Origin of the sequence: Kordia sp. (assembly GCF_022447245.1) — a bacterium.
In the GTDB taxonomy this organism is placed as follows: domain Bacteria; phylum Bacteroidota; class Bacteroidia; order Flavobacteriales; family Flavobacteriaceae; genus Kordia.
In genome coordinates this window covers 1-93433 of the sequence record NZ_JAKVBC010000018.1, presented here as the reverse complement: position 1 = coordinate 93433, position 93433 = coordinate 1, and the positions used below count along the sequence as shown (strand labels likewise).

Genomic DNA, 93433 nt, shown 5'->3' with positions numbered 1-93433 from the left:
AAAAGAACTAGAGATACTATTTAAAAATGAATCTGACAAGATATTTCACACCTCCATACAGGGTAAAGGCGACATCACCTTGGAGTTAACATTTTTGAAAGAAGAGGTTAATGTTGATCCGTGTTATTCCATACATCATGCAATGAGGCATGTGGAAGGGCGTTATTTTTACAAAGGCAACAAAAGTAAAAGTACAAAACTGCAAGGGGTTTTTTCGGCAGATACCTTATACCTTTATGCAGGAATCGATCGGAAGCTTGAAAATACTGGTGTTACCTGTGGTAAATTGGTTATGTATACAAACGATCAAGAACGTGAAGTAAATTTTTCTGAACGTTTTATGTTTACAGGTTCTGGAATAAACCAATGGTTTGACAATTCTAATACACGAGTAGTAGCTCCTATCTTTTCTTCACAAGATATTTTGGTAAAACATACATTTGAAGTTGCATTACAAGACGGTCGTAAATTGGATTTGATGCCAGCCATTCAAAAAGATCATTGGGATGTACTGTATCCCTATTCAGAATTACTATACAAGAAATGTGTAGTAACCGACACATCAATACGAGTTCTACTCATTAAACACAACGAATATTCATGTTGGAACGATTATACCTCCATGATACAATTGACATTTCACCCAACTAGTTTCACACAAATAGGTAGTAAACGCTATGAAATAAGCAGATGTGATAAGTTGGCAACAGACTTTGATTTTATGGCAGGTGAAACGATAGAAGAAGACAAGATTTATAAGGTTTATTCTTATGGTGTTGAAAATCAAGATAAAAGCACATTGCAACTAAAGGGTAGTTACCGAGTAAAAGACGCTGAGGTACATATCATCGAAAAATGGTTTTAATAAAAATATATAATCATGTGTAAACTAGAATTACTCTTATAATGATACATGTATTCATACAACAATAGCAAATTGTTTCATTTTTGATTCATAATATGCAGTATACGAACATCTACTGAAAAGTATTAAGAACCATTTTATACCCTATGCTACACACCTAATTATTTACCAAAAACAGTTTATTTGCGATTTTTTCCAAGAACGAAAAATAAAGTTAGCTTTTTGTTTATGTAACTTTTATAAATATAAAAAGGTATCTGTAATTGAAGAAATAACAGGAATTCCTGCTATATAACCGTTACCAGAAATGAAAATGAAGAAGCTAATCTTTAATATCAAATCTTTGATTTTGTAATCTGCAAACTCAGAAGTCAAAAAAACAAGATTGTTAGTTTGGAAGAAATATCGAACAATTAAAGACTTTAGAAACGCTCTTGAATCATGAACAATAAATTGCGCTGAAAAGAATATACTTGATAACGATACAGAAAAGCAATGCGTTAAGAGTTTTGAAAAGTCTTGTGGTAACAGCTCGACTATTATTTTGAAAAAGCTATTGCTAAAGGTAAATTTTGTAGTCAAGGAATTAGAAGATCAGCATAAAGTTAAGCTGATAAAATTAATTAATGATGCAACAAAGGAAATAGGAGTAACTACAAATTTCTTAAAAGGAATAAAATAATACTTGCGTACAAAAAAAGCTGTCTGTTTCTACTTTTCAGACAGCTTATTTGTTAAGGGGCTAAATAGCACGTTTCATTGAAATTAAAAAAGACACTCTCCACTCCATACTGCAAAATAAACTAACTGTTTAGCTACCCAAGCTTCTGGGTCAATTAAACCTTTGGCTGCAGCAATGCATTTAAGCGCATCTTCCATTTCTTCTTTAGTCGCTATCCCTGCACCAATACAATCTTTAAATTCACCTCCATAATGATTAATCATTTTATTCTTAACACAATCAGCAAAACTCATAATAATTAAATTTTAATTTCTCTTACTCTATTTAAAATAGGCTTTTCAGATTCCGCCTTTGATCAAATCAATAGAAGTTACTCTATTGAATTTTTTATTTTGATTACATTATAAATATCACATGATTATATGATGTTTATGAGAGTAGAATTCTCTGTTTTATATAAATAGGTTAAATTACTTATGAAGACTTCCCCTTTTTCGTATGATTAGAAATTTTAAAGCAGAGTAAATGCATGAGCTGAATTCTAAAAAAAAGCAATTAAAACTACATATTTGTCACTAAAATAATCATGTTAAAAAGCCAACATAAAAACATCGTTTATGTAAATAGCGTATGAAATGCTTATTCAAAAATGAATTTATAAATTTATGGTAGTTCCAAACTGGTAAATCCCTATGTAAAACCCACTACTTTTTATATACTAACCGTTGGTAACAATTTAACCAAAATGACACGAAACAAACTATTCCTCTTTTTGTTGACGACAATACCTGTACTACTTTCAGTGTGTCGAGGAGCTAATAACATCGCTTCAAGTAAAGTTGATAAAAACTTAATATCTTATTGTTAACCAATTGAAAGTCTTAAAAATTACTAAAGTATATCATTTCGTAGAAGACCATGAAAAAAGAGTAGATTTGTACTGGGTTTTAAGATCAGTAACTAAAGACCATAAAACTTATTTATTAACCGATTTATATGCTATAGAAAGTGAAAGATTCTTTATGTGGGATTTAGGAGCTGAAATTAATACCAAGAGGTTAACAAACGAAGGTAAAATTTACTTTGTGTGTCATATTGAAATTCATAGAAAAAGAAAATTTACGAGAGAAAACTTGGCTGTTAAATTTAAGGGTAAAGAAACTTCAGCTATTAAGTTTCAAGAAAATCTTTGAGATTTTCGAGTCAAACGATTAAGAAATCAAACAGTGATTATGTGAATGAAACTAGCATATTTTTTAAATCAACATCAACAACAAGTATTTTTATTTCATTCACATTAGGATAAGGCAAAAATCTTCTTTTAAAATTTAGGAATAAACAAATATGTTGAATGAATAAACAGTACAATGCCCAAAAAAACTAAACAAAAAAATACTAAAAATAAAGCTAAGCATACCAAGCTGATGCAACGGAAGCTCAACAAAGTACGCAAAGAGAAAGAAGCTACTAAAGCGCGACTCAAAGCGATTGTGAGGAAGGCAAATGAGTCTCAGAATCCCTCAGACTCCTAAGTTGTATATAAAGATATTGAGTAGAGTTGAAATGATTTCTCTCATCAAAAAAAGAAGAGTTTTGCAACACACAGATTACTTCGTCGCTAGCACTTCTCGTAATGACGTTCCTTAGAGACAGACTGCCAACTCATGCTTCCTCGCAGTGACGAATCATATAAGTTTACAAGTTAAGAGATAAAACAATCCTACAAACGACAACAGAGCGCAGCGACCAAAAGACAACAAACAAAAGAAATATAAAATGAAAAAGTATTTTCATAACCAAGAACCAACAACTGCCGCACTGAACTTGCGGAAGTACCCATCTACCTCTTCATAAACTTCACAGTTTCACTTGCCGTATCGGTTTTGATTTCCAAAAAGTAAAAGCCACTGGATAAATTTTTCACGTCCAATTCATAATTTGGTTTGTAGGTACTGAGCTCCTTTTTTACAAGCAATCTACCATTTAAATCAAACACCAAAACAGTGTTGATATTCTTTTTGGAGTTGATGGTTAACGTACTACTTGCAGGATTAGGATGAATGGTTACTTTATTGGCTTCAGACCCATCAACAGATAAGCGATCTACAATTTCGGTCATCGCAGTATTGGTGATGATCGGCGGATTAAAGTCAAAATAAATAGCAGCCGTTGCATTAATAATATCTCCTAAGACGACATCGCTTTTTGGTTTTATCTTAAAGGTAATATAACCATGCGAATTCGGTTCGTCTGTAGTACTATCAGGTAAATAAATACCATCAAAAATGAACTCAATATTGTTTCCATTTGTAATTTCTACACGTCCAGAATGACTTAGGCTTTGCAATTGCATGGTGTCCCAGTCCAATTTGTCATCTAGTACATGTTCTACGCGAATATTGATAGCACTTGCAGTTCCTGTATTTTGAAAACGGATAATATAATGCAAGTATTTGTCAATGTCTTCAATTAAAACTTCATCACCTTCAAGTACACGAATATCATTAGGTTCGTAGGAACCTATCACAGTTTGTCTCAAACTGAATACATTATCGCCTTGCGTTTCGTCTCCTGCTATTGGTGATATGGTAGCAGTAGATAACAGTATTTCCTCTATATTGGTCGTAGGAGGCGGAAATACATTAAATTCTAAATCAATGGTTCTCGTTTCAAACGGATTAAAGTTTGTAAAATTAAAAGTTAAAATATTAGCAGTTTGTGAGGCTACAGTCTCACTAGCACTTAAAAATTGCATTTTAGAATTGTCAAATTCAAAAGTAATATTTCCACTTAATTGGGTTGTACCTACATTGTTATACACAATTTGATAGCTGGTATCAAAACCAGGTCGAGGATCATCAAAAGATGGATAAATTGTAACATTCAAATCGTTATGCATTCCTGTAGGTTCAATGCAAAAATCTGTAGTATCTATGTTTCCTACTCCTGTAAAGTTTGATGTTGCCGAAGCAGGAGTTACCGTATAATAATTAGGTATTGGTGATACAATAGAAGTAGTATAACTACCAGCATCAGGGAATAGTTGATATATGCCATTGATATTCGTAAAAGTAGATAAACTCGTAGTGCCATCTGTGGTCTCCACTAAAATGTTCCCCATAGGAAGATCACTCGCATCACAACCATTGAAATTTACATCCATGGCAATAGCTCCGTTGATTTCATTGGCAAAAACACCTACATTTCTAAACCAAGCAATTTTATCATCATCTTGTGATGCAGAAAGTACATCCATATCTCCATCACCATCAATATCAGCAGCATATACCGCTCGTACATGATTTGTATTAGTATTAATATCTTGTTGTGTACCAAAAGTACCTTGTCCATCTATATTTTCAAACCAAATCACGGAATCATCGAATATAGTGCCCACCAAAACATCTACATCGCCATCATTATCTAAATCTGTTGCATAAACAGATCCTACGCTATTTATTGCTGTTGAGATTACCTGTTGACTTCCAAAAGTACCTTGTCCGTCGGTATTTTCATACCAAGCTACGTCAATACTATTATTTGCTGCTCCTGAAACTACATCCATATCACCATCGCCATCAATATCAGTAGCATAGATTGATTTTATGCCATTTGAATTCGTACTGATGATTTGTTGGGAACTAAAAGTACCTTGCCCATCGGTGTTTTTATACCAAGCTATTTTACCATCCGATCCAGAAGCGGAAAGTACATCCATATCACCGTCACCATCAAGATCACCCGCATAAACAACTATTGCGAAATTAGCATTGGTGCTAATTATTTGTTGGGGACCAAAAGTACCTTGTCCATCGGTATTTTCATACCAAGCTATTTTATCATCTGTTGAAGAAGCGGAAAGTACATCCATATCACCATCACCATCCAAATCTATAGCATACACTGATGTTGCAGCAGTAGCATTCGTAGTAATGATTTGTTGTGTACCAAAAGTACCTTGTCCATCGGTGTTTTCGTACCAAGCTATTTTATTATCATTATTGGATGCAGAAAGTATATCCAAATCACCATCGCCATCCAAATCACTTGTATACACCCATCGTACTCTATCCGCATTTGTAGTAATAATTTGTTGAGAACCAAAAGTACCTTGTCCATCGGTATTTTCATACCAAGCCACTTTGTCATCAAAATCAGAAGCCGTTACTATGTCCATATCGCCATCTCCGTCCAAATCATTCGCGATTACGCAACTTGGTAGATTTATTAAGGGAGCTATACTTTTTTGACTTCCAAAAGTCCCTTGTCCATCTATATTTTCGTACGAATTTATAACGTCTACCCCAGAAGTTGCTGATAGCATATCTAAATCGCCATCACCATCTATGTCCGCAGGAGAAAACGAATACGTCCCTGAGGAGAATCCTATTAATGATTGTCGAGTTCCAAACGTACCTTGTCCGTCCGTATTTTCATACCAAGAAAGGATACTAGAACCAGAAGTTGTGGCTGAAAGCACATCCATATCTCCATCACCATCTAAGTCGGTTGAAAACACCCAACCAGTACCAAACACAGTCCCAATAACTTGTATGCTTCCAAACGTACCTTGTCCATCAGTATTCTCATACCAAGCCAAATTATTAGTGTTATTAGAAGCAGAAATCACATCTAAATCACCATCTCCATCTATATCGCTGGCATAAGTAGATACGGGATTAATTGCTGTTGTTGAGATGGTTTGTTGTGGACCAAAAGTACCTTGACCATCAGTATTTTCATGCCAAGATACTCTATTATCACCAGTAGATGTTACGAGTATGTCTACATCTCCGTCACCATCTAAATCGGCAAGATGCGAACTAGCGATTCCCCAAGCAGCGGATGAGATAACTTGTACACTCCCAAAATTACCTTGTCCGTCGGTATTTTCGTACCAAGATATTTTGTTAGTATCAGAAACTGAAGTAGCGATATCTATATCACCGTCGCCATCTATATCACTTGTATATACATTACCACCACTAAATACCAACGTATCAATTATCTGTTCAGGTCCAAATGTGCCTTGCCCATCTGTATTTTCATACCAAACGATTCTGCCATTTAAAAACCCCGCTAGGACATCTGTGTCACCGTCTCCATCCAAATCATTTGCTTGTAGCTTTGCATATCCAAAAGCAGCACCAGAGATATTTATTGGAGTGCTATAGTTCCCTTGTCCATCAATATTTCTATGCCAAACTATTCTAGCACCCATATCAGCTGCAGATAAGATATCCATATCTCCGTCACCGTCAATATCAGCGGCATACACCTCTTCAATGGAATACGATATGGATTCAAAAATGATGTTTTCTTCAAATGCAATTTGAGTAAACCCATAATTGTACATGAATAGTAGTATAGGTAATAGGAATTTATTTTTCATAGCTCTTTTAAATATATAAAGTGTTGTTACATTATTATTATGAAGTAGCTACTATGAGTACTTTCACAAAAAAGTGTTGTGAGGGAGAGACTCTAAATATAAATAAAAAATCTTGATAAGTTTATGTTTTTAAGTTCTTTATTAATAGTTTTTTGTTTTTTTGCAAAAACCAAAAACCAAAATCTATCAAAGTAAAGCAGCCCACAGAAAACCCATACTATATATTAACTTGCTTTATAAGATCAGGTAATTTTATCCTAGCTCTAAAGAAGTTATACTATTAAATTTGGTGGATATCAATTTAAGACTATATAATTATGAATAATTCAACTTTAGAACTTTTAAATGTTAGTATTAGAAATATTTTACCAAAAGTCAATTACGAAAATCGAGGAGATATTAAAAGTAAAAACTTGGACCCATGGGGACAAGTAGCACATGGACAACAGAACTTCGGTGCTGTAAATCTTGGAATTTTTGATGCTAAAGTTAAGGCTAATTACAACGTTAAAAACATGACAGGGTTAAGTTTTTTTTATATCAATGATATGCAAGTTACACATGTGGAAAATAATTCAAATGTACTAACAGGAGGAATAACAATGTCAGCTTGCTCAAGAAATAATTTCCTAGCTCAGATAGGTGGTATTGTAGATGATTACTCAAAAAATGGGATCCCTAAAACACAAATTAATGGTTCAGTAAATGTAGATAGAATAACTGCTACTGCAACAGGATCTTTTAAAGCCAGTATTAATGGAAATGAAGTATCCTTAAAAACCATTACTATTAGCGGTTTATCAATTAATTATGATGGATTTGATGTTTCTACGGGTGAGTTAGGGATTTTTAACAAAGTTTCAGGAAAATTAAAAGAAGCGATTATTGTATTGTTTAGGCAACAAGTGGTCGATGCAATGTCTAGTGCCTTGACACCGATTATTAATGAGGGATTTGGAACAGTTTTGTCTCAATCATAGTTTATGGTATATCGTATTTCTTAAATATATATAATAAGTCCAATAAAAAAGTATCTAAATAATAGGTGCTTTTTTTGTTTTATGGAATGTCTCGGAAGTTATAAATAAGAAGTATTTTTGTTTGAAGTAACTAGTAAAAAGTTGAGAGTTGTGAGTTCTAACAAAGAACCACTTAGCATTCATAATTAGATATTTAAAATCAAATAGGAGTTAAGTAATTTATAAGTTTAAACATCTAAATAAAAGAAGCTAGATACAATCCACAATCAACGAAATTAGTATAAAATGTAAAATAAAAAAATAGTTTTACCCAAAACCCAAAACTATGGAACTAATCGATATCCTAGACGAACATGGAAAGCCCACAGGTGAAATTCTTCCCAAAAAAGAAGTACACCGTCATGGATATTTTCATGCAACAACACATTTATGGTTGTATACCAAGACAGGGAAAGTGGTTTTACAATTACGCGCAGCGATCAAACCCAATTTTCCAAATTGTTGGGATGTTTCCGTTGCAGGGCATATCAGTGCAGGAGAAACTGCATTAGATACCGCAGTTCGTGAAGCAGAAGAGGAACTAGGAGTTATAGTAAAAGCTTCAAACTTGCACCAAATTGGATGCTTCCGAATCGATTATCAGCACGCGGAAGACTATCGCGATCGAGAATTCATCACTATTTTTGCCTGTGAAATTCCAGATGTTCCACTAAATGTAACACTCCAAGAAGAAGAAGTTGCGGATGTTACATTACTTCCTTTAGCACAGGTAGAAGTAGAACTGGCTGATGCTGAACTTGCTAAAAAATATGTTCCATTTAACAAAGCCTATGCAAAAGAAGTTTTTGCAAAATTGCATGGATTGTTTGGTAGGTAAGCCTTGTGAGAAAACAAAGTTAGAGTGATTATCGGAATTAAATTTAGAAAATCATCCGAACAAATTTTAGTATGTAGTACATCATAGCGAGAGGAATTCCCGCCAATCAGTTACTTTAAAATAACATATACATCCTACGATAAACAAATTGCCAAGTCATTTTTGCTCTTCATTATGTAGTTTCTGAATAGCTTTTGATTTGTAAATTTTAAAATAGAGTGTGTTTTTAAAAAACAACTCAATATTCAAAATTAAATAAAGTTTATGAGTTTTGATTCAAAAAACATCATGACAAATCCACAAAAAGACAGACAAACTAGTCTAAAAGCGCGAAGTCCGGTTTAAAAGCGAAGCGGTCTTATATTTAACAGTTCCTCAGTGATATCTTATTGCGAAAGCGTATCTAAATCACATCATCCTCGAAAAGAAAATTGCATTCATCAATAACTTATTTGTCCCGTACCAAAACGCTCTAAAATTTGTATTATCTGTAAACGTAATCACGCGTCCACGTCCCCTACGCACGGTTTGGAAAGGAACACTATTTTTTAAATGTTCTAAATTCTCTTCAGAAACATAACCGCTTAGTAATGGCGCATCCGTATACTGAATCGGATTGTTATAGCTTTTCTCATTTGGATTCACAAAAACAGTTGTGTTTCTAAACATTGGCAATTCATCTTTGATATAGCCAAAATTAATTGGATGCGAACGATCGATCTTCGTATTAAAAATGGCTCCGCCAATTACTTGTGCACCATTATGATCTTGTCGTTGTTCAAACGAGACATTCTTTGCGTCAACCCCAGTTTTCTTAAAATCTAACTTGATAAAATTATTTTGACTCAAATAACGCACTGCATTGCGATAACCAATAATTGTTCCCCCGTTTTTAACCCAATTTTTCAATTTATTAGTAATATCTTTTGGAAGCGAGTAGGTGTTAGGTAAAATAATATGCGTGTATTTTGACAAGTTCATTCTTCCGAAATTGCGTGTATCTAACTTTGTCAACGGAATTTCATAGCGTTGATCAAACAAATGCCAAATTTCTCCAGCATCATACGAAGTAATGCCATCGCCAATTACCATCGCGACTTTTGGTTGAATAATAGCTTCAAAATTATTACTTCCTAAATCAATTCCTTCTGTCAATCCAGAAGAAACGGCAGTAATGTTGAGGTGACTTTCTTTAGCTACTGATCGTAAAAATGTACGCATTTCTTGTAAATTTAGTACCTGATTTTGCACTGGAACCATAATTGTTCCATAATCATACGCTACATCTTCTAAGGTAAATGGTTTCATGGCAACTTTGGCGCGCAGTCCTTTTGCTCTAATCTTTGCTAAAGCCTTTGGGGAATAATACTCATTCCACTCAAACAAAAAGGCATATTGACCATTTCCGTTAAGGTTTCCTGATGGTGCTTTCAAATCATCGATTTCACTTCCAGCATTGCTTAAAGACGATAATGAATCATACGATAAGTTAAACGCTAACGGAAATGTCCATGCAGAAATATCGTAAAATAGACTGTCTTGAAACTTGGTGCGCTTTTCAAAAATAGCATTTATCAATCGGTGTTGACGTTGATTTCTTGGCACCACATAACTTGCACCTTTCTTGTATTTTGTGCCGTTTACCGTAACATCATTTTGTATTTCGTGAATCGCAATGTTATGACGCTTTAAAATTTCGGCTAAGTGATAAGCTTTTGCAGCATCTTTCTCATCTCCAAAAATATAGGCTTTTGCGGTAGTTCGTGAAGCCTCTTTTCGTGCATTTTCATAAAACTGTCTTTGGTATCGTAAAATAGTCGTGCGCATGTTTTTAGCTGCTTCTAGCGTAGATAATGACGCTGTAAATTGATTTCGAATGGCAAAAGGAAACGTCACCAAACCATTTTCACTCTCCTGAATATGTCCGCGAGCACTTCCTTGTTCAAACAAAATCCCAATACTTCCGTTAATATCTGGAAATGTAGAACCTTTTCCATAATAAAAATCATCAAAACTCTCTTCAGTATAATACAAGGAACCAATCTTATCAAAGGCTTTGGCATGGTAAGTAGCAATCTCCTTCGTTAAATCTTGATTCATCTGTGGCGTTAACGGATGTGTACGAGATGGAATTCCTGGTTGAAAGAAAAAGGTTGAATTAGAACCCATTTCATGATGATCTGTCAAAATGTTTGGCATCCAATTATGAAAAGTTTTTATACGTGCTCTCGATTCTGGCAATTGTACAGGTAACCAATCTCTGTTCATATCAAACCAATAGTGATTTGTGCGTCCACGTGGCCAAGCCTCATCAAATTCTCTATCTTGCGGGTCGCTAATCAAATGTTTGCTTTTATGCACATTCACCCAACTTGCAAAGCGTTGTAATCCATCAGGATTGAAACATGGATCTAGTAGAATTACAGTATTTTTTAACAAAGCATCAATCTGAGTTCCTTCGGCAGCAGCCAAATAATAGGCAAGGAGCAAGGCAGCATTACTTCCGCTAGCTTCATTTCCATGAATAGAAAATCCTTGATACACTACAATTGGCATATTGCTAATTTGAGCATTAGCGCCGCTGGTTTCGGTCAAACTCACATGCTCTTGGCGAATACGTTCAATATTCTGATGATTTTCAGGTGAAGTCACCGTTAATAATAATAATGGACGATCTTCAAAAGTCTTTCCGCGATCTTCTATTGTAATTCGATCTGAACTCGCTGCCAATGTCTTCATATACATCACCAACTTATCATGAGTTACATGCCATTTACCAACTTCATGTCCCAAAACACTTTCTGGAGTGGGAATCGTTTTGTTATATGTAACATCTTTTGGTAAGTAATAGGAAAGAGAAGGTTTCTCTTGTGCATTCATCGTTAAAAAACTCAGACAATATACAGCAAGGATGAAATTAGAAAATCGAAACATTATGGTTTTTGGATTGGTTAAAACACAAAAATCAACTATTTACTGCCCATTTCAAAACGGTAAAACCGTATTTAACAATTTTATCTTTGAGGTTATAAATGTTTATCCTTTAGAATTATGAAAGATAAAAAGATAGGCTAGACGTATTTTAAATGTATCTAACCTATCTTTTTAAGGATTATATCTGTGCTTCAACAATTATTCATTAGTAGCGTTCCAATAGGAAGGATTTAAGAATAATGCTGTTTGCGATCCTACACTTCCTTGTATTGCTGGATTATAGGATTTAGCCGCATAATATTCGTTAGTACTAGAAGTTGTTGCAGTTCCACTTTTAGAATTATTAGTGTTTTTGGTATCTGCTGCTTCTGAAGATGAGAAAGCCATTGCGTTAACTGCTTGTTTTGTCAATGCAGCTACACCGCTTCCTAAGGTAGGAAGTGCAAATTTACCGAGTACAAATGATTGTAATCCACCAATTATTGGTACGCTTACATTTGGAACTTTACTCACAAATGAAGGAAGTGGAATAACTCCCATAGAACCAAAAGAACTATAAGCATCGCTTACTTGTGTTAAGGATTTATAGCTATAGGTTAAGTTTGTATTTCCTAATTGTTCAAAACGTAGAGACTGAATGGTTGCTAATGCACCGCCTCCACCAGCAATTCCACCAGCGATTGCGCCTCCGACTGCTCCAGTGACAGACCCTTTTAACAAGACATTTTGCCAACTCCCACTGTTTTGTACACCAAAAGCATCATTGACAAAGTATTGACTTACTCCTTGTGCTCCTCCAACAGCAGCACCTACGGCAGCGCCAACACCTGCACCTGCTGCTACACCAGCAATGATTCCTCCAGTTGTAGTTGTGGCGGCTGCGGCTGCGGCAGATCCTGCGGCAAAAGCGCCAACACCTCCAGCAGCAGATAATGCGCCAGCAACGGCTCCAATTCCAGCTCCAGCAAAGATGTAGCCTGCTAATGCTCCTCCAGATATACCTGCTTTTGTTCCAGTATAAGCAGCAACACCACCTCCAACAGCAGCACCGATGACAGCACCAACAATTAGGATGACCAAGAATGTTGCAATTTCTCCTGATGGATCAGATAAATTGATAGGATTGTTATTGCAATATGCAAATGGACTCCCGTATTGAAATTTTGGGTCTACAGAATAGAAACGACACAATTGCGGATCATACATTCTTGCCCGATAGTTATACAGATTTATTTCAGCTTCAAATTCTTGTCCTGTAAATAAATATGTAAAGCGGGTTATGTCTCCATAACTATTTGCCATGGTTTGTCCAAAAGGTAGATAATCTAACATAGCTTCAACTGTGCCTGTTTTATTCACTACAGCACGAATAGAACCTTGTTGATCTTTTAGCATGAAGAATGTGCCATCGTTTGTAAGCATTCCAATAAGACCTCCAACACCATACATATATTGAACAATATCTTTGGTAATCTCTACTAATGGTAAATCATTAAGTCCATGCACATATATTTTTTGTTGACCATCTATGGTGTTTTTTAGAACACGCTGTTGCAGACCATTGTATGCATAGGATTGCTCTTTTCCTTCCTGCAATTTAATATGTAGCGGAAGATTTGTTAGCGTATCATATTCAATCTTTTCAATAGCATTAGCTGAAGATTTGATGATATTTCCATACGAGTCATATCCATAGATTCTGTTAATTTCCTTGTTGGCAGAGTTGACTTGCGTTACTTTATTCGTACCAGAATTATAGGTATATTTCAAGGTTTCATTTTTTGAAGTAATGGTTTCAACATTTCCATTAGGATCATATGTAGTTGGTGTAATGACGCCAAGATTATAATTAGCATTGCTGCTATGTTCTGCTGCTACAAGTTGTCCAACATTATTATATTTAAAGCGATAATCAAATGAATTTTCAGCTTTCATATAATTTGTAGTAGCAGCATGGGCGATACTTCCGTTGAAATATTTTGAATCTTCAAAACCTCCACTAGTATACAAGTATCCTAGTTTTAGAATAGGATTTTTATCTGAAAATTGATTCATAATTTCTTTAATCCATCCCGGTGAATTGTATTCAATTTTTCGTTCTACAGCTGTTGTACTAGTTGGATTAAATACTTCAGAAGCAATACTTCCATCAGCATTGTACGTATATTTTGCAAATTTATCTACAATATCGGGTGTTCCTATGTCTGTGTTTTGTCCCAAAATATTGTATTGATATGTAACTTTTGGTACAGGTGAATTTTCAGGATATTGAATAGATAAAACATTTCCTAGATTGTCATATTTATAACTTGTTTTTTGTTCTTTCGCTCCTTCAATGAGTAGGGAAGATACCGTAGTATTTCCGTATGTATCATATTCATATCCATTGGTTACTTTTTGCTTATTAGATTGACTATACGTTTTCCATAAACGTCCTATTAGTGTTGGATTGTTTCCATCTCCGTCATACTCATTACGTTTACTCCAAGTAGTAACATTTGGATAGTTAGGATCTGTGTTGGCTAACTTTTGCCATTCAGAACCGTCTGCCCAAGTTCCAGGAAATGTTCCTTCTTCGGTAATACGTCCTAAAATGTCATATTTTTTGTAGGCAATGGTTCCAGCAACTTGATTTAATGCATTTATACTAAATCGTACTTGACCAGAAGTGTCATATATAAATTTTGCTATTCCAGAATCTGGCGTATCTACCTGAGTAATCTGATTCAAGAAATTATACGACTTATGAATGCTATAATCTTCTTGATTTGATGACATCCCAAAATAATTAGGAGGAAGAATTTGTATTATATTCCCTTTAGCATCATATACTTGTTGCGTAGCACTTATAATTGGTGATGCTTCGTTTTTGGCATCTGTTTGTTTGGCTAAGACTTTTCCTGATCGATCTTTAAGTTCGTAGACTTGTGCTCCGTCAGAATCCATGACTAAATTCACTACATAGTATCCTTTTACAAAATTGATTCCTGCAATTCGTTTTTGGTCTTCTATACCATAACGATATACACCGACATGTGTATTGGTTTCAGTGATCGCAAAGTCTTTTCCAGGTAAGCCAGATTTTATAGGGCGTTTTAAAGGAGATGCTTCAAATAGTGTTCTACTGTATGGATATCCTTGATCATCAGGATAAAAATCGTTCACTTCACCTGTCATTATACCAGTAGTCCAGTTTATTCCTGTTACAAAATTTGGTCTGTAGCCAAATGCAGTATCTGTAAACCCTGCTATTTTAGTTTCAATAGTTTGTGAGGATAAGGCATTGTATATTTTTTCTCTAACCAAACAGTTTTCTGCTCCCATAACTTGTAGTTGGATGTCTTTAGCATCTCCGTTTTTATAAGCTATGGACGCTTGTGGTGTTTGATAGGTTGCCATATTGGAAAAAGAAATTTCTCCAAGAGCCGTCAAACTCATCGTACCTGAAAGTGTTGATTGACTTTTTTCAGCAAAGATTTGTTTTCCATCTGCAAAGACATAAAATGTTTTTCCTATGGGCAATAAACATACGTTGATCGGAGCATTTTTTGCCTGTGTATTTTGAGAAGTATTTCCATCAATTATTAATGACCAACCAGCTGTAGCTGACCATGAAGTTTGTATATTTTCCCCAAAACTAACTTCAAACATTGAGCTTTGTGTATCCTTTACAAGAAGCGAGAAAAGCAGCGCAAAGTTTTTTTGATCTTTTGTTTCAGTCCAAGCAATGGTATCTTTTTCAGATCCTTTATAGAGTAAATTCCCTCGCTTAGTGGACCAAAGCTTTGCATTTTCAGGAACCCATTGTTCCCAAATTTGAGAACCATTGGTAAAAGTTTCATAAATTCCGCCTTGACTAGCAGCTATTATACATAAGCTGTTTGGGTCATCTTGAGGGAATGTGAAATCTGTAGCAGTATCCCATTGACGCACTCTGTAAGCAAGACTTCCGTTTTTAGTATTTTCTGAAGGGCCAATTTCTGCAATCTTATCGTGTACTGCGTCATAAGCATAACGTATTACATCTGCATTTGCTCCAACTTTGGCAATTTCGATTTTATACTCATTATAAACACTGATAGAAACTTGTCCGACAATAGGAGTAAACGTAATGTTATTAAGAGCTATAGACTTTTGTGTTTTGGCATTTACAAGTGCTAAAGACATTTTTTCATTATCAGAAGCAACAACCGTTTGCCAATAAATCCACTTTTCTTCTTCCTCAACATCGATTTCTATGTGCTGAATACCTTTAGAAGTGGTTATTTGCCAATATGCCTTTCCGCCATCCGTTAAAAACTCTTTTTCTAATTTTACCCAAGATGATAAAATACAGTTCTCTTCAGGTCGTATTTCTGTGTTTTTTGTAAGTGTGGTTCCAGCCTGTAATTGTAGACTTGTGTAGCCAGTAAAAGCATCTCCATTTAATAAAGCTTCTTTAAAATTTTGACTATTTCCGCTTAGTTTCCAATCTTGTTCATAACACTCATAGGCTTCAAAACCAGTATAGAAACTTTGATTAGTACCAGCATTTACAAAAGAAGCTGTTTTATGAATCTCTTCTCGATCAAAAAAGGTGGTTTCTACTTTTCCAGAGACATCTTTTTCTTGAGAAATAACTCCATAAGGAGTGCGTTTTAATACTGTGTTTACCAATTGCCAATCTGATTCAGTACTTTCTATAGATTCGGGTAAATTGTTGATAAAGGATGAAATATCTAACTCCTTTGTCAATACATACGCTTTTGAAGTACACCAAACGGGTTTTTCGGTATTGTCAGGAAAAACTACTGTAGCAGGTGCATATGTTTGCAAGCTACCCGCAGTACATACCTCTGAAGTAGTTCCTGATGGAATGACGCTACTGAATTGCGATAATGAGATGTCTATTGCATTGCGTTGCAAAAACCAAGAATATGCTTGGTAAGCATATGTGTAATAGGTGCGAAGTGTTTCTATTTTGCCATCTCCGTTTACATTTTCGTATTCTTCGAGAATTAGTTTTCCATATGTAGGATCATACGTGTATTGGGTAGTTTTTTCTAAACCATCATCAATGTTTGTTTCACTTTTTGACCTCACAAAACCACCAAAAAGATCAATTTGTTCTCCGTCTACCGTAATCTGTGTAAATGTTTGTAGTTCTGAAATTTCTTCTGATAAAACTTTTCCTGCTTTGTCATAAGTTCTACGATTGATAAGTTGCCCATCTAACAAACTACTAGATTTGGTATCGATAGTACTCGTTTTTAAGTTGAGACTTTTTTGGGTTAAACTATTTAATACTAAATCATTATAGTAGATGTTTTCTACATGACCAAATTCAGGGTTATCGATAGCGTCTGTTCCCGGATAATAGAAGCTTTTGTAATATTTAACGACTGTTCCTGATGGATCACATGTAGCAGAATTTAAGTCAAAAACATATTTTGTAGTATTTGTTTCATAACCATTATTTCGAGACATAGTATCTACACAATAATCCACTACTTTTCCTTGTATGGTGCCTTCTAGATAACGATGTATGGTAATGCTATCTGCATCTTTGAATTCTTTGTTTAAAGGTAAAGATGTTACAAAAGTAGATGCGCCCGCAGGATATTGTCCATTGGTATTTCTATTGATCATACCTTGGCTGTCAATTGGTGTAAAGAATCGTTGTTCTATAACTTCTTCATGACCTAAGAATTGATTTTGAAGCGTCCATACAGATGCGCTTTTAGGATATCCGTTTACATCTGTATTGAGATATGCTAAAAATTGCGGGCCTTGATTGATCATCGTGGCACTATTAATATCTTTAGGTAGTTCTTGATATGGAGTAATTGCATTTTCCCAATTCGTTTGCGATCCACGATTATATACTTTATTTCCCATTGTTGCAATATCAGTTCCAGCTGTTGGGAAATAGTGAATCTTTCGATTAGAAGTAGTACCTTCCTTTTTAAGTAAGACAGCGGACTCATTATCCCATTCAAATGAGTTTATAGTAGGATCAAAACTCAATAGCTTGGAATCGCTAGCAAATTCTCTATTGCTCGTGTACAATGCGTAATCATTTCCATAAGCAAACCAATTGATATCTTGATCACTAAAAGTACTTCTGTAAGATAGATTGTCATTTTGTAACCACTTTTCCCCATTAAAACGCAGTAAATTAGGACCAGAGGCTACCATTGTATTTGCAACTATTTTAGCCATAAACGGAACTGTAATTGCTTGTGAAGGATTAGTTTTTCCAAGTCGATAATCAAAATCAGTAATCTCTAAATTCTGAAAAGTTTCATCCCATTGCATAAGTTTCACTGTATAATCAAATGATAATGAAACTTCTTTGGTGATAAACGTCAAAGCTATAAAAGAAGAACTGGCTGTAAATCCAAATGTTTCTTTTGGATTTATCCCTCCAATAGTAAAGATTAAAGTTGTGGTAGCACCGGCTTTCCATTCGTATAAATCCCCTTGATAAAATAGACTGAAATCGTTATGATGTTCACCTCCTGTTTGTGGATTGTAATCTAATATTGCATAATATTTATTACTAGCTACAAGGTAAGGAATTGCATTGGGGTTTCCGCTTTGCAAAACACTACTAATATCTTCTATAATCCATTGTTTTGTAAATGCATTCCATGTATAGCGCATTAGTGTACGATTGTCTTGGTCACATACCAAGAAGAAATTATCTCCTGCGACTACTTCTATATTTGCTGATTTTATGGAAATGGGATCCAAAGCAAACCAATCTCCCCATTTACGATTATTTTTATGGTATACATATACTTCTTAAGTTGAGTTTTGAGCCGAAGAATAATGAAAACACACAAAATTATCCGTGGTTACAGCATTGAGGCTGTCAATATCTGCTTTAGCAGAAAAAATACTTTCTGCAGGTTCCCATGATTGCCATCGTCCTACCCATGTATATAAGGCAACTTTTAATTTTTCTGTAGTACCATTTCGCCATGCATTGAATACAAAATCACCTCCATACCACACTTTAGGAGTTCCTACTTTTGGCCACGGATTTTCTATCGTAATTTGTCTATCGCATCTTGATAGTTCTTGTTGTGTGTATTGATAACTAATTTCAGCTCCTTCAGGGGTTATGGCACTTTTGATAGCTCCTGCATTTATGCTTCCTGCAGGCCAATATGCTAATAATAAACCAGGTTTTGCACTTCCGTTTCCATATATTTTTTGGATTCCAGTTAAGGTTCTTTTTATGGTATTTCCATACAGATTTGAACTTTTGTCATAATCGCTAAAGTTTGAAGTTTCGTCATAGGTAAATTGTTGGGTATATAATACTTGTGCTTCACTATTTTGTACTACAACGGCATCTAAATATTTGGTTTCGAATTGATCTTGATATGGACTTGGATCTTTAGTAGGAACTGCTCCATACGGATCATTCCAATGTGGTGCCATATATTCACGAGCACCAGCAGGATCATTGATGACATATGCTTTTTCCTTGTACTGAAAAAGAACTTCCCTGCTGAACATGTCTGTGATTTTAGAGATGTAACTGGCTTTGGTAAATTCTAATCCAGTTTCTCCAACTTTTTGCATTACAATATCATAATAGAATTGTATTTGATCTCCAAATATATTTTCTACGGTTGCTAAATTCCATCCGCTAACAAATTGCGATTGTAATTTTTGCCCATTATCGGAATCTACAACATTTGAAGAACCTTTCCAGTTACTCCAACGAACATTGTATTTCAAAACATTTCTGTGTTCATCAGCATCAAACTGTCCTCCGTACATGTAAATAGTACCATCATCTTTAATGACTTCCCAAGATTCAAATTCTGGGTAGTATATCATTTGACTAAAATCATATTGAAAACATTCAAATGCTAATCCTGCCGCAGTAATTACAAGTGTATTGTTTTCTTTTCGCGCTTGATATGTTCGTTGTTTCTTTGCATCTGAAATACGCCATTTCTCAGCAGCTAGTTTTGATACTTTTGCGGTTGTACTTAAGGGCAATCCTGTTTTATGAAATGCTTGCTGAAATTTTTTAGTAATACTATTTGTCTCTAATTCTTTAATTAATGAGGTGTCAAGAGAAGCTCTTTCCCAGATTTTATTGCTGCGGATTAATTCTGTTGGAATAGTATCATTGTAGATAAAATAGGTGTTGTCATTTGGTGTAGCATTCCCCGATGTTTCAACTTCGATGCGTTGGAAGGGTAAGGTCCATCCTAATCCTAGTATTCCTGTAGGTTTCTCTTCATTCGAGATTTGAATGTTGTTTTTTACATTACTTCCGTAGGAGGCAGTTACTTTAAAATCGAGTCCGTTTCTTCCCTTTAAGCTTACTAAATCTAACGAAAGATTGACATCTCCACGAAAAAGATTGACACTGTCTTTAAAAATATCATTTCCGTCATCTTCAAATTGTGTAGTACGGATCGATGGTATTTGTTTATTATTGGCTTCTGTACTCATATTTGTGTAGGTTTTGGTTGATTAATAATTAAATACTTCCGATGCAATAGAGGAGCATTGTTTTGAGGGAAAACTATACGATTGTGAAAGTAATGTGTTAAAAAAAGTGATGAGCAATATGAAACATATTGCTCATCACTTATAAAAAAACATTATGTTTTATGCCTCACAGTCTGCAATAATCAATACAGTGACTGTACCATAGCCCACATTGTTAGAATCGTCTCTCATTTCGCAGGTTGCACCTACAGAAACTTTACTTCCAGAGATTCCTTTCATTGAACTAGCCACAGAGATTGAACGAACATGGTGATCATGATTATAAGAAACATCAAATCCTTGTACTGATGTAGAAGCATTAATAATTGTAGATCCTAAATCTACTGTTTCTGTTTCACCTGATTTTACTTGTACTGTGCTAAATTTTGTAATAGCCATAATTTTGGTTTTAAATAGGTTAAAAATTATTTTTTGTAAGAAAATGAGTTTGTTTTAATTGTTTTTACTTACAAGTACAAAGTAAATACGTGTTGTTATTTCTTACATCCGTAGTAATACCCATTTTTGTGATTGCGTGTTTTCACTTTTTTAATGAAATAACGTATATAGTTCTAATAATCAGTAGGTTGTAATTTGTTAAGAAAACTTAATATGAATAGTTATTGTTGTTTTTTAGACACATTTTTATATTCAAATCCATTCATTTTTAAGTGATTACATTATGTATTGTTATTTTGAAATCAGAGATAAAAAGCTTCAGTAAATCCTCGTAAAATAAAATTATTATATCAATGCATAAATAGTATATTTGCACCACTAAAATTTTATCATCACAATGAAAGCTGGAATTGTAGGATTACCGAACGTTGGAAAATCAACTTTATTTAACTGTTTATCGAATGCGAAAGCACAAAGTGCAAACTTTCCATTCTGTACGATTGAACCAAATTTAGGAGTAGTAAATGTACCAGATCCGCGTTTGGAAAAATTGGAAGAATTGGTAAATCCACAACGTGTATTGCCAGCTACAGTAGAAATTGTAGATATTGCAGGTTTGGTTCGTGGAGCGAGTAAAGGAGAAGGATTAGGAAATCAGTTTTTAGGAAACATTCGTGAATGTAATGCGATTATGCATGTATTGCGTTGTTTTGACAATGACAATATTGTACACGTAGACGGAAGTGTAGATCCAATTCGCGATAAAGAAACGATTGATATCGAGCTACAACTAAAGGACTTAGAAACAGTTGAAAAACGTCTGGAAAAAGTAAAAAGAGCAGCCAAAACTGGAAACAAAGAAGCACAAAAAGAACAGACGACTTTAGAAAAGTTCAAAAATGCTTTAGAGCAAGGAATTTCCGCTAGAGCTGTAGAGGTTACAGAAGACGAAGAAGAGTTGATGAAAGGTTTTCAATTGTTAACAGCGAAGCCTATCCTATATGTATGTAATGTAGATGAAGCTTCTGCAAAGTCAGGAAACGATTATGTTGAAAAAGTACGTGAAGCGGTAAAAGATGAAGATGCTGAAATCATTGTGTTAGCTGTTGGAACAGAAGCAGATATCGCAGAATTAGAAGATTACGAAGAACGCCAAATGTTTTTAGAAGACATCGGATTGGAAGAGCCAGGTGTTTCTCGTTTAATTCGTGCTGCTTATAAACTATTAGACTTACAAACTTATTTTACAGCAGGAGAGAAAGAAGTACGTGCTTGGACTATCAAAATTGGTTCAACGGCGCCACAAGCTGCTGGAGTAATTCATACAGATTTTGAAAAAGGGTTCATTCGTGCAGAGGTGATCAAATATGATGACTATGTGGAATACGGAACGGAAAACAAAGTAAAAGAAGCTGGAAAATTATCGATAGAAGGAAAAACATACGTTGTGAATGATGGAGATGTAATGCATTTTTTATTCAACGTATAAATGAATGAAAAAGCTCTTTTTACCCTTCGAAAAGCTACGCTAAATGATGTAGAAACTCTTGAGAAATTAATCAAGGCATCTGCAACTGCCATCAATGCCGACTATTACTCAACAACAGAAATTAATGCTGCCTTGGGAAATGCTTGGACAGTTGATGTACAATTGATCAATGATGAAACCTATTGGATAGTAGAAAACCCGGAATGTACTATTGTAGGATGTGGTGGTTGGAGCAAGCGAAAACTATTATTTGGAAAAAGTGAACCTTCAGGCCATGTTGGAAGTGATGATTTATTAGTTCCAGGTGTAGACGCAGCAAGAATACGCGCTTTTTTTGTTCATCCAAATCATATAAGAAAAGGCTTGGGAACCATGCTACTTGTAAAGTGTGAAGAAGAAGCGATGACACAAGGCTTTACGACCTTAGAATTGGTAGCAACACTGAGTGGTAAAAAACTCTATGCAGCAAAAGGATATGTTCTTGTAAAAGCATATGATATCGAGCTAGGAGATGGAGTTACAAATGCTGTGATTTCTATGCGTAAAGAAATGTTGTAAAATATAAAAGCAGTGTTAATATGTTAAAAATAATGACATTACGACTTTCTTTATTTATGCTATTATTTTTGCTGTTTTTTGGGTGTAAAAAGGTAGAAAAAGAGCCAAACCTCACTAAAATTATTAACTCTGAAATAAGTAACAACCCAGCTATACTGAAGATGTTAACCAACGGCTATGAATTCAAGTATAGTGAAGGTGGAATTGGAAGAGACTTTGCCAAACCTATCTACAATGATTCAATTGTCATTCTAAAAAACAGCTTGACACAGCATCTAGACATTTCCAAAATCAATTATGGTAAAACAATTTTAATAGATAGCGTAGCGCTCTGCAATCTATCTCATGCATACGATTTAAAGAACCAAATCATAAGAAGTTTTTTACAGGTTATCAGTCTTAACACAAGTAAACAATACAAATTAGAATTAAAAAACTGGGTGCCTCAATACATTGATGATACGTACAAATGTGTTGAATTTGACTATTAATTCATCTATTTAGCTAATTCACAATTTTTACCAACAAAAAGAATTGTAGAAAAGACACTCTATTACTTTTGCCATTACAGTATGAGCTGATTTCACCATTTTATTAAAGAAACTTATAATACTTTTGTCGGATGAAATCTAACAGGGCACTTTTTTACGGCATAAGTATCGGTATTTTGGGAATTATCCTATTTTCCTCGAAAGCAGTCTTGGTTAAACTCATCTACAACTATGAAGTAAGTGCCTTAGATGCGTTGTTGTTGCGAATGCTATTTTCATTTCCAATATATCTTGTTATTGCTTTTGCTTATAAGAATAAAAAGCAACCTGCATCAACAGCTACAAAAGACTATGTTTGGATCATCGCTTTTGGTGTCGTGGGCTATTATTTAGCAAGTCTATTTGATTTTATAGGATTAACGTACATAAAAGCGAGCCTAGAACGAATTATTCTGTTTTTGTATCCAACGATTGTATTGCTTTTGAACAGGTTTTTCTTGAAAACCAAAATTGAATCCAAACAACTCCTCGCCATTGGTATTACCTACATAGGAATCATCATTGCATTTGGACAAGAAGTCCAATTTTCAGGAACTAATACCTATATAGGCGGCGCATTTGTATTGTTAAGTGCTATTACTTATGCTTCGTATTTAGTCGGAAGTGGATGGTTGATACCAAAATTCGGTGTGGTGAAATTTACGGCTTATGTGATGTCGGTTTCCTGTATATGTGTATTTATTCATTATGGAATTGCTGGCAGTTTGATCTATTTCAGTTTCCGTGGCAAGTATACCTATTAGGTTTTTTAATTGCATTAATCGCTACAGTAATCCCTTCTTTTCTAGTGTCAGAATCTATAAAACGTATCAGTTCTTCAAACTTTGCCATTATTGCAGCAATTGGACCAATTTCTACGATCATTTTGGCGGTAATATTCTTGGGGGAAACATTGAGTCTTTTGCAATATTTCGGATCGGTGATTGTTATTTTGGGAGTATTAATAATCAACTTAAAAAAGCACAAAACTTAAGGAGAATATACTAATCATGTAAATAATAAGTTTTCTTTTTAAGAACTAAATATTAAGACCATTAATATGAAAAAAAACATTGTCATCCTTTTAGGAGTATGCACCATTTTTGCTTGTGACACAGATAAAAAAGAAGCAGAAAAAAAGCCGCCTGTAATCAAGGCGAACTCTATTGAAACCGTTTATAAAGTTGATACGGACTGGTACAGAGGAAGATGGGGAATTGCGCCTCACGTTGAACATGATACCCTAAAAATTACCTGTTATACACCAAAAACAGCCTTTTTATTTAAAACAGATATCGATAGTATTGAGTTTGAGATTGCTCCGGACATAAGTAAAGATTTTTATGTGCAATTAAATGATAGTTTAATGGCACACACTATCATTACAGGAGTGCCTTTTAAAACGATGCTTGTAGACTATAATAAAGCAGAAGATTCTGATATAGAAATAAAATATCAAGATGGAGAAAGTAAGTACTTAGAAAGTTTAAAAAAAGCTTATCCTGTAGAAATGTCTGATGCGATGTCTGATAAAGAAAAAGTATTGCATGTTTTAAACTGGACTAACAGTCGTTGGAAACACAATGGAAACAATTCTCCTAGAAAAAATGACGCTATCTCTATACTTCAAGAAGCAGAAGAAGGTGGACAATTTCCATGCTTTGCTTATGCCATTGTATTACGCGATCAATTGAATGCACTTGGTTTTAAAGCAAGAACAGTGTATTTAAAAACAGCAGATGCTAAAACACGAAAAAGTTCTCCAGGTCACGTAGCTACGGAAGTTTTCTTGAACGATTTGCAAAAATGGGTCTTTATAGATGGACAATTCAATGTGATGCCAAGCTTAAACGGAGTACCGTTGAACGCTATTGAATTTCAAAAAGCTATAGGTGCAAATTTTGATACTTTTAAGTTGGAAAGTTTGGCATCTGAAGAAGCAAAAGTTTCAAAAACAAGTTATGTTAACTTTGTTTATGACTATTTATACTACATAGAAACAACCTTAGATAATAGATATGAGCGAGAGGAACGATTTATGATTGATGGAAAAGCTTCATTAATGCTTGTTCCTTCTGGAGCGGCTAACCTTGATCATATTGATTTTTGGGATATGGATGTACACTATTGTAAATACACTACTTCTTCTGAAATATTTTATGCGAAACCCTCGTAAAGTAAAGGTTATCTTTAGATGAAAAGTAATGAAAAATAGTAAGATTTTTATAATATATCAGTAATCATTTAGATACATACTGGTTGTAATTTAGTGGTATAACCAAAAATATATTTTACCATGAAAAAAATTACATTCGTATGGACTGCATTTTTATTATTCTTTGCATTACATACACAAGCACAACAATCAGTTTTAGATGATTTAGATGAAACTTTTGACTCTGCAGAGATTGTTCGTATCGAAGCGAAAAGAGTAAAGGCTGCTTTAAAAACCTTAACAGTTGATTATGAAGTAAACAACAATTCAAATGTTGATGTAGCTGCGTATCTTCAAATCATGGATATTAGTATGGAAGTCGTAGAAGAATTCAGTGATGAAATCAACTACTACATTGGAAGTGCAGCACAAGGAAACAGCAATATTGATCCTAGTAGCATCCAAAGTAAGGCTTCTCAAATTGAAGGAAATGAAGATTATGTGCGCATCAAAAGTTCTGATTTACAGATAGCTATTCAACAAAACAATAGAAGTGTAGCACGCCAATTGATTCGAGAAATCAGAGGTTTCTTAAACACACAAATCAACTTAGCAAAAGAAATCAAAACTGAAGCAACTGCTTTCAAGGCAGTAGCAACTGTTTACAATGTTCGTATTGAATTGGTAGATGAGCTTACAGGAGCTCCTGTACCAGCAGGAACCTTACCTGGATATGGCGCAACAAATCAAGATACTGGAGAAGTCTTTTATACAGATTACTACACGATTGATACGTTTGCAAATTTACCAGCAGGCACCTATCGTTTTGATGCCTATGATGGGTATTTTGACGGTGCTTCAAGTGCGGTAGTAACCTTAGATCCGAGTTTGGTTGGAAGTGATGGATTTATCGTTGTAACACTTCAATATTGGTCAGAATAAGTGGAACATATAACAGATGACTTAAAAAAGCGCAATATTGACAAAAATATTGCGCTTTTTGTTGATTACTTTCAGGTGTTTGAGTTTTATTTTTTGAATGTAAATAGTATATTAGCATCCAACCCAAATATCACTTCTATAAATGTCACAAAACTCACAATATACCGAAGATAACATACGTTCACTAGACTGGAAAGAGCATATCCGTATGCGTCCTGGAATGTATATCGGAAAATTGGGAGATGGATCGTCTGCCGATGACGGAATTTATATCCTTCTAAAAGAGGTGCTGGACAATTCAATTGACGAATTTGTCATGGGCGCTGGAAGAACCATTGAAGTTTCTATTCAAGGATCAAAAGTGATTGTACGCGATTACGGGCGTGGAATTCCTCTCGGAAAAGTAGTCGATGTAGTATCGAAGATGAATACAGGAGGAAAGTACGATTCAAGAGCCTTTAAAAAGTCAGTAGGACTAAATGGAGTTGGTACAAAAGCCGTAAATGCATTATCTAGCTATTTTAGAGTTGAATCTACCCGTGATGGGAAATCGAGTTCTGCCGAATTTGCTTTGGGAGAATTGAAAGGAAAAGAGTTCTTAGATGAAACATCGCGTAGACGCGGAACTAAAGTAGCGTTCATTCCTGATGATACCATCTTTAAAAACTTCAAATACCGTATGGAGTACGTGGCAAAAATGCTGCGTAACTATGTTTATCTAAATCCTGGGTTGACAATCATTTTTAACGGAGAGAAATTCTTTTCAGAAAATGGATTAAAAGACCTATTGGAGGACAACAACAACAAAGAAGATATGCTTTATCCAATCATTCACTTAAAAGGGGATGATATTGAAGTAGCCATTACACATAGTAAAACACAATACAGCGAAGAATACCATTCGTTTGTAAACGGACAACATACAACACAAGGAGGAACGCATCAAGCTGCCTTTAGAGAAGCCATTGTAAAGACAGTGCGTGACTTTTACGGAAAAAGCTATGAAGCGTCTGATATTCGTAAATCCATTATATCAGCGGTAAGTATCAAAGTAATGGAACCTGTTTTTGAATCGCAAACCAAAACAAAATTGGGTTCTACAGAAATGGGAGGCGATTTGCCAACTGTTCGTACGTATGTCAATGATTTTATTGGAAGGTATTTGGATAACTTTTTACATAAAAATTCAGAAACGGCAGAAAAACTACAACGTAAAATTCTGCAAGCAGAACGTGAGCGTAAAGAACTCTCTGGAATTAGAAAATTAGCCAAAGAACGTGCTAAAAAAGCAAGTTTGCACAATAAAAAACTACGTGACTGTCGTATTCATTTAGGTGATGTAAAAAAAGACAGAAGATTAGAAACCACCTTGTTTATTACCGAGGGAGATTCGGCTTCGGGTTCTATCACAAAATCACGAGATGTAAATACGCAAGCGGTATTTAGTTTGCGAGGAAAACCATTGAACTCATACTCAATGTCCAAAAAGATTGTATATGAAAATGAAGAATTCAATCTTTTACAAGCCGCTTTAAACATTGAAGAGTCATTAGAAGATTTACGATACAACAACATCGTAATCGCAACCGATGCCGATGTGGATGGAATGCACATTCGTTTGTTATTAATAACGTTCTTTTTACAATTTTTCCCAGAATTGATCAAAGAAGGACATTTATACATTTTACAAACACCTTTATTTAGAGTACGAAACAAAAAAGAAACTATATACTGCTATAGTGAAGCAGAAAAACTAGCCGCTATTAATAAGTTGTCTGGAAAACCTGAAATCACACGATTTAAAGGTTTGGGAGAAATCTCACCAGACGAATTCAAACATTTTATCGGAGACGATATTCGTCTCGACCCTGTCATGTTAGACAGAGAAACTTCCATAGAAGAATTATTGCAATTCTATATGGGAAAGAATACCCCAAACAGACAAGAATTTATTATTAATAACCTAAAGGTAGAATTAGACCTTATTGAAGACAAATAGTTGATAGCATGAGGTTTAGTAACGAAAAATCAAAAAAGTGGGTTCCATTTCTCTACTTTTTTTTAGGAATTGGAAGTATTCTCGTAATGCTATACCTATTCCTTTTTCGGGAAGATGTAAATCAAACTAAAGTGTGGTACGCAATACCTGCAGTACTTATTTTTATGATTTTGGTCTTCTATAATACAGCAAAGTATTTTGAATTTGATAGCGATGGCAATGTATTGACGCTTATCAACAAGGGATTATTTATTTCCAATTTTATCAATTATCGTGAACATAGAGCAGAATTTCCAAAAGAAAAGCTAAAACGATATCGCATACAAAACTTTGTACTATATAGCTTTTTGTATGTCTATGTAAAATCGAAAACCAATCAAATAAAACGTGTACGATTTAATATTACCTTATTGAGTTCGCGTAAAAAAAGAGCTTTAAAAAAATCGCTTGAAAAAGTGATAAAGAATAACAACGAAATTTCTTAATGGAAGAACATAACGAAGAACTACATGCTGAAAATCAGCAACATGAAAACAATGCGCAGGATACAATTACCAAAGTTACAGGAATGTACAAAGATTGGTTTTTGGACTATGCATCGTATGTGATTTTAGAAAGAGCAGTACCAGCCATTGAAGATGGTTTTAAGCCAGTACAACGCCGTATCATGCATTCAATGAAAGATTTGGATGATGGACGTTACAACAAAGTTGCCAATATTGTTGGACATACCATGCAGTATCATCCACACGGTGATGCCAGTATTGCAGATGCCATGGTACAAATTGGTCAAAAAGATTTGTTGATTGATACGCAAGGAAACTGGGGAAACATTCTTACGGGTGATCGTGCGGCAGCTTCGCGTTATATTGAAGCACGTTTGTCTAAGTTTGCCTTAGATGTTGTGTACAGTCCAAAAATTACGGAATGGCAGCTTTCCTATGATGGACGTAAAAACGAACCAGTCAATCTTCCTGTAAAATTCCCCTTGTTATTAGTACAAGGTGCGGAAGGAATTGCCGTAGGTTTATCTACAAAAATATTACCACATAACTTTTTGGAGTTAATAGATGCTTCTATTAAGCATTTACAAGGAAAACGTTTCCAGATTTACCCTGATTTCCCAACATCGGGAATTATGGATGTGAGCAATTATAATGATGGATTGCGTGGAGGAAAAGTACGTGTGCGTGCTAAAATTTCACAGCGAGATAAAAACACCTTAGTCATTACAGAAATTCCATTTGCGACCAATACAACGTCGTTGATTGAATCGATCTTAAAAGCGAATGATAAGGGTAAAATTAAGATTAAAAAAATAGAAGATAATACGGCGGCTGATGTTGAAATTTTAGTGCATTTGCCAAATAATATCTCACCAGATAAAACGATTGATGCGTTGTATGCATTTACCAATTGCGAAAGTTCTATTTCGCCATTAGGTTGTATCATTTTTGATAATAAACCGTTGTTTATTGGTGTTTCGGAAATGTTGCGTCGCTCAACTGAACATACTGTTGAATTATTGAAATCTGAATTAGAAATTCAATTAGGAGAACTTCAGGAACAATGGCATTTTGCCTCTTTAGAGCGAATTTTTATTGAAAATAGAATCTATCGTGAAATTGAGGAAGAAGAAACATGGGAAGGTGTTATCAATGCAATTGATGAAGGGTTGAAGCCACACATCACACATTTAAAACGAGAGGTAACGGTAGAAGATATCACACGTTTGACAGAAATTCGAATCAAGCGTATTTCTAAATTTGATATTGACAAAGCGCAGCAAAAAATTGATGCTTTGGAAGAATCAATAGCGGAAGTAAGACATCATTTAGCACACTTAATCGAATATGCGATTGATTACTTTAAGCGTTTAAAAAAGCAATACGGAGAAGGAAAAGAGCGTAAAACAGAAATCAGAATCTTTGACGATGTAGACGCACGAAAAGTAGTGATCCGTAACACAAAACTCTATGTAAATAGGGAAGAAGGCTTTATTGGAACATCGCTTCGAAAAGATGAATATGTAACGGATTGTGCTGATATTGATGATATTATCGTATTTACACGTGATGGAAAAATGCAAGTTACACGTGTAGACTCCAAAACATTTATTGGAAAAAATATTATTCACGTTGCTATCTTTAAGAAAAAAGATAAGCGTACCATTTACAACATGATTTACCGTGACGGAAAAGGTGGTGCAAGTTATATCAAACGTTTTGCGGTTACAAGTGTTACACGTGATAAAGAATACGATTTAACGCAAGGTAAAAAAGGTTCTATGGTTACCTATTTTACTGCCAATCCAAATGGAGAAGCAGAAGTAGTGACAATCTTATTACGTCAAGCAGGAAGTATTAAGAAACTCAAATGGGATTTGGACTTTGCTGATTTAAACATCAAAGGAAGAGGCGTAAAAGGAAACATCGTCACAAAATATTCTATCAAACGTGTAGAACTAAAAGAAAAAGGAGTTTCTACCTTAAAACCTCGTAAAATCTGGTTTGACAATACCGTACAACGTCTCAATGTAGATGCTAGAGGTGAATTGATTGGTGAATTTAGAGGTGAAGATCGTTTACTCATTATCAATCAAAAAGGAGAAGTAAAAACGATTTTACCAGAGCTCACTGCACATTTTGACAGTGATATGATTGTATTGGAAAAATGGAATCCTGAAAAACCAATTTCTGCAATTTATTACGATGGCGAAAAAGAACGCTATTATGTAAAACGCTTCTTGGTAGAACATGCTACTAAAACAGAAAAGTTTATTACTGAACATCCAAAATCGCAATTAGAGTTGATTATGACCGATTGGCGACCAATGGCAGAAGTGGTATTCTACAAGCAACGCGGAAAAGAACAAAAGCCAAATATGGAAGTTAATTTGGAAGAATTTATTTCTGTGAAAGGTATCAAAGCACTCGGAAATCAATTGACAACAGATAAAGTAAGGCAAATTAATGCCTTAGAATCGTTGCCTTATGAAGAAGAACAAGAAGTGCCAGCAGAAGAAATGGAAGTGGTCGACGAAGAAACTGTAAAAGGTGATAACGATACCGAAAATGGGCCTGTAACAGATGATGGACAAATTGGTTTGTTTTAGATAGTAGTTGGACGCGCTAGGCTTTTAGATCGCTTTGCTCTTTTGAGTATATTGGACATGCTTCAATTCGACAAGCTAATATTACGTTTTTGGTACGTTAACATGCGACTTTTGGAATAAAACCTTCAAATGTTCACCTTTTCAAATCATAAAATCAAAAAACATTTATTGGAATATTTTTTGCTATCCTTAAGCCATAAAATAATTGAATAAACTTCTATACATGAAAAAAATAATCCTAGTATTCATCTGCATTTTTACGGTACAAACGCTTAGTGCTCAATTTGATTACTGTGAAATTAAACTACATTCAGGAGAAGAACTAAAAGGAGTAGGGAAGTTTAGAGGAGATTTTTACAAATACAAACCCTATAAAAAAGCAAAAGGCAAAAAAATCTTGTATACTGATATCGATTATATAAAAGTAGCACATTCAAGAAACAATATAAAGACCTATCGTTACTTTAAAATTGCAGGAAAAGATAAAGGAAGGGTATTTGAAGAAACAATCCTAGGAAAAGTCTGTTTATATGAAGATGTTACATCTGGATTTGACGGAATCAATGGAATGTCAATGATGGCAATGGATGTAGTTGATTATTATGTAAAACGACCAAACGATACAGAAGTAACGCATATAACGACCACAGGCGCATTTTCGAGTGCAGATTTTAAAAAAGTAGCAACTACCTTCTTTGCAGACTGCACTAAATTGACAGAAAAGATACACAAAAGAGAATTTAAATCAAGACATATTGAAGAAGTTGTGAAATTTTATAACGAAAAATGCCAATAATATAGTAGCTAATGTAATGGTATCATTTCAATTATTTGTTGATTGTGTTGCGTATCATTTCTTAATATCCAACATCCATCTTTAATTTGTATGTCTGATACTGTACTGCAGTTATGGTAAATAGCGATTTCATTGTCGAAACGAAAGGCATCTTTGTAAAGGTTTAATTTGCAGGTTATTTTTATGCGTTTCTTATTAGTGTAACCAATTAATAGCTGATGTTTTTTGCCGGTTACAATATCTGTACAAGATTTGATCCTAAGATATTTAACTTTAAATGTATTCAAACCTATTAGTTTGCTATGTGCTTTGATATAAATACTCCATACTTGTTTAATATTTTGTAAAGAAAAGCAATTGCCATCAATATCATAAAAATATAAATCTTTCATTGTTTGCTGATTCTTATATTTTTGATCAGAAAGCTGACAACAAGGATACCATAAAACATGAATAAAAATCAAGGGAATGTTTTGCTTCATAAACGTAAATTTTAAAATGAACAATTTTAAAGTTATATTGAAATTGGGCACATCAAACGATATTTCTTCCAAAAAGCTATTTATAATTTCCAAAAATCTAAAAATAAATATCATTAAACCTTTTTTCAATTTGTAAGTCATAGAAACAAACGTCTATGTAAACACAAATTGATAACTTTAAAAAGGAATATTATGAGATTATTTGCAACCTTTATTTTGAGTGCCATTTTATGGATTGGATTGTCTAGTTTTAAGAGCATATCAACAGATACTTTTGTAAGCAAATGGAAGTGGGAAAAACTCGGAAGTAAAAAAGTTAATTACAAACTAGACAAAGATGTGATTCGTTTAGGAAAACATGAAGGAACATTTAAAAAACTAAAACTAGTAGTTTCAAAAGGAGCATTAAATATGCATAGAATGGTAGTGCATTATGGAAATGGTTCCAAAGAAGAAATCAAACTAAGACATAATTTTAACAGAAGGAGTAATTCACGTGTCATTGATTTGGATGGACGTAATAGAATTATTAAAAAAATTACATTTATCTACGACACAAAAAATAATTCTAAAAGTAGAGCGACCGTTCACGTATTTGGTAGATAAAGCAACGATTTATTGTTGATTTTTATAATAATGAAAAACATGCAAACTATAATTTAGCATGTTTTTTTATGAATGTACATCAAAATATCAACCTTTATAAAAATTTGTGAATTTCTACCGGGATTAACATTTCTATTGTTGTTTATTCCTACTTTAAAAATCAAAGGAGGAATAATGCTTTATTGCGAAAGAAGTGGTGACTGTCCTCTAGGTTGGATTTATTTAGGTGGTGGATTTTGTTGTCCAAGTCACATCGTATAATCTAACACAACCACAAGTTTTAGGAGACTGACTAAAAGCGTCAATTCATATTGAATTGGCGCTTTTTTAATTACTGAGAATTAAGTTTATGCTGTAAAGCCAAATAATTTTTTCAATTTACTATACCCATTCCAAGAACAACTTCCATCGGCAGCAATTCGTTGCACATCATTGTAAATCATTAAATAATTATCTACAGTAGTGCAACCCATATTATTTTGTTGCGCGAGTTGTTTTTCAAAATCTCGTATGTTTTCTATAAAATTATCGTCGAGTGCTTTTTTCTCTTTGTTGAAAATAACATAATAGGTATTGTTTTCGCGCTGAAACTTCATCGTTTCTTTCGTATTGTGAAAACAACCTGTGGAAGAATAATGAATGGTGAATTGTTCGCCATTTTGCAATTTGTCAATAAATGGAACAATCGATTCGTTGGTTTCTGTCACAACAACATTGTTGTTTTGCGTTTGTGCATAGCTTATTAACATACATATGCATAGTAAGCAACTTAAATAGATTCTTTTCATAATTTGATTAATTATTGATGATTTAAAGCTATGTAAATCAACCGTAAAACGAAACTATGAATGCGTAAACGGGTCGTTTCATTTAGTTAACTGTCGTATTTCCGTAGAAAGCAATCTCAAAAATGCCCAATGCCAATACCCAATTTTCCTCTTCAGTATTTGGAGTATCATTAAGGGTTAGGAGTGAAGTACCATTATTTAATCCCTCAAAAACCTCTGAAACCTCTGAAATTTTAGCAATATGATCATATAAAGGTGCTTTTTTGATACTTGCCAAATTTCTATCATGCAATGACAACGTATTGGTTTCTTGTGTGCGTTGCAGTTTTCCAATAGTTTTTTTATTGGCATCATTTAGAATTCCTTTAGAATCCCATGTGCCTAACAATTCACCATCACAAATTATAGAAATATCTAAGCCTAAAAACTCATATATAAATTCTTGTTTTTTGGTCAGCGCAACAAGTTGTCCTGTAGCATTTTTGCCGCGTTCTACACGTTCAAAAGCAACAATGGGTTTTCGACTTGTATTGTATAAAAGTCCAGAAATTCGGATGCTTCTAACATCTTCGATGCGTTGAAACGTCATTGCATCTGTAATTTGCAAATAGTATTCGGCTTTGTGAGGGATCAGTTTTTTACGCTTCTTTACTACATTTTGTAACATTTCTTTGCGTTCAGCTTCTAAAAAACCTTCATTCTTTACATCTTTTGATTTTTTCATTACAAACGCGATCAATACAATAAATACAAAGACTACAAGCGTAATCAAAATAATCATGATGGTGAAAAAATCCATAGCAACTGTCTATTTTTACTTTTTAATAAAGCATGAAAGTACATAATTCTGAGTAGATTTCGATACAAAGAATCATAGATTTACCATTTGATTTTCAATATTGTTTTCAACTCAACATTTTGAAATGTCATTACGAGGAATAAGCTATGAAGTAATCTGCTTTCAAAGAATCAGATAGCTTCATTAAAACAATATGTCTTCTTAAAAGATACGCTTTAAAAAACCTTTATTTGCTTCACTAATCTTCCGTAAAACAGCTTCTCCTTTAAATTTATGCATGATAATTGATTTTGGACTTCCTAATAAGTCAATCTCAGAACGATCATGTGCATCAATCGTAATTTGTTCGGTAGCGTTTAGGACTGTTTTTCCTTGTTCAGTAGCTGTAACGTGAATTTCCTTTGAAGGCAACTCATGTGCAATGAATTTCCCTTTCTCTTTCACTTCTAAGAACAACGTATCTGTTTGTCCTTTCAATTGTACATCTCCAAACTCTACTTGCGAAGTCAACTTTGTAGCCGTTACATTTCCTATGATTTCTGCATCTTCAAATGCAGTCACAATCAATTCGCGAGACGAAATTTCATAATGTTGTTTGGTTCTTCCAAAACCATTTACAGCTAGTGAGTCTGCTATAATTCGCAAATCGATTTTTGCTTTACCAAGTACATTAATCTCTGCTTTATCGATATTTAGTGTTGTTGCAGATTTCAATTCCGCTTCACTTTCGGCGTGAATGCGTTGTAAATCTTTCGAAATTGTAACAAAAATCTCTAGCTTCTTATGACTGCGAATTTGCTTTGAGGTAGAAATACTCAGCGTTCCATCAACTACATCTATATTAAATACTTCATGAAGATTCTCATCTGCAATCACTTCTACTTTTGGAGTTTCGCCATTCAATAACACAACTTCCAATTCTTCTTTCACTTCCAGAGTTGTAAACGGATCAATTTCATAAATCACTGTTGTTACTTCTCTATTTCCTTTAATTTTTTCTTTTTTCTGTGCGAATGTTACTATCGTTACCAAAAGAAAAAATACTGTAATACACTTTTTTTTCATGTTTTTATTCGTTGTAATGTAAAAGTACTATATCATAACGCTAAAAGGAAGACGTTTCTTATTTTTTAGCGAAAAGTATACGAACTGAAGATTTTTTGAGTAAAAGGTTTGAAAGTAGTAGTTGCTGAATAAAATATCTTAGATTTTACAGTACAAAAGTTAAGGCAGAATCATTTTACAAAAAACAAAAAACACCGAAGAAGAATAACTATCCCAAAAACCTAGCACGTTCCTCTGGCGTTGGCATTCTACAAGTATTCTTTTGACCAAACCATTTATAACGATATTTAGCTACGATATTATAGCCAAAATCATTGATAAACTTTGGAAGAATTCGAAAGACTTGCAACAATTTCCAAGCACCGCCAAATTCGTTTAAAATTCGGAATGCTGCAGAAGATTTATGATAATACGTTCCTTTTTCGGGTACATACAAAATTACGGAATCCAATTGAGAAGTATCGAGCTGTAAATGTTCCTGTATAGCAATGCCAATTTCTGATTGCAAAGACGCAAAACGAAATACATCTTTTTTGTCTTGCGAAATGATCTTATCCACAAAGCCGTTGCATAAGTTGCAAACACCATCGAAGAGTACTATTTTCTTATCTTTTGGGAGTGTGTCAATCATTTTTTAGGTCTGTTCCAAACTATTTACAAAGATACGACATATTGCTTAGAAAATAGTTCATGCAATGCTTAAACGATCGATTTTGTTTATGGGTTTATAGAATTGATATGTTATTAATTTAGTTAGAGTGGTGAGAAGTTTCATAGGATAATCAGAGTATCATGAAACGTCATCGCAAAAATTTAATAGAAACTCTTGACAGTCTGTAAGTTTCAGAAAAGAATTATGCTATGATTCAAACAGATTACTTCGTCATATTCTCTCTTAATGACAATGAAAATAAACTTTGAACGGATCTTTCTAACACTAAATACCTAAGACGAACGTATCGAATCATCCACACTCAATTCATATATCTCCAAATTGAAGTAGGGAAGCGCTGCCAACAAATGATCAAAGATATCGCCCATGATATATTCATAGTTTTTCCAGACTTTATCTGTGCTAAACGCATATATCTCTAAAGGAATTCCTTGTGGTGTTTGCGCCAATTGACGACTCATAATCGTCATATCTTTGTTAATGGCAGGGTGCTCGTTTAAATAACATTCCACATACTTTCGGAATACACCGATATTGGTCATATTTCGTCCGATGATAAGCAAAGATTTATCAATATTACGATCAACATTATACCGTGCAATTTCTTCTTGGCGACCTTTCATGTAATTAGAAATCAATTGTATTTTCTCTAAAGATTTTACTTCTTCGTCCGTGATGTAATGAATGCTTTGTGCTTTTATAATAATAGAACGTTTAATGCGCCTTCCTCCAGATTCACTCATCCCACGCCAGTTTTTAAACGAATCAGAGATTAATGCGTAGGTGGGAATGGTACTAATGGTTTTATCAAAATTCTGCACTTTTACAGTAGCCAAATTGATTTCTACAACATCACCATCGGCACCGTATTTTTCAATCGTAATCCAATCACCAATACGAACCATATCGTTTACAGCAACTTGAATACTGGCTACAAAACCGAGAATCGTATCTCTAAAAATCAACAAAATTACCGCAGAAAGCGCTCCTAAAGTAGTAACAAATGCAATAATGGATTTTCCCGTAAGGATAGAAAAACTTAAAATAATTCCCACAGTCCACACAAAAATCATGAAGACTTGAATATAACTGTCAATTGGTTTGTCTTTAAAAGAATTCAACGTTTTTAAGTAATCTCGAAGCGAATTTAAAATGCTTCTAATCACCTTAATGATTAAAATCACTAAGAAAATATCAATCGCTACTAAAAAGCTATGTTGAAAATCGGGAAAATCTTGAAATAAATAAGGAGTCGCTTGTTCAATTAAAAATACAGGGATTAAATGCGCTAAATTTTGTGGTGTTTTATTCTTAACCAGAAAATCATCAAAATTATTCTTTGTTCGTGGTGCCAAACGATATGCTAAGGCAATAAACAAGCGACGCGTAATATAATCAATGATAAAAGCAAGAATGCTAATGGCTAAAATACCAACAATTAAATTTAAATATATGGCAGTTTCTTCACTAAACTTTTTGAATTTTAGATAATCATATACGGTATGAAATAATTCTTGTAGATTCATGAATAATAGTATTTACAACAAAGATACTGAATCAAATTCAACAAAGACTCCTCAAAACAAGCTTGAATTTTATAGTTGCTTCCATTTCTGCAGTATACTATTTTTTGTATTTAGATTTTTTTAAATGATACAATAAATACACAGTTTTTAACCAATTTGTTTTATATCGGTAAAAAGGCAAGTTATTAGGTATTATACCAGTGAAAAGCTACTTCTTTTGAGTACTTTTGCAGAAGAATTCAAATAAAGAAAAATTTACAAAAAATGGAGAACGTAATCAACGCGACATTAAGCTTGTCAAAAGAGGAAATGCGGGAATACGGATATCAAATTATAGATCATATTGTAGCGCATTTTGATACACAAGAAGAAAAAAATCCAGTAGCAATGGCTTCTCGAAAGGATATGGAAACTTTGTTATTAGAAGATGTTCCTTTGGAAGCTACTGAAGCACAAGTTGTACTCAATGATGTTATGGAAAAAATAATGCCAAATAGTACCATTGTTTCGCATCCAAAATCATATTCATTTGTACCTGGACCAAGCAATTATATCAGCACTATGGCTGATACATTGGCAACAGGATTTAATATATTTTCTGGTGGTTGGGCAGCTTCTCCTGCAGCCGCAGAATTGGAGATTATAACGATAGGTTGGTTAGTGGAAATGTTCGGGTTTCCAACCAAAGAAGGAGGCGGATTGTTTACAAGTGGCGGTTCTATGGCAAACCTAACAGCATTGGTGACAGCTAGAAGGGTAAAATGTGGAGACGATTTTTCAAAAGCAGTCATTTATTTGTCTGATCAGGCACATTCCTCAAACATAAAAGCAATTCGAGTATTAGGATTTAAAAAAGAACAAATTCGAATTATACCAACCGACATTGAGTTTAAAATGGGAGTAAATAAATTAAAAAACGCGATTGCAAAAGATCGATTAGAAGGCTTGCAACCGTTTTGTATTATTGCTTCTGCTGGAACGACAAATACAGGAACTGTTGATCCTTTAGATACAATTGCTGCTATCTGTAAAACAGAAGATATGTGGATGCATGTAGATGGTGCGTATGGTGGTGCAGCAATTTTAGGAACACATGGAAAGGAATTATTAAAAGGAATTGAAAAAGCAGATTCTCTAACGGTAGATCCGCACAAATGGTTTTATCAACCGTATGAGATGGGTTGTTTGTTAGTAAAAAATCACAAATGGTTAAGTCAGACTTTTACAGAGAAACCAGAATACTTAAGAGATGTAGAAGGAAATGAATCTGAAATTAATTTTTATGATCACGGAATTCAGTTAACACGTCGTTTTAGGGCTTTAAAATTTTACATGTCTGTTAAAACATTTGGATTAAACTCTTTTAAAGCTGCGGTACAGTGCAATATAGAACTTGCAGAAAATGTAGAAGGTATATTGCGTAAAAGTACATATTGGGAAGTAATATCACCGGCAACGCTGGCCGTTATTAATTTTAGATATAATCCTATCGGGAAAAACTTCTCAGAGAAAGAATTAGATGCATTGAATCAGGAAATATCAAAACAAGTAATCAGTTCAGGTGAAGCTTTGTTAGTAACAACAGTATTGCAAGGACAAGTAGTACTACGAATGTGTTTGATAAATCCCAGAACAACCTTACAGCATGTACAAGAAACATTAGATTGCTGTGAGATAATTGCAGCTACTTTATAGTACCATCAAAAAGATTTCTAATAAAAAGCTCGTTTCATCAAAAAACTAGCTTTTTTAGTATTTAATTTGAGACCTTTACATAGCAATATAAGGCTATGTTTTTAGGTCTTGACTCGGCTGCACCACCTGTATTTTTGGTTACTGAAGCCCAAACACTTCCATATGCATGCTTTAGAGCATGATCTTTAGCATTATCTCCTTTAAACGAGCGTCCATGTTTATATATGGTATTTTGTAATGCGTGTTTATGGGTCTTTAGAGCGTCAGGTTGATAACTTCCCACATTTCTTTTTGTATCCGGATCATTTCCTTGTCCATTGATATTCATACTTCGTATAAAGCTGCCTCTAGCATCAGGTAGTTTTACAATACCATTTCCATCTTTGAAAATATCAAGCAAAAAATCTTGTTCTAATAGTGTGTATAATTTTTGATCTTCTGCAATGGGTTTTCCATCTAACAATGCCCAACTGCCTTTTTGAGTTTTTGCAAATGTATTTGGTGGTAGAAGGGAATATTTGATGTCTCCAATTTGATGATAATCTTCCGTCTGATTTCTTGAAAATCCCATGATTAAAAAAATAATTACTGTCAGCGAGAGAAAGTGAGTTGTTTTAATTTTCATAATATAAAGATTAGTTAGCTATTTTAATATATGTATATAATGCGATGTTTTTTGGTCTGGTTTCCTCCCCAGCATGGCCATTAATGGCTCCTTTCGTTTGAAATGGAGCACGTTGAAATTTTTGAGCAAAATCAGCAAATCGAGGTCGATCTAACTGTGATGCTGCTTGTTTGTCAGAAACGCCAACACCTAAAGCGTGCGTATGGGTTTGAAACATATCTTGTTGGTAACTCCCAACTTTTCTTTTTGTATCCGGATCATCTCCTTGTCCGTTCACATTCATACTTCGTACAAAACGTCCTCTGACATCTGGTAGTAGATAAAAATCGCCTTCTTTTTTTAAAATGTCCAACCGCATTTTTCCATCTAAAAACTCATATAATTCTGAAAGATTAGAAAGTGGTTTCCCATCTAACAAAACCCACTTTCCTTCTTGTGTTTCATTAAATAAATCTGCTGGTAAAATGGAGTATTTTACATCTCCAATATGCGAATTATTATTTTGTGGTGTTCGTAAACTCATGAACATGAATGTGCTAATAAACAACATGAATGCTACACTAAAAATTTTGGACGATTTCATAGTATTTGTGTATTTAATAAAGTTTTTAATTCGTTATATTCTTCTTTAGAAGCCTTCTCCATAATGTCATATTCAATAATTTTTTCAATTACTTTGGTTTTGGTAGTGTGTAATTCGTCCAAAACTTTTGGGTACATCATTTTATTTTCCATAATGATATCTATCGTCTGAATGGGTAAATAAATTTCAGTAGGTAAGTTTTCATATCCAGGAATGTTTTTTGTGGTAATCTTTAACATGGTTGAAAACCCTTTTTCTTCACTTCCTACTACAGCAAGTTTATAATATGTACCATTGATAAACTCATTCAGACTTTGAATCGTTGCTGTAGCATCAGCATAAGAACTTAGAAAAGAACTTTGTAATTTTTTTAGTAGCACACTATTTCCTGCCAATTCGGTGTGTAAAATATTGGTAGCAACATTAGTTTGTAAGTATAAATTTTCAGAGTTTAACAAACGGTAAATCATTTCACTTTCAGGAGTCACATTAGGATTGGAAATTTCATTGTGAAATTTACTAATTAACGGTGCACCAGAAAGCATGTTTTGTTGAGCAATTGCAATTTGACAGTCTTTTAATAGTGTACGATACCAAATTTCCAATACTTGATTTCTTGCTTTATAATAAGCAGCGGGAAAGTTTTGAATTCGTTCATTTTCAAAAGGGTAATAGTTTTTACTGTGGTTTCCGTAATAAAAATAGGGTTCTAAAAGGTTTAAGTAATAATTTAGCTGCACAACACTTTTAGGATGCAATAACCTGTTCATATCTTTTACAGTAACCGAGGTTATATTGTCAATGCTATTTGTATTTTTCTTTTGCCTTACTTCACTATAAACATTAGAAAAAGTATTGGTTTTTAAAGGGCTGAAACCAATAGCATCTGCAAAAATTTCTCTACGTTCCTCAGAATTGTAATGATTCTTTAATAAAGTTAGGAGTGGCGATAAAATTTGGGATTCCCACTTGTTATTTAAGTCTACTTTATTGAAATGTAAAAATGTACGTGCATCTACATTACTTATTTCTAAATTCGATTCTATACATAACAATACTTTTTTTAGAATAGGGAAGAAGTCATGCTGATCTCGTAAATCTTGAATGCTTGTAGCATTATTGATTCCATTCCACAACAATTCATAATCTTTTGCATCAATTACTTGTTCACAACTTGAAGTGATGATTTGTATGATATAATCTACTTGATCTGATAAGATATCTAATTTATAATCCAATTGATTGAAACGGTTGATGGTCTCTTTATGCAATTCAATATTGAGATTATAGAGTTTGACAATTTTTTCATCTAATGCAACAATTTTTTTGTCAATTTCAACCAATTGATTGCTAATTTCATTCAGTTTTCCCATGATAGCTTCAAACTGAGGATCTGCCTGTCCGCTTTTTCCAGATAAAATTCCCAATGCACCATTTACAGCTTGCAAACCCTGTAGTGGATTTGATGTAAAATATGCCATGGTACCTTGTAAGATAACATCTGAGATTTCTATGGCTTTGTTAATATTTTCAGCATCTTTAGGACTCAATCCTAGATGAACAGCAAGTGTAGTCATCTCTTTAGCATAACTCATACCTCTCTGTATTTTTTCTACAGATTGAATATTGTTGAGTCTGCTTCGTTCTGTTTCTATGATTTCTTTGTTTTTTACAGGATCATCATGAAACTTGGTTACTTTGAGTAATTTAAGTTTTCCGTCAGTATTGGCATTTTCATATAACACGCCTGAAATTACATCAATTTTATACGCATTCTGAGTAATTAGTTGTCGGTTTTCATGTGTGCGTTTTTGAACTTCTTCAATGTTTTGTGCATTATTCTTTATGTAGGCTTCATTGGTTTTGATACGCGCTGTATTGGATTTGATCTCTTGCTGCATTTCTCCAATATCTTTATTGACTATGTCAAATTTTTCCGCAACTTCAGTTTCAAACTTCTTTAGGGATTCCCCAATCTCTTGTGTAGCTTTCATGTTTTCAAGAGCTAACTTGTTTACAGCATTGATGTTACTTTTGAGTTCATTTGCGCTTGCTTCAATCTTATTGTTCAAACTATTTTTTAGTGCTTCTACTTGTGCTTCACCTTCTTGACGAGCATCAGAGATTTTTTGCTGAAATTCTTCTATCGATTTTTTAATCTTTATTTCATTGTTTTTTACATACTCCAGTAAAAAATCGTCTACTTTTTTACCAAGTACAATATAGTCTTCATTTCTAATCCCTCCATTGTTAATGAATTCTTTAAATCCGCCTGCAACCTGTGCATATGTAATATTTCCTTCACCGTTTTCTAATTGTGCTTTTTGAAGATAAAGATCAATGTTTTTACTCATGCTAGCATGCAACTTTGATCGTAATGAAGATTGTTTGTAATTGCCTGCTTCATCAATGGCAAAATCTACCCAAGGTTCAAGCCCATCTTTAGCAATACTTCCAAAAGGTGTTTTGCCAATAAGTCCAAAAGCTACGCTTTTAATGCTTTTTCCAGCAGTTACATAGAGTTTTGTTTTGGTAATTTCCCAATCATGTTTCGCATATTCTTTTTTATTAACTGATTGAAATTGTGAAAGCCCTTTCTTGTACTCAGTAGGTTTTCCAAAACAATCGGAACATTGTTCTAAAACATATTTCTTGTTAGAAATAGAAATTTCATCACCAATTTTTAAGTCTCCATCGGATACAATGAAGGCAGAAAAAATCAATACCAAAAGAGTATTAATAAATTTGTAGTGCATTTTTAAGAAGGTTAGTTAGTTATTTTTTAAATGTTGTTCGAAAATAGTGAAATGTAATTATTCGTTAACTCACTACATATAGGTATTTTTAATTTTAATAATTCAAAAATGAGTGTTTTTGAAAGAGAAAAGAACAATAAATAGCCAGCAAAAGCTTTATTAAATCAAAAAAATAACCTTATTTTTACGAGACAACCCAAACCCGAATAGTTTTTGCGAACCATAATAAATGTATTCTTAGTATTATTTTTTAGTCTTTCCTTTGCACAGGAATTGCCACCAATTATCAACTATACAGCTAAAATATACAAAGCGGACAACCAAAACTGGATGATCTCGCAATCAGATGACGCGTGTATGTATGTTGCCAATAACAAAGGCTTGTTAGAATTTAATGGAGCGCAGTGGAAACTCTATAAATCGCCCAACGAAACCATCATGCGTTCGGTAAAAGTAATTGGTGACCGTGTGTATACAGGTTGTTATATGAATTTTGGGTATTGGAAACGAAATGCAGCTGGAATTTTAGAATATACATCGTTGACAGATGAATTGAGCGTTGACATGGAAGAAGACGAACAGTTTTGGCAAATTATTTCGCTAGATGAATGGGTGCTTTTTCAATCATTGGATCGAATTTATATTTACCATACAACAAACAATTCATTAAAAGTAATTATTTCAGACAATATCATTACGAAACTTTATAAGATTCAAGATGAATTATTTTTTCAAGTACTTGAAGAAGGATTGTACAGTATTGAAAATGGTGAAAAAAAACTGATCAGCGATAATGCTATTTTACGAAAAAGCAGGATTGTGGGATTATTCCCAAAAGGAAATCAAAAAGTAATTGTGACGCGTGATGCTGGTTGGTTTATCTATAATGAAGAAGGATTAACAGTGATGAAATTGCCATATCAAAAACAATACAATGAAAAAAGTATATACACAAGCATTCAATTATCTGATGGAAGTTACATACTAGGTACTATTGCTAAAGGAATTTATCATATTTCTGCCGAAGGAGCATTGCACTATCGAATTGATCAAGCCAGTGGTTTAGGTGACAATACCGCACTTTCTTTATTTGAAGATATAGATGGCAATGTATGGACTGGTTTGGATAATGGAATTAATTGTATCAACACAAAAGAGCCTTTTAAGTACTTTGCCGATCAAACTGGACGCATTGGAACTATTTATTCTTCTATCATTTACAACGGATGTGTATATCTAGGAACAAATCAAGGCTTGTTTTATAAAAATACTGAAAGTGATAACGATTTTAGTTTTATAAACGGAACAAAAGGGCAGGTGTGGTGTTTACGTATTATTGATAACGAATTGTTTTGTGGACATGATTCAGGAACCTTTCTCATCAAAGGAAATACATCACAAAAAATTACCAATGTACAAGGAACTTGGGATATAAAAACAGTTCCAGGAAAACAAGATCAAATCATTCAAGGAAATTATGACGGATTGTATGTGCTACATAAAGAGAATGACATATGGAAACTAAATTATAAAATCAAAGGCTTTGATATTTCATCCAAACATTTTGAATGGGTAACGCCAAACAAAATCTTGATGAACCATGAATACAAAGGTGTGTACGAAATAACACTAGATAAAAATCTTCAAGAAGTCTCAGAATACACAAAGAATGCTACCATTCAAAAAAGCGCCAATACAAGTTTGGTATTATTTGATGATAACATATACCAAGCCAACAAAAATGGAATTTTCAAATATGATGATGTATCACACAACTTTCAGAAAGATTCCATACTGAGTTCCATCTTTGAAAATGATGATTATACTTCGGGTAGGTTAGTGGTGGATGATGTCGGTTATTTATGGGCGTTTACGAATAATTATATTAATTATGTAACTAAAGAAAAATTAAACGGAGATTTTAAAGTACAACGCATTGCCATTCCACAATCGTTACGCAACGAAATGAAAGGTTATGAAAACATTTCTCATCTTACAGGGAAAAACTATCTCTTAGGGACTTCAAACGGTTATATTACTATTGATTTAGCTGAAATTCATAACAAAGAGTATACCATTAAAATAAACAGTGTTACCAATGCTTCGCTTGCAGGTAACATTCGCAAAATAGCATTAAAAAGAGAAGAAGAACAAGAATTTAATGCAAACGAAAACTATTTAGCGTTTATGTATAGTATTCCTGCGTACAACAAATATGAAGTTGCAGAATATTCATATCAACTAGAAGGTTTGTATGATGAATGGAGCGAATGGAGCACTAAATCCGATGTTTCTTTTGAAAACTTACCGCACGGAAGCTATAAGTTTAAGGTAAAAGCTCGTATCAACAATCAAATAACGGCAAATACAGCTGTATATCCGTTTCTAATCAATCGTCCTTGGTATTTATCAAATGTAGCTATTGCAATCTATCTTATTTTGACCATTTTATTGTTTACAACTATTAATGGATTCTACAAGCGATATTACAGAAAACAACGTGAACGCTTATTGGAAAAGAAAACACGTGAACTAGCATTAAAAGAATTAGAAGCGCAGAAAGAGATCATTCAGTTAAAAAATACACAACTTAAGAATGACATAGAATCTAAGAATCGTGAATTGGCAATTGCGACAATGAACATGATTAAGAAGAATGAAACGCTCAACAGTATCAAGCAAGAATTACAAAAGCAAAAAACAGAAACGCAAAATGTAAAACCAGTAATTCGTTTGATCGATAAAAACATCAACAATGCAGAAGATTGGAAATTCTTTGAAGAAGCATTCAATCATGCAGATAAAGATTTCTTCAAAAAGGTAAAAGAGTTACATCAACAATTAACAGCAAACGATCTGCGATTGTGCGCCTATTTACGATTAAATTTATCCTCAAAAGAGATTGCTCCACTCCTCAACATTTCAGTACGAAGTGTGGAAATTAAACGTTATCGTCTTCGGAAAAAGATCAGTTTGGCTCGTGAGATTAATCTGAACGATTACTTTTTAAATTTGTAACTTCCAATATGCAATCACAAAAAAATAAGCTACATCATATTTCTATTCTGTAGCTTATAAAAAAAAGTTTTATTGAGATAATATGATTAACAGCCGATGCTAGGAGGACAATCTGGTTGTGTTGTAAAACCTCCACATCCTTGATGACCTGAAGCTTCAAGAGGAACTTTTAATCCTCCATTAATTGCTGGTAGTTCATTCAATTTTAGAATTGATCTTTTGTTTAAACTTAACTTCTTTACTGATTTTTTCATGATTTAAGATTTTTAATTAATAAACTTCAATAAAATTAACGAAAACAATGAGAAATACTGAAAGTTGAACCAATACACGATTACATCATCATTAAAAATACCTCAACATATTAAAAAATTACCACAACATTACCACAACAAAAACGTTGTAGTATTCTCTTTTTTGAAAAAAATGACACTTTTTAAAAATTATTTGATAATTGTCAATAACTCATAAACAAAGGGGTTAAAATGATAATTCGTCAAATAAAAGCGCAAAATATTTTCATGTATGTTTTTTGTATAGGTGTTTTTTAAGGATTCGTTAACAATTGTGAATAAATTGTCAATAATTAAAAAACAACTATATGAACCGTTATGTAATCATCCTTGTATTCATGCTCTGCTCTATATGGAGTTATGGACAAGAGTTTGAGATAAAAGGGAAAGTTTTGGAAGATGGTAGTCAAATGCCATTACCAGGAGTAACCGTTTTACTCAAAAACACCTCAAAAGGAACTTCTACTGATTTCGATGGAAATTTCAGCCTAAAAAATGTTCCGAACGGAAGTACTATTGTATTTTCTTCCGTTGGATATGCAACTCAAGAAGTTGTAGTGACCTCAAACCAAGAACTAACCATACTAATGAAAGAAGATGCAGAAGCACTAGAATCTGTCGTTGTAATTGGATATGGTTCGCAAAGAAAAGAACTCGTCTCTGGAGCGTTTACTACGGTAGATGCCGACAAAATCGTAGAACGTAATCCCGTTAGAGTTGAAGAAGCATTACAAGGCTCTTCTTCTGGAGTTCAAGTAAATGCAACTTCTGGTTCGCCAGGTGCTGCACTAAACATTCGTATTCGTGGTATTACTTCAAATGGAAATAACAATCCGCTTATTATTGTAGATGGCGTAAATGTTGGAAACGATTTAAGTGTTATTGATCCAAACGATATTGAACAACTAGATGTTATTAAAGATGCCAGTTCAGCCATTTATGGAGTACAAGCTGCTAATGGTGTTATTTTGATTACCACAAAAAGTGGGCGTAGAGATTCTTCTACAAAATTTTCATACAATTCATTTTATACTGTTCAAGAGACTTCGAATACCTTAGATTTAATGAACGCTGCAGAATATGCTGTATATGTAAATGAAACTGAAATTGCTGATGGAAATGCATTGCCTTTTCCTGATATCTCTTCACTTGGAGAAGGAACCGATTGGCAAGATGAACTATTTACTTCAGCACCATTATTCAGCCACAGCTTAAGTGCTGCTGGAGGATCCGAAAATATCTCGTATGGAATAAGTGGTAGTTATTTAGGACAAGATGGTATCATTGCTCGTGATAAATCAAACTTTACACGTTGGACGCTCAAGAACAACTTAAGCATCAATCTTTCAGAAAAACTAAAACTAAACACCTTATTATTATACACAAATAGAAAAACAAGAGGAATTCCAGAAGGAGGAAGAGGTTCTATATTATATTATGGAGCGAATGCTTCTCCATTAACGCCAATTTTTGATGGCACAGACGGAACTGGTCCTTCTAGAGGATTCTCGTATATCGGTTCTGAACAAGGAATTGAAATTATAAACCCTTTTGCGGTAATCAACAATACATTCAATGAAGCTAAAACTAATCGCTTCACAGGAAAACTAGAGTTGGTGTATGATATCATTGAAGATTTAGATATTACTTCTCGTTTTAACTTTAATTACGCAGATGTAATCGCACGTTCTTACAGTCCGTTACAATATTACGGACCAAACAAGGTACAAAACAATGTCAATGTTGCCAACAATCAATTTATATTAGATAGAAATGATGATGGAGACAGAGATGTATACAGTACCGTAAGTGAAAACACGCAGAATTTCTTTGATTATACATGGGAAACCTTTGTAAACTATAAGAAATCTTTTGGAGATCATAACTTTTCAGGATTATTAGGAACTTCATTACAAAGTTTTCAATACGACGGAATTTTTGCAACAGGGTTTTTAGTAAATGGTCCAGATGCATGGAGCAATGCATACTTAAGCAACACACAATCATTTATTATTGATGATGATGATACGCCAAATGGCGACCCGCAAGACATTCAACAAACCTTAAATGCTACTACAGGAATCGGAGAAGATCGTGTATACTCCGTATTTGGAAGATTACAATACGATTATCAAGGGAAATACTTATTCTCAGCAATGTTACGTCGTGATGCCTCTACACGTTTCGGTCCAGACAATCGTGTAGGATATTTTCCATCGCTTTCTGGTGGTTGGGTAATTACACAAGAAGATTTCTTCAAATCTGACCTTATCAACAGTTTAAAGCTAAGAGGAAGTTGGGGAATCACTGGAAATGACCGAATTGGTAGTTTCCGTTGGTTAGGATTCTTACAAGGAGCCAATGCAGAGGCTTCATATCCTTTCGGAGATGTACTATCCTTTGGAAATGCTATTGGAGCTTTATCAAATTCAAAACTTCAATGGGAAACTACCACACAAACCAATATAGGTTTTGACATGAGTCTGTTTGATCGAAAGTTAGACATCAGTGTTGATTATTATAAAAAGCGTACCGAAGACTTATTATTAGTACCAGAAGTATCTGCTTTATTAGGAACAAGTGCAGGAGGAAGTTCGGCTCCTGTAGTAAATGCTGGAATCGTAGAAAACAAAGGATTGGATTTAAGTATCAATTTCTCTCACGATTTTACAGACGACTTTAGCATTCAAGTAGGATATAACCTAACAAGTATAGATAACAAAGCCATCGAAGTAAACAATGCAGCAGGATTTTTACCAGGAGGATTATTTGGTTTAGGGCAAACAACTTCACGTTTCCAATCAGGATTGCCAATTGGAGCCTTTTGGGGATTACAAACAGACGGAATCTTTCAAAACCAAGCAGAAATTGATGCACATGCTGTACAACCAGATGCACAACCAGGAGACATTCGCTACGTAGATTTAGATGGTGATGGTGTGATCGAATTTGGAAGTCAAGACGATCAAGGCATGATTGGAAATCCAATTCCAGATTTTACAATGGGATTCAATTTAAACTTAAACTACAAACAATTTGACTTTGGAACGTCTTTATATGCTTCTATCGGAAATGATATTGCCAGAAGTTATGAGCGTTTCCTAACGTATAGCAACAAACCAACCTTATACTTAGATCGTTGGACAGGTGAAGGAACTTCGAATTTTGTTCCAAGAGCCTCTACAAACGCATCAAACAATCGCTTGTTCTCAGACTTCTTCGTAGAAGACGGTTCGTACTTACGTATACAAAACGTTCAAGTTGGTTACTCTTTGCCAGAATCAGTCTTAGAGAAAATCCACTTGGATCGATTTAGAATCTATTTCGGAGTAAACAATTTACATACGTTCACAAAATATCGAGGATACAATCCAGATGTCTCAAACTCTGATCCGCTTTCGGCAGGAGTTGACTTAGGGCAATATCCTTTAGCAAGAACCTTTACAACAGGAGTTAATGTATCATTCTAAATCCATCACTATGTATAATAAGATAACAAAAATAGCAGCTACGCTACTGATCATTATGAGCATACAATCTTGTGATGATTACTTAGAAATTTTGCCACCAGGGCAAGAAAATTCAGAAAACTTTTTCAATACGCCCGATAATTATCAGGATGCACTTATTGGTGTATATGACTTACTATCTACCACGTATTTGAATAATATTTTAGGGGAAATTGCCTCTGACAACAGTCTCTGTGGAGGAGAAAACCCAACAGACGTACTCGATTGGCAACAAATAGACGATATGATTCATACACCAGACAATGGTGCGTTGCGAAACGTATTTCAATGGATGTATGCTGGAATTAGTAGAGCAAACTATATCGTAGAATTTCAAGATAACTTAAATTTTGACGGAAAAGATCAACTCTTAGCTGAAAATTTATTTCTACGATCATATTTTTACTTTGAATTGGTGAAATTCTTCGGAGATGTACCATTGTATACGGACAGAAGAATCACAATAGACGAAACACAATCTATTGACAGAACGCCAAAAGCAGATGTATATACACGTTTGGAAGTAGATTTAATGAATGCTATTCCAGATTTACCTTGGACGCAAACACAAAATGGTAGAGCAACCAAAGGCGCTGCATGGGCATTGCTTGGAAAAATATACTTATACCAAGAAAAATATACACTAGCGGCAGAAGCTTTCAATGAAATTATCAATTCTGGGCAATACCAATTGGTTCAAGATTTCAATACCATCTTTTTAAACAATAACGAAAACAACTCAGAATCTGTATTTGAAGTTCAATATTCAGGTACGCAAGAAGGAGCAAGTTTCGGGTGTTTCCAATGTGTAGAAGGAAATGTTGCTGTAGGGTTTATGGGACCTCGTTTTCAAGGAGGAAACTTTAGCCCGTATGCATCAGGATTTAGCTTCAACGTACCAGTACAAGACGTAGTAGACTTATATCAAGCAGGTGATACACGCTTGACAGCTACTGTATTAGACATAGATGCCTTTGTAGCAGCCCGACCAGATGTAACATTCACATTAGGTTCTGAGCACACAGGATACTTCAATCTAAAATACATTCCGTATGCAAACGACAATGTAATTCAAGATGCAAACATTAACCGTAGTAACAACTACAGAGCTATTCGCTATGCAGATGTATTACTAATGGCTGCTGAAGCGAACTTATTGGCACCAGCACCAGTTGCAAATCCACAAACCCTATTAGATGCTATTCGCGATAGAGCTTTTGGAAATACCAATAACAGAATACCTGCAACACTAGAGAATGTATTAGCAGAAAGAAGAAGAGAACTAGTGGGAGAAGGACATCGTTTCTTTGATCAAGTTAGAACAGGACAAACAAGCACTATTCCAGGATTTACATCAGGGAAAAACGAAGTATTTCCAATTCCAAGAATCGAAATTGAATTGGCAGGAAATCGTTGGCCACAAAATGCAGGATATTAACCGCTAGAAAAAGAAAACATACAAGATGAAAACAATAAAATATATATTCAGCTTATGTCTAGTCGCACTGATTGTATTCAGTTGTGAAGATGACGAAAATTTGGATTTTGTAGACACAGCAAGTGCACCTACTAACTTATCCTTATTAACAGAAATTACACAAGACAATACTGGGTTGGTAAAAATCACGCCGCTTGGTGAAGGAGTTGCCAGCTACAGTCTTGACTATGGAGATGGCTCTGATGTAGCTACTGAAATAGCACCAGGAAGCTATGTAGAACATACCTATGCAGAAGGAAGTTATGATGTTATATTAACAGCTACAAGCTTAAATGGAAAAACGACTACTTTAACTCAGCAAATCGTAGTATCGTTCTTAGCGCCACAAAACTTAGTAGTAACTATTGAAAATGATCCAGGCGTTTCTAAGCAGTTAAATGTAACTGCTACAGCAGATTTTGCCATGACAAATCAAGTTGATTTTGGAGATGGAAGTGATCCTGTGTCTGCAAATATTGGAGAAACGATCTCACACATCTACGACGATCCAGGAACTTATACAATTACAGTAATTGCTATGGGAGGAGCTATAGAAACAACTACATATACAGAAGATTTTGAAGTAACAGCCATTGTACAACCATTAACTTCGGCTCCAGCACAACCAGCAAGAGCAGATGGAGATGTTATCTCTATTTTTAGCAGTGCATACAATGATCTACCAGATACAAACTATTTCCCAGATTGGGGTCAAGGAGGTCAAGGTAGTAGTTGGGCAATGTTTGAGTTAAACGAAGATCAAATGTTACAATACATTAATATAAGCTATCAAGGAATTGCCTTGGCAGATGGAACAAGTGTTGATGTTTCAGGAATGGAATACTTACACTTAGATGTTTGGACAGCGGACGTAGTAACCGATTTAGAAGTGTCACTCATCAATAATCCAGCGAGTTCTTCTGAAGCGCCTGTAACGCGTTCGCTTACAGCAGATTCTTGGACAACATTAGAAATTCCAATTTCAGAATATGTAGATCAAGGATTATCTGTAGATGAAATCTTCCAATTAAAATTTGTAGGAACACCTTGGGCAGCAGGAACCGTATTTATTGATAATATTTATTTCTACAAAGAAGCAAGTACAGCACCAACAATTGCAGGAACTTGGAAAGTAGCACCAGTAGCAGGGTCATTAGCGGTTGGACCATCGCCAGGATCTGGAGAATGGTTCTCTATCAGTGATGCACAAGTTGCTGAAAGAGCTTGTTACTATAATGATACGTATGTATTTGGAACTGATGGTTCATTCAGTAATGTATTAGGAGCTGATACGTGGATTGAAGGTTGGCAAAGTGGAAGTGGCGATGCTTGTGGAGCGCCAATTGCACCACATGATGGATCTGCAGCAGCAACCTATTCTTATGATGAAGGAGCAGGAACAGTAACCATCAATGGAACAGGAGCGTACATAGCTTTACCAAAAGCAACCAACACAGGAGAGCTTTCTAACCCAGCAGACGCACCAAGCTCAATTACATATAATGTCACGCTTGATGATATTAATAACATGACAGTACAAATAGAAGCTGGAAGCGGTGTATTCTGGACATTCAAATTAGTGAGAGAAGGTGATGTGCCAACATCTCCATTAGCAGGTTCTTGGAGTGTTGCTCCAGAAGCAGGATCGTTAGCAGTTGGACCTTCAGCAGGTTCGGGAGAATGGTTCTCTATCAGTGATGCGCAAGTTGCTGAAAGAGCATGTTTCTATGATGATGAATATGTGTTTGGAGCAGATGGTTCATTTACAAATGTTTTGGGAATGGATACATGGATTGAAGGTTGGCAAAGTGGAAGTGGAGATGCTTGTGGAGCACCAATTGCACCACATGACGGATCTACAGCAGCCACATTTACCTATGATGAAGGCGCAGGAACTGTAACACTTAATGGTACTGGAGCATACTTAGGAATTCCAAAAGCAAACAATTCTGGAGAACTTTCAAGTCCTGGAGATGCACCAAGCTCTATTACATATAATGTAACATTTATTGACGATAACACCATTTCGGTACAAATAGAAGCTGGAAGTGGTGTATTCTGGACATATAAGCTAATCAAAAATTAATACAGAGAAAGATGAAAAAATTTAAATACATACTCTCATCACTATTAGGTATCTTAGTGCTAACGGTTAGCTGTCAAGATGATGATCCTGTAGTGGGAGATTTAATCACACCAAGTAACTTGCAAGTCACAGCATCCATTGTGGGACAAGATGCAAGCAATCCAAATGGAGATGGAAGTGGTGTTGTAAACTTTACCGCTACTGCGGATGATGCCATTACGTATAGATTTATATACGAATCTAATCAACAAACTGCGGCTACAGGTACAGCGTCGTTTATATTTTCCAACTTAGGAGTAAACACCTACACTATAACTGTAATTGCGTATGGAACTGGAGGAATTTCTACAACAACAACAATAACTGTAGATGTATTAGCTACCTATGCACCGCCAGCAGACTTACTTGAAAAACTAGTAGGAGATGGATCTAGAACATGGAGAATCAAATCAGAACAACAAGGACACTTTGGTTTAGGTCCTGTTGGAGGAACTGTGCCGACAGAATGGTACGGAGCACAACCTGATGAAAAAGCGACTGTTGGAATGTATGATGATAGATACATTTTTAATTCAGACGGGACATTTACTTTTATCACCAATAATACCAATGATGAAGGAGGAACAGATATTTCAGGGACTGTATTTGGACGTGTAAATTTGATAGATGAATTAGGAGGCTCAGGAGGAGAAATTAACGGTGCAGATGTAGAAAACTTACCTTATGATGATTTTCAAGAAAGTTGGGTGTTAATTGCACCAAGTGGAGTTGAAACTATAAACCTTACAGGAAACGGTTTTATCGGATATTACACGGGAGGATCACATAATTATGAAATCTTTGACCGTTCTGTACCTAATGAATTAGTATTAAGAACAACAGATGGAAACGGTGAATTTGACTGGTGGTTTATCATAACTTCAGCAGAGCCATCTCCACCAAGTAATTTTGAAACACAATATAACAACTTAGTTTGGGAAGATAGTTTTGATACAGACGGTGCGCCAGATACTTCCATCTGGACTTACGACCTTGGTGATGGCGGATGGGGAAATGAAGAAGTGCAGACCTATACAAATGATGCCAGCAATGTAATTATTGAAGATGGGATGTTAAAAATTACGGCTGTCAAAGATGCCGGCGGTAATTATACATCAGCACGTTTAAAATCTGAAAACCTATATGAATTTACCTATGGTAGGGTAGAAGTGCGTGCCAAATTACCTGCTTCGCAAGGAACTTGGCCAGCTATTTGGATGCTTGGCGCAAACTTTGATACCGTAGGATGGCCAACCTGTGGAGAAATAGATATCATGGAACAAAAAGGACAGGATAAAAATACGATCTTAGGAACAGTACATCATCCAGGAGTTTCACCAGGTGCTGGAGATTCGGCGACAACATCATTGCCAACGTCTACTTCAGAATTTCATAACTACACTGTAGAATGGACAGATACCACAATTACTTTCTTAGTGGACGGATTTGTATTTCATACAGTAAACAACGATGTAACTCTACCATTTAATGATGATTTCTTCTTAATACTAAATGTTGCTATGGGAGGAACTTTAGGAGGAGAAATTGATCCATCATTCACACAGGATACAATGGAAATTGATTATGTAAGAGTGTATCAATAAAATGAAATTTACTTGGATACAGCTATAATAACCAAGCTTGCTTATATGTTTGTTCTTTTCGATTTCGGAAAGAACAAACAGAGCAAGAAAGAATTTAAAAATTGTGATCCAAAATCATAAAATGGATAACTTTTATAGCTTTTAAAATCAAATTACACAAAACGACATCGATTTCGATTTATATCTCCAAAACAGCACAAAACAGTTAAAAAGTCTATAAAACCTATATACAAAAGACTATATAAGCACTACAACATTACCACAACATACAGTAAAAACACAGTGTTTATGTAGTTATATATTAAAAAATTATGAATAACATATTCATTGTCAATCCTGCAAAATCACAGGGTTTAAATTGATAAAAATGCAATTTTAACACAATTTTATTGAGGATGTATGTTTTTTGTTGTGGTTCATATTTTAGATTTCGTAATAATAATATCTAGTTTTAATAACAACAAAAACAGGATGAGTGTATTACTCTGAATAAACCAATCAAGAATTAAATAGACAATGTAATGAGCTGAAATGATCTGATCTACCATACTAAAGATCTCTAGCGAATTCCATCTGAGCTGAATTAACAAACTAAAAACAAACAGATGAAAAAAACCTTTCTAACCTTAGCACTGATTTTTTTAACAACATCTATGTTTTCTCAAGTTGACAATGTTACTGTGAAGAAAACGGATCAAGGAATGAAATTGGTTGTTAACGGAAAAGATTTTATGATCAACGGTATGAACTGGGATTATGTGCCTATTGGTTCTACAATTACCGATCCTGGAATATGGAATCGATCTGACGATGTTATCATGTCTGCACTTGACGCTGAAATGTCACTGCTCAAGAACATGGGTGTAAATGCGATTAGATCCTATAACTTAAAACCAAAGTGGATTAAGTATATATATGAAAACTATGGTATATACACAATGCTTAACATCACTTTTGGAGCGTATGGACTTACCATAAATGGTGCATGGACTCCAAAAACGGATTATGCAGATCCTGAGACCAGAAAAGTGTTAATGCAAGAAGCTATTGACATGGCTAATACCTATAAAGATACTCCTGGATTACTCTTATATATGATAGGAAACGAAAATAACTATCACTTATCTTGGTCTGGAGCAGAAACAGAAGCCATTCCAATCGAAGGAATTGATTCCAATAAAATAAAAGCGGCTCGTGCATTATATAAGGCTTTTAACGATGCTTCTTTAGAAGTAAAGAAAATTGATACATCGCATCCAGTAGCCATCTGTAACGGTGACTTATTATATGCTGACTTAGTAAAGGAAGAATGTACAGATATTGATATATATGGTACAAACATGTACCGAGGAATCTCGTTTGGAGATGCTTTCCAAAGAGTAAGCAAAGAGTTAAATATGCCAATTCTTTTTGCAGAATTTGGAGCTGATGCTTTTAATGCTAGAGACAATGAAGAAGATCAATATTCTCAAGCATATTACATGGTTGGAAACTGGAAAGAAATTTATGCAAATGCAGCAGGTGTTGGAGGTGCCCAAAACTCATTAGGAGGATTTACATTCCAATTCTCTGACGGTTGGTGGAAATATCTTCAAACAAAAAATTTAGATGTTCATGATAACAATGCTTCTTGGCCAAATGGTGGATACTCAAGAGACCAAGCTAAAGAAGGTGATAACAACATGAATGAAGAATGGTTCGGAATCTGTGCAAAAGGACCAACAAATGCAAGAGGTCTATACACATTATATCCACGTGCAGCATACTACGCACTAAAAGAAGTACATCAGTTAGATCCTTACGGAGAAGGAATGTCAAAGAGTTTCATTACAAATCATATAGATAACATCCAAATCATGGATGCAGTCTTAAGAGCTAGAGGAGACAAAGCAGCTATGGGAGGTGGAAGTAGCCAAAAAATACGCTTAAGCCAATTAAGAGCTGAATTCACAACCTTCAATACTGGCGGAAGTTTAATTACAACACCAACAAATGAAGATACTAACGAAAATGCATTTCCAAACCAATTAGGTTTTGACCACATGCAATCATATTATGTAGGAATTGAAGGAAATCCTGCTCCAAACATGAGAGCAAACATAAATTTCAACATTCTAGGAAATGTTGCTGAAAATCCAATAAATGAAATCTTCTATGAAAATGCCGGTAGGCCAATTACAATTGTTGGCGTTGATGGCGGAAATGACATTGATGTAGAAATTGCAGATTTTAATAGACTACGTGTATACAACGCAGAATTTGAATGGAAAACTAAAAATGCAGATGTGCGAGGATTTTATCGTACAGGACATTACCACTGGGGATACGAAGGAGATATCTTCGGATTATATCCAGAAGCAAACTATGGTCCTAACTTAGACATCTATGGAGGTGAGATTTTAGGTGTTGAAATTGACGGTAAAGGAGTTTTAAATGGAGCAAAAGCAGCATTCGGACCACAACTTTGGTGGGGAGCAAACCCAACAATGTTATTCAAGTATACAAGAAACATCAAAGGATGGGATGTAACAGGTATTTATCATAGAGATTTTAATACAGACTTAGAATTTGATCAAACTGGACGCCGTATACTAGATGCCAATCAAGTACGAAGTGGTGTGATTCCTGGATGGCCTATGGAAAGAGCTACAGTAGCAATAGAAAAAGACTTTGGTAAAGTTGGTATTGCTGTTGGAGGTATTTGGGCAGGAAACCCATTAAACGGAAGTGTATATCAGGATGTAAGAGGAAATTCAGGAAACTACACAGTTGTTGAAGACAAAATTAAATCTAGCGATAACTGGGGAGCAAAAGCAAAAATTACCTATGAAGGCGGACGATTTAATTGGTACGCACAAGGTAGTGTAATGGGATTAGTAGCTAATGGTGGAGCTGATCAAACACAAACATTCACAGGATGGAGATTAAGAGATTCTGGTAGTGGAAACATGTCAAACTTCTTATCTGGTTTTACATATACCATGGGAGATTTCCAAATTGCACCAAACTTTATGTATCAAAAACCATTAGTAGATGCAATGCCTACAGATGTACCAGCACCTGGAAGATTACGTAATGTAATTGATGATCCATTTGCTGTAAGAGGTGGAAACCGAGAAATGACAGCGGGTGAAATCTTAATTACTTACGATCCAACACCAGGAACTTGGATGTATGAGTGGAACAATGATAGAGCAGAAGACGCAAAATTTGCAGCAAACTTAGGATTTGTATTCCGTCACTTACCAACGACACAAGATGCACATATCGGTTTCAATGCAAACCGAACTTTCTTTGCATTCCCAAATACTGTTCCAGCGGAAGACTTATGGGAAATAAACTCTCGTATGGTATCAAAAGTATCTCCTGAATTAGGAATCATAGGAAACTTCTACTACGGAAATGCGCAAGCAAATGGTGATAATGACAGACTTATTAAAAGATTTGGTGGAGATGTTCGAATGATTTACAACAACATCAAAATAGAGTCCCATGTTAAAATTAACGATTGGGGACCATTTGACTACCACAGAGACTTCAACTTAACATACCCAACTCAATTAATGTTAGATATCTCTACTTCACTAGGAAAACCAGATTGGTTCATTTTACCTAGTACAAGAATTGGAATCCGTGGAACTTGGCGTTCTTTAGATGAGTTTTCTCCAAGATACTTACCAAACACCACCTCAGGTCAATTCTCTAACGATCCAGTATTAAGTCCAGTAGGATTTGATAATGGTACAGAGTGGGAAATAAGAACATATATACACATCAATATCGGAAAATAATAAGCTATAAAAATGAAAGGATTTACATACATAAAAAACACATTACTTGCTGGTTTAGCAATAGCCTTTACCGCAAGTTGTGAACGAGATATATCGGATGAAGCCATTGAGGCAACATTCCCAAAAACAGCGGATATATTCACAGATGCTCCTGTAAGCTTAACAGACGAATTTTTTGAATCATTTGACCCTGCCGTTGGTGCAAATCCAAATGGTTTTGGAACTGATGAAAATGAAGCTTATGAAGGATCATCGTCAATTCGAATAGACGTACCAAGTCCAAATGATCCTGATGGAGGTTTCATCGGAGGAATCTTCAGAGATCGTGGAGCAGGTAGAGATTTATCAGGTTACGATGCATTAACATTCTGGGCTAAAGGAACACTTACAGGAAACGTAACTGTTGGTTTTGGTACAGACTTCGATACAAATACATATCCTGTTTCAACAGTAATAGAATTATCAAGCGGTTGGAAAAAGTACATAATCCCAATTCCTGATCCTTCTAAATTAGTTCAGGAAAGAGGTATGTTCTTATTCTCAGCAGGATCTTTTGATCCTCTTGGAAACGACGATCCTGCGCTAGCAAGTTCGTTTACTGACAATATTGGTTACACTTTTTGGATCGATGAATTACGATTTGAAAACTTAGGAAATATAGATTTATTATTCCCTTATATGTTGAATGGTCAGGATGTTGCCATAGATAATTTTGCAGGATATACACAAGTTATAGATGGTTTAGGAGCTACTTTCAATTTAGGAAATGGACAAAACATTGCGGTAGAAGCAGCAACAGCATATTTTGAATTTTCTTCATCAGATACAACAGTTGCTACAGTCAGCAATGTTGGAGAAGTAAATGTTATTGGTGCTGGTATGACTACCATTACAGCTAGTATCGGAAACGAAGCAGCCAATGGATCTTTAGCAATCACTTCTTCTGGGGCATTTGTAAATGCTCCTGACCCAACACAAGCACAAGCAGATGTTATTTCTATATACAGCGACGCTTACACAAGCGTAAATGGATTTAATCCAGGTGTTTTTGCAGGTTCTAACACGCAAAATATCTCAGTACAAACTTTTGATGGTAACAGTCATGTAAGCTATGAAGGAATAGATTTTATAGGAATCGGATGGGATGGAACAGTGAATGTAACAGGTGAAACAATGGTTCACGTAGACATTCAACTAACAAGTAGTGCTGGAGCAGCGCTCGTAATGGAATTAATTGATTTTGGTCCAGATGATACCGACAATGGTTTTGGTGATGGATCAGCAGGAGGATTTAATGTTAGCAGTCAACTAATGCCAGGTGAATGGGTTGGAATTGATATTCCTTTAAATGCCTTTACATTACCTACAGGTGGTGGTGGAGCAGGTAATCCAAACCTAGGTAATATCGGTTACATTGTTTTTGTTTCTTCGAATGGAGCCTCATTCTTAGTTGACAACATTTATTTCTATTAAGAATTCATAAAATTTTATCAATGAAAAAAATAATAAAAAATAGTTTGCTAGCATTGACAGTCATTTCAAGTGTTGTTTTTGCTGGTTGTGAAGCAGATGAAACGCAAACAGTCGCTACCCTAACGAATTTGGTAATGTCTGATGAGTTCGATACAGATGGTGCACCTGACCCAAGCTTATGGACATATGACTTAGGAGACGGAACACAACAAGGTTTACCTGCTGGATGGGGAAACAACGAATTGCAAGTATACACGAACAATTCTGAAAATGTAGTAGTAGACAATGGACTTTTAGTCATTACAGCCAGAGAAAATGCTTCAGGAGGTTATACTTCTGCAAGAATCAAAACACAAGGATTATTTGAACAACAATACGGACGTTTTGAGGCAAGAATTCGCTTACCGCAAGGAAAAGGGTTATGGCCTGCATTTTGGCTGTTAGGATCAGATTGCGATGTAAATCCTTGGCCAGCATGTGGAGAAATTGACATCATGGAATATTTAGGAAACCAACCTACAGTTGTATTTGGAAGTGTACATGGACCTAACTTTTCAGGAGCACAATCCGTTTCAAAAGAATACGAAATTCCAAATGATAGGTTTGATACAGACTTTCATGTTTTCGGTATCGAATGGAGTCCAGGACGCATCAATTACTACGTAGATGATGTATTATACCAAAGCATTACACCAGAAACCATTGCAGATGAAACTAATGGTCAAGGAACTTGGGTATTTGATAATTCTTTCTACATCATTTTAAATGTAGCTGTAGGCGGAAATCTACCAGGTGCTCCAGATGAAAATACCACTTTCCCACAAAGAATGTTTGTTGATTATATAAGAGTTTACAACTAAAAAATACGAAGACATGAAATTTTTAAAATATAAAATAAGCCTACTTTCTTTAGTAGTATTGTCATTAACAATCTTCACTTCATGTGAAGATGATAATGAAAGTGGAGTTACACTATTGGGTTTAGAAGCTAAATTTATTGCAGAAATAGAATCAAAAACAATTTCCTTTTTCAATGTTTCTAGCAATGCTACCTCTTACTCTTGGGATTTAGGTGATGGAACAACGTCAGTATTAGAAAATCCAGTAAGAAAGTATACTAACGGAATGTATACAGTTGTCTTAACTGCATTCAATGACAATGGTGAATCTAGTAGATTCGAGGAAACATTTGTTATTGACGGTTGTGTTGAAGAAACCGAAGAAAATATTGATCCAGGAAACGGTGATTTAAACTGGACTTTTTTAAGTGATGATACAGGCTTTGACGCTTTTGGAGGCATCGGAGGTGCTATAGTACCTAATCCAGTGTTAGATAACGTAAACAACAGTTGTTTTGTACAAATTTATGACAAAACTGTTGGTTGCCAAACGTGGGCTGGAGTAGGTATTGAATTGGCAACTTCCTTAGATTTCTCAACAATCACAAATAAAACATTTAAGATGAAAGTTCTAGCAGAAAATCAGGTAACTGATGTTACACTACGACTAGAATTCATGCCTTTCCCTAATGTAAATCCTTTTCAAGAAAGAATTGCAACCATTACACAAGTTGGACAATGGCAAGAACTTAGTTTTGATTTTACGGGTGTAAACTCTGGAACTTTTAAAAGTATGATTATCTATTTCGAAAGAAACACGCCATGTGATGGTGATGTATATTTTTTCGATGAAATCACGCAAGAATAAAAATCCGAACTAATTATAAAATTCTCCTACTTCCCTGAGAAGTGAAAATAATGACCAACAATGATTAAAGAAGCAAGCTTAGATCAAGATATTCTATCAAATATGTCTCAAATAGAAACAATACACATAAACAACGAACGTTTTTACAAAATTTCTAACAGCGATACCATCCGACCATTTTTTATGAGTATCGTAAGCGATTCTGACCACTGGATGTTTATTTCTAGTAATGGCGGATTAACCGCTGGACGTAAAAACGCTGAATTTTCATTATTTCCATATTACACAGATGATAAAATCACAGAATCTGCTGAAATAACTGGAAGTAAATCGATTTTTCAAGTCACAAAAAAGAGTAAAAACCATTTATGGGAACCTTTCTCAGAGCGTTTTGAAGGAATGTACCATGTAACGCGTAATCTGTATAAAAACAATTACGGAAACAAAGTACTATTCGAGGAAGTTAACCACGATTTAGAACTTACGTTTCGTTACCAATGGAATTCCAGCGATGAATTCGGGTTTGTAAAAACATCTAATTTGACAAACAATTCGCAAGAAGCTGTTCAAATCAATGTAATAGACGGAATTCAAAACGTGCTACCTTATGGCGTTGGTTCAGATATACAAAACGCAAGTAGTAACTTGGTAGACGCTTATAAACGAACTGAACTTGAAGAAAGCACTGGTTTAGGAATCTTTGCACTAAGCGCAATTATTGTAGACAAAGCTGAACCAAGTGAAGCTTTAAAAGCAAATGTAGTTTGGTCATTAGGAATAGAAAATGCACAATACTTGCTGTCATCGTTACAGCTAAACGCATATCGCAAACGTCATCCAATTCAACAAGAAACTGATGTAAAAGCAGAAAAAGGAGCGTATTTCATCAATGCAGAGATATACTTACAAGCTTCTGAAAGTAAAGATTGGATGACAGTTGCGAATGTAAATCAAGATCATAATGATATTGCTGCACTTTCATACCGTATCAAAAGCGAACTCAATTTAGCTACTACAATTCAAAATAGTATCAATGCAGGAACAGAACGTTTATTAGCGTTAAATGCTGCTTCTGATAGTATGCAATTAACAGCAGATAAATTCAGAGATACGCGTCATTTCTCAAATACGCTTTTTAATATCATGCGAGGAGGGATTTTTGATAACCATTATCAAATTGAAAAATGGGATTTCAAAAACTATTTGGCAAAAGCCAATAAAAAAGTAGCAAGAACCTCAGAAGATATTATTGATGCTTTACCAGAAGAATTCTCATTAGCTGACATACAAAAAATAGCATACGATAGTACAGATAAAAATTTCAGACGTTTATGTTTGGAATATATGCCATTGAAATTTAGCCGTCGTCATGGAGATCCAAGTCGTCCTTGGAACAAATTCTCTATCAATACACGAAGCGAAGTTGATGGTTCTAAAATATTAGATTATGAAGGAAACTGGCGTGATATTTTCCAAAACTGGGAAGCCTTAGCTCATTCCTATCCAGAATTTATAGAAAGTATGATTCACAAGTTTTTGAATGCTACTACTTTTGATGGATACAACCCATATCGTATTACCAAAGATGGTTTTGATTGGGAAGTTGCAGAACCAGATGATCCTTGGTCGTACATTGGATATTGGGGCGATCACCAAATCATATACTTACAAAAGTTTTTAGAAATTATTGAAAGCCATAAACCAGGAAGATTGGAAAGCTTTTTTGATAAAGATTTGTTTGTATATGCCAACGTTCCATACAAAATAAAGCAATATCAGGACTTATTAAAAAATCCAAAAGATACTATTGAGTTTGATGAAGCATCTGACCATAAAATTCGCCAACAACGCGATGAATTAGGAGCAGATGGAGCTTTATTACGTGATGAAAACAGATTCATTGTCAAAGTAAACTTCATTGAAAAAATACTGGCAACAACACTGGCAAAAATCTCCAATTTTATTCCAGAAGGAGGAATTTGGATGAATACACAACGTCCAGAATGGAATGATGCTAACAATGCCTTAGTAGGTAATGGAGTATCTATGGTAACATTATGCTACTTACGTCGTTTCCTTAAATTCTTTGAAACTGTTTTTGATAAAGCAGATGTCAAATCTGTAGATGTTTCTAAAGAATTGGTAGACTTCTTCCGTAAAGTAGCAGTAACACTTACTGAAAACCAACACATCTTAACAGGAAAAATCAGTGATAAAGATCGTAAAACTGTTTTAGATGGTTTAGGAGAAGCAGGAAGTGTATTCAGAGAGCAAATCTATGACAAAGCATTCTCAGGTCGTAAATCAAATATTAATATTGATGAAATCCTATCGTTTGTAACAATCAGTTTGGCATATTTAGAACATGCTATTGAAGCTAACAAGCGTGAAGACAATTTGTATCATGCATACAACTTAATGACGGTTGAAGATAATGATAATGTATCCATTTCATATCTCAATGAAATGCTAGAAGGACAAGTAGCCGTATTAAGTTCAGGATATATCTCTTCAAAAGAAGCATTAGCTGTATTAGATGGGTTAAAAGGAAGTAAACTATTTCGACCAGATCAATACAGTTACTTACTCTATCCAAATAAAGAACTCAAAGGATTTATAGAACGTAACACTATTCCAAAAGAAGCGGTTGTAAAATCAGCACTTCTCAATAAATTATTAAATGATAATGATGGAAGCATAATCACACGTGATATCAATGGCGATTATCACTTTAATGGAAACTTTAAAAATGCAGGTGACCTTAGTGCGGCATTAGAGCAATTAAGCGAAACACCATACCAAGAACTTGCTCAAGAAGATGCTTCTTATGTATTAGAAATCTTTGAAGAAGTATTCAACCACAAAGCCTTTACAGGTCGTTCAGGAACTTTCTATGGATATGAAGGATTAGGTTCTATCTATTGGCACATGGTATCTAAATTGCAACTGGCAGTATTAGAATGTTGTTTAAAAGCAATTCGTGACAAAGAAAGCGCTGAAACTATTGGAAGATTATTAGAGCATTACTACGAAATAAACGAAGGAATTGGTGTGCACAAATCTCCATCACTATATGGAGCTTTCCCAACAGATCCGTATTCACATACGCCAGCTGGAAAAGGTGCACAGCAACCAGGAATGACAGGACAAGTAAAAGAAGATATTCTAAGTCGTTTTGGGGAACTAGGTGTGTTTGTAGGCGAAGGAAAACTATACTTTGATCCATGCATGTTACGTAAAGATGAATTCTTGTTGGAAGACAAAATATTTAACTATGTAAACATTAATTCACAAGCAAAAGAACTTACTGTTGCCAAAGGATCTCTATGTTTTACGTACTGTCAAGTACCAATCGTTTACACTGTTGCTGAAGAATACGCATTAGAAGTTCATTTCAATGATGGAACAGTTGAAGAATTCAACAACTTAAGTTTAAATAAAACTACGAGTCAAAAAGTATTTGAACGTGTAGGAGAAGTAATACAAATAAACGTGCGTATCAAAAAAGATCATTTAAAGTAAAAATATTCGACACTCATGAGAACATTAAAGCACATATCTAAATTCATAATGATAACGCTATTAATAGTGTCTTGTGAAAAGACGCCAAAAAAGAAAACGTCGTCAGAACCATCAATACAGAAACAAGTGACCGCTAAAGATATATTAGGAAATAAAGACTATGTAGCCATCTCTTATGGAGGATACCGCACCAAAACACGTGATGTACAACCCACTATAGATGAGCTCAAAGATGATATGAAGATTCTCCATGCGATGGGAATCCGAGTTTTACGTACATATAATGTACAACTACCACAAGCAGCTAACCTTTTAAAAGCAATCAGGGAACTGATAAACGAAGACAATAAATTTGAGATGTATGTCATGTTAGGGGCTTGGATTGATTGTAAATATGCCTGGACAGGGCAAACACCCGATCACAATCAGGAAAGTGAAAAAAACGAGGAAGAAATCGAAAGAGCCGTCGCATTGGCGAATCAATATCCTGATATCATAAAAATTATTGCTGTAGGTAATGAAGCTATGGTAAAATGGGCAGCGAGTTACTATGTACAACCTGGCGTAATTCTAAAATGGGTAAATCATTTACAAAACCTTAAGAAAAAAGGAAAGCTAGATAAAGACTTGTGGATTACAAGTTCAGACAACTTTGCATCTTGGGGTGGAGGAGATACAATTTATCATGTAGAAGACCTAAGCAAACTAATCAAAGCTGTTGATTTTATTTCCATGCATACCTATCCAATGCACGATACACATTACAATCCTGTATTCTGGGGAACTATAGACGATGGAAAACGTTCAAGTCTTGAAAAAATAGACTTCGCTATGCAAAAAGCGAAAGAATATGCCATTTCTCAATACGATAGTGTTCACAATTACATGAAAAGCTTAGGAGTCAATAAGCCAATTCACATTGGTGAAACAGGTTGGGCTACCTATTCTAATGGACATTATGGAAATACAGGAAGTAAAGCAACAGACGAATATAAAGAAGCAATCTATTACAAGCACATGCGTGAGTGGACTGAAAAAGCAGGAATGTCATGTTTCTACTTTGAAGCCTTTGATGAAATATGGAAAGATGCACGTAATCCTAGAGGATCCGAAAATCATTTCGGACTATTTACCATTGATGGAAAAGCCAAATATGCACTTTGGAACCTTGTCGATAAAGATGTGTTTAAAGGCTTAACCAGAAATGGAAATATTATTGTAAAAACCTATAACGGCAACAAAGACTCACTTTTACTAGAAGTACAATTACCACCTGTAAAAGCAAAACTTGTTGTAAATCACTAACCATGAAAAAATTACAGACTTATAGCCTTTTAATGCTACTCATTATGATTTCAGCTTACAAAGAAAAAGAAGAAAAGCCTGTGTTGAAAAAACTTGAGGTAACTGTTTTTGAGACTTCCGAAAGTGGAAACAAACTTACGAAGCTTACAAAATTCAACGAACCAAAAGATACCGTTGCTAAAACGACTTCGATTGTATTAAATACTAAAAAACAATACCAAACAATTACAGGGTTTGGAGGAGCCTTCACAGAGTCTTCTGCATACTTATTGAACAAGCTTAGTAAAGAAAATAGAGACCTAATCATAAAGGCTTATTTTGACAAAGACGAAGCTAACTATTCGTTAACGCGAACACACATGAATTCTTGTGATTTTTCGCTGACAAACTATTCATATACGCCAGTGGCAGATGATGTAAACTTGGAACATTTCACTATTGAAGAAGATCGTGATGATCTCATACCAATGATCAAAGACGCAATGGCAGCTTCACAAGATGGTTTCAAGATCTTTGCGTCTCCTTGGTCTGCAGCACCTTGGATGAAAGACAACAACCATTGGGTAGGTGGAAAACTACTAAAAAAATACTATGATACTTGGGCATTATTCTTCTCTAAATATACAGATGCATATAAAGCAGAAGGGATTGACATTTGGGGATTTACAGTTGAAAACGAACCTCATGGAAACGGAAACAACTGGGAAAGCATGCACTTTACTCCAGAAGAAATGACCGAATTTGTACAACACCACCTTGGACCAAAACTTGAAAAAGATGGAAAAGGTGATTTAATCATCTTAGGATACGATCAAAATCGTGCTGGACTCAAAGAATGGGTAGATGTTATGTACAAAGACGAAGCCTCCTCTAAATACTATGATGGAACAGCTATTCACTGGTATGAAAGTACCTATGAAATATTCGCAGAGGATTTGCAATACGCGCACAACAAAGCACCAAACAAATATCTTATAGAAACTGAAGGTTGTATTGATGACGAAGTTCCTGTATGGAAAGATGATGCTTGGTATTGGAAAAAAGAAGCCACTGATTGGGGCTGGAAATGGGCGAAAGAAGAAGAGAAATACTTACATCCAAAATATGCTCCTGTCAATCGTTATGCACGTGATATCATAGGATGTTTAAACAACTGGGTTGATGGTTGGGTAGATTGGAATATGGTATTAGACAGGCAAGGAGGACCAAACTGGTTCAAAAACTGGTGTATCGCACCAATTATTGTTGATCCAGAGGCTGACGAAGTATACATGACACCAATTTATTACACCATGGTGCATTTTAGCAAATACATTCGTCCAGGTGCAAAAATCATTGATGCACAAAATACAGACAAAGACTTAATGGTTACTGCTGCAAAAAATCCAGATGGAAGCATTGCAGTGGTAGTATTCAATGAAGGCAAAACCGAAAAATACTTTTCACTTCAACTAGGTGAAACATCAACAAACATATCAATTAACCCACAAGCGATTCAAACCATCGTGATTACCAATTAAATTTAACCAATTATTATGACGAAAGTACAAAAAGCATCTAGAAATAGAGTTCCTTTAGGTCAAAAAGCAGCTTTTGGAGCAGGCCACTTAATAAATAACTTAATACCTGGAATTCTAGGTGTATTTGTAGTGTTCTTAAAATCTTCTGAAGGTTTTGCAATGAATACTGTACTAGCAGGTTTAATCGTTGGAATACCTCGATTATTTGATGCAATTACTGATCCTGTAATGGGATATATATCTGATAATACAAGTTCGAGATACGGAAGACGAAGACCTTATATTTTTCTTGGAGCTATTCTCTCAGGAGTCATTTTTGCAGTATTATGGCAAGTACATGATATAGATCCAGAATCATATAACTTTTGGTACTTACTCATCTTTTCAATCTTGTTAATATTTGGTAATACTATATTCTCTACACCTTTAATTGCACTCGGATACGAAATGACATCTGATTACAAAGAACGTACCAGATTAATGGGATTTGCAAACATCATTGGTCAAATAGCATGGATGTTAGTACCTTTTCTCTATGTGCTAATTCCAGATAAAGACCTTTTTGATTCCATACCTGAAGGTGTACGAATTGTCGCATTAATTTCTGGTTTTGTAATCATTCTTTTAGGGCTTTTACCTTCAATTTTTTGTAGAGGAATCGACTCAAGTAAAATGGAAGGAAGAGAAGAGATTACGCCAAAAGCACTATGGAATAGTTTGGGGAAAATCTTTGATGGAATCAAACTAGTATTAAAAAATAAGCCTTTTGTTAAGCTATGTTTAGCAACCTTTTTAGTCTTCAATGGATTTCAAATTGTAGCTGAATTTGGAGTATTCATTATCAATTTCTATATGTTTGATGGTGATTGGGCTGCTTCCAAATGGTGGGTTGCATTATTTCCAGCAGTAACTGCTGCCTATACAGCGTTTATTGCTATTCCTATTATTAATATGATGGCAAATAAATATGGAAAACGAAAAGCATTTATTCTCGCTACAGCAATTTCAATGGTAGGATATATTTTAAAATGGTGGGGCTTCGATCCAACAAACCCATATATGCTGTTCTTACCAATTCCATTGATGTCTTTTGGTATGGGATGTTTATTCACACTAATGATGTCTATGACGGCAGATGTATGTGATTTAGATGAATTAGAAAATGGAATGCCACGAAAGGAAGGAACCTTTGGAGCTATTTATTGGTGGATGATTAAGGTTGGTCAAGGCCTAGCATTAGTATTCTCAGGAATCATTTTAAGCTTACTGGGATACGATTCAACAGCATCCACACAAACAGCAGAAGCCTTGGTAGGAATGCGAATTACTGATATCGTATTACCAGTAGTTACTGCAGGATTAGCCATTTGGGTAATGTGGGATTACAGCTTAAATGAAGAAAGAGCTATTGAAATCAAAGAAGAACTCGTTAAACGAAGAGGAGAATTATAACCTATTATAAATCAGAATAAAAATAAAAAATGTCATACAGAGACGAAGAATATCATTTATACGGAGGAATCAATTTCACCGAGCATTCAGGAATAGACTTTGACAAATATTCCCTAGAAGATTTAAAAAAACTTTGGAGAGCAACACTTAAAAAAGGAATGCACGGTATCTGTTTTAGTATGTATGAAGACGGACAAGAACCTGGCGATATCATTAGTGAAGAGCAAGTAGAAAGAAGAATCAAAATATTAAAGCCTTACTCAAAATGGGTGCGTTCTTTTTCTTGTATCGAAGGAAATGAACACATTCCACGCTATGCTAAAAAACATGGAATGAAAACTATGGTAGGCGCTTGGTTAGGTGATGATAAAGAAGAAAATGAAAAAGAAATTGAGGCAATTATTCAACTAGGTAAAGAAGGTGTAATTGATATTGCCGCGGTTGGTAATGAAGTGCTTTACAGAAATGATCTAACGCTAGAAGAATTATTAGATTACATCAAGAGAGTAAAAGAAGCATTGCCAGGTATTCCAGTTGGTTATGTTGATGCTTACTATGAATTCTCAGTACATCCAGAGTTGGTAGACATCAGTGATGTTATTCTAAGCAACTGTTATCCATATTGGGAAGGTTGCCATATTGATGGTTCACTAGCACACATGCAACAAATGTTTGGACAAGCATCGCATGCAGCTAGAGGTAAAAAAGTAATTATTACTGAAACTGGATGGCCAAGTCAAGGAGGAAGTCTGCGCGGTGCAGAATCTTCTGAGATCAATGCCATGAAATATTTTATCAACACGGAGGTTTGGGCCGAAAAAGACAATATCGAAACCTTCTATTTTTCATCATTTGACGAATCTTGGAAAACAGGTGATGAAGGAGATGTAGGAGCATATTGGGGACTTTGGGACAAACATGAAAAACTCAAATTTTAATTAAAAACAAACAATGTCTTTACGTAAAGAAAAATTCTTTTCACTAGCCGCTTTAGAGTTTGAAGGATATTCCTTTGAAGATCTCAAAGCGCTGTGGCGCAAAACCCTTAAAGCAGGCATGCACGGTATGTGTTTTAGTCCGTATGCTGAAGGGCAAGAGCCTGGAGATACACTTTCTGAAGTACAAGTAAGACGCCGTTTAGAAATTATTAAACCCTACACAAACTGGGTACGATCGTTTTCTTGTACTGAAGGAAATGAATTGATTCCTAAAATCGCCAAAGAAATGGGAATGAAAACCTTAGTTGGCGCGTGGTTAGGAGACAATCCAGAAACCAACGAAGCAGAAATTGAAGGACTTGTAAAACTCGCAGAGAAAGACTGTGTGGATATTGCTGCTGTCGGGAACGAAGTAATGTATCGAGGTGATTTAGCAGAGTATGAACTGTTAAAATTCATTAACGATACTAAAAAAGAACTGAATGGAATTCCAGTAGGATATGTAGATGCTTACTACGAATTCGTTGAACGTCCAGAAATCACAGAAGCATGTGATGTTATCTTGGCAAATTGCTACCCTTTTTGGGAAGGCTGTGACCAAGATTATTCTTTGTTGTACATGAAAGATATGTATAACAGAGCCTTGCGTGCAGCTAATGGTAAAAAAGTAATTATCACTGAAACTGGATGGCCAAATAATGGAACAAGCCTAGAAGGTGCTTATCCATCTGATAAAAATGCGATTAAATTTTTTATAAATACCCAAAGATGGGCTCAAGAAGAAAATATCGACATCTTTTATTTCTCTTCTTTCGACGAATCGTGGAAAGTTAGTGATGAAGGTGATGTTGGTGCCTATTGGGGACTTTGGGATAAATATGAACAATTCAAATTTTAAATAAACTATTATGAAGAAAATTACCCTTTTAATTTTATTACTATCTTCATTTGTCACTTTTGGACAAGTAAACCTAGATTTTGAAGATGGGACGACGACTGTGCAGTTCACATTTAATGGTGTAGGTGCAGCAAACGTTGCGAACAGCCAAATGAACACGGACAACATGTCAAGCAGAGTTTTAGAAGTAACCAAACCTGCCGGAGCAGAATGGTTTTCAGGATGTGGATTCCAATCGGTAGCTGGAACACCTTTCGTATCAATGGCAGATGGAGATCAATTTACAGTGAAAATTTGGTCTTCCAAAGCAAATGTACCTTTTAGAGTGCGTTTACAAACAGATTTAGATGCTGTTGCAAATACAGCATATAACTATGATTTTGTCATTACTACAGCCAATCAGTGGGTTGAATATACCTTAGATTTTTCAGGTGTAGTAAATGGTACAGAGCAGTATAGAGAAATCGTAATTCAACCAGATTTTGATCCAGCCTGTGAAGGTGGTGGATGTGGGCCAATAGCTGTAGGAGGAACGTATCTTATTGACGATTTTGTACAGGTAACACCTACAGTAGATCCAAACACAGATGCAACTTTATCTGACTTAACAGTAAACGGAACTACTGTTACAGGATTTTCTCCTAATACTTTTACGTATAACGTAGAATTACCAAATGGATCAGGTGTACCAACCGTGGCTGGTACGGCTTCACAAGCAGGTAGTGGCGCATCTAATGTCAGTATCACACAAGCATCAATGCTTCCTGATGCAGCTACACTTAATGTAACAGCTCCAGACGGAATTGCTACACAACTTTATACAGTAAACTTTACAGAGGCACCAGCATTACCACCTGCAGCTCCAACACCAACTGTACCAGCAATCAGCATTATTAGTGATGTATATACAAATATTAGTACACCACAAGTAGATGTTTTTGGAGGATCACTAACGAATCTTGATTTAAATGGCGACATGAATGAAGAAGCTCGTTTAATCACGGGTGGATCAGGTTTCCAATTTAATTATTTCCCTGGTAGTGCTTTTGTAGATATTTCTGCACCAGACATGATGCACTTAGACATTTATTGTGATAATATAGCTGATGGAGATGTACTAAGAATTCGATTATTAGGAAGTGATACATCGATTGCAAACATTGCTAGAGTAACATTAAATTCAGCACAATCAGGAACTTGGGTAGGTGTTGACCTTGCAATTCCAGATGGAACTAACAGAAATGATTTTGGCGATATTGATAGTGGAGCTACTTCTATTGACGTTACAGATTTAGCATTAATTCAGATCAATACACTTGATTTAGGAAGTACCTTAGCAGGAAAAGATGTGTATTTAAGTAATATTTATTTCTATGGAGGAACACTTTCTACTCCAGAATTCAATGCAGCATCTTTCAAAACATATCCAAACCCTACAAGAGATGCTTGGAATGTAGTGACTGATAATGTAACAATCAATGCCATTGAAGTATATGATATTTCTGGAAGACAAGTAATCACAATGAATCCAAATGTAGCACGCGTTACTATTGATGGAACTTATTTAAAATCAGGAATATACTTTGCAAAAATTAGTACAGACTCAGGTGCGAGTAGTATTAAACTAGTAAAAAACTAGACTAACTAAACCATAATATGATAAGGTGTGCTTTTGAGACAAAAAGCGAATCTTAATTATAAAAATAAAGTGGTATATTTGAGTTAATTATAAATCCTTAACAGAATAGTATATGAGAAAACTTTACTTTTTTATTGCATTATTATCAATTGGATTCTATGGTACTGCTCAAAATAATGTCACCTTTAGTGTTGATATGAGTAGTTATGGAGGAACATTTACAACCGTTTATTTAAGTGGAGAAATGAACGCATGGGATGGTTTTGCGAATCCAATGACAGATATGGGTGGTGGTATTTGGTCTACCACAATGAGTCTTGCCAACGGAGATTACGAATATAAATTTCAATTAGATGGCTGGGTCAATCAAGAAAACTTTACTGCCGGTGATCCTTGTACTGTAACTTCAGATGGTTATGTAAACAGGATTTTACAAGTAGCCGGTGCTGATATGAATTTAGATACACCTGATTTTGATGTATGTTATGATGATGGTGATCCAGGTCCACACAATATTACCTTTAATTTGGATATGAGTGGATACGGAGGTACTTTTACTGCAGCATACATAAGTGGACAATTTAATGGATGGGATGGTTTTGCGAACCCATTGAGCAACATGGGGGGCGATATGTGGTCTGTAACCCTTCCTTTACCAGAATCCTATACAGAATTTAAATTTCAATTAGATGGTTGGGCAGATCAAGAAATCCTCGTTTCAGGTTCAATAGGAACGGTAACTAATAGTGGATTTACAAATCGATATTTAAATATATTAGGTGATTCAGTTAAAAACTATGTTTGGAATACAGAAACTACTTTGAATACTCAAGAATTTACTGCAGATTCATGCAAAATATATCCAAATCCAACGAACAATTCGTGGAATGTAATTACTGATGATATTACCATAAATACGATTGAATTATATGATATTTCTGGACGCAAAATAGTATCTATGTCATCAAATAGTTTACAAACTACTATTGATGGTTCTAGATTGCAAAGAGGTGTTTATTTCGCAAAAGTAAATACTGATAGAGGTTCAACTAGTATCAAGTTAGTCAAAAATTAATACACTTTATACTCTAAAAAAAGAGTGTTTATGTTCATTAAACACTCTTTTTTAATATACCCTAAATGAACTTTTACAGGTTTCTATAAGATAAAATGTAACAGATGAAAAACGTAGTTTCTTTAAAATCATTAGCAAAAGAATTAAATATATCGGTCTCTACCGTATCAAAATCTCTGAACGATAGTGAAGAAATAAGTGTACAAACCAAAGAACGTGTAAAAAACTTAGCTAAACTTAGAGGCTATTCTCCTAATCCTATCGCTGTACGCTTGCAAAAGCAAGAAACTATGCAAATAGGCGTGATCTTACCAAATATTGAAAATCCTTTTTTTGCTTCAGTTTTAAAAGGAATTGATGAATTGGTGAGTTCATCCAAATACAACATCATCACATTTTTAAGTAATGAAAGTCTAGAACGAGAGAAAGAATGCCTAGACTATTTTACACGAGGAAATGTTGACGGAATTTTGATTTGTATAGCAGAAGAAACCAATAAAAAGAAAACCTTCGATCATATCATTAATATCAAACAAAAAGGAATTCCACTAGTACTGTTTGATCGTATCCCAATGCAACCATTAGGTTTTGACGTAGTACAAGTAAATGATTACGACAGCATAATAAGTGCTTATCAATACCTTGAAAGCAAAGACTGTAAAAATATTGCTTTTGTATCTTCTATTCCAACGTTAATCGTTGGTAGATCGCGTGAAGAAGGCTATTTATCGCAAACCAACAATCCAACAGTAATTGCCTTTGAAGATTTAAAAGAATTGCAATTATCTATTGAAAATACACTGAAAGAAGGAAAAATTGATGGATTTATCGCTGCAGATATTGAAGCATCCTTATTATGTAACAGCGTGATACATAAACACGGATTAGAACCTGGCACAGACGTTTCTCTTATCGGTTATGTAAATACAGCACAAAATGATTTATGTTACCCTAAAATTTCATACATTGATCAACATCCGCAAGAAATTGGAAAACAAACTGCCAAAATGCTATTACTTCGTTTAGAATCAAAGCTTGAAGATGTTCCTGCAAGTGACATTGTACTTAATACAACAATTACTATAGGTGATACAAGTCGTTAATATCTTCACTTCATAATAGTTATTTTATAACTAGTTTATATGAATTCTACATAGAATCAAAAGTTTATAATAGTATTATTGTACTTTTGTGAAAAGTAGAATGATGAAAAAACTATTTCCCTTATATTTTTTACTATTGGTAACGCAACTAGCATTTTGCCAAGTAGTGGTAATTAATGAAATTGACTGTGATACGCCCGGAACAGATACAGGCGAATTCATTGAACTTAAATCTGCAACGGCCAATTTTTCACTCGATGGATATGTTTTAGTATTATTCAACGGTTCTACCTCAGGAAACGATAGTAGTTACTTTGCATTAGATTTAGACGGACAAACGACAGATGTGAACGGTTTATTACTAATTGGAAGTAATACAGTTTCACCAGTTCCACAACTTTTAATTGGTTCTAATGTTATTCAAAATGGAGCAGATGCAGTGGCGATCTATCAAGCCAATAGTTTTGATTTTCCGCAAGGAACCCAAGCTACAACTACAGATTTAATTGATGCAATTGTTTACGATACAGGAGAAGCAGATGATACTGGATTATTAACCTTACTAGGAGAAACAGTCCAAATTAGTGAAGGAGGAAATAACAATACAAACTCTATTCAACGAAATGAAACAGATGGAACGTATTACACAGCAACACCAACACCACGACAATTAAACGATGGAAGTGGTATTGTTTTAAATGGAATAGGAATCAATGTCGCGAATGATCAATACACAGAAGGAGAGACGTTTAGTATTGAGTTTACCACTGAATTCGCCGTTACCTCAGATTTAAACATAACATTTACACTTGATAATGGCACTTTTGACACTGCAGATTTTACTGGATCAACTACAGTAACCATTCCGACAGGACAAAGTTCAGTAATGACTAATATTACACTTGTGGATGATACTTTGGATGAAGGAGATGAAGAACTGGTCATAGATTTGGTAGACAACTTTGCTGTAGAATACATCATTTTAAACAATGAAGTACTAATTAGAGCTGTAGATGATGACTTTACTGTGGCTCCTTTTGGAACACCTTTAAATCCTACATTTGGAGTTGTATCAAGCACGGCTCCAACAGGATATTACGACACGATGGATGGCTTAGCAGATGATAATTTGAAAGATGCGATACAAGCTATTATTGCAGATCCAATGACAGTAAGAGCACATACCTACGCAGATGTCTATGAAATTCTGCGAGAAGCAGATCAAAATCCAGCAAATAGCAATCAAGTTTGGTTAGTATACACAGAACAAGGAAGAGCTAAGTTAGATGTGCAATCCGGTTCAAACAATACAGGAACTTGGAACAGAGAACATACATTTCCTAGATCGCTTGCAGGATACAACAGTATAGAAGCAGACGATGTAGCAGATGGACGTGCTGTATTTTGGGAAACTAAGGCAGATTCATTACGTCATGGAAACTCTGACGGACATGGCTTGCGTGCTAGTGATGGACCAGAAAATAGCTCTAGAGGAAATCAGCATTATGGACAATATACGGGACCTACAGGAACCGCTGGAAGCTTTCGTGGTGATGTAGCTCGTGGTATCTTCTTTTTAGCAGTTCGTTACAACGGATTATCTGTTGAAAACGGTTTTCCTTCTGTGCAAGGTCAAATAGGAGACTTAGCAACATTACTAGATTGGCACAGAAACGATCCGCCAGATGATTATGAAATAAACCGTAACAACGTTGTCTATACTTGGCAATTCAATAGAAATCCATTCATAGATCATCCAGAACTCGCAGAACATCTTTGGGGAAATCAAACAGGCGTTCCATGGTCACAACCGCTTTCTAATGAAGAATTCAACACAGAAAGTATTAAGCTTTATCCAAACCCTGCAAATAACTATATAACCATCGCTGGAATAGCAGAAGAAGCTTCTATCGAAATCTATGCACTTGATGGACGAAAATTACATGCACAAAATTTTTCAGGGATAACAAAAATTAATCTAAATTTGACTTCAGGAGTCTATCTTTCCAGAATTATATCAAAAGGGAAAGTCATTACCAAAAAAATAAGTATTCTATAAGATTAGTCGTTTTATAATTTGGACAGCATTAACTTTACCATTAAGAGCCTTGTTGACATTCTTGGTTTAGTGCAAGGAGTATTCTTGGTTGTATACTAAATGATATAAAACAAAAAAAACGACTCTTAAAAGATCCTGAATACGATAATTTAAACATGTTGGGAATCGCTTTTGAGTATGGATTTAGTTCAAAAGCTACTTTTTATGCAGTTTTTAAACAATTTGTCGGAAAAACTCCAAACACTTACAAACAAATGGTTTAGCATACTTCTATACAGTCCAGAGTTCTGGAAAAGAGTCTGAAATCATGATTTCAGATCTTCATTTCACTTTACAAGACAGTTTTTAAAATTCTTCAGATTATATTTGTATCAACAAAAATTAAACATCAAAAAAAACTTTTAAAATTACAATTATGAAAAAATTATTTTTATTGGGACTATTGGTTATTGGATCAGTATTTAGTGTAAACGCACAACAAAAATATGAATACAAAGTCATCACAAGTGTAGAATCAATTGTGTCAAGTGGATTGGGAAGATCTCGATTGATATCTGCTTCAGAAGACAGAGATTATAAACAATTTACATCAAATCGAACTGAGGAAAATGATAAGCGAAACAAATCAAGAAGAAAAGACATTCGTGTGAAGAATTTTGAAGAAACAAAACTATTAAACTTCTTTAATCTTGGAGGAATTCGTTTCCAAAACATTGCAGCAAATGATGCAGTAATAACTTCAAAAATCAATACTATGGTTTCAGAAGGTTGGGATTTAGCTTTTGTAGTTAGTGGAGTAGAAAGTGATGGTGGCGATAAAGATAGACAAGGAATTTACATTACCAGATACATTTTTAAACGTGTGCTAGAACAAACACAAAAAGTAAAAGAATAGTTTACAATCATCCAACTTAGCTAACCATCATCAAAGTTAATGGAGATGAATTTTAAATACTACAAAAAAGAAAATTTAGCTTTCCTGCTCATCATTTGGACTATTTACCTGATATGGGAATTTCAAGTAATAAAATGGACAGAAGTGCTTGAAGGTCCATTATTATGAGTTGACTTAGTCATTATATTACCAGAACTCATTTTACTGAATTACTATTTATTAAGAGACCTTAAAAAACTATAATTTAAAGCAATGCTTATGAAAAATATAGTATGGAGTATTAGCTTACTATTTTTATGTACAATCATTTCTTGTAATGGACAAAAAGTAGTAAGTCAGAATACACAAGAAACTTGTGAGACTAAAGGAGGATATGGGTACAATAATAAATGCTGGGAAGGCTTTGATGATGAAGGAATTGCCAAAAATGATAAAGATAGTGTTGTCACTGTTCAAATGAAGTTGCTAAAAGAAGCTACAGATTTTCCAACTAATAGTCCTGAATATTTGCCATACATTCAATACTATGAAAGTATAGGATTTACAAACCAGTGGTCTAGAGACTTTTATTTTTATACAATCAATGCGGCGTCTGCAGCTAATATCCATTGGATGACTGAAGCAGAAATACAATAATACTAAATGATTACGGAATAGATTTTTTGAAATTTTTTATTTATTGTTGCAAAACTCTAGTATGTAAATGCTAGAGTTTTGTTGTAATTATAATTTTAAAGTGTATTAATCAGCAACCTTGCGTCTCCATACAATTTTCTCCCGGACATGAAGCACAGCTATCATCTGTTACTTGGCAATCACAACTAGGAGGTATGGTATAAAAAGGGCAACCTGTGACACTTACATAACAGTTTCCATTTTTATCTCTAAAATACTAGCATTGGTTCCTCCTTTTAGATCTTCTGATTTTAAACTCGATCTTACATTTTTTTCTTTAATTGTAATCCGTTGTGTTGTAAATTCTTTTTTTTCATGAGTAAATGTTTTTAAAATTGATAACCCTACAAATGAATATGAAAAAGAAGAAAATCAAAAAAGAACATTGTGCCCGTTTATAAAAGGGTATAAATTATACCCAAGAAATAAAAAAATAGTATCGACTAAGATCGCTTTGTTCCATACGCCAAATCGCCAGCATCGCCCAATCCAGGAACAATATATCCACGAGAATTCAACGTATCATCTACGGCAGCAATCCATAAATGTGTTTCTTTTGGAAAGTGTGTTTTTACATAGTCAACACCTTCGGTAGAACCCAATACAGAAATGATATGAATATTTTTTGGAGTTCCTTGTTGTAATAAAACTTCATACACATTTTTCATCGTACGACCTGTTGCCAACATCGGATCAACTAATAATAAGGTTTTCCCTTCCAGAGAAGGAGCCGCCATATAATTGACTACAATTTCAAACTCATCTCCGTCATCAATATGATCGCGATAGGCTGAAACAAAAGCATTTTCTGCCTGATCAAAATAGTTCAAAATTCCTTGGTGTAATGGCAAACCTGCACGCAAAATAGAGCAAATCACGACATCTTTAGCAGGAAGATTCATTTCCTTAGTTCCTAATGGAGTCGTTACTGATGCTGTAGTATTTTCAAGGACTTTACTACATTCATAACTCAAAATTTCACCTACACGTTCGATGTTTCTGCGGAAACGCATGGAATCTTTTTGAATGGAAACATCGCGTAGTTCAGAAATAAATTGATTTAGTAAAGAAGACTGTGAAGTGAAATCGTGAATGGTCATAAAATATAATTTTGAGAGTACAATAGTACTAAATTTTCAAAAAAGAAAACCAATGATATGCATCAAATGGTAACTTTTCGGTAATCTTTCAAATGGCGATAATCAATACACTTTTAGTATATTCGCCAAAAATAAGAAGCATGTTACAAGGAGTTTTATTTGATATGGATGGTGTCATTGTTGATACTGAACCATTACACCACAAAGCTTATTATCAAATGTTTGATGAGGTTGGCATAGAAGTGTCACCAGAACTCTATCAATCATTTACAGGGCAATCAACCATCAATATTTGTAAGCGTTTGGTAGATCATTTTGACTTAATAAAAACTCCTGAACACTTAATGTATACAAAACGTGATAATTTTAAGTATTTATTTGCCAACGATACTAGTTTACAACTGATTAATGGTGTGTTAGATATCATTAAAGAATATCATGCAAACGAATTAAAACTTGTATTGGCTTCTTCGGCTTCTATGATGACAATTGACAATGTTTTTGATCGCTTCGATTTGAATCAGTACTTCATTGCAAAATTTAGTGGAGCTGATTTAAAACAATCCAAACCGCATCCAGAAATTTTTGAAAAAGCGGCACATGCTACAGGTTACGAGCGTTCAAATTGTATGGTCATTGAAGATTCTACCAATGGAATCAAAGCTGCCAATGCCGCAGGAATCTTTTGTGTGGGTTATGATAGTCAACATTCCAAAAACCAAGACTATAGCATTGCCAACATGGTGATTTCAGATTTTCAAGAAATACAACACGATAAAATCCAGTCAATTTTTAAAAAAAAAATAGAAACAAGCTAATTGTATTAATCGGCTAATATTTCAATAGCAAAATCGTGTGCTTTTCCAAGTTCAATAACTGTGTTTTTTGTTAAACCAGCATTGGCTTCAATTTGTAACACCTTATCAATATCTTCTAAATCCACGGACCAATTTAAAATATCCGCATGGTTATTAAAAATGGGCTCAAGTATAGCTACATTCTCTGCAGACTTTATATCTGTTTGAAAGATTAAAATTTCCATAATACTATATGATAACTTATTTAGATTCTTGATCTAATGGCTCAATTTTATTTACCTTTCGTCTTACATATTCCATATACAATTCATCACCTTCTTCTTCCCAAAACTTATCATAATGTTCCCATTTAGAAAAATCACTTTTCGATTTCTTATGACTTTTAGAATCACATTTTTTAGAAGAACTGCTGCTACTACAACCGCCAAGAAGAATTTTAAACAAAATAAATAATCCAACTGCTTGCCAATAAGTAATTACAGGAAGATCAAAAATTTCTGGCATTAGCCAATTCCATAACCACATAATAACATAGCCAAACAAAATACCCAATCCTACAATGGCAATGATCCCAAAAATGACAATTCCAGCAATTTCTAGTGGTGATTTTGATCTCAATTTATGTGCAAAATAATTTTTCATATTCGTTATTTTTTAAGTTCTAATTCAATTTTTTTATACAAAATTCCTATCGCTCTATGTCTTCTCGACATTAAAGTTCCTTCAGGAATTCCAGTTTCGTTCGAAATTTCTTTATCGGTATATCCTTCAATATCAACTGCGATAATGATATCTCTATAAGGAGGTTTTAATTGTTTGATGCAATGTTTATGAATGGAAATTTTTTCTTCAGAAATTGGATTGTCCATATCTTGATGTAACATCGTGGCAATTTCAGACAACTCATGATCAACTTCTACAGCATCCAATTTTTTAGGCTTCCGCATAATATCAATGATCCGATTTCTGACAGATTTATACACAAAACCAGCAACATTATTAATAGGAGCATACCGGTCTGCTCCAGAAAATAATTTTAAAGCCACATCCTGAATAATATCTTCTGCATTTCTATTTACAGAATCACTTATTTTAGAGTTCACAAAAAACTTAAGAGAATGATATTCTCTTCCAAAAAAATCTTTAAGCTTTTTACTGTTTTCTGATTCCAAACTTATCTAACCTTTTGTAATGGTCTTTCGATTTAAAAGACGTGACTTTTTAAATCTATTGCATTTTTTCCTCTTTTATTTTGAAAATGTAATAAATAAGCTGTTTAACAGGTATTTAAGAAGTAGCTATGGTTGAATGCAATACGACTTCCAATTGCCTATTTCGCCTTCAAAAACGGTGCGTTCATGCAATCTACTAGTCTTAAAGTCCATAAATTCGATTCGTTTTGGGCGAATACAAATGCCATTCCAATCATCAGGAAGCGGAATAGTTTTGTGTTTTAGTATTTCTTTTTGCTGTAGAAATGTATCTTTTAAAATGTCAAAATTTTCAATCTTCTTTCCTTGATCAAAAACGGTAGAAACCAATTGTGCATCACGATTTCTTTCTTTAAAATATTGAGTAGCTTGTGTTTTTGAAACCATAAAAACATCACCTTGTATGCGAACTTGTCGTTCCGTAGTTGTCCACCAAAAAGTCAATGCTGCCGTGGGATTTTGTTCCAATTCACGTCCTTTTTGAGACGAGAGCGTTCCTGTAACAATAAAACCTTCTGTAGTAACTTCTTTTAGAGAGACAAAACGCGCATTTGGATAACCATCGATTCCGATAGTTGACAAGCAACATGCCATAGGAAATCGTAATTGATGTTTTGAGTGTTCTTCTTCAAGCCATGCATGAAATTGTTCAAAAGGATTCATATGTTTTGATGCTAAAATCATAAAACTACAAAAATTACTATTTTTAATGTATTCCCGTAAATAATTTTTCTGTTAATTCTTTATTTTTATGCTATATAAAAAATTAGAATCATGAAGAAAAAAGAATTTAAAACATTGAAAATCAAGAAGAAAGTTATTTCAAATTTTGACACTCAAAAAATCAAAGGAGGTGATACAGATAACAGTTGGATTCTCACAGGGTGTTGTAAAGTTCAGGAGCATTAAAAGTAAAATATATAAAGCGGGATTTCCCGCTTTTTTGTATTTTAAATGTATGTAGTCATTTATATACATAACACACCATCCTTGCTTTTAAAAAATTAAAGATAATGTTATCCGTTATCAAATTCTGTATGATAATACGGATTTTGCCAAGCGTTTATAAGTAAATTTTTTCCTTTATAGTATTCATAATTTGAGTATTTTAAATCTAAAGGATACTTGTATGTATTTTTCTTTTTCAAAAGACAGTTTCAATTTAATCATGATAATCTATCTTCTCTCTCGCATAGAAATGGACTCATTGAAAGTTAAATAATTTGTAAAAATTGTTCTTTTGATAGCATTTTTAACCTTTAGTTAGCTTCCTAGCCCTGTTTTGAAGTTCTAAAAAGCTTTCAGTAGAAATAGAAATTCCTGAATTTTAATTAAATTCATAATTTTAAACAAGTTCAATTTAAGATGTAAAGAAAATATCAGAATTTAACTTAAAAATAGTCAAATGGAAAAAATATTAATTTTTGACATAAGAAAAGTACTACATGAGTTAACAATACATCAAAAATAAGAAACAACATGATACAATAACTATTTATTCTTTATTACATATATTAGCTTATCATCTTCCGTACACAAAGTATCATCTTTTCCTTTAGATAGGAGCTTGTATCTTAACACTTTTTCTGTTTTTTAATAGATCATTTAATGTCTTCAATCATCTTTGGTCAAATTGCTATATGTTGAATTTCTTCTTGAAAGTGCTAAAATATCATCTTGATACATTTCTTTTTCAATTTAATTTTATATGATTAATATGAAAGTGCGAGGAAGGTTTCTTGCTTTTTTCTTTTTTTGTTTAATAGGATTTAAAAAAGAATAAAAAACTTAAAACTAAAATAATTGATGGTACAACGACAAAAGCTGTGATAAGTGTATAAACTAGCTGTTTTTATGTCAGCCCGTTGGCTTTTTCATATTCGAAATGGCAAATTCAATAGCATTCTTTAACAGCGATTTTACTTAATCATTTCTGTAATCTCCTGTTCTGACATTAGGAACATATCAAACTAGTTTATCTGTGTCATTTACTAAGTTCTTCGGATATTCTAAAACGGTACCTTGTGAAAGCATAACTTTAAAAGCTCGCTGCATATATCATAAAGCAGAAACCACCTGAGAGCTTTTCTGATATTGAAAAGGGAGCGATAAGGCATGTCTATGATAGATAAGTTCATTAGTTTCTAGATAAAATTCAATCAAAATTTCACAAGTCATTAAATACTTCGATACATTTTTTGGTTTTTACATTCTAGAAGTATTCACATTTGTGACGTAAGTCACCTGTAGATTTGATTTCACTTTTCACTATTGCGCATAATTAAAAATAAAAAAAGGAAAATGTAATGATAAATCAATATAACCAAGTACATAAGGAAGTTTTTTATAAAAAATTTAAAGATCTAAAATTTGTTCACAGTACAAATTGACGTAATTTTGCAGTCCTTTTAAAATAAAATTGTGATTGAAGATATTCTTATAACCATGATGTGGAGTATTTCTCCGCTCGGAGAAGCTAAAGTTGGTATTCCTATTGGGTTGCAATCTGAAGCAAATCCGTATGTTATTTTTGTAGCTGCATTTATTGCGAATGTACTGGTATTTCCTGTCATGATTTTTTTCCTAGATCACGTAAACCGTTACTTTTTACGTTGGCGTAACTACAAAAAAGGAGCATTGTGGGTAGCCAAAAGAGCCAAAAAAGGAGCGAAAGATAAAATTCAAAAATATGGTTTTTGGGGATTGATGCTTTTTGTTATGATTCCTGTTCCTGGAACTGGAGTATATGCAGGAACCATAGCTACTTACTTATTCAATATTGAGCGAAAACAAGCATTTGCAGCCAATACAATTGGAATCTTTTTCTCTTCTGTAATCGTTTGGGTTACCTTTATGTTTTTTAAAGATTAAACGATCAGAGTTTTTATTCCCTATAAAAATTTATATTCGCGACAGAATTTTAGACAAATGAAAACAACAAACGTTAACATCATTGCATTAAACGGCGCTATCAGAACTGTATTTTTTGGTAGGGCAATACTGGTATTCTAAAAAGATAAATCTTCATATATTTTACAAGGCTTTCTTTTTAGGAAGCTTTTTTTGTTCTACCGAAATTCAGACAATAGCTTTTTAAATTTAGAATAAATTCTGGCAATTTTACATCATAAAAATTGATGCCATCAAACCGTTGAATGATATATTCGTTATTTTCCAAGGTACATTGATTTTTTTGAGCACTTCTACCAGCAATCCATAACCAACCTAATGCATCATACGAAACATAACTAGGATCGTTAATTTTATAGCCATCTTCTATGCTATACTTTATTGTGCTTTTGACAAAAGAGTTTTTGTTTGCCCAAAAACAAACGTACTCAAAAGGATTAGTAATAAGAATATAAATATTTTTTTCACCGAAGAGTCGAAGAGTTACAAAACGTAATTATATAAAATTAATTCTTAAGAAGAAAAATTATAAAGTGATAAAACTTTGAATTAAGATTTAGGAATCTATACAAAAGTTGATTCACTTACAAAAACAAACTCGTAATTGCCAAAACAACCAATAAAAGCAAGCCAATAATAAAAACACCAATCATATTTTCAGAGACTTTCTTTCGTTTTTCTTCTGAAGCTTCTGAATATTTTTGAAAACTCTTTTCATAACGTTTTTTTGAACCAAAAAGCAATGCCACAATAAAGTATATAACCAGAATCAAAGGAATAGCAACAATTTGACTCATGGCTTTTCCCATGCTTCTGCCAACTATTTTTCGTAAAGGTTTTAAAAGATCATCAAGAATGTCTTCGGAAATAAAATTTAAAATAATAATCGTTACAAAAAGATAGATAAGAATAATTGCGGTGAATAATAAATTTCCATAAAAACGCCCTTTTTGCACATCGTATCCTTTATTTTTCAATTCGTAATACTGACTACCGTAAAGCGCATCTATAATATTCATGATTCTTCGAGTTTAGATTGTAAATTTCAAAAAAGATATGAAATTTTGTACAATAATTCTGATAAAGTAAGTTGTTACTTGTCTGAAAATGGGAATAAACCGAAGTCTACTCCTGCTTTTACATAAATTTCTTTTAGATTAACATACTGCCATCTGCTGCAACCTGGACCTTTACTAAAACATGCATCATCAAAAGTACACATAGGATTTTTTGATGGTCCGTGATTAAATGTATCGCCAGTTCCTCCTTTCGCAGCTTCAGTATCAAAAGTGCTAACAATGTTTTTACGAATAGCTAATTTGTTTTACAAACTTCTTTTTTTCATGATAATTTATTTTGTGGTTATCCTTACAATTAGATAATTTCAATAAGCATTATCTATGCTAAAAACATAAACAAACACATGTGATTTATTTTTTAGAGAAATTTTTTAGAAAGTTAACAGGTTGTAAAATATGATGTTATGGAGTTCTGTGGTAAATTTTAAGACAAATAAAAATAGGCAATTAATCTATTTTTTATAATTTATTGTCACATTACAAAAACTGCTACGTCTTTAGAAACGTATAGCAATAACCAAAACCAAAAAGCGAACTTATAGTATGTCTCAAATTGAGCTCATCGAAAAGTGTAAGAATAATGACAGGAAAGCACAACTGCGTTTGTACAGGCAGTATTGTGAAGGAATGTTTGTTGTTGCCAATCGATTTTTGAAACATACAGAAGATGCAGAAGATGCCATGCAAGAAGCATTTATCAATGCATTTAAAAAAATAGATCAGTATACCGCTGAAGTAAGTTTTGGAGCTTGGCTAAAAAAGATTGTCATTAATAAAAGTTTAGATAAATTACGTGCTAAACAAAACTATTATATCTCCATTGACGAAGCGCAACTAGAAGTAGTTGTCGAAGAAGATAATTGGCAAACGAGAGATGATACTACGTTGGAAGAAGTAAAAGCTGAAATTGAAAAATTGCCTGATAAATACAGAGTCGTTCTGATTTTATTCTTGTTAGAAGGATACGATCATCAAGAAATTTCAGAAATATTAAACATTTCATCAACTGCATCACGTACACAATTATTACGAGGAAAAAAGAAGTTACAAGAAGCATTAAAAAAGAGAAGTCATGGGACAGGATATTAAAGATTTGTTGAAAAAAGAACAATTACATATTCAAAAAGGATTGTCAGACGGACATGAAGCTCGTTTTTTAGAACGATTGGAAACTGCATTGCCACAAGAAGAAAAGGAAGTTAAAAAGTCTTCTTTCTCTCCCTATAAAATTGCGGTAGCTGTTATTTTAATTGCAAGCTTGAGCATATTTGTATACCAACAAATTCCTAACGGACCCATTGATTTAGATATTGTAAATAACCATGCAAATGCTAAAGAAGTCGAAAAACCTTCTCTAAAAAGCTTAGGCGATATTTCTCCTGATTTAAAAAAGATAGAAGATTACTATGTGGCAAACATTAATTACGAATTGACGCAAGTAGAAGTCTCTGAAATCGGGAAGCAACTGTTTGAAAGTTATATGCAACAATTGTCGCAATTAAACGAAGAACATAAAGTATTGCAAAAAGAGTTAACGGACATTGGACCTAATGAACAAACCATCAATGCAATGATTGACAACTTGCAGTTAAGGCTGAAATTGCTATATCAATTAAAGGAAAAATTAAGTGAACTAAAAAAATCAGAAGACGATGTTTCATAAATCAAAACGAACACAAAGTCTATTGATCGCACTCTTGATCATTAGCTTTGGATACTCACAATCAAAAAAACGAACAAAAAAGGAAGTTTTTACTGTAAATAAAGACGTTACCTTAGATATTAATACTTCGCATGCTGATGTAGAGTTTGACACTTGGAATAAAAATAAAGTGGAAATCACAGCAACAATCGAAGTAGAAGACGCTACCGATGAAGAAGTAGAAGAGTACATGAAAAAATGGAACTTTAAAGCAATTGGAAACAGTGAAAAGGTTACTGTGACTTCAAAAGGAGGCCACTCATTATTTGGTGATGCGAGTGAATTTGTACTAGCAGATCCAATTATTATGGAGCACGACTTTCCAATGGTTATAGAAATGCCAGAAATAGCTGAGTTTGCAGAAATTCAGGAAATTGTAGAAATTCCAGAATTCCCTGTGACAGTGATTGAATCTATGTCTAACTTAAAGTTTGACTATGAAGCATTTGAAAAAGATGGAGAAGCATATTTAAAAAAGTGGAAAGAGGAATTCAAATCTGACTTTGATGAAGAAAAATTCAAAGAAGAAATGGAGAAATGGCAAAAGAAATTTGAAGAGAAGCAAAAAGAGCGTAAAAAAGTGCTAGAAAAGTTTATGAAAAAGCAAAAGCTGCAAGAAAAGAAATTAGCAATGATCAAAGAAAAAGCACTAAAAAAAGCAAAAATATACCAAGAAAAAGCAATGAAGAAACACAAATTAGCTTTAAAAAAACAAGAATTAGCTTTAAAAAAGCTAGAGAATGCTAAAGTGTTAGAATTGAAAGATAAATATGGAGGATATGATAATATTTTCTTTATTTCTAAAGATGACAAACATTTTAAAGTTAAGAAAACCATCAAAATTAAGATGCCTAAAAAAGCAAAGTTAAAACTCAATGTACGTCATGGAGAAGTAACCATTGCTGCAGTAGGAGAAAATATGGATGCAAAGCTGTCACACGCAGCTTTGTATGCCAATGTTATTGAAGGTGCTAATACGACGATAGAAACGTCGTATGCACCCATTCATGTTACCAAATGGAACAACGGCGCTTTGAAAGTAAATTTTGTAAAGAATGTAGATTTACAATCGGTTCAAAATATTAATCTGATGTCCAATTCATCAAAAGTAAGCGTAGGAACACTAGGTGAGAGTGGAATTATTAGCGGAACTTTTGGAAACTTATTGATTCACAACGTTGGCGAAGATTTTAAAACCTTAGATATTATTTTAGAAAATACAGATGCACGCATTCAGTTGCCATCTACTGCTTTTAAACTGTACTATATTGGTTCTAGTTCTAAAATTTCATATCCTGAAACCGTGACAGGAACTGAAAATAAAACACAGTTCAACACCATTGTTCGCGGATATCAAAAAAGTGCAAACTCTGGTAGTGAAATCAATATCAATGCAAAGTATAGCAAGATATCTTTAAATAAAAAGTCTTAACTAATATATAGCGTCAACACTTAGTGAAGTCGAAGTGAAGCTATGGTAAATAAATCTTATTCTTTATTGCATAAATAACAAGTCCAATTCTATTCTTTACATCCAACTTTTCAAACAAGGCATCTCTATAGCCATCAATTGTTTTTGGACTCAGGCACATCTTATCAGCAATCTGTTTATAGGTCATTTCAGTACAGACCAATTTCATAAACTCAATTTCATTTTCTTTCAATTTCGTTCCTGAGCTTCCTTTTCCATTCAACGAACCTATCAAAATATTAGTCACATGCTTCGAGTGATAAAATCCATTCGTAATCACCTCGTTTAACGCCATTTCAAGGACACTCTTTTCCACATCTTTCATCAAATATCCTTTGGCTCCAGCACGCAACATTTGTATAATAGTACGTTCGTCTTCTTCAATAGAAAGTCCAATAACATCAATATTAGGAAAATGCTCTGTAATCCACGTGGTTGTTTCAATACCATTCATAAGTGGCATATTAATGTCCATCAATACAATATCTGGAACATTCGTATTCTTTTCTTCTAAGCGTGTAATAAGTTCTTTTCCGTTTTTACACAAATAGCTTACTTTAAATCGGTCAAAAGAATCGACCAAACCGCCAATGGCTTGTGATAATAATACGTGATCTTCTACGATGACAACAGAATATGTTTTCAAAATACTGGTTTTAGGTTAATTGTGTTAAAATATGTGTATTTATTGATGTACTAAGTACAAAAAATATCACTAAAGGTAGTAAATAATCGTCAGTTGTGTTCCTTTTTCAAGCTCAGATTCAAGTTCAATTTCAGCGCCAATTAATTTTCCTCTACTCTTCATGTTAAGCAATCCGATACCTTTATTAGATTTTTCAAGCGATTTATCGAAGCCCTTTCCATTATCGTTGGCAACAATCGTCAGTGTTGCATCAGTATAGGTTAACATCACATCTAATTTTGAGGCTTTTGCATGTTTGATGGTATTTGAAAAGAACTCTTGTAAGATACGAAACAGAATGATTTCTGCTTTATCATCAATGATTTTTTCGTCGCCTTCAATAGTTAAGGTGGCTTCAATAAAATTAAGTCGGTTAAAACGAGCAACTTCCAGATTTAAAGCTTCAGGCAGCATAATATTTTTCAACGCATCCGGATTGATCAATTTGGAAAGCGCACGTAATTCTGTCAAACTATTTGAAATGGTTTCACTTACACCAGAGATGTCTTCGTTGCAACCTGCGAGTTGATGCAATTGTATTTTGGCTAAAGTCAATAATTGCCCAATATTGTCATGCAATTCCCAACTAATATTGCGCAAAGTTTGTTCACGAATCTCAATTTGCGTCTCTGCAATAGCATTTTCAAATTCGCGTTGTGCTTGTTGTTTTTCGGTTAAGAGGTTATTCTTTCGCTTGATGAATACCATGAAAAGAATAATAATTATAATAACTAATACAATAAAAATAAAAGTTGTTATAACTGCTATTCGTTCAGTAACTTCTGACCCCAAATAAAACCTGTTATATAGCATATATTTAAGACATATATTAATACGTAATAAAGTAACAAAATAATATTAAGTTCTAGGAGAACAAACTCTATATAATATTCTCTTATAATCATAAAAGGAATTATCCCCATTTGAAATATAAACAGACCAATACTAATCCAAAACAAAATATCTTTTGATATTACTAATATTCTCTCTGAATTTAAGGTTTCTATAAAATAAAATACAATACTTATAGCTAAAGCAATCGATCCATATAGGTATGCTATAGTAAGTATATTTTTCATGTAATCAATAAAAAATGCACTTACAATATAAAGAACAACACAACTTACAATAAAAAATGATATGTATTTTTTAAATTTCTTCTTTTGAATAAAATGTCTATAGATTGAAAGAAAAAATACTAAACTCACAATACCATATATATTATATACTATAGAGTTGTGTCTATCTTCGGAATATGTTTTTACTATTAGTCCAATAAACTCATTTATTGCAACATACCACAAAAAATATAAAATATATTTAAGGAAAGAGTTTTTATATTTATGAAAAGTGATTGTAGCAATAATAGCTGTTAATACTCCTAAATATAAACTCCCTTCCCTTAATAAGGTAACTATTTTTAGTTCTTCCATTTTATAAGTTAACCTTAGATTTTTATAAATTTATCCTCTTGGAGGTGGACTTAACTGACCCATATTAAAAGATAAACTCGTTTTGTCTCCATCATCATCATCATCATCATCATTTTTAGCACTTGCAGATTTTTGAGCGGTACTACCTTTTTCCTCTTGAGATTTTCTGCCAGCTAAATTATTATTAGCTAAAAATGCACGTTCATCTGGATTAAGATACTGATCAATCAATAATCTGGCAATCACTCTATAAGTTCCAACTAATGGATCACTTGCGCTAGCAGGCTCTATATAGAAAGGTAGATTATTCATATTAGAGTTTTCATCATTTAGTTTAGCATCTACTGTAGGTGTTAAGAAAACGGTTTGTTGCTTTGGATACTCATTATTACTTGCATCATGCGCTCCAAAATATACACGAATACCTGAAATACGATCATTGTCAGGGTTTTTTTGTTGTACAGCTTCTAAATACCCAATATACTGTTTGATTCTATCGTATTCAAACCATACAAATTGTGTATCTAAGAAGTCATCACCCATCGCATTGTTAATTGCTGTATAATGATCTCCCACATAGCTTTCATGCAGGGTAATCGCATCATTAACTGAAATAATACCTCCTGGAGCTTGCGTAGTTGGTGCACAGGCACCTGTAGCTGGTGGACAATCAGGACAATCAGGACATTTTTCACAAAAATATTGCTTACAAACAAAGAAACCGATCGCTGCTCCTATAACCAAAGGAACAATTGTACGTACTAAATTTTTCATAAGGGTTGTAGTTTAGTTAGTCTTTTTAAATTTTGTTAAAATTAGCCAATCTTTTTAGAAAAAAAATGACAAAACAAAAATTGGGTGTTTTTCCCTTTTGATAAAAAGTGGTAAACTTAGAAAAGTTAAGAAAAAAACTACAAAATGAAAATGTAAAGCGAAGAAATCTTAGAAATTGTAATTGAGAAGAATTAATTAGATAGGTTTGGAGGAAGTAATCTAATTATTATTTGGAGGAGGCGATAAGTGCCCCATATTGTAAGCTAGGCTTTCACCTTCTTCATTTTCAGAAGAATTGTTTTTGTAAAGAATATTAGTATCTAGAAAACTATCTAAAAATGTTCCTTGGGTATTGATAA

Annotated in this window: 72 protein-coding genes; 45 read left to right on the top strand and 27 right to left on the bottom strand. The window is 34.2% G+C overall.

All coding sequences use genetic code 11. The features are described 5' to 3' along the window. A partial coding sequence (locus MK119_RS13565) for a hypothetical protein (RefSeq protein ID WP_290679754.1) occupies positions 1 to 865 on the top strand: 865 nt, incomplete at its 5' end. A gap of 765 nt (positions 866 to 1630) precedes the next feature. On the opposite strand, the gene MK119_RS13560 is transcribed toward MK119_RS13565, so the two are convergent. Next, positions 1631 to 1840 (bottom strand): hypothetical protein, encoded by a 210-nt coding sequence (locus MK119_RS13560; RefSeq protein WP_290679752.1) that lies wholly within the window; start codon positions 1838 to 1840, stop codon positions 1631 to 1633. A gap of 579 nt (positions 1841 to 2419) precedes the next feature. Here MK119_RS13560 and MK119_RS13555 point away from each other — a divergent pair. Then, positions 2420 to 2740, top strand: a complete 321-nt coding sequence (locus MK119_RS13555) for a hypothetical protein (protein ID WP_290679750.1) — start codon at positions 2420 to 2422, stop codon at positions 2738 to 2740. Positions 2741 to 3387: 647 nt separating this feature from the next. On the opposite strand, the gene MK119_RS13550 is transcribed toward MK119_RS13555, so the two are convergent. Further along, positions 3388 to 6939 (bottom strand): T9SS type A sorting domain-containing protein, encoded by a 3552-nt coding sequence (locus MK119_RS13550; RefSeq protein WP_290679748.1) that lies wholly within the window; start codon positions 6937 to 6939, stop codon positions 3388 to 3390. 317 nt (positions 6940 to 7256) lie between these two features. Between MK119_RS13550 and MK119_RS13545 the strand changes: the two genes are divergently transcribed. Then, positions 7257 to 7919, top strand: coding sequence for a hypothetical protein (locus MK119_RS13545; protein ID WP_290679746.1), 663 nt, complete (start codon positions 7257 to 7259; stop codon positions 7917 to 7919). 325 nt (positions 7920 to 8244) lie between these two features. Next, positions 8245 to 8796 (top strand): NUDIX domain-containing protein, encoded by a 552-nt coding sequence (locus MK119_RS13540; protein ID WP_290679744.1) that lies wholly within the window; start codon positions 8245 to 8247, stop codon positions 8794 to 8796. A 408-nt stretch (positions 8797 to 9204) separates the two neighbouring features. Here the strand turns inward: MK119_RS13540 and MK119_RS13535 are convergent, their stop codons facing one another. The 4 genes from MK119_RS13535 to MK119_RS13520 form a co-directional block, all read right to left on the bottom strand. Further along, positions 9205 to 11676 (bottom strand): M14 family metallopeptidase, encoded by a 2472-nt coding sequence (locus MK119_RS13535; RefSeq protein ID WP_290679742.1) that lies wholly within the window; start codon positions 11674 to 11676, stop codon positions 9205 to 9207. Positions 11677 to 11928: 252 nt separating this feature from the next. Continuing rightward, entirely contained in the window at positions 11929 to 18465 is a 6537-nt protein-coding gene (locus tag MK119_RS13530; protein ID WP_290679740.1) for an RHS repeat-associated core domain-containing protein, read from the bottom strand. A 51-nt stretch (positions 18466 to 18516) separates the two neighbouring features. Further along, a complete protein-coding gene (locus MK119_RS13525; RefSeq protein WP_290679738.1) occupies positions 18517 to 20193 on the bottom strand; it encodes a hypothetical protein in 1677 nt (558 codons plus the stop codon). Positions 20194 to 20352: 159 nt separating this feature from the next. Further along, complete coding sequence (locus tag MK119_RS13520; protein WP_290679736.1) at positions 20353 to 20631, bottom strand: hypothetical protein; 279 nt, start codon at positions 20629 to 20631, stop codon at positions 20353 to 20355. Between the two features lie 397 nt (positions 20632 to 21028). Between MK119_RS13520 and ychF the strand changes: the two genes are divergently transcribed. The 11 genes from ychF to MK119_RS13470 all read left to right on the top strand — a co-directional run bounded on the left by ychF (position 21029) and on the right by MK119_RS13470 (position 32215). Further along, positions 21029 to 22120: a redox-regulated ATPase YchF gene (ychF, locus tag MK119_RS13515; protein ID WP_290679734.1), complete on the top strand. Its 1092-nt coding sequence runs from the start codon at positions 21029 to 21031 to the stop codon at positions 22118 to 22120. Continuing rightward, entirely contained in the window at positions 22121 to 22678 is a 558-nt protein-coding gene (locus MK119_RS13510) for a GNAT family N-acetyltransferase (protein ID WP_290679732.1), read from the top strand. A 32-nt stretch (positions 22679 to 22710) separates the two neighbouring features. After that, positions 22711 to 23169 (top strand): hypothetical protein, encoded by a 459-nt coding sequence (locus tag MK119_RS13505; protein WP_290679730.1) that lies wholly within the window; start codon positions 22711 to 22713, stop codon positions 23167 to 23169. A 131-nt stretch (positions 23170 to 23300) separates the two neighbouring features. Beyond that, entirely contained in the window at positions 23301 to 23972 is a 672-nt protein-coding gene (locus MK119_RS13500) for an EamA family transporter (RefSeq protein WP_366512816.1), read from the top strand. Beyond that, the gene (locus MK119_RS24320) at positions 23900 to 24202 is read left to right on the top strand and encodes a DMT family transporter (RefSeq protein ID WP_366512815.1); all 303 of its coding nucleotides are present in this window, start codon (positions 23900 to 23902) and stop codon (positions 24200 to 24202) included. Before MK119_RS13500 ends, MK119_RS24320 begins: the two co-directional genes overlap by 73 nt. A 66-nt stretch (positions 24203 to 24268) precedes the next feature. Continuing rightward, positions 24269 to 25384: a transglutaminase domain-containing protein gene (locus tag MK119_RS13495; RefSeq protein WP_290679728.1), complete on the top strand. Its 1116-nt coding sequence runs from the start codon at positions 24269 to 24271 to the stop codon at positions 25382 to 25384. 120 nt (positions 25385 to 25504) lie between these two features. After that, complete coding sequence (locus MK119_RS13490; protein WP_290679726.1) at positions 25505 to 26305, top strand: hypothetical protein; 801 nt, start codon at positions 25505 to 25507, stop codon at positions 26303 to 26305. Positions 26306 to 26447: 142 nt separating this feature from the next. Continuing rightward, the gene (locus tag MK119_RS13485; RefSeq protein ID WP_290679724.1) at positions 26448 to 28304 is read left to right on the top strand and encodes a DNA topoisomerase IV subunit B; all 1857 of its coding nucleotides are present in this window, start codon (positions 26448 to 26450) and stop codon (positions 28302 to 28304) included. 8 nt (positions 28305 to 28312) lie between these two features. After that, positions 28313 to 28789 (top strand): hypothetical protein, encoded by a 477-nt coding sequence (locus tag MK119_RS13480; protein WP_290679722.1) that lies wholly within the window; start codon positions 28313 to 28315, stop codon positions 28787 to 28789. Then, entirely contained in the window at positions 28789 to 31419 is a 2631-nt protein-coding gene (locus MK119_RS13475; RefSeq protein WP_290679721.1) for a DNA gyrase/topoisomerase IV subunit A, read from the top strand. The genes MK119_RS13480 and MK119_RS13475 overlap by 1 nt, the downstream gene beginning before the upstream one ends. 223 nt (positions 31420 to 31642) lie before the next feature. After that, a complete protein-coding gene (locus tag MK119_RS13470) occupies positions 31643 to 32215 on the top strand; it encodes a hypothetical protein (protein ID WP_290679720.1) in 573 nt (190 codons plus the stop codon). An 8-nt stretch (positions 32216 to 32223) separates the two neighbouring features. On the opposite strand, the gene MK119_RS13465 is transcribed toward MK119_RS13470, so the two are convergent. After that, positions 32224 to 32697 carry a hypothetical protein gene (locus tag MK119_RS13465; RefSeq protein ID WP_290679719.1) on the bottom strand — a complete coding sequence of 158 codons (474 nt, stop codon included), beginning with the start codon at positions 32695 to 32697 and terminating at the stop codon, positions 32224 to 32226. A gap of 192 nt (positions 32698 to 32889) precedes the next feature. Here MK119_RS13465 and MK119_RS13460 point away from each other — a divergent pair, with 192 nt between their 5' ends. Then, positions 32890 to 33303: a DUF2541 family protein gene (locus MK119_RS13460; RefSeq protein WP_290679717.1), complete on the top strand. Its 414-nt coding sequence runs from the start codon at positions 32890 to 32892 to the stop codon at positions 33301 to 33303. Between the two features lie 347 nt (positions 33304 to 33650). On the opposite strand, the gene MK119_RS13455 is transcribed toward MK119_RS13460, so the two are convergent. From MK119_RS13455 to MK119_RS13435, 5 genes are all read right to left on the bottom strand, one after another. Further along, positions 33651 to 34052, bottom strand: a complete 402-nt coding sequence (locus MK119_RS13455) for a hypothetical protein (RefSeq protein ID WP_290679715.1) — start codon at positions 34050 to 34052, stop codon at positions 33651 to 33653. Positions 34053 to 34173: 121 nt separating this feature from the next. Further along, positions 34174 to 34815: a hypothetical protein gene (locus tag MK119_RS13450; RefSeq protein WP_290679713.1), complete on the bottom strand. Its 642-nt coding sequence runs from the start codon at positions 34813 to 34815 to the stop codon at positions 34174 to 34176. Between the two features lie 276 nt (positions 34816 to 35091). Beyond that, on the bottom strand, positions 35092 to 35955 hold the full coding sequence (locus MK119_RS13445; RefSeq protein ID WP_290679711.1) for a DUF2807 domain-containing protein: 864 nt from the start codon (positions 35953 to 35955) through the stop codon (positions 35092 to 35094). A gap of 208 nt (positions 35956 to 36163) precedes the next feature. Further along, positions 36164 to 36586, bottom strand: a complete 423-nt coding sequence (locus MK119_RS13440) for a thiol-disulfide oxidoreductase DCC family protein (protein WP_290679709.1) — start codon at positions 36584 to 36586, stop codon at positions 36164 to 36166. 314 nt (positions 36587 to 36900) lie between these two features. After that, positions 36901 to 38154, bottom strand: coding sequence for a mechanosensitive ion channel domain-containing protein (locus MK119_RS13435; RefSeq protein WP_290679707.1), 1254 nt, complete (start codon positions 38152 to 38154; stop codon positions 36901 to 36903). Between the two features lie 264 nt (positions 38155 to 38418). Between MK119_RS13435 and MK119_RS13430 the strand changes: the two genes are divergently transcribed. After that, positions 38419 to 39849, top strand: a complete 1431-nt coding sequence (locus MK119_RS13430; protein ID WP_290679705.1) for an aminotransferase class V-fold PLP-dependent enzyme — start codon at positions 38419 to 38421, stop codon at positions 39847 to 39849. A 61-nt stretch (positions 39850 to 39910) separates the two neighbouring features. Here MK119_RS13430 and MK119_RS13425 read toward each other — a convergent pair whose 3' ends face one another. Genes MK119_RS13425 through MK119_RS13415 form a run of 3 tightly spaced genes read right to left on the bottom strand, consistent with a single transcriptional unit; the run spans position 39911 to position 43813 of the window. Further along, positions 39911 to 40474, bottom strand: coding sequence for a hypothetical protein (locus MK119_RS13425; RefSeq protein WP_290679703.1), 564 nt, complete (start codon positions 40472 to 40474; stop codon positions 39911 to 39913). Positions 40475 to 40484: 10 nt separating this feature from the next. Beyond that, the gene (locus MK119_RS13420; protein ID WP_290679701.1) at positions 40485 to 40997 is read right to left on the bottom strand and encodes a hypothetical protein; all 513 of its coding nucleotides are present in this window, start codon (positions 40995 to 40997) and stop codon (positions 40485 to 40487) included. Between the two features lie 56 nt (positions 40998 to 41053). Then, positions 41054 to 43813: a hypothetical protein gene (locus MK119_RS13415; protein WP_290679699.1), complete on the bottom strand. Its 2760-nt coding sequence runs from the start codon at positions 43811 to 43813 to the stop codon at positions 41054 to 41056. A 213-nt stretch (positions 43814 to 44026) separates the two neighbouring features. On the opposite strand from MK119_RS13415, the gene MK119_RS13410 reads away from it, so the two are divergent. Further along, complete coding sequence (locus MK119_RS13410; protein ID WP_290679697.1) at positions 44027 to 46831, top strand: triple tyrosine motif-containing protein; 2805 nt, start codon at positions 44027 to 44029, stop codon at positions 46829 to 46831. Between the two features lie 86 nt (positions 46832 to 46917). Here MK119_RS13410 and MK119_RS13405 read toward each other — a convergent pair whose 3' ends face one another. Further along, positions 46918 to 47085 (bottom strand): hypothetical protein, encoded by a 168-nt coding sequence (locus MK119_RS13405; protein WP_290679696.1) that lies wholly within the window; start codon positions 47083 to 47085, stop codon positions 46918 to 46920. A 347-nt stretch (positions 47086 to 47432) separates the two neighbouring features. Here MK119_RS13405 and MK119_RS13400 point away from each other — a divergent pair, with 347 nt between their 5' ends. The 21 genes from MK119_RS13400 to MK119_RS13305 all read left to right on the top strand — a co-directional run bounded on the left by MK119_RS13400 (position 47433) and on the right by MK119_RS13305 (position 79852). Further along, a complete protein-coding gene (locus MK119_RS13400; protein WP_290679694.1) occupies positions 47433 to 50594 on the top strand; it encodes a TonB-dependent receptor in 3162 nt (1053 codons plus the stop codon). Positions 50595 to 50604: 10 nt separating this feature from the next. Further along, the gene (locus MK119_RS13395) at positions 50605 to 52071 is read left to right on the top strand and encodes a RagB/SusD family nutrient uptake outer membrane protein (protein WP_290679692.1); all 1467 of its coding nucleotides are present in this window, start codon (positions 50605 to 50607) and stop codon (positions 52069 to 52071) included. Between the two features lie 25 nt (positions 52072 to 52096). After that, complete coding sequence (locus MK119_RS13390) at positions 52097 to 54196, top strand: PKD domain-containing protein (RefSeq protein ID WP_290679690.1); 2100 nt, start codon at positions 52097 to 52099, stop codon at positions 54194 to 54196. 11 nt (positions 54197 to 54207) lie between these two features. Next, positions 54208 to 55839 carry a glycoside hydrolase family 16 protein gene (locus MK119_RS13385; protein ID WP_290679688.1) on the top strand — a complete coding sequence of 544 codons (1632 nt, stop codon included), beginning with the start codon at positions 54208 to 54210 and terminating at the stop codon, positions 55837 to 55839. Positions 55840 to 56444: 605 nt separating this feature from the next. Further along, the gene (locus tag MK119_RS13380) at positions 56445 to 59630 is read left to right on the top strand and encodes a glycoside hydrolase family 2 TIM barrel-domain containing protein (protein ID WP_290679686.1); all 3186 of its coding nucleotides are present in this window, start codon (positions 56445 to 56447) and stop codon (positions 59628 to 59630) included. Positions 59631 to 59642: 12 nt separating this feature from the next. After that, the gene (locus tag MK119_RS13375) at positions 59643 to 61103 is read left to right on the top strand and encodes a hypothetical protein (protein ID WP_290679684.1); all 1461 of its coding nucleotides are present in this window, start codon (positions 59643 to 59645) and stop codon (positions 61101 to 61103) included. 20 nt (positions 61104 to 61123) lie between these two features. Next, positions 61124 to 61963 (top strand): glycoside hydrolase family 16 protein, encoded by an 840-nt coding sequence (locus MK119_RS13370; protein ID WP_290679682.1) that lies wholly within the window; start codon positions 61124 to 61126, stop codon positions 61961 to 61963. Positions 61964 to 61976: 13 nt separating this feature from the next. Further along, a complete protein-coding gene (locus MK119_RS13365; protein ID WP_290679680.1) occupies positions 61977 to 62810 on the top strand; it encodes a PKD domain-containing protein in 834 nt (277 codons plus the stop codon). 60 nt (positions 62811 to 62870) lie between these two features. Beyond that, complete coding sequence (locus MK119_RS13360; protein WP_290679678.1) at positions 62871 to 66332, top strand: hypothetical protein; 3462 nt, start codon at positions 62871 to 62873, stop codon at positions 66330 to 66332. Between the two features lie 15 nt (positions 66333 to 66347). Continuing rightward, positions 66348 to 67637 (top strand): glycosyl hydrolase family 17 protein, encoded by a 1290-nt coding sequence (locus MK119_RS13355; protein ID WP_290679676.1) that lies wholly within the window; start codon positions 66348 to 66350, stop codon positions 67635 to 67637. Between the two features lie 32 nt (positions 67638 to 67669). Continuing rightward, positions 67670 to 69157, top strand: coding sequence for a glycoside hydrolase family 30 protein (locus MK119_RS13350; RefSeq protein WP_290679756.1), 1488 nt, complete (start codon positions 67670 to 67672; stop codon positions 69155 to 69157). Positions 69158 to 69172: 15 nt separating this feature from the next. Further along, positions 69173 to 70609, top strand: a complete 1437-nt coding sequence (locus MK119_RS13345; RefSeq protein WP_290679674.1) for an MFS transporter — start codon at positions 69173 to 69175, stop codon at positions 70607 to 70609. Between the two features lie 29 nt (positions 70610 to 70638). Continuing rightward, positions 70639 to 71547, top strand: coding sequence for a glycosyl hydrolase family 17 protein (locus MK119_RS13340; RefSeq protein ID WP_290679672.1), 909 nt, complete (start codon positions 70639 to 70641; stop codon positions 71545 to 71547). Between the two features lie 13 nt (positions 71548 to 71560). Continuing rightward, positions 71561 to 72445 (top strand): glycosyl hydrolase family 17 protein, encoded by an 885-nt coding sequence (locus MK119_RS13335; protein ID WP_290679670.1) that lies wholly within the window; start codon positions 71561 to 71563, stop codon positions 72443 to 72445. Positions 72446 to 72455: 10 nt separating this feature from the next. Beyond that, the gene (locus MK119_RS13330) at positions 72456 to 74084 is read left to right on the top strand and encodes a T9SS type A sorting domain-containing protein (RefSeq protein ID WP_290679668.1); all 1629 of its coding nucleotides are present in this window, start codon (positions 72456 to 72458) and stop codon (positions 74082 to 74084) included. Between the two features lie 112 nt (positions 74085 to 74196). Further along, positions 74197 to 75159: a T9SS type A sorting domain-containing protein gene (locus tag MK119_RS13325; protein ID WP_290679666.1), complete on the top strand. Its 963-nt coding sequence runs from the start codon at positions 74197 to 74199 to the stop codon at positions 75157 to 75159. A gap of 104 nt (positions 75160 to 75263) precedes the next feature. Next, a complete protein-coding gene (locus MK119_RS13320; RefSeq protein ID WP_290679665.1) occupies positions 75264 to 76262 on the top strand; it encodes a LacI family DNA-binding transcriptional regulator in 999 nt (332 codons plus the stop codon). A gap of 103 nt (positions 76263 to 76365) precedes the next feature. Continuing rightward, positions 76366 to 78321 carry an endonuclease gene (locus MK119_RS13315; RefSeq protein ID WP_290679664.1) on the top strand — a complete coding sequence of 652 codons (1956 nt, stop codon included), beginning with the start codon at positions 76366 to 76368 and terminating at the stop codon, positions 78319 to 78321. Between the two features lie 80 nt (positions 78322 to 78401). Then, positions 78402 to 78584, top strand: coding sequence for a helix-turn-helix domain-containing protein (locus MK119_RS24315; RefSeq protein WP_366512817.1), 183 nt, complete (start codon positions 78402 to 78404; stop codon positions 78582 to 78584). A gap of 152 nt (positions 78585 to 78736) precedes the next feature. Next, positions 78737 to 79216: a hypothetical protein gene (locus MK119_RS13310; protein WP_290679662.1), complete on the top strand. Its 480-nt coding sequence runs from the start codon at positions 78737 to 78739 to the stop codon at positions 79214 to 79216. 258 nt (positions 79217 to 79474) lie between these two features. Further along, entirely contained in the window at positions 79475 to 79852 is a 378-nt protein-coding gene (locus MK119_RS13305; RefSeq protein WP_290679660.1) for a hypothetical protein, read from the top strand. 482 nt (positions 79853 to 80334) lie between these two features. Here the strand turns inward: MK119_RS13305 and upp are convergent, their stop codons facing one another. Continuing rightward, positions 80335 to 80991, bottom strand: a complete 657-nt coding sequence (gene upp, locus MK119_RS13300) for a uracil phosphoribosyltransferase (protein ID WP_290679658.1) — start codon at positions 80989 to 80991, stop codon at positions 80335 to 80337. A gap of 140 nt (positions 80992 to 81131) precedes the next feature. Between upp and MK119_RS13295 the strand changes: the two genes are divergently transcribed. Beyond that, positions 81132 to 81809 (top strand): HAD family phosphatase, encoded by a 678-nt coding sequence (locus tag MK119_RS13295; RefSeq protein WP_290679656.1) that lies wholly within the window; start codon positions 81132 to 81134, stop codon positions 81807 to 81809. A gap of 5 nt (positions 81810 to 81814) precedes the next feature. Here the strand turns inward: MK119_RS13295 and MK119_RS13290 are convergent, their stop codons facing one another. The 4 genes from MK119_RS13290 to MK119_RS13275 form a co-directional block, all read right to left on the bottom strand. Continuing rightward, on the bottom strand, positions 81815 to 82033 hold the full coding sequence (locus MK119_RS13290; protein WP_290679654.1) for a hypothetical protein: 219 nt from the start codon (positions 82031 to 82033) through the stop codon (positions 81815 to 81817). Between the two features lie 16 nt (positions 82034 to 82049). Continuing rightward, positions 82050 to 82451, bottom strand: a complete 402-nt coding sequence (locus tag MK119_RS13285) for a hypothetical protein (RefSeq protein WP_290679652.1) — start codon at positions 82449 to 82451, stop codon at positions 82050 to 82052. Positions 82452 to 82456: 5 nt separating this feature from the next. Next, positions 82457 to 82981 (bottom strand): RNA polymerase sigma factor, encoded by a 525-nt coding sequence (locus MK119_RS13280; RefSeq protein WP_290679650.1) that lies wholly within the window; start codon positions 82979 to 82981, stop codon positions 82457 to 82459. 126 nt (positions 82982 to 83107) lie between these two features. Further along, on the bottom strand, positions 83108 to 83683 hold the full coding sequence (locus MK119_RS13275) for a pyridoxal 5'-phosphate synthase (RefSeq protein WP_290679648.1): 576 nt from the start codon (positions 83681 to 83683) through the stop codon (positions 83108 to 83110). Between the two features lie 111 nt (positions 83684 to 83794). Between MK119_RS13275 and MK119_RS13270 the strand changes: the two genes are divergently transcribed. Further along, complete coding sequence (locus MK119_RS13270; RefSeq protein ID WP_290679646.1) at positions 83795 to 83929, top strand: hypothetical protein; 135 nt, start codon at positions 83795 to 83797, stop codon at positions 83927 to 83929. A 107-nt stretch (positions 83930 to 84036) separates the two neighbouring features. On the opposite strand, the gene MK119_RS13265 is transcribed toward MK119_RS13270, so the two are convergent. Beyond that, positions 84037 to 84168 (bottom strand): hypothetical protein, encoded by a 132-nt coding sequence (locus MK119_RS13265; protein WP_290679644.1) that lies wholly within the window; start codon positions 84166 to 84168, stop codon positions 84037 to 84039. Between the two features lie 1273 nt (positions 84169 to 85441). On the opposite strand from MK119_RS13265, the gene MK119_RS13260 reads away from it, so the two are divergent. Continuing rightward, positions 85442 to 85891, top strand: coding sequence for a small multi-drug export protein (locus MK119_RS13260; RefSeq protein ID WP_290679642.1), 450 nt, complete (start codon positions 85442 to 85444; stop codon positions 85889 to 85891). Between the two features lie 623 nt (positions 85892 to 86514). Here MK119_RS13260 and MK119_RS13255 read toward each other — a convergent pair. Further along, positions 86515 to 86949, bottom strand: a complete 435-nt coding sequence (locus MK119_RS13255; protein ID WP_290679640.1) for a hypothetical protein — start codon at positions 86947 to 86949, stop codon at positions 86515 to 86517. A gap of 603 nt (positions 86950 to 87552) precedes the next feature. Here MK119_RS13255 and MK119_RS13250 point away from each other — a divergent pair. From MK119_RS13250 to MK119_RS13240, 3 genes are read left to right on the top strand one after another with little or no spacing between them, the layout of a single operon-like run. Continuing rightward, entirely contained in the window at positions 87553 to 88098 is a 546-nt protein-coding gene (locus tag MK119_RS13250) for a sigma-70 family RNA polymerase sigma factor (RefSeq protein WP_290679638.1), read from the top strand. Continuing rightward, positions 88082 to 88672 (top strand): hypothetical protein, encoded by a 591-nt coding sequence (locus tag MK119_RS13245; RefSeq protein ID WP_290679636.1) that lies wholly within the window; start codon positions 88082 to 88084, stop codon positions 88670 to 88672. The genes MK119_RS13250 and MK119_RS13245 overlap by 17 nt, the downstream gene beginning before the upstream one ends. Next, entirely contained in the window at positions 88662 to 90143 is a 1482-nt protein-coding gene (locus MK119_RS13240) for a hypothetical protein (RefSeq protein WP_290679634.1), read from the top strand. Before MK119_RS13245 ends, MK119_RS13240 begins: the two co-directional genes overlap by 11 nt. Before the next feature lie 40 nt (positions 90144 to 90183). Here MK119_RS13240 and MK119_RS13235 read toward each other — a convergent pair whose 3' ends face one another. The 4 genes from MK119_RS13235 to MK119_RS13220 form a co-directional block, all read right to left on the bottom strand. Continuing rightward, entirely contained in the window at positions 90184 to 90828 is a 645-nt protein-coding gene (locus tag MK119_RS13235; protein WP_290679632.1) for a response regulator transcription factor, read from the bottom strand. A gap of 69 nt (positions 90829 to 90897) precedes the next feature. After that, positions 90898 to 91575: an ATP-binding protein gene (locus MK119_RS13230; protein WP_290679630.1), complete on the bottom strand. Its 678-nt coding sequence runs from the start codon at positions 91573 to 91575 to the stop codon at positions 90898 to 90900. Between the two features lie 56 nt (positions 91576 to 91631). Continuing rightward, a complete protein-coding gene (locus MK119_RS13225; RefSeq protein WP_290679628.1) occupies positions 91632 to 92300 on the bottom strand; it encodes a hypothetical protein in 669 nt (222 codons plus the stop codon). Positions 92301 to 92330: 30 nt separating this feature from the next. Further along, positions 92331 to 93074 (bottom strand): hypothetical protein, encoded by a 744-nt coding sequence (locus MK119_RS13220; protein WP_290679626.1) that lies wholly within the window; start codon positions 93072 to 93074, stop codon positions 92331 to 92333. Between the last annotated feature and the right edge of the window lie 359 nt (positions 93075 to 93433).

Excerpts from the sequence above, each read along its gene's own strand:
- MK119_RS13380 (WP_290679686.1), top strand. The coding sequence starts at position 56,445 with ATGAAAAAAACCTTTCTAACCTTAGCACTGATTTTTTTAACAACATCT.
- MK119_RS13560 (WP_290679752.1), bottom strand. The coding sequence starts at position 1,840 with ATGAGTTTTGCTGATTGTGTTAAGAATAAAATGATTAATCATTATGGA.
- MK119_RS13465 (WP_290679719.1), bottom strand. The coding sequence starts at position 32,697 with ATGAAGCAAAACATTCCCTTGATTTTTATTCATGTTTTATGGTATCCT.
- MK119_RS13415 (WP_290679699.1), bottom strand. The coding sequence starts at position 43,813 with ATGCACTACAAATTTATTAATACTCTTTTGGTATTGATTTTTTCTGCC.
- MK119_RS13480 (WP_290679722.1), top strand. The coding sequence starts at position 28,313 with ATGAGGTTTAGTAACGAAAAATCAAAAAAGTGGGTTCCATTTCTCTAC.
- MK119_RS13285 (WP_290679652.1), bottom strand. The coding sequence starts at position 82,451 with ATGAAAAATTATTTTGCACATAAATTGAGATCAAAATCACCACTAGAA.
- MK119_RS13405 (WP_290679696.1), bottom strand. The coding sequence starts at position 47,085 with ATGAAAAAATCAGTAAAGAAGTTAAGTTTAAACAAAAGATCAATTCTA.
- MK119_RS13360 (WP_290679678.1), top strand. The coding sequence starts at position 62,871 with ATGATTAAAGAAGCAAGCTTAGATCAAGATATTCTATCAAATATGTCT.
- MK119_RS13305 (WP_290679660.1), top strand. The coding sequence starts at position 79,475 with ATGAAAAATATAGTATGGAGTATTAGCTTACTATTTTTATGTACAATC.
- MK119_RS13270 (WP_290679646.1), top strand. The coding sequence starts at position 83,795 with ATGAAGAAAAAAGAATTTAAAACATTGAAAATCAAGAAGAAAGTTATT.
- ychF (WP_290679734.1), top strand. The coding sequence starts at position 21,029 with ATGAAAGCTGGAATTGTAGGATTACCGAACGTTGGAAAATCAACTTTA.
- MK119_RS13520 (WP_290679736.1), bottom strand. The coding sequence starts at position 20,631 with ATGGCTATTACAAAATTTAGCACAGTACAAGTAAAATCAGGTGAAACA.
- MK119_RS13250 (WP_290679638.1), top strand. The coding sequence starts at position 87,553 with ATGTCTCAAATTGAGCTCATCGAAAAGTGTAAGAATAATGACAGGAAA.
- MK119_RS13255 (WP_290679640.1), bottom strand. The coding sequence starts at position 86,949 with ATGAATATTATAGATGCGCTTTACGGTAGTCAGTATTACGAATTGAAA.
- MK119_RS13385 (WP_290679688.1), top strand. The coding sequence starts at position 54,208 with ATGAAAAAATTTAAATACATACTCTCATCACTATTAGGTATCTTAGTG.
- MK119_RS13295 (WP_290679656.1), top strand. The coding sequence starts at position 81,132 with ATGTTACAAGGAGTTTTATTTGATATGGATGGTGTCATTGTTGATACT.
- MK119_RS13450 (WP_290679713.1), bottom strand. The coding sequence starts at position 34,815 with ATGAAAAAATCAAAAGATGTAAAGAATGAAGGTTTTTTAGAAGCTGAA.
- MK119_RS13505 (WP_290679730.1), top strand. The coding sequence starts at position 22,711 with ATGACATTACGACTTTCTTTATTTATGCTATTATTTTTGCTGTTTTTT.
- MK119_RS13495 (WP_290679728.1), top strand. The coding sequence starts at position 24,269 with ATGAAAAAAAACATTGTCATCCTTTTAGGAGTATGCACCATTTTTGCT.
- MK119_RS13220 (WP_290679626.1), bottom strand. The coding sequence starts at position 93,074 with ATGAAAAATTTAGTACGTACAATTGTTCCTTTGGTTATAGGAGCAGCG.
- MK119_RS13370 (WP_290679682.1), top strand. The coding sequence starts at position 61,124 with ATGAAAAAAATAATAAAAAATAGTTTGCTAGCATTGACAGTCATTTCA.
- MK119_RS13315 (WP_290679664.1), top strand. The coding sequence starts at position 76,366 with ATGAAAAAACTATTTCCCTTATATTTTTTACTATTGGTAACGCAACTA.
- MK119_RS13375 (WP_290679684.1), top strand. The coding sequence starts at position 59,643 with ATGAAAGGATTTACATACATAAAAAACACATTACTTGCTGGTTTAGCA.
- MK119_RS13420 (WP_290679701.1), bottom strand. The coding sequence starts at position 40,997 with ATGAGTTTACGAACACCACAAAATAATAATTCGCATATTGGAGATGTA.
- MK119_RS13335 (WP_290679670.1), top strand. The coding sequence starts at position 71,561 with ATGTCTTTACGTAAAGAAAAATTCTTTTCACTAGCCGCTTTAGAGTTT.
- MK119_RS13345 (WP_290679674.1), top strand. The coding sequence starts at position 69,173 with ATGACGAAAGTACAAAAAGCATCTAGAAATAGAGTTCCTTTAGGTCAA.
- MK119_RS13225 (WP_290679628.1), bottom strand. The coding sequence starts at position 92,300 with ATGGAAGAACTAAAAATAGTTACCTTATTAAGGGAAGGGAGTTTATAT.
- MK119_RS13460 (WP_290679717.1), top strand. The coding sequence starts at position 32,890 with ATGAGATTATTTGCAACCTTTATTTTGAGTGCCATTTTATGGATTGGA.
- MK119_RS13395 (WP_290679692.1), top strand. The coding sequence starts at position 50,605 with ATGTATAATAAGATAACAAAAATAGCAGCTACGCTACTGATCATTATG.
- MK119_RS13275 (WP_290679648.1), bottom strand. The coding sequence starts at position 83,683 with ATGAATCCTTTTGAACAATTTCATGCATGGCTTGAAGAAGAACACTCA.
- MK119_RS13475 (WP_290679721.1), top strand. The coding sequence starts at position 28,789 with ATGGAAGAACATAACGAAGAACTACATGCTGAAAATCAGCAACATGAA.
- MK119_RS13545 (WP_290679746.1), top strand. The coding sequence starts at position 7,257 with ATGAATAATTCAACTTTAGAACTTTTAAATGTTAGTATTAGAAATATT.
- MK119_RS13425 (WP_290679703.1), bottom strand. The coding sequence starts at position 40,474 with ATGAAAATTAAAACAACTCACTTTCTCTCGCTGACAGTAATTATTTTT.
- MK119_RS13355 (WP_290679676.1), top strand. The coding sequence starts at position 66,348 with ATGAGAACATTAAAGCACATATCTAAATTCATAATGATAACGCTATTA.
- MK119_RS13525 (WP_290679738.1), bottom strand. The coding sequence starts at position 20,193 with ATGAGTACAGAAGCCAATAATAAACAAATACCATCGATCCGTACTACA.
- MK119_RS13400 (WP_290679694.1), top strand. The coding sequence starts at position 47,433 with ATGAACCGTTATGTAATCATCCTTGTATTCATGCTCTGCTCTATATGG.
- MK119_RS13470 (WP_290679720.1), top strand. The coding sequence starts at position 31,643 with ATGAAAAAAATAATCCTAGTATTCATCTGCATTTTTACGGTACAAACG.
- MK119_RS13320 (WP_290679665.1), top strand. The coding sequence starts at position 75,264 with ATGAAAAACGTAGTTTCTTTAAAATCATTAGCAAAAGAATTAAATATA.
- MK119_RS13240 (WP_290679634.1), top strand. The coding sequence starts at position 88,662 with ATGTTTCATAAATCAAAACGAACACAAAGTCTATTGATCGCACTCTTG.
- MK119_RS13340 (WP_290679672.1), top strand. The coding sequence starts at position 70,639 with ATGTCATACAGAGACGAAGAATATCATTTATACGGAGGAATCAATTTC.
- MK119_RS13445 (WP_290679711.1), bottom strand. The coding sequence starts at position 35,955 with ATGAAAAAAAAGTGTATTACAGTATTTTTTCTTTTGGTAACGATAGTA.
- MK119_RS24320 (WP_366512815.1), top strand. The coding sequence starts at position 23,900 with ATGTGTATTTATTCATTATGGAATTGCTGGCAGTTTGATCTATTTCAG.
- MK119_RS13290 (WP_290679654.1), bottom strand. The coding sequence starts at position 82,033 with ATGGAAATTTTAATCTTTCAAACAGATATAAAGTCTGCAGAGAATGTA.
- MK119_RS13540 (WP_290679744.1), top strand. The coding sequence starts at position 8,245 with ATGGAACTAATCGATATCCTAGACGAACATGGAAAGCCCACAGGTGAA.
- MK119_RS13490 (WP_290679726.1), top strand. The coding sequence starts at position 25,505 with ATGAAAAAAATTACATTCGTATGGACTGCATTTTTATTATTCTTTGCA.
- MK119_RS13325 (WP_290679666.1), top strand. The coding sequence starts at position 74,197 with ATGAGAAAACTTTACTTTTTTATTGCATTATTATCAATTGGATTCTAT.
- MK119_RS13500 (WP_366512816.1), top strand. The coding sequence starts at position 23,301 with ATGAAATCTAACAGGGCACTTTTTTACGGCATAAGTATCGGTATTTTG.
- MK119_RS13365 (WP_290679680.1), top strand. The coding sequence starts at position 61,977 with ATGAAATTTTTAAAATATAAAATAAGCCTACTTTCTTTAGTAGTATTG.
- upp (WP_290679658.1), bottom strand. The coding sequence starts at position 80,991 with ATGACCATTCACGATTTCACTTCACAGTCTTCTTTACTAAATCAATTT.
- MK119_RS13535 (WP_290679742.1), bottom strand. The coding sequence starts at position 11,676 with ATGAATGCACAAGAGAAACCTTCTCTTTCCTATTACTTACCAAAAGAT.
- MK119_RS13430 (WP_290679705.1), top strand. The coding sequence starts at position 38,419 with ATGGAGAACGTAATCAACGCGACATTAAGCTTGTCAAAAGAGGAAATG.
- MK119_RS13440 (WP_290679709.1), bottom strand. The coding sequence starts at position 36,586 with ATGATTGACACACTCCCAAAAGATAAGAAAATAGTACTCTTCGATGGT.
- MK119_RS13455 (WP_290679715.1), bottom strand. The coding sequence starts at position 34,052 with ATGTTAATAAGCTATGCACAAACGCAAAACAACAATGTTGTTGTGACA.
- MK119_RS13510 (WP_290679732.1), top strand. The coding sequence starts at position 22,121 with ATGAATGAAAAAGCTCTTTTTACCCTTCGAAAAGCTACGCTAAATGAT.
- MK119_RS13245 (WP_290679636.1), top strand. The coding sequence starts at position 88,082 with ATGGGACAGGATATTAAAGATTTGTTGAAAAAAGAACAATTACATATT.
- MK119_RS13350 (WP_290679756.1), top strand. The coding sequence starts at position 67,670 with ATGCTACTCATTATGATTTCAGCTTACAAAGAAAAAGAAGAAAAGCCT.
- MK119_RS13390 (WP_290679690.1), top strand. The coding sequence starts at position 52,097 with ATGAAAACAATAAAATATATATTCAGCTTATGTCTAGTCGCACTGATT.
- MK119_RS13435 (WP_290679707.1), bottom strand. The coding sequence starts at position 38,154 with ATGAATCTACAAGAATTATTTCATACCGTATATGATTATCTAAAATTC.
- MK119_RS13230 (WP_290679630.1), bottom strand. The coding sequence starts at position 91,575 with ATGGTATTCATCAAGCGAAAGAATAACCTCTTAACCGAAAAACAACAA.
- MK119_RS13550 (WP_290679748.1), bottom strand. The coding sequence starts at position 6,939 with ATGAAAAATAAATTCCTATTACCTATACTACTATTCATGTACAATTAT.
- MK119_RS13485 (WP_290679724.1), top strand. The coding sequence starts at position 26,448 with ATGTCACAAAACTCACAATATACCGAAGATAACATACGTTCACTAGAC.
- MK119_RS13330 (WP_290679668.1), top strand. The coding sequence starts at position 72,456 with ATGAAGAAAATTACCCTTTTAATTTTATTACTATCTTCATTTGTCACT.
- MK119_RS13310 (WP_290679662.1), top strand. The coding sequence starts at position 78,737 with ATGAAAAAATTATTTTTATTGGGACTATTGGTTATTGGATCAGTATTT.